This is a genomic window from Halorubrum sodomense (assembly GCF_900111935.1).
GTDB lineage: Archaea > Halobacteriota > Halobacteria > Halobacteriales > Haloferacaceae > Halorubrum > Halorubrum sodomense.
The window spans coordinates 55,182-150,331 of sequence record NZ_FOYN01000005.1; the positions used below are offsets into that span (position 1 = coordinate 55,182).

107 protein-coding genes, 4 tRNA genes, 2 rRNA genes and 1 pseudogene (1 of these 114 only partly in view) are annotated in these 95,150 nt (G+C 68.1%); 77 read left to right on the forward strand and 37 right to left on the reverse strand.

Annotated elements, in window-relative coordinates; genetic code table 11:
- Both BM286_RS14430 and BM286_RS14435 read right to left on the reverse strand, forming a co-directional pair.
- Positions 1–177, reverse strand: partial view of a GNAT family N-acetyltransferase gene (locus BM286_RS14430; RefSeq protein ID WP_092924043.1) — the 5' end (the start) only. 405 nt of this gene lie to the left of the window's left edge; only the first 177 of its 582 coding nucleotides appear in the window; the start codon lies at positions 175–177; its stop codon lies beyond the left edge, outside the window.
- A gap of 86 nt (positions 178–263) precedes the next feature.
- A complete protein-coding gene (locus BM286_RS14435) occupies positions 264–992 on the reverse strand; it encodes a CBS domain-containing protein (protein WP_092924046.1) in 729 nt (242 codons plus the stop codon).
- A gap of 181 nt (positions 993–1,173) precedes the next feature.
- On the opposite strand from BM286_RS14435, the gene udk reads away from it, so the two are divergent.
- Together udk and BM286_RS14445 are read left to right on the forward strand one after the other, a co-directional pair.
- On the forward strand, positions 1,174–1,872 hold the full coding sequence (gene udk, locus BM286_RS14440; RefSeq protein WP_092924049.1) for a uridine kinase: 699 nt from the start codon (positions 1,174–1,176) through the stop codon (positions 1,870–1,872).
- A 119-nt stretch (positions 1,873–1,991) separates the two neighbouring features.
- Positions 1,992–2,885, forward strand: coding sequence for a DUF7351 domain-containing protein (locus BM286_RS14445; RefSeq protein WP_092924052.1), 894 nt, complete (start codon positions 1,992–1,994; stop codon positions 2,883–2,885).
- Positions 2,886–2,900: 15 nt separating this feature from the next.
- On the opposite strand, the gene BM286_RS14450 is transcribed toward BM286_RS14445, so the two are convergent.
- Positions 2,901–4,283 carry a DEAD/DEAH box helicase family protein gene (locus BM286_RS14450; RefSeq protein ID WP_092924055.1) on the reverse strand — a complete coding sequence of 461 codons (1,383 nt, stop codon included), beginning with the start codon at positions 4,281–4,283 and terminating at the stop codon, positions 2,901–2,903.
- A gap of 49 nt (positions 4,284–4,332) precedes the next feature.
- On the opposite strand from BM286_RS14450, the gene BM286_RS14455 reads away from it, so the two are divergent.
- Positions 4,333–5,280, forward strand: a complete 948-nt coding sequence (locus BM286_RS14455; RefSeq protein WP_092924058.1) for an alpha/beta hydrolase — start codon at positions 4,333–4,335, stop codon at positions 5,278–5,280.
- A gap of 13 nt (positions 5,281–5,293) precedes the next feature.
- On the opposite strand, the gene BM286_RS14460 is transcribed toward BM286_RS14455, so the two are convergent.
- On the reverse strand, positions 5,294–5,743 hold the full coding sequence (locus tag BM286_RS14460; protein ID WP_092924061.1) for a universal stress protein: 450 nt from the start codon (positions 5,741–5,743) through the stop codon (positions 5,294–5,296).
- A gap of 104 nt (positions 5,744–5,847) precedes the next feature.
- Here BM286_RS14460 and BM286_RS14465 point away from each other — a divergent pair, with 104 nt between their 5' ends.
- Positions 5,848–7,473 carry an amidohydrolase gene (locus BM286_RS14465; RefSeq protein ID WP_092924064.1) on the forward strand — a complete coding sequence of 542 codons (1,626 nt, stop codon included), beginning with the start codon at positions 5,848–5,850 and terminating at the stop codon, positions 7,471–7,473.
- Between the two features lie 98 nt (positions 7,474–7,571).
- Entirely contained in the window at positions 7,572–7,823 is a 252-nt protein-coding gene (locus tag BM286_RS14470) for a SelT/SelW/SelH family protein (RefSeq protein WP_092924067.1), read from the forward strand.
- Positions 7,824–7,849: 26 nt separating this feature from the next.
- Here BM286_RS14470 and BM286_RS14475 read toward each other — a convergent pair whose 3' ends face one another.
- The 4 genes from BM286_RS14475 to BM286_RS14490 form a co-directional block, all read right to left on the reverse strand.
- A complete protein-coding gene (locus BM286_RS14475) occupies positions 7,850–8,716 on the reverse strand; it encodes an agmatinase family protein (protein WP_092924070.1) in 867 nt (288 codons plus the stop codon).
- A gap of 5 nt (positions 8,717–8,721) precedes the next feature.
- A complete protein-coding gene (locus BM286_RS14480) occupies positions 8,722–9,099 on the reverse strand; it encodes a translation initiation factor IF-5A (RefSeq protein WP_092924072.1) in 378 nt (125 codons plus the stop codon).
- A 198-nt stretch (positions 9,100–9,297) separates the two neighbouring features.
- Positions 9,298–9,582 carry a hypothetical protein gene (locus tag BM286_RS14485; RefSeq protein ID WP_092924075.1) on the reverse strand — a complete coding sequence of 95 codons (285 nt, stop codon included), beginning with the start codon at positions 9,580–9,582 and terminating at the stop codon, positions 9,298–9,300.
- Complete coding sequence (locus BM286_RS14490; RefSeq protein ID WP_092924078.1) at positions 9,582–10,772, reverse strand: aminotransferase class I/II-fold pyridoxal phosphate-dependent enzyme; 1,191 nt, start codon at positions 10,770–10,772, stop codon at positions 9,582–9,584. The genes BM286_RS14485 and BM286_RS14490 overlap by 1 nt, the downstream gene beginning before the upstream one ends.
- Positions 10,773–10,912: 140 nt before the next feature.
- On the opposite strand from BM286_RS14490, the gene BM286_RS14495 reads away from it, so the two are divergent.
- On the forward strand, positions 10,913–11,932 hold the full coding sequence (locus BM286_RS14495; protein ID WP_092924081.1) for an AI-2E family transporter: 1,020 nt from the start codon (positions 10,913–10,915) through the stop codon (positions 11,930–11,932).
- Positions 11,933–11,979: 47 nt separating this feature from the next.
- Positions 11,980–13,620, forward strand: coding sequence for a succinic semialdehyde dehydrogenase (locus BM286_RS14500; protein ID WP_092924084.1), 1,641 nt, complete (start codon positions 11,980–11,982; stop codon positions 13,618–13,620).
- Positions 13,621–13,687: 67 nt separating this feature from the next.
- On the opposite strand, the gene BM286_RS14505 is transcribed toward BM286_RS14500, so the two are convergent.
- Together BM286_RS14505 and BM286_RS14510 are read right to left on the reverse strand one after the other, a co-directional pair.
- On the reverse strand, positions 13,688–14,278 hold the full coding sequence (locus BM286_RS14505) for an NAD(P)/FAD-dependent oxidoreductase (RefSeq protein ID WP_092924087.1): 591 nt from the start codon (positions 14,276–14,278) through the stop codon (positions 13,688–13,690).
- Between the two features lie 93 nt (positions 14,279–14,371).
- Entirely contained in the window at positions 14,372–15,241 is an 870-nt protein-coding gene (locus tag BM286_RS14510; protein WP_092924090.1) for a hypothetical protein, read from the reverse strand.
- A 162-nt stretch (positions 15,242–15,403) separates the two neighbouring features.
- On the opposite strand from BM286_RS14510, the gene BM286_RS14515 reads away from it, so the two are divergent.
- The 6 genes from BM286_RS14515 to BM286_RS14540 all read left to right on the forward strand — a co-directional run bounded on the left by BM286_RS14515 (position 15,404) and on the right by BM286_RS14540 (position 19,148).
- Positions 15,404–15,477 (forward strand) — tRNA-Tyr (locus BM286_RS14515).
- A gap of 173 nt (positions 15,478–15,650) precedes the next feature.
- Complete coding sequence (locus BM286_RS14520; RefSeq protein ID WP_092924093.1) at positions 15,651–16,037, forward strand: hypothetical protein; 387 nt, start codon at positions 15,651–15,653, stop codon at positions 16,035–16,037.
- Positions 16,034–16,675 (forward strand): SWIM zinc finger family protein, encoded by a 642-nt coding sequence (locus tag BM286_RS14525; protein WP_143103893.1) that lies wholly within the window; start codon positions 16,034–16,036, stop codon positions 16,673–16,675. The genes BM286_RS14520 and BM286_RS14525 overlap by 4 nt, the downstream gene beginning before the upstream one ends.
- Before the next feature lie 241 nt (positions 16,676–16,916).
- A complete protein-coding gene (locus BM286_RS14530) occupies positions 16,917–17,444 on the forward strand; it encodes a hypothetical protein (RefSeq protein WP_143103894.1) in 528 nt (175 codons plus the stop codon).
- The gene (locus BM286_RS14535; protein WP_092924332.1) at positions 17,437–17,664 is read left to right on the forward strand and encodes a hypothetical protein; all 228 of its coding nucleotides are present in this window, start codon (positions 17,437–17,439) and stop codon (positions 17,662–17,664) included. The genes BM286_RS14530 and BM286_RS14535 overlap by 8 nt, the downstream gene beginning before the upstream one ends.
- On the forward strand, positions 17,661–19,148 hold the full coding sequence (locus tag BM286_RS14540) for a DNA cytosine methyltransferase (RefSeq protein WP_143103895.1): 1,488 nt from the start codon (positions 17,661–17,663) through the stop codon (positions 19,146–19,148). Before BM286_RS14535 ends, BM286_RS14540 begins: the two co-directional genes overlap by 4 nt.
- A 13-nt stretch (positions 19,149–19,161) precedes the next feature.
- On the opposite strand, the gene BM286_RS15940 is transcribed toward BM286_RS14540, so the two are convergent.
- Positions 19,162–19,293, reverse strand: coding sequence for a hypothetical protein (locus tag BM286_RS15940; RefSeq protein ID WP_281245281.1), 132 nt, complete (start codon positions 19,291–19,293; stop codon positions 19,162–19,164).
- 187 nt (positions 19,294–19,480) lie between these two features.
- On the opposite strand from BM286_RS15940, the gene BM286_RS14545 reads away from it, so the two are divergent.
- The 21 genes from BM286_RS14545 (at position 19,481) to BM286_RS14635 (ending at position 31,207) form a co-directional block, all read left to right on the forward strand.
- Positions 19,481–20,092 carry a tyrosine-type recombinase/integrase gene (locus BM286_RS14545; protein WP_092924103.1) on the forward strand — a complete coding sequence of 204 codons (612 nt, stop codon included), beginning with the start codon at positions 19,481–19,483 and terminating at the stop codon, positions 20,090–20,092.
- A 75-nt stretch (positions 20,093–20,167) separates the two neighbouring features.
- Positions 20,168–20,461 carry a hypothetical protein gene (locus tag BM286_RS14550; protein WP_092924106.1) on the forward strand — a complete coding sequence of 98 codons (294 nt, stop codon included), beginning with the start codon at positions 20,168–20,170 and terminating at the stop codon, positions 20,459–20,461.
- Positions 20,448–20,765 (forward strand): hypothetical protein, encoded by a 318-nt coding sequence (locus BM286_RS14555; protein WP_092924109.1) that lies wholly within the window; start codon positions 20,448–20,450, stop codon positions 20,763–20,765. Before BM286_RS14550 ends, BM286_RS14555 begins: the two co-directional genes overlap by 14 nt.
- Positions 20,762–21,982, forward strand: a complete 1,221-nt coding sequence (locus BM286_RS14560; RefSeq protein WP_092924112.1) for a hypothetical protein — start codon at positions 20,762–20,764, stop codon at positions 21,980–21,982. The genes BM286_RS14555 and BM286_RS14560 overlap by 4 nt, the downstream gene beginning before the upstream one ends.
- The gene (locus BM286_RS14565) at positions 21,975–22,652 is read left to right on the forward strand and encodes a hypothetical protein (protein ID WP_092924115.1); all 678 of its coding nucleotides are present in this window, start codon (positions 21,975–21,977) and stop codon (positions 22,650–22,652) included. Before BM286_RS14560 ends, BM286_RS14565 begins: the two co-directional genes overlap by 8 nt.
- Entirely contained in the window at positions 22,649–23,248 is a 600-nt protein-coding gene (locus BM286_RS14570) for a hypothetical protein (RefSeq protein ID WP_092924118.1), read from the forward strand. The genes BM286_RS14565 and BM286_RS14570 overlap by 4 nt, the downstream gene beginning before the upstream one ends.
- Positions 23,248–23,817 carry a hypothetical protein gene (locus tag BM286_RS14575; RefSeq protein WP_092924121.1) on the forward strand — a complete coding sequence of 190 codons (570 nt, stop codon included), beginning with the start codon at positions 23,248–23,250 and terminating at the stop codon, positions 23,815–23,817. The genes BM286_RS14570 and BM286_RS14575 overlap by 1 nt, the downstream gene beginning before the upstream one ends.
- Before the next feature lie 3 nt (positions 23,818–23,820).
- Positions 23,821–24,645, forward strand: a complete 825-nt coding sequence (locus BM286_RS14580; protein WP_143103896.1) for an ATP-binding protein — start codon at positions 23,821–23,823, stop codon at positions 24,643–24,645.
- A gap of 222 nt (positions 24,646–24,867) precedes the next feature.
- Complete coding sequence (locus BM286_RS15330; protein WP_143103897.1) at positions 24,868–25,533, forward strand: hypothetical protein; 666 nt, start codon at positions 24,868–24,870, stop codon at positions 25,531–25,533.
- Positions 25,534–25,686: 153 nt separating this feature from the next.
- The gene (locus BM286_RS14585; protein ID WP_092924127.1) at positions 25,687–25,995 is read left to right on the forward strand and encodes a hypothetical protein; all 309 of its coding nucleotides are present in this window, start codon (positions 25,687–25,689) and stop codon (positions 25,993–25,995) included.
- Positions 25,995–26,516 carry a hypothetical protein gene (locus tag BM286_RS14590; RefSeq protein ID WP_092924130.1) on the forward strand — a complete coding sequence of 174 codons (522 nt, stop codon included), beginning with the start codon at positions 25,995–25,997 and terminating at the stop codon, positions 26,514–26,516. The genes BM286_RS14585 and BM286_RS14590 overlap by 1 nt, the downstream gene beginning before the upstream one ends.
- Positions 26,517–27,242, forward strand: a complete 726-nt coding sequence (locus BM286_RS14595) for a hypothetical protein (RefSeq protein ID WP_092924133.1) — start codon at positions 26,517–26,519, stop codon at positions 27,240–27,242. It begins immediately after the preceding gene.
- A 13-nt stretch (positions 27,243–27,255) separates the two neighbouring features.
- Positions 27,256–27,522: a hypothetical protein gene (locus BM286_RS14600; RefSeq protein ID WP_092924136.1), complete on the forward strand. Its 267-nt coding sequence runs from the start codon at positions 27,256–27,258 to the stop codon at positions 27,520–27,522.
- A gap of 87 nt (positions 27,523–27,609) precedes the next feature.
- Complete coding sequence (locus tag BM286_RS14605) at positions 27,610–27,981, forward strand: hypothetical protein (protein ID WP_092924139.1); 372 nt, start codon at positions 27,610–27,612, stop codon at positions 27,979–27,981.
- On the forward strand, positions 27,981–28,373 hold the full coding sequence (locus tag BM286_RS14610; protein ID WP_092924142.1) for a hypothetical protein: 393 nt from the start codon (positions 27,981–27,983) through the stop codon (positions 28,371–28,373). The genes BM286_RS14605 and BM286_RS14610 overlap by 1 nt, the downstream gene beginning before the upstream one ends.
- A complete protein-coding gene (locus BM286_RS14615) occupies positions 28,370–29,146 on the forward strand; it encodes a hypothetical protein (RefSeq protein WP_092924145.1) in 777 nt (258 codons plus the stop codon). The genes BM286_RS14610 and BM286_RS14615 overlap by 4 nt, the downstream gene beginning before the upstream one ends.
- 38 nt (positions 29,147–29,184) lie before the next feature.
- Positions 29,185–29,979, forward strand: coding sequence for a hypothetical protein (locus BM286_RS14620; protein WP_143103898.1), 795 nt, complete (start codon positions 29,185–29,187; stop codon positions 29,977–29,979).
- The gene (locus BM286_RS14625) at positions 29,979–30,551 is read left to right on the forward strand and encodes a hypothetical protein (protein ID WP_092924151.1); all 573 of its coding nucleotides are present in this window, start codon (positions 29,979–29,981) and stop codon (positions 30,549–30,551) included. The genes BM286_RS14620 and BM286_RS14625 overlap by 1 nt, the downstream gene beginning before the upstream one ends.
- 1 nt (position 30,552) lies before the next feature.
- Positions 30,553–30,765 carry a hypothetical protein gene (locus tag BM286_RS14630; protein ID WP_092924156.1) on the forward strand — a complete coding sequence of 71 codons (213 nt, stop codon included), beginning with the start codon at positions 30,553–30,555 and terminating at the stop codon, positions 30,763–30,765.
- On the forward strand, positions 30,762–30,941 hold the full coding sequence (locus BM286_RS15335) for a hypothetical protein (RefSeq protein ID WP_143103899.1): 180 nt from the start codon (positions 30,762–30,764) through the stop codon (positions 30,939–30,941). The genes BM286_RS14630 and BM286_RS15335 overlap by 4 nt, the downstream gene beginning before the upstream one ends.
- Positions 30,938–31,207, forward strand: coding sequence for a hypothetical protein (locus BM286_RS14635; RefSeq protein ID WP_245779368.1), 270 nt, complete (start codon positions 30,938–30,940; stop codon positions 31,205–31,207). The genes BM286_RS15335 and BM286_RS14635 overlap by 4 nt, the downstream gene beginning before the upstream one ends.
- 27 nt (positions 31,208–31,234) lie before the next feature.
- Here the strand turns inward: BM286_RS14635 and BM286_RS15340 are convergent, their stop codons facing one another.
- Positions 31,235–32,116: a hypothetical protein gene (locus BM286_RS15340; protein WP_143103900.1), complete on the reverse strand. Its 882-nt coding sequence runs from the start codon at positions 32,114–32,116 to the stop codon at positions 31,235–31,237.
- 138 nt (positions 32,117–32,254) lie between these two features.
- Entirely contained in the window at positions 32,255–32,491 is a 237-nt protein-coding gene (locus BM286_RS14640; RefSeq protein WP_092924159.1) for a hypothetical protein, read from the reverse strand.
- A 62-nt stretch (positions 32,492–32,553) separates the two neighbouring features.
- Here BM286_RS14640 and BM286_RS14645 point away from each other — a divergent pair, with 62 nt between their 5' ends.
- Both BM286_RS14645 and BM286_RS15345 read left to right on the forward strand, forming a co-directional pair.
- The gene (locus BM286_RS14645) at positions 32,554–32,856 is read left to right on the forward strand and encodes a hypothetical protein (protein ID WP_245779369.1); all 303 of its coding nucleotides are present in this window, start codon (positions 32,554–32,556) and stop codon (positions 32,854–32,856) included.
- A 74-nt stretch (positions 32,857–32,930) separates the two neighbouring features.
- Positions 32,931–33,731, forward strand: a complete 801-nt coding sequence (locus BM286_RS15345; protein WP_143103901.1) for a hypothetical protein — start codon at positions 32,931–32,933, stop codon at positions 33,729–33,731.
- Between the two features lie 8 nt (positions 33,732–33,739).
- Here the strand turns inward: BM286_RS15345 and BM286_RS15350 are convergent, their stop codons facing one another.
- Positions 33,740–34,480, reverse strand: coding sequence for a hypothetical protein (locus BM286_RS15350; protein WP_143103902.1), 741 nt, complete (start codon positions 34,478–34,480; stop codon positions 33,740–33,742).
- Positions 34,481–34,696: a hypothetical protein gene (locus tag BM286_RS14650; RefSeq protein ID WP_092924162.1), complete on the reverse strand. Its 216-nt coding sequence runs from the start codon at positions 34,694–34,696 to the stop codon at positions 34,481–34,483.
- Positions 34,697–34,805: 109 nt separating this feature from the next.
- Between BM286_RS14650 and BM286_RS14655 the strand changes: the two genes are divergently transcribed.
- The 6 genes from BM286_RS14655 (at position 34,806) to BM286_RS14680 (ending at position 38,970) form a co-directional block, all read left to right on the forward strand.
- Positions 34,806–35,003: a ribbon-helix-helix domain-containing protein gene (locus BM286_RS14655; protein ID WP_092924164.1), complete on the forward strand. Its 198-nt coding sequence runs from the start codon at positions 34,806–34,808 to the stop codon at positions 35,001–35,003.
- Positions 35,004–35,122: 119 nt separating this feature from the next.
- Positions 35,123–35,278: a hypothetical protein gene (locus BM286_RS15715; protein WP_167603429.1), complete on the forward strand. Its 156-nt coding sequence runs from the start codon at positions 35,123–35,125 to the stop codon at positions 35,276–35,278.
- Complete coding sequence (locus BM286_RS14665; protein WP_092924170.1) at positions 35,278–36,318, forward strand: tyrosine-type recombinase/integrase; 1,041 nt, start codon at positions 35,278–35,280, stop codon at positions 36,316–36,318. The genes BM286_RS15715 and BM286_RS14665 overlap by 1 nt, the downstream gene beginning before the upstream one ends.
- 311 nt (positions 36,319–36,629) lie before the next feature.
- Positions 36,630–37,286, forward strand: coding sequence for a class I SAM-dependent methyltransferase (locus tag BM286_RS14670; protein ID WP_092924173.1), 657 nt, complete (start codon positions 36,630–36,632; stop codon positions 37,284–37,286).
- 67 nt (positions 37,287–37,353) lie between these two features.
- A complete protein-coding gene (locus BM286_RS14675) occupies positions 37,354–38,187 on the forward strand; it encodes a thermonuclease family protein (RefSeq protein ID WP_092924176.1) in 834 nt (277 codons plus the stop codon).
- Positions 38,188–38,220: 33 nt separating this feature from the next.
- Positions 38,221–38,970, forward strand: coding sequence for a hypothetical protein (locus BM286_RS14680; RefSeq protein WP_092924179.1), 750 nt, complete (start codon positions 38,221–38,223; stop codon positions 38,968–38,970).
- Between the two features lie 452 nt (positions 38,971–39,422).
- Here the strand turns inward: BM286_RS14680 and BM286_RS15720 are convergent, their stop codons facing one another.
- On the reverse strand, positions 39,423–39,566 hold the full coding sequence (locus BM286_RS15720) for a hypothetical protein (protein WP_004598452.1): 144 nt from the start codon (positions 39,564–39,566) through the stop codon (positions 39,423–39,425).
- A gap of 132 nt (positions 39,567–39,698) precedes the next feature.
- Here BM286_RS15720 and BM286_RS14685 point away from each other — a divergent pair, with 132 nt between their 5' ends.
- Positions 39,699–41,624, forward strand: coding sequence for a DEAD/DEAH box helicase (locus BM286_RS14685; protein WP_092924182.1), 1,926 nt, complete (start codon positions 39,699–39,701; stop codon positions 41,622–41,624).
- Between the two features lie 52 nt (positions 41,625–41,676).
- On the opposite strand, the gene BM286_RS14690 is transcribed toward BM286_RS14685, so the two are convergent.
- Both BM286_RS14690 and BM286_RS14695 read right to left on the reverse strand, forming a co-directional pair.
- Positions 41,677–42,231, reverse strand: coding sequence for an adenylate kinase (locus BM286_RS14690; RefSeq protein ID WP_092924185.1), 555 nt, complete (start codon positions 42,229–42,231; stop codon positions 41,677–41,679).
- On the reverse strand, positions 42,231–42,515 hold the full coding sequence (locus BM286_RS14695; RefSeq protein WP_092924188.1) for a DUF5789 family protein: 285 nt from the start codon (positions 42,513–42,515) through the stop codon (positions 42,231–42,233). Before BM286_RS14695 ends, BM286_RS14690 begins: the two co-directional genes overlap by 1 nt.
- 163 nt (positions 42,516–42,678) lie before the next feature.
- On the opposite strand from BM286_RS14695, the gene BM286_RS14700 reads away from it, so the two are divergent.
- From BM286_RS14700 to BM286_RS14720, 5 genes are all read left to right on the forward strand, one after another.
- The gene (locus BM286_RS14700) at positions 42,679–44,403 is read left to right on the forward strand and encodes a thiamine pyrophosphate-binding protein (RefSeq protein WP_092924191.1); all 1,725 of its coding nucleotides are present in this window, start codon (positions 42,679–42,681) and stop codon (positions 44,401–44,403) included.
- A 72-nt stretch (positions 44,404–44,475) separates the two neighbouring features.
- On the forward strand, positions 44,476–44,988 hold the full coding sequence (locus BM286_RS14705; RefSeq protein WP_092924194.1) for a hypothetical protein: 513 nt from the start codon (positions 44,476–44,478) through the stop codon (positions 44,986–44,988).
- Between the two features lie 87 nt (positions 44,989–45,075).
- On the forward strand, positions 45,076–46,140 hold the full coding sequence (locus BM286_RS14710; protein ID WP_092924197.1) for a Gfo/Idh/MocA family protein: 1,065 nt from the start codon (positions 45,076–45,078) through the stop codon (positions 46,138–46,140).
- Positions 46,141–46,844: 704 nt separating this feature from the next.
- A complete protein-coding gene (locus BM286_RS14715) occupies positions 46,845–48,047 on the forward strand; it encodes a DUF418 domain-containing protein (RefSeq protein ID WP_092924200.1) in 1,203 nt (400 codons plus the stop codon).
- Between the two features lie 65 nt (positions 48,048–48,112).
- The gene (locus tag BM286_RS14720; protein ID WP_092924203.1) at positions 48,113–48,340 is read left to right on the forward strand and encodes a DUF7385 family protein; all 228 of its coding nucleotides are present in this window, start codon (positions 48,113–48,115) and stop codon (positions 48,338–48,340) included.
- Positions 48,341–48,474: 134 nt separating this feature from the next.
- Here BM286_RS14720 and BM286_RS14725 read toward each other — a convergent pair whose 3' ends face one another.
- The 3 genes from BM286_RS14725 to BM286_RS14735 form a co-directional block, all read right to left on the reverse strand.
- Positions 48,475–48,882: an HVO_A0114 family putative DNA-binding protein gene (locus tag BM286_RS14725; RefSeq protein WP_092924206.1), complete on the reverse strand. Its 408-nt coding sequence runs from the start codon at positions 48,880–48,882 to the stop codon at positions 48,475–48,477.
- A 141-nt stretch (positions 48,883–49,023) separates the two neighbouring features.
- Positions 49,024–50,658: an MATE family efflux transporter gene (locus BM286_RS14730; protein WP_092924209.1), complete on the reverse strand. Its 1,635-nt coding sequence runs from the start codon at positions 50,656–50,658 to the stop codon at positions 49,024–49,026.
- Between the two features lie 44 nt (positions 50,659–50,702).
- Positions 50,703–51,794: a mechanosensitive ion channel family protein gene (locus tag BM286_RS14735; RefSeq protein WP_092924212.1), complete on the reverse strand. Its 1,092-nt coding sequence runs from the start codon at positions 51,792–51,794 to the stop codon at positions 50,703–50,705.
- Between the two features lie 294 nt (positions 51,795–52,088).
- Between BM286_RS14735 and trmB the strand changes: the two genes are divergently transcribed.
- Positions 52,089–53,141 (forward strand): HTH-type sugar sensing transcriptional regulator TrmB, encoded by a 1,053-nt coding sequence (gene trmB, locus BM286_RS14740; RefSeq protein WP_092924215.1) that lies wholly within the window; start codon positions 52,089–52,091, stop codon positions 53,139–53,141.
- A gap of 58 nt (positions 53,142–53,199) precedes the next feature.
- Positions 53,200–53,553, forward strand: coding sequence for a hypothetical protein (locus BM286_RS14745; protein ID WP_092924218.1), 354 nt, complete (start codon positions 53,200–53,202; stop codon positions 53,551–53,553).
- A gap of 20 nt (positions 53,554–53,573) precedes the next feature.
- On the opposite strand, the gene BM286_RS14750 is transcribed toward BM286_RS14745, so the two are convergent.
- Positions 53,574–54,215 (reverse strand): ribonuclease HI family protein, encoded by a 642-nt coding sequence (locus tag BM286_RS14750; protein WP_092924221.1) that lies wholly within the window; start codon positions 54,213–54,215, stop codon positions 53,574–53,576.
- 136 nt (positions 54,216–54,351) lie between these two features.
- Between BM286_RS14750 and BM286_RS14755 the strand changes: the two are divergent.
- Positions 54,352–54,693, forward strand: a pseudogene (locus tag BM286_RS14755) (aldo/keto reductase); the annotation flags it as partial.
- Positions 54,694–54,838: 145 nt separating this feature from the next.
- Positions 54,839–55,309 (forward strand): universal stress protein, encoded by a 471-nt coding sequence (locus tag BM286_RS14760; RefSeq protein ID WP_092924224.1) that lies wholly within the window; start codon positions 54,839–54,841, stop codon positions 55,307–55,309.
- Between the two features lie 12 nt (positions 55,310–55,321).
- On the opposite strand, the gene BM286_RS14765 is transcribed toward BM286_RS14760, so the two are convergent.
- The 6 genes from BM286_RS14765 to BM286_RS14790 form a co-directional block, all read right to left on the reverse strand.
- The gene (locus BM286_RS14765; RefSeq protein ID WP_092924227.1) at positions 55,322–55,975 is read right to left on the reverse strand and encodes a DJ-1/PfpI family protein; all 654 of its coding nucleotides are present in this window, start codon (positions 55,973–55,975) and stop codon (positions 55,322–55,324) included.
- Between the two features lie 67 nt (positions 55,976–56,042).
- Positions 56,043–59,273 (reverse strand): carbamoyl-phosphate synthase large subunit, encoded by a 3,231-nt coding sequence (gene carB, locus BM286_RS14770; protein ID WP_092924230.1) that lies wholly within the window; start codon positions 59,271–59,273, stop codon positions 56,043–56,045.
- Positions 59,274–59,467: 194 nt separating this feature from the next.
- Positions 59,468–59,692, reverse strand: coding sequence for a hypothetical protein (locus tag BM286_RS14775; protein ID WP_086221077.1), 225 nt, complete (start codon positions 59,690–59,692; stop codon positions 59,468–59,470).
- A gap of 128 nt (positions 59,693–59,820) precedes the next feature.
- Positions 59,821–60,354 carry a DUF5815 family protein gene (locus BM286_RS14780; RefSeq protein WP_092924233.1) on the reverse strand — a complete coding sequence of 178 codons (534 nt, stop codon included), beginning with the start codon at positions 60,352–60,354 and terminating at the stop codon, positions 59,821–59,823.
- Positions 60,355–60,422: 68 nt separating this feature from the next.
- Complete coding sequence (locus tag BM286_RS14785; RefSeq protein ID WP_092924236.1) at positions 60,423–60,644, reverse strand: hypothetical protein; 222 nt, start codon at positions 60,642–60,644, stop codon at positions 60,423–60,425.
- A 59-nt stretch (positions 60,645–60,703) separates the two neighbouring features.
- Positions 60,704–62,926 carry a CDC48 family AAA ATPase gene (locus BM286_RS14790; protein WP_092924239.1) on the reverse strand — a complete coding sequence of 741 codons (2,223 nt, stop codon included), beginning with the start codon at positions 62,924–62,926 and terminating at the stop codon, positions 60,704–60,706.
- Positions 62,927–63,153: 227 nt separating this feature from the next.
- Here BM286_RS14790 and larC point away from each other — a divergent pair, with 227 nt between their 5' ends.
- Positions 63,154–64,587 (forward strand): nickel pincer cofactor biosynthesis protein LarC, encoded by a 1,434-nt coding sequence (larC, locus tag BM286_RS14795; RefSeq protein ID WP_092924244.1) that lies wholly within the window; start codon positions 63,154–63,156, stop codon positions 64,585–64,587.
- Between the two features lie 27 nt (positions 64,588–64,614).
- On the opposite strand, the gene BM286_RS14800 is transcribed toward larC, so the two are convergent.
- Positions 64,615–64,962 carry a hypothetical protein gene (locus BM286_RS14800; protein ID WP_092924247.1) on the reverse strand — a complete coding sequence of 116 codons (348 nt, stop codon included), beginning with the start codon at positions 64,960–64,962 and terminating at the stop codon, positions 64,615–64,617.
- Positions 64,963–65,515: 553 nt separating this feature from the next.
- On the opposite strand from BM286_RS14800, the gene aspS reads away from it, so the two are divergent.
- The 3 genes from aspS (at position 65,516) to BM286_RS14815 (ending at position 68,090) form a co-directional block, all read left to right on the forward strand.
- Positions 65,516–66,820 (forward strand): aspartate--tRNA(Asn) ligase, encoded by a 1,305-nt coding sequence (gene aspS, locus BM286_RS14805; RefSeq protein ID WP_092924249.1) that lies wholly within the window; start codon positions 65,516–65,518, stop codon positions 66,818–66,820.
- Positions 66,821–67,054: 234 nt separating this feature from the next.
- Positions 67,055–67,366: a hypothetical protein gene (locus tag BM286_RS14810; RefSeq protein WP_092924252.1), complete on the forward strand. Its 312-nt coding sequence runs from the start codon at positions 67,055–67,057 to the stop codon at positions 67,364–67,366.
- Between the two features lies 1 nt (position 67,367).
- Positions 67,368–68,090: a DUF4382 domain-containing protein gene (locus BM286_RS14815; RefSeq protein WP_092924255.1), complete on the forward strand. Its 723-nt coding sequence runs from the start codon at positions 67,368–67,370 to the stop codon at positions 68,088–68,090.
- A 290-nt stretch (positions 68,091–68,380) separates the two neighbouring features.
- Here BM286_RS14815 and BM286_RS14820 read toward each other — a convergent pair whose 3' ends face one another.
- Together BM286_RS14820 and BM286_RS14825 are read right to left on the reverse strand one after the other, a co-directional pair.
- Positions 68,381–69,076, reverse strand: coding sequence for a VTT domain-containing protein (locus BM286_RS14820; RefSeq protein ID WP_092924258.1), 696 nt, complete (start codon positions 69,074–69,076; stop codon positions 68,381–68,383).
- Between the two features lie 75 nt (positions 69,077–69,151).
- Positions 69,152–69,979: an NAD(+)/NADH kinase gene (locus BM286_RS14825; protein ID WP_092924261.1), complete on the reverse strand. Its 828-nt coding sequence runs from the start codon at positions 69,977–69,979 to the stop codon at positions 69,152–69,154.
- Between the two features lie 197 nt (positions 69,980–70,176).
- Here BM286_RS14825 and BM286_RS14830 point away from each other — a divergent pair, with 197 nt between their 5' ends.
- Entirely contained in the window at positions 70,177–71,556 is a 1,380-nt protein-coding gene (locus BM286_RS14830) for a KaiC domain-containing protein (protein ID WP_092924264.1), read from the forward strand.
- A gap of 111 nt (positions 71,557–71,667) precedes the next feature.
- Positions 71,668–71,838: a hypothetical protein gene (locus BM286_RS15725; RefSeq protein WP_157746005.1), complete on the forward strand. Its 171-nt coding sequence runs from the start codon at positions 71,668–71,670 to the stop codon at positions 71,836–71,838.
- A 111-nt stretch (positions 71,839–71,949) separates the two neighbouring features.
- Here the strand turns inward: BM286_RS15725 and BM286_RS14835 are convergent.
- Positions 71,950–72,020: transfer RNA gene (locus BM286_RS14835), tRNA-Gly, on the reverse strand.
- Between the two features lie 118 nt (positions 72,021–72,138).
- Here BM286_RS14835 and BM286_RS14840 point away from each other — a divergent pair.
- On the forward strand, positions 72,139–73,629 hold the full coding sequence (locus tag BM286_RS14840) for a M28 family metallopeptidase (RefSeq protein ID WP_092924267.1): 1,491 nt from the start codon (positions 72,139–72,141) through the stop codon (positions 73,627–73,629).
- Positions 73,630–73,661: 32 nt separating this feature from the next.
- Here BM286_RS14840 and nadE read toward each other — a convergent pair whose 3' ends face one another.
- Positions 73,662–74,594 (reverse strand): NAD(+) synthase, encoded by a 933-nt coding sequence (gene nadE / locus BM286_RS14845; RefSeq protein ID WP_092924344.1) that lies wholly within the window; start codon positions 74,592–74,594, stop codon positions 73,662–73,664.
- 409 nt (positions 74,595–75,003) lie between these two features.
- Here nadE and BM286_RS14850 point away from each other — a divergent pair, with 409 nt between their 5' ends.
- Positions 75,004–75,537 carry an Rrf2 family transcriptional regulator gene (locus BM286_RS14850; protein WP_092924270.1) on the forward strand — a complete coding sequence of 178 codons (534 nt, stop codon included), beginning with the start codon at positions 75,004–75,006 and terminating at the stop codon, positions 75,535–75,537.
- 24 nt (positions 75,538–75,561) lie between these two features.
- Here BM286_RS14850 and truA read toward each other — a convergent pair whose 3' ends face one another.
- Both truA and BM286_RS14860 read right to left on the reverse strand, forming a co-directional pair.
- Positions 75,562–76,479, reverse strand: coding sequence for a tRNA pseudouridine(38-40) synthase TruA (truA, locus tag BM286_RS14855; RefSeq protein WP_092924273.1), 918 nt, complete (start codon positions 76,477–76,479; stop codon positions 75,562–75,564).
- Positions 76,476–76,991 (reverse strand): universal stress protein, encoded by a 516-nt coding sequence (locus tag BM286_RS14860; protein WP_092924276.1) that lies wholly within the window; start codon positions 76,989–76,991, stop codon positions 76,476–76,478. The genes truA and BM286_RS14860 overlap by 4 nt, the downstream gene beginning before the upstream one ends.
- 213 nt (positions 76,992–77,204) lie before the next feature.
- Between BM286_RS14860 and BM286_RS14865 the strand changes: the two genes are divergently transcribed.
- The 10 genes from BM286_RS14865 to BM286_RS14910 all read left to right on the forward strand — a co-directional run bounded on the left by BM286_RS14865 (position 77,205) and on the right by BM286_RS14910 (position 83,981).
- Positions 77,205–77,771: a peptidylprolyl isomerase gene (locus BM286_RS14865; RefSeq protein ID WP_092924279.1), complete on the forward strand. Its 567-nt coding sequence runs from the start codon at positions 77,205–77,207 to the stop codon at positions 77,769–77,771.
- A gap of 139 nt (positions 77,772–77,910) precedes the next feature.
- Positions 77,911–78,019: transfer RNA gene (locus tag BM286_RS14870), tRNA-Glu, on the forward strand.
- A gap of 86 nt (positions 78,020–78,105) precedes the next feature.
- Positions 78,106–79,299, forward strand: a complete 1,194-nt coding sequence (locus BM286_RS14875) for a cystathionine gamma-synthase (RefSeq protein WP_092924282.1) — start codon at positions 78,106–78,108, stop codon at positions 79,297–79,299.
- Positions 79,300–79,410: 111 nt separating this feature from the next.
- Positions 79,411–80,358, forward strand: a complete 948-nt coding sequence (locus BM286_RS14880; RefSeq protein ID WP_092924285.1) for a D-2-hydroxyacid dehydrogenase — start codon at positions 79,411–79,413, stop codon at positions 80,356–80,358.
- Positions 80,359–80,553: 195 nt separating this feature from the next.
- Positions 80,554–81,552 carry a phosphate uptake regulator PhoU gene (locus BM286_RS14885; RefSeq protein WP_092924288.1) on the forward strand — a complete coding sequence of 333 codons (999 nt, stop codon included), beginning with the start codon at positions 80,554–80,556 and terminating at the stop codon, positions 81,550–81,552.
- A 95-nt stretch (positions 81,553–81,647) separates the two neighbouring features.
- Entirely contained in the window at positions 81,648–82,031 is a 384-nt protein-coding gene (locus tag BM286_RS14890; protein WP_092924291.1) for a hypothetical protein, read from the forward strand.
- Positions 82,032–82,108: 77 nt separating this feature from the next.
- Positions 82,109–82,390 (forward strand): ubiquitin-like small modifier protein 1, encoded by a 282-nt coding sequence (locus BM286_RS14895; protein ID WP_092924299.1) that lies wholly within the window; start codon positions 82,109–82,111, stop codon positions 82,388–82,390.
- Complete coding sequence (locus BM286_RS14900) at positions 82,387–82,746, forward strand: hypothetical protein (RefSeq protein WP_092924302.1); 360 nt, start codon at positions 82,387–82,389, stop codon at positions 82,744–82,746. Before BM286_RS14895 ends, BM286_RS14900 begins: the two co-directional genes overlap by 4 nt.
- Positions 82,746–83,186 carry a hypothetical protein gene (locus tag BM286_RS14905; RefSeq protein ID WP_092924305.1) on the forward strand — a complete coding sequence of 147 codons (441 nt, stop codon included), beginning with the start codon at positions 82,746–82,748 and terminating at the stop codon, positions 83,184–83,186. The genes BM286_RS14900 and BM286_RS14905 overlap by 1 nt, the downstream gene beginning before the upstream one ends.
- A gap of 69 nt (positions 83,187–83,255) precedes the next feature.
- Positions 83,256–83,981, forward strand: coding sequence for a fumarylacetoacetate hydrolase family protein (locus BM286_RS14910; protein WP_092924308.1), 726 nt, complete (start codon positions 83,256–83,258; stop codon positions 83,979–83,981).
- Between the two features lie 39 nt (positions 83,982–84,020).
- Here the strand turns inward: BM286_RS14910 and BM286_RS14915 are convergent, their stop codons facing one another.
- Positions 84,021–84,875: a DUF7117 family protein gene (locus BM286_RS14915; RefSeq protein WP_092924311.1), complete on the reverse strand. Its 855-nt coding sequence runs from the start codon at positions 84,873–84,875 to the stop codon at positions 84,021–84,023.
- Between the two features lie 113 nt (positions 84,876–84,988).
- On the opposite strand from BM286_RS14915, the gene BM286_RS14920 reads away from it, so the two are divergent.
- The 4 genes from BM286_RS14920 (at position 84,989) to BM286_RS14935 (ending at position 91,250) form a co-directional block, all read left to right on the forward strand.
- Entirely contained in the window at positions 84,989–86,131 is a 1,143-nt protein-coding gene (locus BM286_RS14920) for a DUF7544 domain-containing protein (protein WP_092924314.1), read from the forward strand.
- A 129-nt stretch (positions 86,132–86,260) separates the two neighbouring features.
- Complete coding sequence (locus BM286_RS14925) at positions 86,261–88,513, forward strand: NADP-dependent malic enzyme (RefSeq protein WP_092924317.1); 2,253 nt, start codon at positions 86,261–86,263, stop codon at positions 88,511–88,513.
- A 93-nt stretch (positions 88,514–88,606) separates the two neighbouring features.
- Positions 88,607–89,419, forward strand: coding sequence for a DUF7839 domain-containing protein (locus BM286_RS14930; protein ID WP_092924320.1), 813 nt, complete (start codon positions 88,607–88,609; stop codon positions 89,417–89,419).
- 625 nt (positions 89,420–90,044) lie between these two features.
- On the forward strand, positions 90,045–91,250 hold the full coding sequence (locus BM286_RS14935; protein WP_092924323.1) for a Cdc6/Cdc18 family protein: 1,206 nt from the start codon (positions 90,045–90,047) through the stop codon (positions 91,248–91,250).
- Between the two features lie 121 nt (positions 91,251–91,371).
- On the opposite strand, the gene BM286_RS14940 is transcribed toward BM286_RS14935, so the two are convergent.
- Complete coding sequence (locus BM286_RS14940; RefSeq protein WP_004046033.1) at positions 91,372–91,932, reverse strand: TATA-box-binding protein; 561 nt, start codon at positions 91,930–91,932, stop codon at positions 91,372–91,374.
- A gap of 661 nt (positions 91,933–92,593) precedes the next feature.
- On the opposite strand from BM286_RS14940, the gene BM286_RS14945 reads away from it, so the two are divergent.
- The 3 genes from BM286_RS14945 to BM286_RS15780 form a co-directional block, all read left to right on the forward strand.
- Positions 92,594–94,063: ribosomal RNA gene (locus BM286_RS14945) — 16S ribosomal RNA — on the forward strand.
- A gap of 164 nt (positions 94,064–94,227) precedes the next feature.
- A tRNA-Ala gene (locus BM286_RS14950) sits at positions 94,228–94,299 on the forward strand.
- A gap of 275 nt (positions 94,300–94,574) precedes the next feature.
- A 23S ribosomal RNA gene (locus BM286_RS15780) occupies positions 94,575–95,150 on the forward strand; the annotation flags it as partial.

Below are 95,150 nucleotides of genomic sequence, written 5' to 3' on the forward strand. Positions count from 1 at the left end.
CAGGTCGCCCGTGACGACCGACCCCGCGACCCACTCGCGGACCGTCGCGCGGTTCGCCTCGGCGCGGAGCGTGGCGCCGTACTCGCGCTGGCTCGCCGCGAGCGCCACCCACATGTCGGTGACGGCGTCGACGTCGTCGGCGGTCGCCGGTTCGATTCGGGCGTCCGTCTCGGCCATGCGTTCGGCTTCGGCTCGCGGCGTGTTGAGGCTGCCGCCCGAGGAATCGACCGCGCCGTCGGCGCGTCGAGCGTCGGGTCAGCGACTCAGATCTCGCGACAGTTCGGACAGACGGCCTGTCCGTTCGCGGTGACGAGGTCGGGGACGAGCGCGCCGCAGTTCTCGCAGACGCCCTGCGTGGAGGCCCCGATCGACGCTCCCGCGACCGCCTCGGAGCCGTCGGTGTCGGGGGCCCCGCCGCGCGACGCGGTCCCGTCGCGGCCCGCTACCGCCTCCGGCTCTATCGACGCTCCGGCGCCACGCTCCGCGTCGGAGTCCGCGACGGTCGCCGAGGGCACCGTTCCGTCCGGCCGGGGCTCGCCGGTCGCGGTCTCCTCGCCGAAGCCGTCGGTCCCGGTCCCCGTTCGCGGAGCGCCGGCGGCGAGCACGTCGCCGTCCGTGACGACGCCGACCGCCTCTCCCTCGTCGACGGCGACCACTCGGTCGGCGCCCTCCGCGACGAGGCGCTCCTCGACCGACGCCAGCGAGTCGTCCGGCGACACCGCCGGCAGCGGCGGGCCCATCGCGTCGGCAACGGTGCGGTCGGCGGGGTCCGCGGCCCCGTCCGCTCCGCCGCCGACGGCGGTCGCGTCCAGCAGCGCGTCGAGCGCGTCGCGGGCCTCCAGCCGTCCGACCGGTTCGCCGCCGCGCACGACGACCAGGCAGTTCGTCTCCTCGTCGACCAGCAGCGCGGCCGCTTCCGGGAGCGAGTCCGACTCGCTGACGCCGAGGAACTCGCGGTGCATCACGTCACGGACCGTGGTGTCTGTTCGCATATGACTCGGATCCGCTCCGACCGGCTAAAAGGTGCCCCCGGTAGCGTTTTATTCGCGCCGGCCGTACGCATGCGATCGGTTCGCACGCTCGGGCGAGAGACGCCCTGTGCTCGGCGGTGGCGAGAACCACGCGCGAGGACAAAAAGGGAGCGTTCAAACCCTCCGACGTTCGAACGTCGGTATGGTCATTCCCTCGTTCGTGATCGGGATCGCGGGGGGGACGGGCGCCGGGAAGACGACGGTCTCTCGACTCGTCACCCGCGACCTCGGCGACAGCGTCACCCGGATCCCGCTCGACAACTACTACGAGGACCTCTCGCACCTCGCGTTCGAGGAGCGCCAGGAGGTCAACTACGACCACCCCTCGGCGTTCGAGTGGGACCTGCTCAGGGAACACCTCGAGGCCCTCTTGGAGGGACAGTCCGTCGAGATGCCGCAGTACGACTTCGAGATCCACAACCGAAAGGACGAGCGCGTCACCGTCGAGCCGACCGACGTGATCGTGTTGGAGGGAATCCTGGCGCTGTACGACGAGGAGATAAACGACATGATGGACCTCCGGCTGTTCGTCGAGACGGACGCCGACGTGCGGATCCTGCGGCGGATTCGGCGCGACGTCATCGAGCGCGGGCGCGACCTGGAGGGCGTCATCGACCAGTACCTCTCGACGGTGAAGCCGATGCACGAGCAGTTCATCGAGCCGTCGAAGAAGCACGCCGACGTGATCATCCCGGAGGGCGCCAACAGCGTCGCCGTGAACCTCCTCGAAGAGAAGCTCCGCGCCGAGGTCGAGGGCGACGCGGTCCGCAGCTGGGAGCGCGGCAGCCTCGAACAGGAGCTCGGCGAGAAGCGCTCGCTCGACGTCGACGGCGACGACTGACCCGGCCGGCCTCGCCCGCGCACGGCTCGCCGCCGGACCCGGGGAGAGACTCCGTGGATACCGGTATCGCGACCCCGTGATCCCCAAACGCTGATAGGAACCGACGCGAATGAGCGGCTATGAGCGAGGGGAGCGGCCGATCCGTCGACCCCAACGAGGCGTTCAGTCTGGTCGCCAGCGAGACGCGCTTCGCCGTCCTGCGAGCGCTGTGGGACCTGACGACCGGGACCGGCGAGCGGTCGGCCTCGTTCGCCGACCTCCGCGAGGCGTCCGGGGTCCGCGATTCGGGGCAGTTCAACTACCACCTCGACCAGCTCACCCCGCAGTTCGTCCGCAAGGCCGACGGCGAGTACCAGCTGACGGCCGCGGGTCGGCGGGTCGTGGGCGCGGCGTTCTCGGGGGCGTTGACCGACATGGAGACCGCGGTCGATCCGCGCCCGGTCCGAGACTGCCCCGAGTGCGGCGGACCCATCTCCCTGCGGTACGAGGGCGGGCAGATGCACGTCGAGTGTCGCGACTGCGGACACCACGAGGCCGACATGCACGCGCCGCCGGCGCTGGTCGCGGCGGCCGACTCCGACGAGCTCGAAACCCTGCTGGGAAAGCACCTTCTGACCAAGATTCAGCGGCTGAACCGCGGTTTCTGTCTGTACTGTAGCGGTCCGTTGGAGGCGGAGTTCCACCGCGACGACGACGGGCAGTTACACGAGGACTGGAGCGTCACGTTCTCCTGTGAACTGTGCGGACACGTCGCGTACTCGCTCGTCACCGGCGTCGTGCTCGACCATCCGGCCGTCGTGTCGCTGCTCCACGAAGCGGGGATCGACCTCCGCGAGACGCCGCTCTGGGAGCTCGACCCCCTGATCGAGGCCACGGAACGGGTCGTCGGGGAGGACCCACTCCGGGTCGAGACGACCGTCGAAACGGCCGACGCCGCGCTGACGCTCCGCCTGGACGAGTCCCTGTCCGTCGTCGAGTACGAACGTCGCGAGCGCGACCACGCCGTCGAGTGAGATCACAGGGACCGGTCAGTGCCGCCGGCTCGCCACCCGCTCCTCGGCGGTCTCGGCGCTGACGAGCTCGTAGAGGGTCGCCCGCCCGCCGTCCTCCTTAGGGCGAAGCACGCGGCCGAGCCGCTGGGTGAACTCGCGCTCGCTGCCCGACCCGGAGAGCAGGACCGCGACGTTGGCGTCGGGAACGTCGACGCCCTCGTCGAGGACGTTTGCGGCGACCACGCGGCCGTAGGTGCCGTCGCGGAAGCGTTCGAGGATCTCGCGGCGTTCCTTCGCGCCCGTCTCGGCGGTGATCGCGGGCAGCAGGAAGCGCTCGGAGAGCCGGTAGACGAGGTCGGTGTGGGCCGTGAACACGATCACGCGGTCGTCGCGGTGACGGTCGAGGATCTCCGCGAGCCGGTCGACCTTGCGGTCGGCGTTCATCATGATTTCGCGGGCGTCCTGCTTCGCGAGGAGGGCCTCCCGGGCCGCCGGGTCGTTGCCGGACCGCTTGACCAGTTCCTGGTAGTCGCTCCCGCTCGAAAACGTGATCCCCGCGTCGCGCACGTACTCGACGAACGTGCCCTGCCTGTCTTCGTAGCGCTCGCGCTCCGCGTCGGTCAGGTCCACCTCGATCCGCCGGATGTCGTAGGGCGCGAGGTGGTCGCCCGCGAGGTCGTCGACGCCGAGCGCGTAGACGCGGTCGCCCACCAGCTCCGCGACCGCCTCGTGGGCGCCGTCCGGACGCTCGAAGGTGGCGGTGAGGCCGAGCCGCGCGGGCGCCGCGAGCAGTCGGGCGGCGTCGCGGTAGCCCTCGCCGCCGAGGTGGTGGGCCTCGTCGAAGACGACGAACCCGAAGGCGTCGCCCACGCCGTCGGCCTTCAGGTACGCGGAGTCGTACGTCGACACCGTGATCGCCTCCCGGCGCTGCTCGCCGCCGCCGAACCGGCCGATCGGGAGGTCGAACTCGCGCTCCAGTTCGCGCTGCCACTGGTCGAGCAGGTCCACCGTGGGGACGACGACGAGCGTCGGGACGCCCACCTCGACCATCGCGCGGATCGCGATGACGGTCTTGCCGGCGCCGGTCGGGAGCTCGATCACCCCCCGCTCGCCGGCGTCGCGCCACGCGTCGAGCGCCTCGCGCTGGTACTCGCGGAGCTCGTAGTCGGTGAGGAGCGCGTCCGGCAGCCCGGCCGCCTCGGCGGCGCGGTCGCTCGCGTCGAGCACCCGGTCCTCGACGCCGATCCCGGCCACCCGGAGCGCGCGACGGAGTTCGGCGTAGCGGTACGCGGGCGCGCGGCTCGTCCCGGAACGCGGGTCCGTCTCGACGCCCGGGAGCGGCGGGAGCGCGTCGGGCGCGAGGTCGGCGTCCGCGTCGACCCGGATCGTCGCGTCCTCGTAGGTCAACCGGACGTCCATCGCCCGGAGTTGCCGACCGACTTACAAAGTCCCACCGCCTCGGTCCGCCATGCGCGCGGCCGAACTCGACCCGGACCTCGCCGCGGCGATCGACGAGATCGAGTCGCTGGGACCGCCCGCGTGGAGCGACCTCTCCGTCGCGGCCGCCCGACGCTTAGAGGACGAGCTGTTCTCCGGTCCGCCCGAGCCGCCCGTGGCTGACGTCCGCGACCTCGCGTTCGACGGGCCCCACGGCGAGGTACCGGTCCGGACCTATCGTCCCGAGGGCATCGTTGAAGACTCGGCGGAGCCTCGCGTCCTCGTCCACTTCCACGGCGGCGGGTGGACGCTCGGCACGCTCGACTCGGTCGACGGGATCTGCCGCGAACTCGCGGTCCGCGCCGACGCGGTCGTGGTCTCAGTCGACTACCGACTCGCCCCCGAACACCCGTTCCCGGTCGCGGTCGACGAGGCGGCCGCGGCGGTCGCGTGGGTCGCGGAAACCGCGGGCGCGCTCGGCGTCGACGCCGACCGGATCGGCGTGTCGGGGACCAGCGCCGGCGGCGCGCTCGCGGTCGCGACCGCGCTCCGTGCCCGGGAGTTCGATTCCCTACCGACCCCCGCCGGCCAGTTGCTCCTCTATCCGATCGCCGGCCGCGACTTCGAGACGGACTCCTACCGGGAGAACGCCGACGGCCCCCTGCTCACTCGGGGGGACATGCGGTGGTTCTACGACCGGTACCTCCGCAGTCCGGTCGACGCCGCGAACCCCTACGCGGTGCCGCTCCGGGCGACCGACCTGGGTGACCTGCCGCCCGCGACGGTCGTCACCGCCGGGTTCGACCCCCTGCGCGACGACGGCGTCGCGCTCGCGGAGCGGTTCGAGGACGAGGGAACCTCGGTCGAACACCGCCACTACCCGGCGATGGCGCACGGGTTCTGTAGCCTCGCGGACCGGGTCGACGCCGCGGAGGCGGCGCTGGAGGCGGTCGCGAGGGACGCGCGGAGCTATCTGTGACTGTCGCGGGGACTCAGGCGTCGACGGTCGTCTTCACGATGCTCACCGGGGCGGGGGACTGCCGGGAGACGCGCTCGGTGACGGAGCCGAGCATCCGGCGGTAGTCGCCGGAACGCGTCTTCGACCCCATCACCGTGAGGTCGACGTCCGCCTCGTCGACGTACCGGAGGATCTCCTCGTGCGGGACGCCGTACCGCAGGGCGGTGACCGCCTCCACGCCGGCCTCACGGGCGCGTGTCGCCACCGCGTCGAGCGCCTCGCGTCCGGTCTCTTCGAGCGTCTCCTCGGCGCCCTCGGCGCCGTCGACGAACTCGTCGCCGGAGTAGGCGTTCACCACGTCGCTGTCGACGACGTAGAGCACGTGGAGCGTCGCGTCGTAGCGCTCGGCGGCGTCGATCGCGTGGTCGGTCGCGCGGTCGACGCCGACGCTTCCGTCGGTGGGCAGGAGGACATCGTCGTACATACGCGGCGCTTCGTCGGGCGAGCGAATAAATCGGTCGCCGGTTCCCGACCGGCGCGGTCGCCGTTTCCCGAACGGTTAACACGCTGTGTGCCCCCCGAATTCCCATGACAGAGGCCGCGGACCGGATCTTCGTGAACGGGGAGGTACACACGCTCGCGGACCCGGACGACGGCGACGCAGACGACGGCGACGCGGTTCACGAGGCCGTCGCGGTGCGCGACGGCGCAATCGTCCGGACCGGCCGGACGCACGACGTGGAGCTGCTCGCGGGCGTCGACACCGACGTGGTCGACCTCGACGGGCGCGTCCTCCTCCCCGGGTTCGTCGACGCGCACACGCACCTGACCACCGTCGGTCGCTACCTCGTCCACGCGGACCTCTCGGCCGCCGACTCGCCCGAGGCGGCCGTCGACCTGCTCGCGGAGCGCGCGTCGGAAGTGGAACGCGTGGCGAAAGCGACGGGAGAGGAGGGAGACGAGGGGGACGGGACGGACGACTGGGTGCTCGGCTACGGCTACGACGAGTCGACGTGGGCCGACGCTCGCTACCTCACCCGCGCGGACCTCGACCGCGTCTCGACCGAGCGACCGGTCGCTGCGTTCCGCGAGGACATGCACGTCGCCGCGGTCAACGGCGTCGCGCTCGACCGGTTCGCGGACGACCTCGCGGCCGCCCCGGACGGGACGGTGCCGACCGACGACGACGACGAGCCGACCGGAGTCCTCCTCGAAGCCGCAATCGACCCGATCTACCGGGCGGTCGAACCGGATCCGTCCGAGACGCGCGACATCGTCGAGGCCGCGCTCGAAGGCTGCGCCGCCCGCGGGGTCACCGCCTTCCACGACATGGTCCGAGACTCGCACGCCCCCCGCGTCTACCGCGATCTCGACGCGGCAGGGGAGCTCACCGCCCGCGTCCGGATCAACTACTGGAGCGACCACCTCGACGCGGTCCGGGAGGTCGGCCTCGCGACGAACGCCGGAAGCGAGATGGTCGAGACCGGCGCGATCAAGTCGTACACCGACGGGAGTATCGGCGGCCGGACCGCGCGCCTCTCGGAGCCGTACGCCGACGCGCCCGACGAGACCGGCCAGTGGGTCGTCGACCCCGAGGAGCTGAACGAGACGGTGGCGGACGCGACCGACGCCGGCTTCCAGTTCACCGCCCACGCCATCGGCGACGAGGCGGTCGACGCCGTGGTGGACGCCTACGCGGACGCCTCCCGAACCGACGCGGGCGACGCTCGCCACCGGGTCGAACACGTCGAACTGGCCGACGACGACGCGATCGGGAGACTCGCGGAGACGGGCGTCGTCGCGAGCGTCCAGCCGAACTTCCTGAAGTGGGCGCGGGAGGGCGGTCTCTACGAGGAGCGACTGGGGCCCGAGCGCACCGCGGAGACGAACCGCTACCGCGACATGCTCGACGCCGGCGTCCGACTCGCGTTCGGCTCCGACGGGATGCCGATGGACCCGCTGTTCGGCGTCCACCACGCCGTCAACGCCCCCGCGGCGGCGCAGCGGCTCACCGTCACCGAGGCGCTGCGCGCGTACACGAGCGGCGCCGCCTACGCCGGCTTCGACGAGGACCGGCTCGGCACGATCGAACCGGGAAAGCGGGCCGACCTCGTCGCGCTCGACGCGTCGCCGTGGGAGCACGACGACGCGATCGACGAGGTCGACGTCGCGCTGACGGTCGTCGACGGCGAGGTCGTGTTCGACGGGCGGTGAGTCGGCGGGTTCGGGTGGCCCGACGAGGGTCGACGGCGAAACGCGCAATCGCTGCCAGAAAACAGTAGTTATTAATCGTGTAGTTCCAAGTAGTGCGCATGACAGAGATAGCCATCGAGTACGCCGCGGGGGACCGCCTCCGGTCCGAGGCGGAGACCGCCCGACGGCTCATCGACGCGTATCTCGGCGACCGCCCCGACGTCGACCGCGTCACGTTGTCTCCCTCCGGCGACTCCGTCTTCTGCGTCAGCGTCGAAGGGGACCGCATCTGGTGTACCGACCCCCGCGAGTGGATCGACGCGATGGAGGCGGTGACCGCCGCGCGGCGGCGGCTCTCCGAGGTGTCGTAGCGCTCCGTTCCGCCGCGCGGGGGCTCTCACCCGGAGCCGTCGTCGCGGGCGCTCGCGTGCGAGTACGCGAACTCCCGCAGCAGTTTGCCCGCCACCGCCGCCGCCTGTCCGTCGTCGCGATCGTTCACTTCGACGACGTCGAACCCGTCGGCGCGCGGCGCGACCGCCCGGACCAAGTCGCGGACCTCCCGCGGCTCCAACCCGAACGGCTCCATCGTCCCGGTTCCCGGAGCGTAAGCGGGGTCGAGCGCGTCGACGTCGACCGAGCAGTAGACGGAGTCGTCGGCGTCGAACGGCGGGTCGTCGGCGTCGAACGGCGGCCCGCCGTCGAGCGCGTCGAGCCACCCGCGGGCGTCCTCCGGCGCGACGACCTCCACGTCGGCGTCGGCCGCGCGGTCCCACTCCGCCTCGGAGCCGGTCCGGGCGCCGACGATCACCGCGCGGTCGACGCCGAGGTCGTCGAGACACCGACGCGTGACGCAGGCGTGGTTCCACGGACTTCCGTCGTAGCTCTCGCGCAGGTCGAGGTGGGCGTCGCAGACGACGAGGACCTCGGGGTCGACGGCGTCGACGCCCGCGTAGGTGACCGTGTGTTCGCCGCCGACGAGGAGGGGGACCGCGTCGTCGTAGGCGACGCTCCGCAGTTCGGCGGCGAGGTGGTCGAGGTACGCCGGCACGTCGTCCCACGGGCGCACGTCGCCCGCGTCGTGGACGCCCAGCGCGGAGAAGCGACTGTCGGTGCGGCGGTCGTAGTCGTCGCAGCTCTCGGCGAATCGCCGGACTCGGTCCGGTCCGAACCGGGTACCCGGCTGAAAAGTGGTCGTGGCGTCGAGCGGAGCGCCGACGACCACGTAGGAAGCAGCTTCGCGGTCGGTCGTCGCCCCGGGGAACATGCCGGCTACCCGATGATCTTCCGTTGGCCCTCGTAGTCGAGGTACTCGATGTTGTCGTCCGAGGTGAACTCCTCGCCCTCGGGGATGCGCATCGTGAACGTGTCGTAGGTGTCTAAGTCCATCACCTGGACCTCGTCGCCGCTCACGTTGACGACCTGTCCCTGCTTGCGCTCGATGATCGGGACCCACACCTTCGCGTCGACCGGCTGCGAGAGCGAGCGCTTCTTGTCGTCGAAGACGCCCTTCCCCTCGACGCGGGCCTTGGCGCTGCCGTGTTTTCCGGGTTTGGCGGTGCTGTAATGGTTGATCTTACAGGGCGCGCTGTCCATCATCACGTAGCTGCCCTCTTGGAGTTCGCGAACCTGCTTCTGCTCTCGCGGCATAGGCGCTACTTCCCGCGGCGCGTGTATAAACGGTTTGGAACGCCGTCGGGACGCGGCTCGAAGCGGCGTTCACGCCCGGTCACGGGGCGGAAGAGCGGGGCGGAGGGGTGAAGTCGACCGTCGGGTGTGACGGTGACGGCCGCGGCGACGTAACGGCCGAGAGAGCCGCGGCGGCCGGACCGGGCCCGAGGAACCGGTCTACGGGTCGAGCTCGTCGACGTACTCCTCCGGCTCGTCGTCGTCGTCGACGTTCCCGTCCGGCGGGACGAGCCCTCCCGTGTACAGGTAGCTGACGAGGAACATGACGATGAAGCCGACGCCGACCGCGGCCGTCGTCCGGACGACGAACGGGAAGTCGACGAAGTAGAGGGCGCGGTCCGCGACCGCGATGGCGACGAACGCCACCAACAGCACCTTCTGCTCGTCGGTCGGGTCGCGGACGAAGCCGACCACGTCGTCTTTGAGGTCACCGAGCAGACCCATCAGGCGTCACCCCCGCTTTCGGGGGTCGCGCGGTCGGCGGCGGCGTCGACGCCGTCGGCCGCCTCGATCACGCGGCTCACCCGGTCGAGACCCTCCTCCAGTTCGTCGGTCGGGAGGCCGAACCCGATCCGGAACCGATTCGGGAACCCGAACAGGCCGCCGGGCGCGAGGACGACGCTCGCCTCCTCGACGACCGTCCGACAGAACGCCTCGGCGTCCGCGAAGCCCTCAGGGACGGTTACGAACGCGTTGACGCCGACGGGGTCGAGCCAGTCGAGGTCGTGGTCGTCGACCCACTCCGCGACCGTTTCGCGGTGGTCAGTCGCCAGCTCGCGGTTCTCCGACAGGATGCGGTCCTCGCGTCGGCCGAGCGCCTGCTTCGCGACGTGTTGGCCGAAGAGGCTTGGCGAGATGGTGGTGTAGTCCTTCCAGCGCCACGCGCGCTCGACGACCGGCTCCGGGCCGGCGATCCAGCCGAAGCGAAGTCCGGCGAGGCCGTACGCCTTCGTGAGACTCGTGGTGGAGATGCCGTGCGCGCCGTAGCTCGCCACCGGCGGCTGCGGGTCCTCGGCGAGCAGGCGGTACACCTCGTCGCAGAGCAGGTAGGCGTCGCGGTCGACGGCGACGTCGTAGACCGCCCGCATCGCGGCCTCGTCGTGGTACCGCCCGGTAGGGTTGTTCGGGTTGTTGACGACGATCACGGCGGTGTCGTCGCGGGCGGCGTCAGCGACGGCCTCGGGGTCCAGTTCCCACTCCGGCGGCTCCAGTTCGACGCGGCTCACGCCGCCGAACGCGTCCGGGACGGCGTGGAGCGCCTGATAGGTGGGGGTGACGACGACCGCGTGGGTGCCGGAGCCGACGCCGGAAGGCGGGGCGTCGGCCCCGTTTCCGTTCCCCGCCCCCCCGTCGACCGGGCCCTCGTCGCCGAGCAGCGAGAGGAACGTCAGGAAGTTCGCCTCCTGCGTGCCGCAGGTGAAGAGCACCTCGTCGGCGGCGCGGTCGTAGCGATCGCCGACGGACGCCCGGAACTCGGGGTCGCCGTTCGTCGGGATGACGTAGCCGAGCTTCCCCGGGTCGAGGTCGAACCGGTCCGCGTCGAGCGACCGGATGCCGCTTTCGGCCAGCATGATGTCGGCCTCGTGTTCGTGCTCCGCGAACCAGCGTTCGAGGCCGAACGGGTCGATGCGCATACCGGCTCTCGGGCGGGCGCGAGGTTAGGTGCTGTGGTTGCCGGCGACTCACTGCCGCCGGCGCCGTCGCTCACCGGCGCACGGACCGACGTCCGCGCTCGCACCCCAACGACTATCCTCGGGGATCGAGACGTCGGAGCATGGGTATCAACCGCCAACGGCTGCTGGGCGTGCTGCTCGTCCTCACGGCCACCCTCGCCGCGGTCGTGCTGGCGGAGGTGCTGCGGACGGTCGTGTTCGCGGTCACCGTCGCGTACGTCCTCTATCCGGTTCGCAAGCAGCTCGTGGGTCACGGCCTCTCGCGGCGGATCGCGTGCGCCGCCACCACCGCGGTCGCCTTCCTCGGCGCAACCCTGCTCGTGGCGCCGCTGTTGTACGCGCTGTACCGCCGTCGGTCGCAGCTGATCGCGATCCTCCGACAGATCCCCGACGCCGTCCCGATCAGCGTCGGCGGCTTCCAGACGACCGTCGAGGTCGCCCCGTACGTCGCGGCCGCCGAGACGTTCATCCGGGACGTCGCGCTCGGGGTCGCCGGCGCTGCGCCGGTGCTCGTCTTACAGCTCATCGTGTTCACCTTCCTAGTGTACGGGATCCTGTATCGGCCGGGCGCGGTCGGGACCGCGCTCTTCGGCGTCGTCCCGGCGACGTACCACGACATCCCGACCCGGCTCCACGAGCGCACGCGGCGGACGCTGTACTCGATCTACGTGCTTCAGGCCGCGACCGCGGCGGGGACGTTCGTCCTCGCGCTCGGGGTGTTCTGGACGCTGGGGTACGGGTCGCCGGTCCTGTTGGCCGTCATCGCGGGGATCCTCCAGTTCATCCCCGTCCTCGGCCCGAGCGTCCTCGTCGTCGCGCTCGGGGCCGGAGACGCGCTCGTCGGCGAGACCGGACGCGCGGTCGCCGTGCTGGTGATCGGGATCGTCGTCATCGGCTTCGTCCCGGACGCGGTGATCCGGACCCAGCTCGCCGACTGGACCGGGAAGATCTCTCCGGGGCTGTACTTCGTCGGGTTCGTCGGCGGGATCCTCACGCTCGGCGCGATCGGCGTCATCGTCGGCCCGCTCGTCGTGTCGCTGCTGCTCGAAGTGATCGAGATGCTCTCCGAGACCGACGCCCCGACGGAGTCGGCCGACGGGACCGCGGACGCGGCCGAGTAGCCCGACCGGCACGGCTTTGCCTCGGCCGACCGTCCGTTCGGTATCTGATGCCCCCGACGGATCCCCCCGTTGCGGTCGGCAACGCGCCGACCCTCACGCCCCGACGGCTCGACGGCCTCACCGAGCGCGTGACGCGCTCGCGGCCCGCGGACGACGACGCGAGCGACCGCGGCGACCGCATCGACGTGTTCGCTCCGGCGACCGCCGAGCGGATCGGGAGCGTCCCGGCCTGCGACGCGGGCGACGTCGAGGCCGCGGTCGAGCGCGCCCGGGACGCGCAGGCGGAGTGGGCGGAAACGCCCGCGGCGGAGCGCGCCCGAATCGTCGAGCGGTTCGGCGACCTCGTCGCGGAGCGCCGCGAGGAGCTGCTCGACATCCTCCAGGTCGAGACCGGGAAGTCCCGGCGCACCGCGGTCGAGGAGGTGTTCGACGTGCCGACCGGCTGCGCGTACGTCGCTGGCGAGGCGCCAGACGCGCTCGCTGCGGAGCGGCGGCGGGGCGTCGCGCCCGGAATCGCGACGGCGACGGTCACCCGCGAGCCGGTCGGGGTCGTCGGCGTGATCTCGCCGTGGAACTACCCCCTCACCCTGTCGATGGCCGACGCGGTCCCGGCGCTGGCCGCGGGCAACGCGGTCGTGCTCAAACCCGACGAGAAGACGCCGTACGGCGCCCTCCTGTGCTCCGAACTACTGGAGGTCGCCGGCCTCCCCGACGGCCTCTTCCAGGTCGTCACCGGCGAGGGCCCTCAGGTCGGCCCCCCGCTGATCGACGCGGTCGACTACGTCGCGTTCACCGGCAGCACGTCGGTCGGGCGGACGATCGCCGAGCGCGCGGGGCGGAACCTGATCGGCTGCTCGCTGGAGCTCGGCGGCAACAACCCGCTCGTCGTCCTCGGGGACGCCGACGTCGACGAGGCCGCCCGCGGCGCGGTCCAGGCCTGTTTCTCGAACGCGGGCCAGCTCTGCCTCTCGGCGGAGCGGATCTACGTCGTCGAGTCCGCGTACGACGCCTTCCTCGACGCGTTCGTCCGCGAGACCGAGACGCTGACGCTCGGGACCGGCTACGACTACGACGCCGACCTCGGCTCCCTCGTCGACGCCGACCAGCTGGCGCGCGTCGAGTCGCACGTCGCTGACGCCCGCGAGCGCGGCGCGACCGTCGAGACCGGCGGGCGAGCTCGCCCCGACGTCGCGCCGTACTGCTACGACCCCACGATCCTGACCGGCGTCGACCCGGACGCGACGGTCGCCTGTGAGGAGACGTTCGGCCCCGTCGTCGCGGTGACGCCGGTGCCGGACGCGGACGCGGCGGTCGCGGCCGCGAACGACTCGCCGTACGGCCTGAACGCGAGCGTCTGGACCGGGGACCGCGAGCGCGGCGCGGCGCTCGCCCGCGAGATCGACTGCGGCACGGTGAACGTCAACGATGCGTTCCTCGCGACGTGGGGCGCCGTCGACGCGCCGATGGGGGGGTTCGGCGACTCGGGGCTCGGGCGTCGGCACGGCCGGGAGGGGATTCAGCGCTACACGGAGACGCGGACCGTCGGCGTCTCGCGGGTCGGCCCGCTGACCTTCCCCGACCGGATCCCGGCCGACTGGTTCGTCCGCGGCGCGTTCGCGGCGATGCGTGCCGCTCGCGGGACGCGTCGAGCGACGAGGAGAATTCGTCGTCGGCTGTCGCGTCGCTGAACGGAACGGGTCGCGCTGCTCGCGCGGGAGGGCGCGCCGAAATGTCCCCTACTCCCCGTCGTCGCGCCTACTCCCCGTCGTCGCGCAGGTCCCCGAACACGCTGGCCGCGGTGTCGGGCACGTCGAAGTCGTGGTAGTGCTCGCCCTTCTCGTTCGAGAGGATGTTGAGCGCGGCGGCGGCGCCGTCGCCCGCGGAGATGACCGCCTGCCACTCCTCGGCGCGGGCCATCGCGCCGGTCGCGTAGACGCCCTCGACGCTGGTCTCCATCGAGACGCCGACGCTGACGGTGTCGTCGTCGTCGAACTCGCAGCCCAGCTCCTCCGCGAGGTCGCGGTTCGCGCCCGTGGCGAGGACGACGTAGTCGGCGTCGTACTCGCCCTCCTCGGTCGAGACCGTGAAGCCGTCGCCGGCCGACTCGACGCCGGTGACCTCCTCGCCCTGGTGGCGGTCGACGCCGAAGTCGTCGACCTGCTGGCGCGCGGTCGCCATGAACTCGCTGCCGCCGATAGAGCCCACGCCGAGGTAGTTGAACAGGTGCGCCTTGTGCATCCACGTCCCGTCCGTGTCGAAGAGGACGGTGTCGAGTCCGTTCTTGCTCGCGAACAGTCCCGCGCTCAGTCCGGCGGGTCCACCGCCGACGATTGCGACGTTTGTCATGGGCCCACTTACGCGGCCCGGGTCATAAGGGTTGACGGAAGCGGGGATCGACAGGGACGGGACCGTCGACGGCGCTGACGGACCGGGCGATCCTCACTCCGCGAAGTCGGTGAGCGACCCGGTTCCGTCGACTTCGGGATCGTCGTCTTCAGCCCCATCGTCTCCGGGATCGTCAGGTTCGGAATCGTCACCAGTCGACTCCGGACTCTCCCACGGATCCTCGGAGTCGACCGGCTCGACGGCCCGGTCGAGCTCGGCGGCGTCGTACTCGACGTCCTCGTCGAGCAGCATCGCGAGCCGCTGCCAGCGCGCGCTCTGCTCGTCTTCGCCCTCCGGGCCGACGCGGGCGCCGTGGGTCTTGAAAAACCGGGTGCCGCGACCCCGCTTCGACCCCTCGCCGGTGTGGCCGTCGAAGACCGCGTCGAACCTCCCGTCGGGTTCGAGGTCGCCGACCGGGAAGTCGTGGGCGGGTTCCTCGCCGCGTTCGCGGGCCTCGGAGCGGATCTCGGCCACCGCGGAGAAGTAGGCGTCCGCGTTCGACGCCTCGCGGGTCGAGCGAGCGCGAGCGGCCGCGAGCGCGGCGTGGATCGCACAGAGGCGGCCCTTCCACGCGTCCGGCTCCCAGCGCTCGGTCGCGAGCTCCTCGTAGCGCTCGATCAGGAGCGCGACCTCGTCGCCCGCGCGGAGGTCCTCGACGACGTAGAGGTTCAAGCGGTCCCAGAGGTTCCAGGCGTACCCCGAGCGGGCAAGCTCCCACGCCGCCCACGCCGCGACCTCCTCGTCGGAGCGCCTGACCGCCTTCTGGAGGAGGCTGGAGACGACGTACCGACTGTACCCGCCGTCGGTCTCGTTCGGCCCCTTCTCCTCGCCGTAGTCGTTCTCGCCCGTCGCGTCCGGCGTCGTCTCGGTCTCGAGGCTTCCGTCGGACCCGAACGTCGCCTGTCTGTCGTCGCCGTCGGCCATGCCCCCGCTCCCGCCGCGAGCGACTTAATTGCCGCGCGGCGAGCGCGGACACGAGGGCTTCGCCGCGGCGCCCGGGTCGGTCGATCGGCGCCGCGGTACGGCGGATCACACTGGTTCTGAAAGGGAACGCTTAAGTCCGATCCAGCGGCTACGTTTCGGTAACCGCCCTTAGCTCAGCTTGGTAGAGCAGTCGACTGTAGATCGACTTGTCCCCCGTTCAATTCGGGGAGGGCGGATACCAACTTCTCGCCGATTCCGGGTGGAACCCGGAACCGGCGATTTCAGCCCGTAGAAGACGTGAGCCGTTAGGCCACGTTTTCAGAAGATGCCCGAAAAAATCGGAGTTCAACAAGGTTCGTAACGCCCCCCGACGCAGTCGTGCGAATTTCGAAGTGGACGGGGGTGAAGCATGAGTACCCGTCGCGACAGCGACGAGTCGGTCGACATCGCGATCGACGTTGAGGGCGGCACCCTCGAAATCGAGCGCGAGCGGATCGAGAACGTCCGCGTCGAGCAGCTCTTTCAGCCGGTCGAGTCGGACCAGTGCGACGCGCGGCTCCAGCTCTGGAGCGACGGCGCCGGATGGAACGGCTACGAGCGCCGCGACGACGAGTTCTACCACGTCAACGTTCTGACCGAGACGACGGTCAGCGACGATCAGGTCGTCGTCGAGTCGACCTACATCCACGAGGAGCAGGTTCCGCCGGAGGACGTGGCGGAGTCCGTCCGCGACCACGTTCTCGACAGACACGCGGGTGCCGTCGGGATGTTCGTTCGGGGGTGTTCGCCGCCGTGAGCCGGTCTCGCTCCGGAGGCCGGTTCGAGGAGCTCGGCCGCGTCGACACCGAGGTCGGCGAGTCGATCAACTTCGACCGCCTCGCCGGGTCGGACGATACCTCGTGGAACAAGGCGGTGCCCTACGAGTCCGACATCGAGACCGTCTCGCGGCTCGGGTTCAAGGTGCGTTCCCCGGACGGCGAGGAGTGGCACCACGTCGTTCTCGCTCGCGAGGGAGACTACCACGTCGGTCTCTGCGACTGTAAGGGGTGGGAGTACAACGACGGCCCCTGCGTCCACCTATGTGCCGTGAGAAAAGCGGCGTGGACCGGCGTCACGCCGGAGCGCGACATCAACGGGCGCACGGTCCGTATCTGCGACCTTGACGCCGCCGACGCCGCCGAACGACGCTACCCGTACCTGACGGAGAAGCAGCGCGAGGCGTACCTGGCGTGCGAACTCGGCAACACCGGCGTCCGCGAGTTCCAGCGCGAGCAGGGCTACTCGTCGCCTGGCACGGTCTCGAACCGGCTCCGGGTCGCTCGCGAGAAGGTCCACGAACACGAACAGCAGCTCCGCACCGACGGCGGTCGCGACGGTCACCGCGATCCCGTGACCGACGATCGCCGCCTGCTCGGCGAGGGGGTGAACCGATGATCGAGGCGTTTCGTGTGACAGTCGCCCGCCGTGTCACACAGTCCGAGGCCGCGTTTTCTGGGGGTAACAAGAACGATGCGGCCGTTCCGGCTCTGTGTCACACAGCGGGGGGAGGGGTGGCAAATCGGTCTCTCCCCCGCGGCACGCACGCCGCGCTCTCACGCGCAAACAGCAGGCGGCGCGCGCGGCGGTGCGCATTATGCGACCGCCCGAGCGGCCGCAGGCGGAGCGGGGTGGCCCGATGAGCGCCGACTCCGCCGGCCAGCGCGTGGCGGCCCGAGTGAGCGACGACGACCTCCTCGACGCGCTTGACGACGCGGCCGAGGACCACGGCTCGAAGTCGGAGGCCATCCGGGCCGCGCTCCGCGAGGTCTACGGCGACCGCGACGGCGTCGCCGACGACGTTGTCGACGCGGTGCTGCCGGACGACCCGATGGTGAAGCGCGGCTACCGCATCCTCGTCGAGGAGGCCGCGCCGTTCACGTCCCGGATCGACGTCGAGGCCGCGGAGAGTCGGATCGCGGACCGCACGAATCTCCCGAGCGACGTGGTCCGCCGCCGCGTCATCAACCCGCTCGCCCGGCACCGCGTCGGCGGCGACCCGATCGTCAAGCCGGTCTGGGGCGTGCTGGTGGTCCGTCCGCCCGAGGACCTCGCGGAGTTCGTCCCGGCGGCCGATACACCGAGCGACTCCCCGAGCGAGGAGCTGGAGGAGCTCGCCGTGGCGGGCGAGGAGGTCGCGACGAGAAGAGGTGATCGCGATGCCTAACGACGAGACGGTCGTCGGCGCGGCGCCGAACGTCGACCTCCGCGGGAAGCGCGACATCGAGGACGCTACCGATCGCCGTCGACACCGGATATACGAGGCGACGTGCCTGTCATGCGACCACAGCGAGCGGGTCCACGTCGAACCGGGCGAGACGCGGTTCGTCGACCACGACGAGCAGAACGCGGCGCACGTCGTCGAGTACGTTGAGGTGGGCCGATGAAGCACCGCGCAGTCTGCTCGGAATGCGACTGGACCGGCGAGCCGAAGCTGATGAACGGGGCCGCTCGCGACGCCGATGAACACCGCGACGAGACCGGCCACGCCGCGAAGATCGAGCGCGCAGCAGCGACCGACGGTGGCCGCGTTCAAGAGAGGGACGGGGTCGATCAACCCACCGCCGTCGATCTGTTCTGTGGCGCCGGTGGAGCGAGCTGCGGAATCCACGCCGCCGGCTTCGACGTCGTCGCTGGCGTCGACAAGAATGCGGTCGCGCTGGATACCCACGCTGAGAACCTCCCCGGCTACACAGTCCGCCACGATCTCACCGATGTCGACCCGTCGATTCTCCCTGAACGTGCTCGCAGCCCCGCGTACCTTCACGGCTCGCCGCCGTGTAAGGGGTTCTCGACGGCCAACGACGGCCGCGACATCGACGACGAGCGCAACAGTCTCGTCTTTCGGTTCACCGACTGGCTCGCCGCGCTCCGGCCCCGTGTGGCGACGATGGAGAACGTGACCGGGATGACGAACATCACGACCCACTTCATGGACCGCGTGGAGGCGGCCTTCCGCGAGGCGGGCTACGCCGTCAGGTGGCGGACGCTCAACGCGGCCGACTACGGCGTCCCTCAGACTCGACGGCGGGTGATCACAATCGGCGTCCGTGAGGATCTCCCAGCACCGAGCCGCTGGTTCCCGGCGCCGACACACGCTGAGACGCCGACGACCACGCTCGACGGCGGAGAGCTCGCCGAGTGGGTCACCGTCGAAGAGGCGATCAGCGACCTCGGGCGGCCGGTCGGCGACCACCGGCCGCAGGGAGAGAACAACGGCACTTCTGCGGCGCGCTGGCGGGGTCGAGACGAACCGAGTCACACGCTCAAGACCGGCGGAACGCATGTGACGCGCCCGGATGGAGGGTTCCAGATCACCGACCAGGTCAACGAACCCCACCAAAAAGCGGGCCGCCGGCCGATGGTTGAGTCTGACGAGCCCGCGAACGCGATCCGCGCCGGAACGGCGCCGCTGAAAGTCCCCAATCACGAGGCGATGAATTCCAACCGGCAGCGTCTCGCACAAATCGAGCCCGGAACCGCCCCATCGGCCGCGATGAGCCGGGTTGCGGCGGATGAACCCTCGAATACCCTCGTCGCCGGAAAGGCGGCACCGCCAGCTCACTACCGGACGATCCCGAACCACAATCCTCGCGAGGCAACCGAATACGAGGCGCACGACTACGAGAGCGACGCTCCAGCGACGACGATCACCGGCGCCCGGCTCACCGAACGCGGGCACCACGAGTCGCAGTTTGAGGGGGCCCGCCGGCTCACAGTCCGCGAGTGCGCCCGGCTACAGTCGTTCCCCGACTGGTTCGTGTTTACTGGGACGAAGACGAGCCAGTACGCACAGGTCGGAAACGCGGTGCCGCCGCGGCTCCAGTACCATGTAGCCGGACACCTCCGAGACGAGGTGTTGAGGTATTGACTGAGGCCGCTCCTCAAACAGAGAGCCCATCCGCTAACATCTCAAACAGCGGCTCTTCTATCGGCCAGAGAAGGCCGAAGAAAAACAAGTCGAGAATTAGGAACCCAACAAACAGCGCCCCGAGAAGACCGAATATGACTCTCATGTCAAAGAGACAGAATTGATGGCACAAATAATTTATCGCCTGTGTGGGTGGCAACGCGAAATTGAACCGGAGTTGAGGGCGTGGTAACGTCTAAGACGAGTTTGGGATTCTCTATACAGAAACCCAAACTCGCACCTCCCTTCCCCTGAACCGTTTATAAACCAACTACCTCGAAACATCCCGAACAATGGAAACCCAAACTCAGGACAAAGCGACCGTCTGGCTCAAGCCGGAGCAGGTTGACAAGATGCGTTCCGCGACCGTCGAAGCGAGCGCGCCGTACCTCGTCGCTCGTAACGACGCGCTAATCGCGACGCTCTACGATTCCGGGCTTCGCGTCGCGGAGGCCGTCGCGCTCGACGTGGCCGACCACGTCGACCTCGACGACGGCGTTCTCGCGCTCCCGGCCGACATCCAGAAGGACTATCCGACCGACCGCACGCCGAGCTACACCGAGATCGAGCTGGCCGACGAGACCGTCCGGACGCTCCGGACGTACCTCGCCGGTCGCTGGAAGGAGGCCGCGGCCCTGTGGCCGTCACGACAGTCCGACCGGATGACGACCGAGTCCGTTCGGAACGTCGTTCGAGAGGCCGCCGTCGGCGCCGACGTGCGACCGATAACGGTCACCGGGCGAGGCGACCCGGAGGACGTGACGCCGCACACGCTCCGGCACAGCGTCGCCTACCGGATGCTCAACGTCGAAGAGGGCCACACCTTCTACGACGTGCGGAACCGGCTCAGGCACGCGACGATCCAAACCACCGAGCGAGTCTACGACCACATCGACCGAGTCTGAAGGTCTCCTCTTCACAATTTATTCAGTTATTAATTGAGCAATAATAACTATACTGCGGCCGTGTGACGTTTCGGTATGGTCTCAACCGACCTACCGACGCAAGAAGAGTTCGAAGAGGCACAGGACGCGCTCGACAACGATGATCCGGAGCTGGCGCCGCACTTCGCCTACTGGCACCACGTCGACGAGTTCGACGAGTACAGCACCTTCATGGCCTACGTCGCGGCGAAGAAAGCGAGCCGGAGCGCGCAATCGGCCTCTGCCGCCGAGTCGGCGTTGGACGGCTACGAGAGCGCCGCGAAGGGGCTGCTGCTCGGTATCGGTGCCGCGGCTCTCATCGAGGCGGTGATCGGTGATGCGCGTCTCTGAAGCCGGCGCCGCCCTCGCGCTCCAGCCGGAGGACGAGGGCGAGCGGACCGCACTCTCGCGGCTCCGCGAGATCTACCGCCGAGCGACCGCGTACCGCCTGCCGTGTCCGTTCTGGGACGACGAGCCGGGCCGGTACTGTGACCTCAACCCGACCGGTGCCGACGCCCTGGTGCTTCGCGACGGGATGGGCTCCGACGCCGTCGACGGCGAGGCTGCCGAAGGGGCGCGCGTCGACGATGGGGAACACTGCCCGGCGCTCGCGTTCGACCCGACCGGCGCGGACATCGTGGAGGGCTGTGCGTGACGGAGATCGTCGAATTCGGCACCCGAGCCGACGCCAACGCGGTGCGCGACGACCACGCCGACCACCTCACCGGCCGGTTCGACCGACGGTTCGCGAAGGTCGAGCTCGCCGACGACATCCCGGACGACGTCGAGGCCGAGATCCGCGGCGTCGCCGCCGACGGCCGCGCCGACCGAGAGGGAGGCGCCGGGCACGTCGAACTAACGGACGGCGAGAAGCGTCGCGTCGGCCCGTTCACCGGGTCGAACAACTACCGGAAGGCGACCGCGGTCAAGGCCGCGTTTCTCGACGCGGGGATCGACGACTGGGAGGCGCACTACGACCCGGAACTCACCGCCGACGAGAACACCGGTCGGATCGAGGAGGTGCGCCAGCAGCAGACGGGCGCCGACGTGAGCGACGGGCCGACCGAACAGGAACGCCTCCAGAAAGAAGCGGACGCGGCGCAGCGCGTCGACGGCGAGGGATGTGACCACGCCCGGAACATGTGCCAGCACGGCAACCCGGACGCCTGCGAGCATCTCGCCGAGGACTGCGGCGCCGACGAGACCGAGATCTCGTCTCTCCTCGACTTCGCCGAGGCGGTCCCCTACAAGCACCTCGACGGGGAGACGAAAGGCGCCCTCTCGCGTTCGTGGCGCGGCTACAAAACCAGCGTCCGCCGGCTCGCGGGCCTCCTGGACGAGGTACAGCGCGAGTTCCGGAACGCGGAGCGTGCCGCCGCCGCGATCGACGCGATCGAGGAGGGGATCAGCGACGCCGACACGGAGCGGTTCGAGGCCCTAGAAGGCCACCACCGGACGCTGTTGAACCTCTACGGGAGCCACGACGACCGGCTCCACGGCCAGCCGGGGCGCGGCCGCGACCCGACCGACGCCGACCTCGCCGAGCGCGCGCCGGACCGGCCCGCGGTCCCGGAGCGACCGGACGCACTGGGTGGGTCCGCGGGCAGCGACGACACGAGCGAGCAGCTTCTTCGCGACGATCGCCACGTCGACGACCCGGACCCCGACGACGGACTCGGCCGGTTCGGCGTCGAGCCCGAGGAGGGCCGCGACGGCCCCTCAGAAGAGCATCGCCGGGCACAGAACCGCGGATACGCCCGGAGCGGCTCTCGCGGCTTCGACGAGGGCGCCAGCGCCCGCGACGGGCTCGGACAGTTCGCCGCGACGGGCGGCGAGGAGACGTTAGACAACTACGAGGAGACCGATGCCTGAACTCGCCTGTAAGATCGATGGGTGCGACTACGAGGGGACGCCGCAGGGGCTCCGGTCGCACCTCCACGGACGGAAGGACGACGACCACGTCGAGGCCGCGGCCGACCGGCGCCATCACGACTGGTACCCGAGCGCCTACGGCCTCGACGACGAGGGTACCGCGGTCGAAGGGGGTGACGAGGGAGCCGAGAGCCCCTCCGAAGGCGCCGATCCGGCCCCCTCTGAAGAGGGTACCGGCGAAGGGGGCGGAGATACCCTCGATCCCGACCCCTCTGAAGGGGGTCCCGAATCGCCCGACGAGGCGGACGAATACGCCGCGCAGTGGGAGGGCGCAGATACCCCCACCGAGACCCCCTCCGAAGGCGCCGATCCGGACCCCTCCGAGGAGGGTACCGACGGAGAGGGCGACGATACCCCCGATCCGGACCCCGCTGAAGAGAGTGGCATGGGGCTCGGCACGGCCCTCGTGCTGGGTACCGGCGCCCTCGCGGTCGCGGTGTTGCTCCGCGGACGGGGGTCGGACCCCACTGAATCGCCCGACGCGACCAACCCCACCGATACCCAAAACGAGGGCGGAAGTGGGGGGTCGGGATGGGACCAGAGCGGGGGGTCGACCCCCATCGACGGCACCGACACGGACGACATGGAGTTCACGCCGACCGAAACATGACTGACGACCCCACCAACGACGACGCCGACCCGGACGAATCGCCCGAGGACGAAGCCCCCGACAAGCCCGACGAGGCTCCCTCCGAAGGGGGCGACGAGGGGGACGAGCGACCCCCGATCGACGACGAGGAGCGGGCCGACGTGGACCTCGCGGCGATCTCCGAGGAGATCAACGAGGAAGAAGGGGACGAAGACCCCGCCGAAGAGGGGTCAGAATCGTCCGACGAGACCAACCCCGATGATACCCAAACCGAAGGGGGTGAGAAGGGGGGCGAGACCCCCTCAGAAGGGGGGTCGTGGGGCGAGATGTATGTCGAGTCGCTCTCGGTGCTTCTGCCGGAGGTCGCCGGAGAGATGCGCGACGAAGACGACGCCGAGGCGATGTCCTCCGAGGAGGTCGCGGCGCTCGCGACCGAGCCGCCCGTGGAACTCGATCAGAAGTTCGACGCGGTCGTTTCGGACATGGGGATGGAAGAGATGAGCGACAAGCAGGCGCTCCTCCTCTCGACCGCGATCGTCTGCGGCACCGTGCTGCTGAAGGACGGGGACGTGGCCGGGAAGCTCGTCGGCGCCGCCTCCGAGGAGGTGAGCGCGTGATGCTGGGGCTCCAGAAGCAGGCGATGAAGCGGATGATGTCGAACCCCGCGGAGAACGAGCAGATCCGGGCCTACGCCGGGATCCTCGCCGGGCTCGAACGCGACCAGCGCGAGCAGATGCGACAGCACGCCGAGAATCTCGGCGTCGACCCGGACGAGGTCGGTCTCGCCGAGCCGCCGGACCCCGAGGAGCGCGTGGCGGAACTCGCCGATGCGGTCGGTGCGCACGTCGTCGGCGACGCGTGGGGACTCTACGTCGACCACCTCGCGCCGGACGAGCTGGAGAACACCGACCGGGCGGGAGAGTTCGCGGGCGTCGACGCCGACGGATGGAACGCCCAGATCGAGGAGTGGGCGGCGACGTTCCGGGACCGAGCCGGGAACGCCGTTGCGGACCGCTCCGACCGCGACCTCGCCGATGTCCACGTTCGCGAGACGTTCGGCGTCGGCCTCGACACCTTCGAGTCGGAGGTCGTGGAGTTCGAGCCGGGACGCGTCTTTCAGGAGGTAGTTGCGGGGCCGATCGAGACGCACACGGACGCGCTCGCGGCCCTTGACCGGGAGGTGTAGCAGATGCACATGCTCGTAAGCGCGGTCTCGGGCTGGGGGAAAGGCTGGCTGGCGCACGCTCTCGCCGAGAAGAACATCAAGGGCGACACCTACGACCGCGTCGTCGTGCTGGACACGTCCGACGAGTTCCGCGGCCTAGTGAGCAAGGAGACCGGGCCGGGGCTCGCGTCGCACTGGTTCGCCGGCCCTCGCGAGCGGGACCACTTCGACCCCGACGTGTGGGGAGACATGATCGACCGGAACGAGGCGCTCGTCGTCGGTCGCCACGTCGACAAAGACGACTGGCAGGATGTCGCTCGCGATGTGATCCTCGCGTGCCGTCGGTCCGATCACGACGTGCTGGTCGTCATCGACGAGGCGCACGGGATCGCCCCGGAGCGCGAGGGGTACCCCGACGAGATACAGGCGCTCGCGACGGACGGCCGGACCGAGGGTGGCTCGGCCACCTCGTCGATCTGGGTCACTCAACGCCTCGCGCAGCTCTGTAAGAAGGTCGTCGGGAACTGTACCGCACGGTTCCTCGGTGCCTATCAGTCCGGTAACGACCTCAACGCGGTGAAGGACGTGCTGGAGTACCCGAAGGAGGCGCACAACACGGGCGGCCAGTCGGTCCCGGCGCTCCCGGAGAAGCTACACGCCCCCAACGAAGGCGCGATCTCCGTCCGTAAGTGGGTCGAGGAGGGATCGGACGGCGAGCCGCAGACGGTCAACTCCGAGTGGATCTACTCGGACGACTCCGGGAAGATCGAGCGCGTCGAGTCGAACCGCTACGAGCCGGAGTGCGACCACGTCGGCGCCGAGGGGAAACGCATCGAGGTGGGACTGTGACCCGGCCCAGTGAAGAGCTAGCGCTATACGGAGAGACAGCAGACAGCTTCCGAGATTTAAAAGAGGAGATTGAGGAGGTTCGAGGACATGAGGTAGCTAGGGCTCGCGTTGTGGAGGATCTGTTGTTGCTTTATCGGCAGCACGGACTCCCCTACGATGATCCAAGAAAGAGATAGCTTCCAATTAGTGATCTATGTGTGATAAGATATATTTATTTTAATATTGAAACATGCTTCAGATGGTGAGTCACAAGATACTATGGCCGTATTAAACAGGGTACAAAGAATGCTTCTTTTGCTATTCAGCATACTAACCGTCTTCCTGTGGGCGGCGATAATATTCAATTATATTAGAGCCAACAATTTCGGGAGCATTGTAGCGAGTATCTCTGTTGGTTTAATTTTTAGCCTAAGTAGTTTTGTTTCCTCACGGGGACTGGATTGGGACTTACTAACAAAATCTTATAGAAAATTGAATTATGATGTTATTTTTGCCCCAGGTGATAAAATCACCTCACACTGGGCCGTTAGTCGTCTACTCCATCTACTTTTTTTCTCTACAGTCATATTACTACTAGCGGATAATTCCGTAATTAGTGGTCAAAATTGGCTGATTGCGTTAACAACAGCAACAACAATTGTCACAATAGAGGTGGTACTGGAATTTATTACTTCAAAAGACAATCGTGATGTCGAAATAGTGGCACCATACAGCTATACGTATGCTGGCGTCTCCAAAAGACCGCGTACTTTGGGCGAGATCCAACAATCAGGTGAAGAATCCCAAACAGAAAGTACGGTGAAATCCAATCTAGTTGAGTTAGAAAAGAGTGGGCATATTGAGTCCAAAAAAGTCTCTGGAGAGAAAGTCTGGTGGATAAAACAATAGCTGTAATTCATATACAGTTCCCTAATCCATTTAAATCCAAAGTAACAAGTACTTGTTAAAATTTATAAAAATGATCATAGCTCACTGATACTCAACTTCTTTCAATTTTCTGGGGCGGCCTATCACAAACGGACCCCGTTTCGCTCCGCTCGCATGGCCTACGACGTAACGGCTGGCTTCGACAAGCTGGCTGATCAGCAGTTCATGATGGACGCCGGCGCGGTCGGCGGCGGCGTCCTCGCAGGAGAATCGCTCGGATACCTCGCTGGCGGACGCGAGGTCGCCGGCTTCAACGTCCCCTCGGAACTCGGCGGCGTCGCCGTGATCGCCGGCGCCGAATACGCGCCGATGATCGACGGGCGGACGAAGCGACACGCGCAGGTCGGCGGCGGCGTCGCGATCATCCTCTCCCTGATGGAGCGTTTCGGTGTTCGCGACTCCCTGAATGAGGTGTTCGCCTGATGGCGGACATCTACATTTCGAACGGCTCGGAGTCTGACATCGTCGTTCAGCACACGAACGCGGCCGGGATCGAGCGGGCGACGCCGATCCTCGAAATCGACCCGGAACGCGGGACCTTCGTCCGTCTTCTGAACCGTGTGGCGCGGGGCGAAGAGATCGGGATCCCGGTCTACTTCAAGCTCCGCGACTCGAACGGCGACCCGCTCCCGACGAACACGCTCGTCAAGTTCGAGCTGGAGCGCGCCGGCGGCGACGACCAGTACAAGGTGAGCGAGGAGGTCAAGCAGATCAGCTTCTGGAACTCCAACGACATCACCACGCAGCGCGACGTCGACAACATCGACAACGCGAAGGTGACGCTGGAGTACCCGGAGGCCGCCAGCGAGGACGGCGCGGCGCCGTTCCACGACGTTCGCGACGTGGACTCGTTCTACGTCTCGGTCGAGTCGGCCGCCGAAGTCGACTGGTCGCGGTCGGAGTTCTACTTCGACACGGCCGCCATCGAGGAGGGTTCGCGGTAGATGTCCGACGTGATGGACCGGCTGGCGGACGCGAACGTTCGGAACACGACGCTCGCGCCGCGCCAGTTCGAAACGTCGACCAACTCGCAGGGGTCGCTCTCGGACATCGCGGCGCTCGTCGCCGACACCGCGCTCGCGCTCCGGACCGGGCGCAGCAACCCGCTCCGGATCGCGATCCCGGCGTACCAGTCGTTCACGACGGCGGGCGACGGGAGCGATCAGACGTTCCAGGTCACCCACGACCTCACCGAGTGCCCGGACACGCAGGACGTGGTGGTCTGGTTCGACGACGCCTATCAGGGGTCGCCGAAGTCGGTCAACCACGACACCGACGAGTTCACCGTTTCGGGGCCGGGGTCGGCGGTCACCGTTCACGCCTACTACATCGCCGGAGACGCGGCGTCCTTCGATATTCGGAAGAAGACGCCATCGGCGAAGACCACGAACTCCGAGAAGCTCTACGAGGTCAACCTCGGGCTGCTCCACGACGCGAACCAGTCCGAGCAACCGGAGTTCCTCGAGCTCAACGAGTCGAAGCTCCAGCGGTTCCTCGCGAGCGACATGGAGCTGACCGCGCGACTGAAGGCACCGTACCAGATCCGTTGGACGGACCCGGACGGGGACGGCACGGAGCCGACGAACGCGCTCCTTCAGGTGCCCGCCCAGAAGTCCAACGGCGAGATCAGCGGGCTCACGTCGGCCATCAGCGCCGACATGGGCCGGTAGCGAGGGCTGTTTCATGTCCGATTTTTCGACGACAGTCAACGGCGATCCGTGGCAGAGCCCGTCCATCAGCGACGGCCCTGTGACTACGATGGGGAACAGCACGGCTCAAACGACCGGTCTGGAGACCAGCACCGAGGTGGTAAACATCGAGTCCCCGATCGCGGCGTGGCTTGAAGACTCGAAGTGGTCACGCGAGGATCTGCGACTGCTCACGGACATCATCGGCGCGATCGGGACGCTCGGGTTCCTCTACCTCGCCCTCAACGGGGTGAATGCCTGATGGGGTCGACCTGTAACACGGAGGTCGAGAACCTCGACGACACCGAGATCAAGCGCCTCAAGCAAGAGGTGCTGGGGGACGAAAACGATGAATAGCGTCCCCGAACCGGCCGAGAACGACCGGCCGCTCAACCAGCCCGAGACGGTCACGCTCGATCCCGGCGACCGGGCGACGGTCACCTACGAGGCGCAACAGCGGACGGGCGGCGGGTTCGTCCTGCCGACACTCGCGATCTCGAAGCACCCCGAGAGCATCTACAAGGCGACGGTCGACGACTCCGAGGTGATCTACCCGGAGTCGGCGGTCCCGCCGACGGACATCGACGACAAGGCGATCACGTTCGCCCCGGCCTACTCGTTCAGCCGGTCGCTCACCTGCGAGGTCACGAACCTCAGCGACGCGCGACGCCGGTACACGGTACAGCCGATCGGCTTCGAGCGGACCGGAGGAGGAGAATAATGGGACTTGACACCAACACGGAGGTTCAACAGATTCGGAAGGTACAGAACGAGCAGGGCGAGCAGGTCTCCCCAGCCACGGAGAACCAGCAGAAGGAGATCGCCGACCGGGTAGGAAACCACGACGGTCTCACGCAGTTCACGTACTCGACCGGCTCGACCTCGGCCGAGGCGCTGCCGTCGAACGCGGTGCCTGACGGTGTTGAGGTGCTGGTGGAGTGGAAGGAGACCAACGCCGGCAACGTCTACGTAGGCGACAGCGACACGCAGGAGGCGGCACTTACCGGCGTCGGAGACGGCCGCACGTTCCGCGTGTCGGATACCTCGGTGATCCACGTTCGGACGCCGACCGCTGGCGACGCCGTGGTTGTGACGTTCGAGGTGGACGGATGACGGGGATTAACAGCGGCGGCGGCGGCGGGTACGACTACGTAGAGGCCGCCTATCCGTCCGATCCGGATGAAGGCGAGAGCCTATATCACACCGATGAGAACCGCGCGTTCGTCTACAACGGCAGCGCATGGGTCGAGCAGACGGTTACGGACCACTCCCAACTGTCGGGAGTCGGCCCGGACACGCACCACCCGCAAGACCACGGAAACGAGGACCATACGGCGACGTTCGAGACCGAGAGCGGGGCGCAGAGCCGCGTCGACGACCACGCCGTCGACGCAGACGCCCATCACGCAAAGACTACCAGCTCGTCGGAACTGACGGACGTTAGCCCGGACAGCGATGCCTCGGCGCATCATGGCCGGTACACGGACAGCGAGGCGGCGAACGCGGCGCCCGTCGATGACGTGAACGGTCAAACCGGCTCTGTGAGTATCTCATACTCGGCAGACCAAACCGGATACAACAACGTCACGAGCAGCAGATCGCTCGATACAAGCTACACAAATAACACCGGAAACCCTCTTATCGTCGCTGTCGAGGTCGGTCCTGACGGGAATTGTTCTGAGTTTGATGTCGGTCTTAACACAGGGGGAACATACAATATCGACATATTCGGCCTGAATCTATCGAGCGGTACGATAGACGAGTTCAGTAACTTCGGGGTGTCTGGTATCATCCCGCCCGGTGCGAGTTACACCGTGTCGGCCAACGCAAACGGAGCCAACCCCCAGCTTTACCGCTGGAACGAATCGGAATTAAAGATATCATGACGTACACACAACCTATCACCGGCGGCGGATCGGGCGGTATGACCAGTACGGACACCGACGACAGCGACGGCTCCGGATCGTTCTGGGATCAGGACGTGGAGACTTCGCAGGGAGACGACGCCGACCCGTCCGACGCCGGAGTGACGGACAACACGCCGGAGGACGACGACAGCGGCGGCTACACGCCGCCGTCGAACTACTCCAGCAACGACGGGTACGTCGGTGACGATAACGACTGGGACGGCAGCGACAGCGACACATCGGATGACGACGGCACCAGCAGCGGCTACGTCTCGATCACGAACGACGGGACCGACTCGACCGTAAACGACGCCGACGCGAGCGACGGCAGCGACGGCAGCACGACGTGGGGCGACGACTCGGACGGAAGCGACGGGAGCGACTCGTGGGATGTCGACACCAGCACGGACGACGACGGCGACGACTGGGAGGACAGCGGGTCGGGAGGCGGCTACGTCTCGATCACGAACGACGGCACCGACTCCACGGTCAACGACACCGATCCGGTACAGGGGGACGACGCCAGCGACAGCGAGGATGCGGCGTCGGACGGCATCTGGGGCGAAGGCGACGGCTCCGCGCCGGACAACTCGGACGAGTCGAACAGCGTCGACGTGGGAGAGCAGATCGACGCCGCGCTCGCCGAGCAGCGCGCCGCCTACGAGGCGCAGATGGCGTCGCTGATGGAGTCCATGCCCGTGCCCGACCAACTCGGCGGCGCCGACTCCGGCGGCGGCCTCTCGCCCGTTCTCGGGGGGACCGCCCTGCTCCTCGCCGGGGCCGGCGCCCTCTACGTCGGAGGGGGCGACTGATGCCCGGAGCGCAGGGCGTTCAGATCGAGGATGTCGATCTGCCGGATTCGCTGGGTCCGGGTGACTCCGCGACGGCGCGGATCGACATGACGAACACGAGCAACTTCATCAACCCGTGGAACGCCAACCGCTGTAACGAGGGCAACAACTACGGGCTGCTCGTCGAGGGCGTGCTGGTCGGCCCGGACGGTGAGGAGTTCGTCGGCGATACCGTCTGCGCGAAGCAGCACGACATCGTCGCCTCCTACGAGGCCACGTCCGAGGTGACCTTCGAAGCGCCCGAGAGGGACGGCACGCACCGATACGACGCGTTCGTTCGGATGGCCGAGACGGGCGAGGAGTCGAGCCGGCTGTCGGAGTCGGTCGACGTCTACGGCGACAGCGGGGACGCGCCCGAGGAGGCGCCGGACGACGCGGGTGAGGGGCCCGGTTCGGACGATCTCGCGTGGCCGACTGGCGGAGAAAGCGGCGTTCAGACCCGGATTCAAGCTGCCGCCGCGATCGCGCTGCTGTTCGGCGGGATGTATGTCGCCGGACAGCTCTTCGACATCCAGCTCGGGGGTGGTGCCTGACGTGACCCCGACCGTTCAGTACGTGATCGCAGTTGCGGCCGCGATTACGGCAACTGCGGCCGTCGGGACGCTGGGGATCGCGGTCTCCATGTGGCGCAACCAGAAACGGATACTGCGGACGGTCTTCGGCGCGGAGCAAAACGAGGCGTGGAACGGGCTCATGGAAATGGTTCTTCGGCATCGCGAGGTGCTGGAGGAGGAGGGTCACCTGTGATCGACGCTGCCGTAGAGTGGGCGGTCGCTCCCGGTCCGCCGAACTGGATGTTCGCGCTGGCGCTGCTCACCCATCCGAAGGTGTGGTCCGGTGAGGCTGTGCGAGCCGTCCGGAATCGTCTCGGTGACGGTCCGGCAGGTGACGGAGATCCCGCCGACGGGGAGGTTCAGGCGTGAGGCTCTTCGACCCCGAGAAGGAGCCGGACGGGGACGCGCTGGCGCCGCACCACTTCTACGTGGGCGTCGCGCTGTCGCTGTTCGGTTTCGCGTCGATCTGGCCGTACTACCCGGCGACGGGCGCGGGCTTCGCGTTCATCGGCCTGCTCGTCGCGCTCGACGACGTGATCGAGCACATGACGCCGTACCCGACGCCGCTCGATCAGGTGTGGAAGCGGATCGTGTACCCAATCGTGGAGAAGATTGAGGCGCAGACTCGATCGTAATCTAGGTGCTCTGATATTTCAACGAGGCTACTGTTCTTCCGGTGATTTCTCTGTTGAACTATCGTCCAAGTCAATCAGGTAATCTGGATCTGGCTTTTTAATTGGCACCAACCAATCTGTATTCTCGTCATCATACTTCGGTGGTGTGTTGTAGATGTTCCGCTGATCGCCCTCCAATACACCAATTTCTTCTAATATTTCATATGCCGAGTCGGTGAACCCTCTGGGGTCGTATTCAAATTCAATGTCACCCCGCTCATACAGGTAGTCCGCCTTCTCGTACTCTGCTAAGTAAATCCAAGGAGCGGACTCGGCTGGAACCACCGTAGGGAACCGATTAAAGATTGCTGACCCGAAAAAGAACACCAGTTGACCTAATAATAAGACTCCCCCAATTAATTGGAGACTCGCCTGTATGGCGCTTCCGGCGAGGATCGCTGTCGTTAGTAACGCTGTTCCAACGAGTGTGACTTTTGACGGCCAAGTGACGGCAAAACGGCCAATTCGGTAAAGCACGATTGCGAATTTTCCGGCCAGTGATTGGTTAGCGAACCAGCTAGTAGAATATTCCAGCTTCCTGAACAAATCGTCTAACGTTTTTGGAGGTCTTCCCGGTTTCTTTTTAAATGTGAACAGGATACGGTACCAGCGAACGACTCCGGAGTCTTTTGGACTACCTTCTGCTCCCTCAATACCGTAGATGCTCCGGCTTTCACCGTGTGTAATAATAGCACCTAAGAATGTGAGTCCGAGCAAGAGAGGGAAATTACTCGCGCTGAATACACGACTCAAGACAGGTACTGGTAAATCAACAGGAAATCCGATTTCTCTATTGATGTAGAGAAGGCTAAAGACTGGCAGATAAAATCCGCCGTATCTTATGTCCGCAGGGTTCGGAATACTTGCCATCCTTTTCTAGATGACCTAATCGAATGGACATAAAATCTGTCCCGTCAAGGATCTCACAATCCGAGAACAGCCGCATCAAGATCCTCGCGCTCGGACACCGTAGGTCGATTTACGATCGGTATTTCGATTAGCTCAGACTCAGACGAATGCCTGCGTCCGCTCCTCGGTGTGCTCGCTAACGACCTCGTCGACGCCCTCCCGGTCGACCATCGCCGCGTGTAGCGCTTCGGCGGTCGTCATCAGCTCACTCATATCGTCGGCCTCCTCGATCCCTTCCTCCCACGCTTCACGTTCACCGGGACGGAAGATTCCGTGATCGTCGAGAGCGGCGACCAATTCACGCAGATCCTCGCGATAGGCGGATTGGAGAGACATGTTTCACTTTTACTCAGCGCCCATGGCTTATGTCTTTATTTAAAAACCCGCTCCGTCCATGTGTGCCGCCAAGTAGGACGCAGCAGACGATGGTGGAGCAGCGCGCGAAGGAGCTGGAAGATTTCCGGCGGATGCTCCGGCCGGAGGCGGAGCAGGCGTTCGGCGAGGTGCTTGGGATGATGGGCGCCAACGCCGGCGCTGCGGATTACCTGGAGCCGGCGTCACCGCGGCGAGGGATGGACCTCTCGCTGTACATCGAGGCCGAGCTGGAGCGGCAGCGATTACAGCAGGAGGTGGCGGACTTGGAGGCCGAGATCGAGCAAATCAAAAAATACCTCGCCGGTGAAGCTGCCGTGAGGGAGTAAACGACCCGCTTCGGAATTATTATCAATCTGTCTTTTCTTTGAATGATTTAATTAGCAATATGACCGGATCTCAAATGCTATTCCCACTACTACAATTCGTAGCCTTAGTTGCTCCTGCGATCGCGATTCTGATGCAAGTCCTCGAAGAGAAAGATGGTAGGACTTCGTTTGCTCTCAGTTTACTGGAAGTAGCACTATTAGCGATGATTTTTGGGAGTCTTATCCTTCTTGTCGAGTTGCTGGGAACAATAGAGAATACATTGACTGTGGGTAGTGTTCTGCTTATAAATGGGTCTCTACTACTGGCTGCCGTAGCAGTAGCTTGGAACTCTCTGAATCTTTCAGAGAAATTCAGCGGCACGACCGGCACTTCTCCAAACTTCAGAACCGTTACTGTTCAAATACTTGAAATTGGACTGGTCCTCTCACTTGTGATTACAATGAACATTCTTGGATTCTTTGTCTTCGCAGAGTACCTACCATGGTTGGTCAATGTTGGTCCGATATTCTCCAGTGAAATAATTGATCCCTCTCTCTATTATTCGATTATATTTGTGTTTCTCACCCTTAGAGTAGTTGTATACTTAGCAAATGTAGGCAAGATCCCAGTTTCAGATTTACAAGATAGCGTTTCGGAATCATTAGGATACGCAGTAGCATTTATAGTCCTGTTTCCAGCTTTAGGATTCGGTCTATTCGCTATTTTTCAGCTTCTCATTCATAACCCTTGGATTACCGTAGCAAGGGGTAACGATGTGTTTATATTACCACATCTGTGGGCCCTCTTTGTTCTGGTTGCTCTATTTGCTGGGAACATGGATGATGAAGAAGACGAAGAAGACCAAGACGGCGGAAATAGTGAAAGCGGATCGTGAGAGATAGGTTATTCAAACTGTGACCTAACGTACTCAGGCAACGAACGAGCAGCAAATACTGGCGTAAACTCTGACGCCAATCGTCTCCTCATCTCCGGTCGAGAGATCTCTGAATCTCCACTGATAACATCTTCCTGTCTAGCAATTACCCGAAGGGGTTCAATCAGGGAGGCTTCTGTCACTCTCTGTTTGGTCTCTCCTGTCCTGACATCCTTGGCCCAGAGCGACCAACGAATTCCGTCAGTCCCGATCGCTACGAGATATCTCTGATCTCTGCTCTTCAGGTACTTCGAGAAAGTGTTTGATTTGACGTAGGCCTTGATATCCTCAGTAGCCTTCTCAACCGCTGTTCCAGGCCTTTCTCTGTTAGCAGCCTTTGCCTCAAGGATACAGACGATGTCTTCAGACAGGTTCCTGAGTCGGTAGTCCGGACGGTTTCCCTCAATCTTCCGAAAGGTAGTTGGCCGCCGAACGAAGTGAGGTCCTTCGCCGTCGTATTTCTCTGAGATTGGGTTCAGATAACCCAAACTGTGGAGTAGAGGTTCAATTAGGTACTGTTCGGTGAAATCTTCCGGCGCCTGGTGAATTTTGGGACCTGAGAGTTTTGAGGGAGAGTTGAGAACATCTTCTAACTCACCGCCCTCACCCAGCTCCTTGAATTTTCTCGGGAACACCTGTAACTGCTGGCAGACTCTTTCAGCGATGACTGGATGGGCTCCCAAGGCAGCGTTTTCCGACGTTTCGTTCATCTATCCGCTATCTGCTTCAACAGCCTCTGAGACTAGTTCCGTGTCCTCGGCGGCTAGGCTCATCAACCCCCGAATTACCTGTCCACGCGAGACGTTCATCGGAATCTTCCCCTCGATCTGTGCCTTCTTGATTGTCCGGTCGAACTCGTCTACGCTTTCGGTTGAAGCGCGAACGCTGATATTCTTCTTACCGTCTTGGCCGTCTCCCGACTCCATACTATCCTCAAGGAAATAAGTGATTGAATAACCCCGGCACAATAGCACTCTGCTTGTGTGCTTAACAAGCACAAGATTTAAGCACAGTAGTGATTAAGTGATTCAACGCATGGCGCTGTCAGTCAATGTGACCGTCAACATGCCGATGGAGATGGTCGACGACGTGACCGAACAGGCCGATGAACACGGAATGAGCCGTGCTGAGTACATCCGCTACCTGATCCGGCAGGCCGACGACTCGCCGTTCGCGGTGCCGGAGCAGTCGCTCAGCTCGGCGGACGGCGAATCGAAGAAGGGCCCCGCGTGATGACCCCGACCAAAGAGACACCCTCAGGGCCCGTCGAAGACAACGCGAGCGACCGTAAAAAGCGTGCGGAGCGCGCCGCCACGCGCAGCGTGCCCGACGTGCGGAGACGCGACGACGCGGTGACTCGCCTCGTTAAGCTCCGCACCGCACACGGAACGAGAACGGTCGAGACCGCGGTCTCCCCGCTCGCGACCGACTCCGCCGCCGTCGACCTCGCACGGCGCCGCGAGGAGATCCCGCCGAGAGAGTTCAGAACCGGCGAGGTGGTCGCGTAGTGGCGGACCTCGAACCGATCGAGCCGTCGAAAGCGGTCGACCTGTATCTGCGAGGCCGCGACGACATCAGCGAAAACACCCGCGAGTCCCAGCTCTACGACCTCCGCGCCTTCGTGGCGTGGACCGACGAGGTGGGCCTCACGAACATGAACGAGCTGTCCGGCCGCGACCTCTACGAGTTCCGCGTCTGGCGACGCGACGGCGGCTACTCCGGCGAGGAGATCGAGACCGTCACGCTCCGGGGAACGCTCGCGACGGTGCGCGCGTTCCTCCGGTTCTGCGTGACGATCGACGCCGTCGAAGACGAACTCTGGGACAAGCTCCCGCTCCCGGTCGCCGGCCGCGACGAGCAGGTGAGCGACAGCACGCTCGACCCGGATCGCGCCGTCGCGATTCTGGAATACCTGGACAAGTACAACTACGCCAGCCGCCAGCACGTCATCCTGCTGCTGCTGTGGCACACCGGGTGCCGGTCGGGCGCGATACGCGGCCTCGATCTCGGCGACCTCGACCTCGACGGAACCCGAGCCCGCGGCGAGGGGCCGGCGGTCCACTTCGTCCACCGACCGGACACCGGCACACCCCTCAAGAACAAGGGGCCCGGTACGCGGTGGAACGCGATCAGTCAGGAGGTGGCGACGGTCCTTCGCGACTACATCGACGGTCCACGGAAGGAAGCGACCGACGAACACGGCCGGCGGCCGCTCCTGTCGACAAGGCAGGGGCGCATCAGTTCGTCGTCGATCAGGAGTACGCTGTACCGCGTGACGCGGCCCTGCTGGCGCGGCGAGGCGTGCCCCCACGACGAAGACCCGGACACCTGCGAGTTCACGGAGGCCGGCCACATGAGCCGCTGTCCGTCCGCACGCTCGCCCCACGACGTGCGGAGTGGCAGAGTCACGGCGTATCGGCGATCGAACGTGAAGCGCGACCTCGTCGAGGACCGACTCAACGCGAGCGACGACGTTCTCGACAAGCACTACGATCGGCGCAGCGAGCGCGAGAAAGCGGCGCAGCGACGGAGGTACTTCGACATATGAATCGACAAGCACTACGACGCTCGGCGACGGGTAGCGACAGCAGAGATCATGCGTTCGGGGAGGGCGGACTTCCTTTTCAGCCGGTTTGTAGTGGCTGGAGATCGGCTTGTCCCCCGTCCTCGTGAGCGAAGCGAACGAGGGCTCGGAAGTCGCGCGCAGCGTAGCGAGCACGTCTTTCGGAGTTCAATTCGGGGAGGGCGGACTGACACTCAGCAACCGCTCGCTATCGCTCGCGGTTGCTGACCGAGTTTCTTACCAGTGGCGAAGCGCCGAAGCGTTGATTTCAACCGGCGCACACCGTGCGCGTGCCGATGTCGTTTCCGTCGACCATCGACTGGGACGCCCACTGGGAGGCGACGGACCGGGACGAGTTAGACGAGATGCGCGTCGCCGGCGAGCGGATGGTCAACCGACTGGAGCGGCTCTTCGACGGGTTCCCCGCGTCGCTGGCCGACGTCGGCTGCGGTCCGGCGTTCATGCTGTTCGAGGCCGCCCGCCGTCACCCGGACACGACCCTGTTCGGATACGATGCGGCCGCGTCCGTCGTTCGACGGAACCGATCGATCGCCGACGAGCGCGGGGCCGACGCCCTGCGGTTCGAGACGGCGCGGCTCCCGGAGTTGGACGTCGACCGCCGGTTCGAGTGCGTCACGTGCATCGCCACGCTCCACTACGTCGCGGACGTCCGGTCGGCCCTCGACGCGCTGTACTCACGGGTTACGCCCGGCGGGCGCCTGATCTTCAACTACCCGAACCGCCGCACCAGACGGGCGTACTTGGAGGACCCGGACATCGATCCCGAGCGATTCGAGCTCGTGCTCGACGGCGAGAACCTCCTCACCTACGAGGCGATCGAGGACGCCCTCTCTCGGAGGCCCCGGAGCTTCTGGAAGGCGGTCGACGAGGACGACTGGCGCTCGATCGGTCGGGCCAACCCCTGCGTGATCGTCGACAAGCCCGAGGGCTGATCCCGGTCGAGCGCGAGGCGGACGACACCACCACCCGATTTTTCACGACTCCCGGCGACGAGCGGGTATGAGCCTTCGCTGGCGGTCGATCGCCGTCGTCCTCCTCGTCGTGTTCACCGGCTGCGCCGGCGCGCCGGTCCCGGACGTCGGCACCGACTCGCCGCCCGCCGACCTCGACTCGCCGCCCGACAATCCCAACGGCGTCGATCCGAACGATCCTGACGACACCGCCTGGACCGGCGCCGTCGTCCGCGTCGTCGACGGCGACACGATGGAAGTCGAGTTCCCGAACGGCGAGGTCGACACCGTCCGGCTGCTCGGCGTGGACACGCCCGAGACGAGCGCGGGGTCGACGGCTCCCGGCGAGTTCGAGGGCATCCCGGACACGGACGCCGGCCGGGCGCACCTCCGGGCGTGGGGCGACGAGGCGTCGGCGTTCGCGGCGTCGGAGCTCGCCGGCGAGGCGGTCACGGTCGTGACCGGCGGCGACCGCCGGGGGAGCTACGGGCGCCTGCTCGCGGTGCTGTACGTCGACGGCGAGGACTTCAACGAACGCCTGCTCACGGAGGGGTACGCGCGGCTGTACGACACCGAGTTCGCGCTGCGCGACGCGTACGCAGCGGCCGAGGCGGACGCGATGGAGCGCGGGGCGGGGCTCTGGGCGTTCGACGAGTCGGACTACCCCACCGAGCCGAGCGAGGTCGACGACGCGGACCTCCCGCCGCTGCCGCCCGACGGCGACTACGACTGCGGCGACTTCGACACGCGGGCGGAGGCGAACGCGGTCCTCGACCGGTCGCCGGGCGACCCGCACGCCCTCGACGCCGACGGCGACGGCGATGCCTGCGAGTCGTTCCGCCGGTTCGGGGTCGAAACGGGCGCTTCCCCTGCGTCGGCGTAACACACTTAAGAGCGCGCTCGGTACGGTGTCGTAGTGGCATCCCGACAGGGCGGGTCGGGGGACGCGGAGCCCCTCGGGCCCGGATCGACGGAGCGTCGGACCGCTTCCACGACCGCCGCCGCGAGCCGAGAGGACGACGTGCGGCCTCGGTCGCCGCCGGAGTCGCCGGCGCGCCGCCGCGAGCGGGCCGGCCGACCCGACCGACCCACGGACTATCGGTCGGTCGATTCCGCCAACGGCGGAGAGGCGTCCGCCCGAACGCCGGAGGACCCTCCGGTACGCGACCCCTCCCTCTACGCGCTCACCGACCACTTCCGCGAGCGGCTCGAACAGCCGGGTCGGTACGTCTCGACGCGCACCGTGAGCGACGCGATCCGGAGCGGACAGCTCCGGTGGAACAACACCGACGGCTGGCGGTTCGCCCTCGTCGAGGGCGGCGTCCGCTTCGTCGTCGTCGTGAGCGACACGGAGACGAACTCCCCGGTCGTCGTCACCGGGTGGACCGAGGTCGCGGACCGCGAGGCCGCCCTCGAGGCGTCCCGGTGGGACGGGGTCGACGTCGACACCATCGCCGTGCGGGCCGCCCTGAGCGAGTCGGCCTCGACGCCGATTCCGGACCGGATCCGACCTCGGGCCGTGACCCGCCCGTTCGAGGTGGGCGCTCACCGCCTCGAAACCGCTCCCGGCGACCCCTTCGTGCGCTGTACCGACTGCGGCTGTCGGTTCCGCTCGAAGGAGGGGATCACCTCGCGACGGTGTCGGCAGCGGTCGCCGGGACGATAGCAGGCGGCTCTGTTTCCAAGCAATTCCCGGGTGTTCACGCGATTCGCGAACGGCTCGGCTGTGCGGCGGCGCGTGCCTGCGAGCGGTCGCTCCGACGACCGCGAGACGGCACGCGCGAGGAAGTGGTGAGCGCTCCGAGAGCGCGAACCGCGAGGCTGGGGAGGCGTGAGGTGCGGTGCGGTTGCGGTCGAGTGGGACTTCGGCGGCGTTCACCGTCGATTCGTCAGAAGCCACTCATAAACGAACGGTTGAGACTTCAGAGGTGTTCTCCGCGATGGCGAGAGTGGTTACGTATAAACAGCAGCTGAATTTCCGAAGTCGATCCAGCCAGATCGGTGACGACGCGGCCGCTCGGGCCGCCGTCGGACGAGCGAACTCGCCCTGGCCCAGTTATTTATAAATAACACACCTGCCCGCCGTTTCGGAGGCGGCGTCGACTCGGCCGGACCCGTTCACAATCCGATGATGTCGTCGAGTTCGACGTCGCTCACGCGGCCGCCGCACACCGCGCACTCCGCCACGTCACGGGGACCGGCCCCGCCTTCCATGTGAAGGTTGCCGCACTCGGTACACACTTCGAATTCAGCGTCGAGCATGGGGGCGGGGGTTTTTCGAATCCGCCGTATATGTCTTGTGTCGGAGACGGCTGACTGTGCCGGGGGCGGTCGACCGCCGGGGCGTCGACCAGTGACGCTATCCATTTCCGCGTCGCGGCCGAAGCGGCGGTGATGACCGACGACACCGGCGACGACGCCGGCGATGACTCCGGAGGCGACGCTCCCGACGACGACGCGACGCCCGACCCCGACAGCTCCGACGACGATCTCTCCTTAGACCGCTTCCACGAGGCGCTCGAAGCCGAGGAGCGCCCGGTCGCGACCGCGAGCGAGGTCGCCCGGCGACTCGGCACGACGCAGGCCGCGGCCCGCGACGCGCTCGCCGCGCTCGTCGACCGCGGCGACGTGGACCGGCTCGACGTCGAGGCCGACCCCGTCGTCTTCTACCCGCGCGACTGGGGCGCGCTGGCGAGCCGCGAGCGCGTCGTGGCCTTCCCGAAGCGCCGCGAGATCGTCGTCGACCGCCCGACGCAGTACACCCGGGCGCGGCTCTCGCAGTTCGCGCAGCTCGTCGACACCACCGGCACCGAGCCGGGGACCCGCGGGTACCTCTACCGGATCCGGCAGGAGGACGTGTGGGCCGCGCCGTTCGACGACGCCGGCGCGCTCGTCGACGCGCTCCGCTCGGTGCTGCCGCGGCGGTTCGAGCACCTCGAGGAGTGGGTGCGCGACCAGTGGCGCCGCGCGCACCGGTTCCGGCTGTACACCCACGCGGACGGCTACGTGGTGCTCGAGGCCGCCTCGGAGAACCTGATGGGCAACGTCGCCGACCAGCACCTCGACGACGACCACCTCCGCGCGCCCATCTCGGACACCGAGGCGTGGGTCAACGAGGACGCCGTCGCCGCGGTGAAGCGCGCGCTCTACGACGCGGGCTACCCCGTCGAGGACGACCGCGACCTTGAGACCGGCGACCCGGTCGAGATCGACCTCACCACCGACCTCCGCGAGTACCAGGCGACCTGGGTCGAGACGTTCCTCGACCGCAAGTCGGGCGTGTACGTCGGGCCGCCCGGGTCCGGCAAGACCGTCGCCGCGATCGCGACGATCGCGGGCGTGGGCGGCGAGACCCTCATCCTGGTCCCCTCCCGCGAACTCGCTGACCAGTGGCGCGAGGAACTGCTCGACCACTCCACGATAGACCCCGCGGACGTCGGACTGTATCACGGGGGCACGAAGGACGTCCGCCCCGTCACGATCGCGACCTACCAGATCGCCGGGATGGACCGCCACCGGAGCCTCTTCGACTCCCGAGAGTGGGGACTGATCTGCTTCGACGAGGTGCACCACGTCACCGCTCCCGTCTACTCTCGGACGGCCGAGTTCCAGAGCCGACACCGGCTCGGGCTCTCCGCGACGCCCGTCAGCGAGACCGGGAGCGAGGAAGACGTCTACACTCTGATCGGCCAGCCGATCGGCGCCGACTGGGATTCCCTCTTCGAGGCGGGCTTCGTCCAGGAGCCGGAAGTGGAGATCCGCTACGTCCCGTGGCGCGACGAGACGGCCCGCAACGAGTACGCCGCCGCGGACGGCCGGGAGCGCAGACGGCTCGCGGCCGAGAACCCCGCGAAGGTCGAGGAGATCCGCTACCTGCTCGCCGCCCACCGCGAGAAGAAGGCGCTCGTCTTCGTCGAGTACCTCGACCACGGCGACGCGATCGCCGACGCGCTCGAGGCCCCCTTCATCAGCGGCGAGACGCCCCACCACGAGCGGGCGGAGCTGTTCCGCCGGTTCCGGGCCGAGGACAGCAGCACTGACGGTACCGACGGCGACGGCCTCGACGTCCTCGTCGTCTCCCGGGTCGGCGACGAGGGGATCGACCTCCCGAACGCCGAGCTCGCCGTCGTCGCGAGCGGGCTGGGCGGGTCCCGCCGACAGGGATCGCAGCGCGCCGGTCGCACGATGCGGCCGACCGGCTCGGCGCTCGTCTACGTCCTCGCGACGCGCGGGTCGAGCGAGGAGGAGTTCGCCCAGCGCCAGATGCGCCACCTCGGTCGGAAGGGCGTCCGCGTCCGCGAGACGAACGTGGCGGAGTAGCCCGCGACGCGGTGCCCTCGGCCCGCGGCGTGAGTCGACCCGGGTCGCCCGGTCAGAGCGAGTCCGTCAGGCGCTCGGCCGCCGCTTCGATCTCCCCCTCGTTCTGGACGAACCGAACGGGCGCGTTCCGGTCCCTCGCGTACTGGAGCGCCGCGGAGCGGTTGAGGTCCTGCTCGAAGTCGATCTGACGTTCGGTGACTCCGTCGAGGTCGCGGTCGCTCTCTCGCCGCCGTTCGAGGATCGTCGCCGGCTCCGCCTCCACGAGGACGAACGCGTCCGGCGAGACGTCCTGAAGCACTTCGACCGGGAGCCCCTGGACGTAGCCGGTCTGCGTTTCGACCGCGAGGTGCGTCGAGAGGATCACGTTCGTCGTCTCCGCCTCCTCGGCGACGAACTCGCCCGCGCGACGCTGGAGGCGACGCGTCTCGGTCTGCGAGAGCGTGCCGAGTTGGGCCCGCTCGGTCGTGATGCCCATCGTCGCCGCCTGTTCGAGCATCACGTCCCCGAAGTTGATCAGCTTGTACCCGTCTCCGAGTCCGCGTCGGACCGCCTGGCAGACGCTCGAGAGACCGACGCCGTTGACTCCCGACACGAGCGTGACGGACATCAGAAGCTCACCTCGTTCTCCTCGTCTCCCGGTATTCCGCCGCGGTCGTCGTAGTACCGGCGGCCGATGAACTGGGCGCCGACGAGCAGCATCAGCGTGTCGTAGAGGTCGTCCGCCGAGTCGAACGTCTCGACGTCCGATCGATCGATGACCGCCCGGATCGTCGTGGACTCCCCGTCCGGCGGCGACAGCTCCGTGTCACCGACCGTCTCCAGCACCTCGTCTCGGGGCGCCGGAAACTGTAGCTTCCTCGCGAACAGGTCACGAGTTTCTGGTAAGCGCATACATACCATATGTCAGCGCACGCGAGCATAAGTGTACGTGTGACCGGAGACGTCGCCGCGCCTCCGAGGCGTTCCCCCGACCGCGCCCCGCCGGGTCCCCGCCGACCGCTCGCGGCCCGTCGGCGGGCGAAGCTTTCAACACCCGCTCCGGCGACTTCGCGACATGGACGCCGACGAGCCTTCGCCCGCCGCCGACAGGGACGCCGAGCCCCCGACCGTCGCGGAGGCGGTCGTCGACGCCATGCTCGACCGCGGCGTCGACACCGTCTTCGGCATCCCCGGAAAGCAGACCCTCCCGCTGAACCGGGCGCTCGCCGACCGCGACGCGCGGTTCGTCGTCGCCCGCCACGAGACCGCCGTCCCCCATCAGGCGTGGGGGTACGCCGAGACGAGCGCGCCGGGCGCGATGGCCGCCACCTGCGTCGTCCCCGGCCCGGGCGACACGAACGCGATGAACGGGCTGAAGAACGCCCTGAACGACTGCGTCCCTCTCCTCCACCTCGCCGTCGAGACGGAGCGCTCAGTTCGCGGCGGCGACGGCATCCACGAGACGCCCCCGGAGACGTACGACACGGTCGTCAAGGAGAACGTCCTCGTGGACTCGCCCGCGGGCGCGGTCCCCGCGGTCGCCGAGGCGATCCGGACCGCCCGCGAACACCCGCAGGGCCCGGTCCGCGTCGGGATCCCGAAGGACGTCCTCGCGGGCCGCACGCCCCAGCCGGCGGTGGGCGACTGCGGCCCCTCGCCACCGCCGGCTCCGCCCGCGGAGGCGGTCGCAGAGGCCGCCGACCTCTTGACCGACGCGACGGCGCCCGTCGTCCTCGCCGGCGGCGGCGTCAGGCGATCGGACGCGAGCGACGCGCTCCGAGCGGTCGCCGAGGCGCTGGACGCGCCGGTCGTGACGACGTACAAGGGCAAGGGGACGCTCCCGGAGACGCACCCCCTGTCGGCGGGCGTCCTCTGTGGCGGGGCGAGCGCGGAGCTCCGCGACCTCCTCGCGGACGCCGACGCGGGGCTCGTCGTCGGTTCCGACCTCGACGCGGTCGCGACCGCCTCGTGGTCCGTCGCGATGCCGGAGACGCTGATCCACGTCACGCTCGACGGCGACGACGTGGGGTTCGGCTACGAGACGGACCTCGGCGTCGTCGCCGACGCCGACCGCTTCCTGCGCGCGCTCGACGAGGAATTCGCCGACGAGCGCGCGCCGCCTCGCGACCGCGACGGCGCCGAGCGCGCCGAGGCGGTCCGCGCGGCCGACCGCGACCGGTTCGCGGCGCTCTCCGAGGACCGGGACCGCGACGACCGCCCGCTCCGCTCGGTCGAAGCCCTCTCCGCGGTGCGCGACGCGGTCCCCGAGGAGGCGGTCGTCACCGCCGACGCCGGCGGGTTCCGGCTGTGGACGCTCGTCTCGTTCCCCGCGTCCGGGCCGCGCTCGTACGTCAACCCGGGCTCGTGGGCGACGATGGGCACCGGGGTCCCGTCCGCGATCGGCGCCAAGCTGGCGAACCCCGACCGCGACGCCGTCGCGCTCACCGGCGACGGGGGGCTCATGATGTGCGTTCACGAACTTCACACGCTTGCGAGCGAGGGGATAGACGTCACCGTCGTCGCGCTCAACAACGACGACTACGCGATCATCAGCGAGGAGGCGTCGCGCTCGTACGACTTCTCCGAGGGGGCCTACGGCTGGGGGGAGACCGGTCTCGACCTCGTCGCGGTCGCGTCGGGTATGGGCCTGCCGGCCGAGCGCGTCCGCGAGCGCGACGCGGTGGGTGACGCCGTCGAGCGCGCTCGGACTCGGGACGGGCCCGCGCTCGTCGAGGTCGTCACCGACCCGAACGAGCCGCAGGCGAGCGAGTGGATGACGGGACCCCGACCCGGGGAGTGACCGCTCCGTTTCACATCGAGCGTTTCCGAGATCTGAAGCGATCTATATGTGGGCCCGACGCCGAGTGCGCGTATGCGAAACCCGTGGGTTCACGACGACGTCCCGGACGATCCCGGAAGGGGCTACGACGGTCCAGTCCGGCTGTTGGCGGCGTTCATTTGGGGGTTGTTGGCCCTCTCCGTCGGCGGCTTCGTCCTGCTCTCCGGCGCGGGCGTCGTCGACCTCGCCGACGGCGGCTCGCTCGGCGAGGTCGTGACCGGAGTCGTCGCCGCGCTCGCGGTGGCGTTGGCGCTCCCCGTCCTCTTGAAGCTGCTCGCGATATCGCGCGCGCTCGCCGCCCTTGCGTTCCTCGTCACGGGCGCGTCCGTCGGTCGGTTCGTCCTCGCTCGCGAACCGGAGCGGTTCCGGGCGCTCCTCGACGCGCGCGACGGGCTGGCCGAGAACGCGGGCGCGCTCGGTGACCTCTTCGACGTCGTCGACTCGCTGTCGCCCGCGATGACCGACGGCGCGACGGCGGTCGTCGGCGGCGCGACGGCGGTCGTCGACGGCGCGATCGCCGCCGTCATCGCCTTCCCGGCCGCGTGATACGGTCGTTCCGGGGGGCGAACTGTCGCTTTCGCGGCGCGCGCGACGGGACGTGAGCCTTAACAACTCCCGTTGTGAATCCCGTCCATGACGCATCCGAACGACGTCGCCGTCGGGATCGTCGGCCTCGGCGGTATCGGGTCCCACCACGCGACGAAGCTCACCGAGCGCGGCGCGAACCTCGTCGGCGGGATGGACATCGACGCGGACGCCCGAGAGCGGTTCCACGAGGAGTTCGACCTCCCCGCCTACGAGGAGGAAGCGGCCCTCTACGAGGCGTGCGACGCCGTGTTGGTTACCACGCCGAACCGCTTCCACGAGGAGTACGCGACCTCGGCGCTTTCGGCCGGGCTCGACGTCCTCTTAGAGAAGCCGCTGGCGCACTCGCTCGAGAGCGCCGAGCGCATCGCGGACGCCGCCCGCGCGGCCGAGGGGTTCTGTATGGTCGGGTTCAACAACCGGTTCGCGGAGCCGGTCCGGGTGATCAAACACTACCAGGACGAGGGGCGGTTCGGTGAGACCACCCACGTCGAGGCGAACTACGTGCGGCGGCGCGGCGTCCCCGGTCGCGGGTCGTGGTTCACGTCCGCGGACGTCGCCGGCGGCGGCGCGCTCATCGACATCGGCGTCCACGCGATCGACCTCGCCCTCTACTTCCTCGACCACCCCGAGGTCGTGGAGGTCTCGGGCGAGACGCGCTCGGAGTTCGGCGGGCGCGACGACTACGCGTACGTCCACATGTGGGGCGACGACGCCGGCCCCGAGGGGTTCGACGTCGACGACTCCGCGTCCGCGTTCATCCGCGGCGCGGACGGTTCCACGGTGTCACTGGAGGTCGCGTGGGCGACGAACCGCCCGGCGACGGACGAGTTCGTCGTTCGCGGCACCGAGGCGGGCGCGACGTTCGACCGCGGCAGCGGCGACCTCACGGTCCACGAGGCCGCCGTCGGCGGCGGCCACCACTTCTCGGACGCGATCGTGGAGACGCGCGACGGCGACGCCCACGCCGCCGAGCAGGCGACCTTCCTCGAGGCGGTCGCCGCGGGCGAGGCGCCCGCGATCAACACCGTCGAGGAGGGGTTACGCGTCCAGCGCGTCATCGACGCCATCTACCGGTCCTCGGAGACCGGCGCGGCGGTCCGGCTGGACTGAGCGGCCCCGTTGAAACCCTCTACAAGAACCATATTCGGCCCCAGTTCCGTTCAATATAGAGGAAGGGATGAGCGATGGCGGGAGTGAGTATCGCAGATCGGTAGCAGCGATATAGTATTTAAATAACCGTGAGCGACGGCGACAACCGCTTATAAATGGCAGGCGGTGGCGCGCCTGCGAGCGGCCGCCACCGGCGGCCGCGAGCTAGCCCGCGAGGGACGCGGTGAGCGCTCGGAGAGCGCGAACCGCGAGGCTGGGGAGGTGTGAGGTGCGGTCGCTGTGCGGGGCGGGACTCAAAGGGGCAGCCGGGAGGACGAAGACGCGCGACGCAAGGACCACAGGGAGGGAGCGATAGCGACCGACCGAGGACCACAGCGAGCGCATCGAGTCCTCCCGGCTGGGGCTTTGAAGCCGTTTGTGGTCGATCCACAGTCAACCATTTATAAGCAAGCGACTGGGGTTTTGGAGACTGGCATCCCAGCAGCGGTGATCACTTATAAACAGCCGACAACAACACCACAACTCTCTTTATAAACGACCCCACTCACAACGTACTACACCTACTCCCGGTATCGATCGGGAAGCACCGGTCATCGATCGACTGTTACAGGTGAGAATCTGTCAGCGACGACGCCCCGACCGTCGGTGACGCCCGCCGCGATGGGAACCTATTCGGTGCTGGGGGCCGTTTCCGCGGACAACTCGTGACCAGCGATCCCGGCCCCACGCCGCCCTCTGAACGTATCACCAGCCTCGACGCGCTCCGTGGGTTCGCGCTGCTCGGCATCCTCGTCATCAACATCCGCGTCTTCTCGATGCCGGAGCAGACCCTGCTCAACCCGAACGTCTACGGCGACTTCACCGGGCTCGACTACTGGACGTGGTTCGTCGGCCACGTGTTCGCGCAGTCGAAGTTCATCACGATCTTCTCGGCGCTGTTCGGCGCGGGCGTTCTCATGTTCATCGAGAGCAAGGAGGAGAAGGGGCAAGACGCCGTCCGCCTCCACCTCCGGCGGACCGCGGTGCTGATCGCGATCGGCCTCCTCCACGCCTACCTGCTGTGGTACGGGGATATCCTCGTCACGTACGGGCTCACCGGGATCTTCCTGCTGTTCGTCCGCGACCTCGACGCGCGTCGGCTCGCCGGGCTGGCCGGAGTCTTCCTGCTCTTTATCCCCGCGGTCGAGCTGTTCGCGGCGATCTCGATCGGCGGCGAGGCGCTCGCCGGGCAGTGGATGCCCGCGGAGGCCGCGATCCGACAGGAGGTGGCGACCTACCGCGGCGGCTGGCTCGACCAGATGAGCCACCGCGTCGACTCCTCGTTCCAGCGGCAGACGTCCGGCTTCATCGGGTCGAGCTTCTGGCGGGTCGGCGGCATCATGCTCCTCGGCATGGCGCTGTACAAGCGGGGCGTGCTGACCGGGGAGCGGTCGACCGCGTTCTACCGTCGGCTCGTCGCGGGCGGCGCCGTCGGCGTCGGAATCGTCGTCGCCGGCGTCGCGTACATCGAGGCGAACGACTGGAGCGCGGGCGCCGCGCTGTACTGGCGGCAGTTCAACTACGTCGGGAGCCTCCTCGTCGCCGGCGGCTACGTCGGACTGATCACCCTGTTCGTCCGGTGGCGCGGCGAGGGCGTCGTCACCCGCGCGCTCGCCGCGGTCGGCCGGACCGCGTTCACGAACTACCTGCTCCAGACGGTGATCGCGACGACGATCTTCTACGGGCACGGGTTCGGGCTGTTCGGCTACGTCAGCCGGGTCGAGGCGATGGGGATCGTCGTCGCGATCTGGGCGGTCCAGATAGTCCTCTCGGTGCTCTGGCTGCGCTACTTCCGGTTCGGTCCCGTCGAGTGGGTGTGGCGGACGCTCACCTACGGGGAGAAACAGCCGATACGACTGAAGAGCTGACCGCGCGTTCTCCGAACTGAGACTCGCGAGGACACGTTCAACACCCCGCCGGCGAATCGCCGCCCATGACGAGTTTCGACGTCCACGACCACCGCCACGAACTGAAACAGCTCCGCGACGCGGGCGCGACGAGCCTCTGGGCGAACCGCGAGGGGATGGCGTGTCCCGTGTGCGACGACGCCTTCTCGCGCCTGTTCGTCACCCGACAGAGCGGGACGACGTTCCCCGAGAACGACGGCGCGCGGTTCTGTCTGCTGCGCGACGACGACGCGGTGTACCTGTTCAGACACTGAGCGCACAGGCGACCGGTTATCGGAGCGTCGGCTCAGCTGAAATCTCTTCTTCAGACGTATATTCGCCTGAAACGGCTGGTCGCTGAAGAGTGCGAATTGATCGCTGAGAATCCTCCAAGCTTGAGACGAACCGATTACGCACTCGCGGGGGCGCTGTCGGCATCCCCGTCATCGATGAGCGGGTAGTCCATGTGGACTTCGATGCGGTCGAATGGGACGACCGGTTGTATCGCGCCGCCGGGGCCGCCCTCTTCGAGCGTCAGGATACCCAGTACTTCCAGCTGCTTCAGGTTAGAGTGGACGTCGGACACGTCTCTCTCGACGAGCCGCGCCGCTTCGCGCATGCTTTCGGGGGCCTCCTCGGCGATCGCTCGGACGAGATTCAGGCGGAGCGGCGTGAGGCTGTCGACGAAGTCGTCGTAGGTTCCGAACTGGAGCGTCGCCTTTCCGTCTTGGTCGTCGTCCTCGACGTCCCGGACGAACTGGAGTGCGTCCTCACGGAGCTGTTCTCGGTCGCCGACGGTGATGTGGAGTGTGGTCATGGGTGGGGTGGCGGTGGATCATAAATGACCTCACTCATGATGTACTATACTCACTCCCGCAATCTCTCATCGCTACCCCAGTATTGAGCGCGATTGGGTCGGAATATCTCACTCGTGACGGATCGCAACTGATCCGGGGCGTCAGTCGTCGCCCAGCGGGTCGACGCCGGGGTCGGGGTCCTCGATGTAGCGCTCGGTCCACGTGCCGCGCGAGAACCACGCCACGCCGACGACGGCGCCGAGGACGTTCCCGAGCGCCATGCCGACCCAGACGCCGGTCTCGCCCCAGCCGGCGACGAACACGAGGTACCCCACGCTCGCGACTCGGCCCACCCAGAGGGTGAGAATCGAGATGACCATCGCGGTCTTCGTGTTGCCGGCGCCGCGGAACGCGCCTAAGATCACCTGCGAGACGCCGATGAAGGCGAACTCCACCGACCGGATCCGGACGTACTCGACCGCGTAGGAGATGGTCTCGGGCGCGTCCGGCACGTCGCCGAGGAACGCGCCCACGATCGGCTCGGTGAACGCGACGGCGACGACCGCGACGAGGAACATCACGCCAGCGCCGGTCGTGGCGGCGAACTTCACCGCCTTGGCGGCGCGGTCGGCGCGGTCGGCGCCGAGGTTCTGCCCGACCATCGTGTCGATGGCGCGGCCGAGCCCCATCGCGGGGAGGAAGACGAGCGAGATGAGGCGGTTGCCGAGCCCGTAGGCGGCGACGACGGGCGGCGAGAAGGTGACGATCATCGCGGTGAGCGTGATCATCGCGAGCGCGCTCGTCGTCTGCTCGACGCTGGAGGGGAGCCCGAGCCGGAAGATGTCCCGGATGAAGTCGAGGTCGGGCGCGAGGTGGCCGAGCGTCACGTCGGGGCCGTAGCCCGTCCCGAACAGGATCCAGAGCCCGATGGCGGTCGCGACGCCGCGCGAGAGGATCGTCGCGAGCGCGGCGCCCTGAATGCCGATCCCGGTGACCCCCGTCGCCGAGAGCAGGGTCGCCTCCAGCGCGACCGGGTCGAGCGCGGCGAGGCCGGGCACCGCGGCGAGCCACTCGAACAGGGGGTTGCCGTCGAACCCGAAGATGAAGAACGGGTCGAGCAGGACGTTCAGGAGGACGGAGACGAACATGACCGCCATCGGCGTCCGCGTGTCGCCGTAGCCGCGCATCAGCGCCGAGAAGACGAAGAAGCCGAACATCAGGGGGATCCCGGCGAAGATCACCTCCATGTAGTCGGCCGCGAGCGGGATCACCGTCGCCGCGGTCTCGGCGTCGCTCGGCAGGACCTCGAGGGCGGGTCGAGTGTAAAAGTACCCGCCGATCCCGATGAACACGGACAGCACCGAGACGGTGAAGATCGTCTGTCCCGCAACGAGCCCCGCGGACCCGTCGCCGTCGGCGCCGGTGTACTGCGCGACGAGGATCGCGCCCGCGGTCGTGAAGCCGCCGGCGACCGCGATCAGCAGGAAGATGAGGGGGAACGCGAGGCTGATCGCGCCGACGGCCTCCGCCGAGAGCCGGCCGAGGTAGAGGGTGTCGACGATGTTGTACGTCACCTGTAACAGCTGGATGACGACGATCGGCCACGCTAAGCGGAACAGCGGTCGGAGGAGGCTCCCCTCGGTGATCGACTCGTCGTCGAGCGGGCCGTCGTCGTCGCCGGGCGCGTCGCTGCGCTCGTCGGCCTCGCGGCGGTCGGCGGCGTCAGCGGACGTGTCGTCGGGCCCGTCGGAGGAGTCCGACGGATCGGAGGGATCGGCAGCGGGCTCGTCGCTCACTGCCGTACAAACGCCGGGGGCGCTCTATCAGGCTTCCGATCCGATCACCGCCCCGCCCCGCCGCCGCCCCGGTCCTTCCGGTCGTGCCGGGCGCCGCCGTCGTTCGACGTGGCGGAAGCGTCGGTTCCGGGCCGGTCCGAGCCCGCGGCGTCGTCGTCGCTGAGGTCCGGGGTGGCGGCCGCGGACGCGTCGGGATCGACGCCCTTCGACGTCCCGGATCCGGCCTCGACGCGCGCGACGCCGGAGGTGTCGTCGAAGACGAGGTGCCGGTGCGGGTACGCCATCGTGACGTTCGCCTCCGGCTCGCCGAGTCGTTCGCGGATCCGCGTGTTCACGTCCGACTGGATCTTCGCCAGCTTGTACGGTTTCTTCACCCAGTACCGGAGCCGGAGCAGGATCCCGTCGTCGCCGAACTCGTGGAGCCGACAGTCGGGGCTCGCCATGTACCGCGCCACCCCGATACGGATGTCCGGGCCGCCGTCGATGACCGCCTCGCAGTCGCGCGCCGCGCGCTCGATCCGGCGGCGGGCCTCCGGGATGTCGCTCTCGTAGGTGACCAAGACGTCGATCGACCGCCGGGTCCGCTCGTCCTCCGCGGAGAAGTTCGTCACGTCCCGTTCGCGCATCGTCCCGTTCGGCACGACGAGGAAAGTGTTATCGAGCGTGAATATCTTGGTGTACCGGATCGTGATGTCCTCGACGAACCCCGTCGTCCCGTCCTCCAGTTCTATCATATCGCCGATCTCGAACGGCTGGTCCGCGAGGATGAACACGCCGTTGATGAAGTTGCCCACAAGCGGCGCGAGGACGATACCGATGACGGCCGAGAACACCGCGGTCCCGAGGAGGAGCTCCTCGAACTGGAAGCCGGCCGCGCTGAGACCGACGAGCAGCGCGGCGCCGATGGTCCCCGCCCGGACGCCGCGGACGATCGTCTGTGCGACGCTCTGCCGCGACACGCGCCGCGCGACCGGCCGGCCGATCAGTCTGACGAGGAAGTTGGCGAGGACGACGCCGACCGCCACCGACGCGACGACGGTCAGGAGCCCCGCTCCCGGGAGGTTCGCGATTCGGGAGGCGACCTCGGTGAGTCGCGAGACCACCCCCGGAGTCGGCGCCCCTGCCGGAAGTACCATAGCCGATCCGCCGTCGGCCACCCGAAAAAGCGTTTCTCCCCGCGGACGGTCGGCGCGTGCCCCGCCGAGCGGCGTGGTACCCGCGCCGCCGAACGCGCACCGAGGCTGCGCACGTGGCTCGCCGCCGTTCTGCGAGGCGAGAATCCCACCGTGAACGGCCGGGAGCGAATCGGACAACACACTGTCCGCCACCGACGGCAGACCGGATGGTCCACACCGATAGAGGACGCTCCGAAAACGCGTACAACTCGACTCATAGTAAAAAGCTATAATCCCCGCCCCCGTTCTTCCGATATGACCGACGATCTCCGGGACACGCTCGATCGCGTCGGGGACCGATTCAACCTCGGCGAGTACGAGATCGACGCGTACCTCGCGGTGTTGGAACACGGGGAACTGACGGCGAGCGACATCGCCGACCGGACCGACATCCCGCAGCCGCGGGTGTACGACACCGTCCGGAGCCTCTCGGACCGCGGGCTCGTCGAACTCCGCGAGTCGCGGCCGATGAAGATCGTCGCCGTCGACCCCGACGACGCCTTCGGCGACCTGCGCTCGTCGTTCGCGGAGATGGTCGACGAGCTGGAGGCCCGCTACACCGCGCCGACCCGCGAGACCGAGGCCGTGTCGCTCGTGAAGTCGCGCTCGACGATCCTCCGGTACCTCGAGGAGGTGATCGAGAACGCGGAGTACGAGCTCGCGGTCTCGCTCACGCCCGGCCTCCTCCGCCGGTTCCGCGACGAGCTCGCCGCGAAAGTCGCCGCGGGCGTCAGCGTCGAACTGCTCGTCACGCCCGCGTCGAACGCGCCCGACCCGGCCGAGTTCGACTACCTAGAGGTCGCGACCATCGCGCGCGCTCGGCGGGGGATCACCACGCCGGTCCTCGCGGTCGGGGACGGGGAGTACTCCGTGTACGCCACTCAGGACGCGCTGCGCGACGACCGCGAGCGATACGGCGTCATCTTCAACCGCTCCGCGCTCGGCTTCCTCGTCTCCGGCTTCTTCGGAACGGTCCTCTGGACGACCGCCGAGACGCTCGCCGCCGACGGGGAGGAACGTCCCTTCCCGCGCCGCTACGCGTCGATCCGCCGCGCCGTGAAAGACGTCCGCGAGTTCGACGGCGAGGAGTTCTACGCGAGCGTGGAGGGGCGCGACATCGAGACCGGCGAGGAGGTGACGGTCCGCGGAAAAGTGGTCGACGTCGCGTTCGTCGACACCGAGGAGGTGGCGTCGCTGGTCGTCGAGACCGAGACCGGCCGCGTCGAGATCGGCGGTCGAGTCGCCGCCTTAGAGGACGTCGAGGGCCAGGAGATCGTGATCGGTCGCGGCGAGCCGCCGGCGCTGTGAGGCGAGGTCGAGGCGCGGCCCGGTCGCCGTTCAAGTGCGCGCGGCCCGAAGCGCACCCGTGACCGACGACGCGTTCTCCGACGGCGACCGCGAGGAACCGACCGTCTCCTGCGAGCGGTGCGGCCGCGAGTGGAATCTCGACCGCGAGCTCGACGACCTCGACCCCGGCGGTCACGCGGTCGAGCAGTTCGCGCTCGACCACGAGCGCCACACCGGCCACTACCCGGACGACGTGACGCCGTGGACCGCTCGGTGTCGGCGCTGCCCGGACGGCGAGCGGTTCCTCGCGGAGCGGCCGGCCCGGCGCTGGGCGGAGACGCACGCGCGGCACACGCGTCATCCCGTCCGGCTCGAGGCGCCGACCGGCGCCGAGGATCTCGTCTCGGCCGACGGAGAGGTAGACGGGTCGTAGCGGCCGCCTTCGGGCTCGAATCACGGGCCGAGCGCCGCGATGTCGGCGCCGACCGCCGCCCGGGCGTCCGCCGGGTTGGGGTCGCTGTCGGCCAGGTGCGTCCAGTCGCAGGCGGACAGCGCCGCGAGCCGGTCCCGGATGGCCGGCCGGTACGGCGCGGCCGAATCGACGCCGTCGCCGCTCCCCCAGACATCGTCGATGACGGTCCGCGAGTCGATGCGGACCTCGACGGCGGCGGGGTCGCAGCGCGCGGCCAGCGCCTCCAGCCCCAGGTGGAGCGCCGCGTACTCCGCGGTGTTGTTCCCGGCCCTCCCGACCGGTCGCCCCAACCGGACCGCCGATTCGCCGTCGGTCCGCAGCACGGCGCCCGCGCCGGCAGGCCCCCGGTTCCCGCGGGAGCTGCCGTCGACGTAGAGGACGACACTGCGGTCGTCGGAGCCCCACGAGCCGTCGCCCTCGGCGGGCGGGTCGGCGGCCAGGACCGCCTCGACCGCGGTCCGGATCTCGCCGTCGCTCGTCCCCGGGTCGAACAGGTCGCCGTACCCGGTCACGGCGTCGTCGATCGCCTCGATGGCGGGGCCGATCTTGTAGCCGTACCGCGCGAGCACGTCGTCGACCCGCCTCGCGAGCGGCGAGAGCCCCTTCGTGGGGAGTCGGTCCACCTCACCCCTCCGTCGACGGCCGCGCTCCCTGTCGATCCATTACCGGCGTATCGGGAGGCCGAGCAAAAAGGCGCGGGCACCGCGAGGGCGCGGCCGCGACCCGAACGAATTCCTCCCCGCCGCGCGTGGCGGTCGGATGGAGTACACGACGCTCGGAGGGTCCGGGACGAAGGTGAGTCGGATCGGGATCGGGACGAACACGTTCGGTGGGGACGCGGACTGGCACCTCTCCGCCGAGGAGGCACGGGCGGTCGTCGACACCGCGATCGACCACGGGATCAACTTCTTCGACACCGCGAACGCCTACAACGCCGGCGAGAGCGAGCGCGTCCTCGGCGAGGCGCCCGACGGGTACGACCGCGACCGGCAGGTGATCGCGATGAAGGCGTACTTCCGAATGGACGACGACGACCCCAACGCTGGCGGGCTCTCGCGGAAGGCGATCGAACAGGAGCTGGCGAACAGCCTCGACTGGCTGGCGGAACCGTACGAGCCGGTCCCGATCGACGGCCACGGCTGAGCCGTCCTCGACCCCGACCGCGCTCGCCGGTCGACCGAGAGGGCGACCGCGGGGAGCCGTCGCATCGACAGCGTATTTACGCCCCGGGCCCCACCGACTCGACATGACGCTCGTCGTGGTTCCGGTCCGGTTCCCTCCCTCGTCGCACTCCGCCGCGACGCTCCGAGAGGCGGCCCGCGTCGCCGCCGAGCGCGACGCCGCCCTCACCATCCTCCACGTCGACCTCTACCAGCGGTCTGGCGGCGTCTCGCGCAGCGATCTCAAGCGCGCGGTCGAAGAGCGAATCGGCCGGGTCGACCGCGCGCGTTACGTCGTCCGGCGCGGGTTCCTCGTCGAGGAGACGATCCTCGAAGAGATCGTCGCCGAGGACGCCGACGTCGTCGTCATCGGCTCGAAGCAGGCCGGGCGGTGGCGCCGGATGGTCCAGAAGCTGCTCTCGGACCCCGACATCGACTCGTTCCTCCGCGGCGAGCTCGACTGCACCGTCATCACCGTCGACGCCGACGGCGAGACCACGGTCGACGAGACCGGCGACGACGCCGCGCCGCTGCCCGACGACGCCGGGGACGACTGAGTCGCGGGCGACCTACGCCGCGACCTCGTACCGCCGCTCGTACTCGACGACGGTCGCCACGCGGTCTGCGACCCCGGCGCCGAACTCGCGCTCGACCACGTACAGCGCCAGGTCGATGCCGGAGGTGACCCCGCCCGCGGAGAGCAGGTCGCCGTCGTCGACGACGCGCGCGTCGACGACCTCGGCGCCAGACTCCCGGAGTTCCTCGATCGCGGAGGCGTGCGTGACCGCTCGACGCCCGTCGGTGACGCCCGCCTCCGCGAGCAGCATCGACCCGGTACACACCGAGGCGATCCGGGTGCCGGCCGCGTGGTGCGCCGCGAGCGCGCGCGGCACGTCGCCCTTCCGCGCCTCCGCCCACGCGCTCGCGTCCTCGTCGCGCGCGCTCCATCCCCCGCCGGGAACGACGAGCAGGTCGGGGGAAGCGTCGGCGTCCGGGTCGGGAAGGGTCCCGTCGACGCCGACGCGGGTCCCGTGGCTCGCGGTCACCGCCTCGCGTTCGTCGAGCGTGACGTAGCGGACGCGCCCGGCGCGGCCGTCGTCGTCGGCCTCGCCGTCTCCGTCGGACCCCTCCGCCGCGTAGCCGAGCGCGTAGTCGAACACCTCGTAGGGGCCGATCCCGTCCAGTTCGTCGAACCCGTCGTACAGCAGAATGTCGACGTTCACACCGCTCTGGAGGGCGGCGAACGGCTTGTGCGTTCCCCCTCCGAACGGACGCGTCGCCCCTCCGACGCTACTCCGCCGCGCCCCACTCCGCGACGCGCTTCGGACGGTCCGAGACCGCCATCACGTCGAGGTCGTCGCCCGCGTGGTCGAGCGCTTCGAGCGCCGCCTTCGCGGAGGCGTGCGTCGAGAAGTAGGTGATCTCCTCTTCGACCGCCACCTCCAGCAGGTCGCGCTGGCGCGAGACGATGAGGTCGAGTTCGCCGCGCTTGGCCGCCTCGATCAGGTCCGTCGCCTCGCTCAGATCGAAGTGCTCCGCGTACCCCGCGACGAGCGCCTCGCCCGCCTCGGTGCCCGGGTCCGGGAACTCCTCGGCCGAGAGGTCGACGACCGCGGTGCCGGACTCCGGGATCGGCTTCCCGGTCGAGTCCTGCGCCTTGTCGTACGCCTTCCCGAAGGAGGTCGCGGTGCCCATCACCTCGCCCGTGGACTTCATCTCCGGGCCGAGCCGGGGGTCCGAGCCCGGCAGGCGGTCGAACGGGAGGACGACCTCCTTCACCGAGCGGTGTTCGGGGATCTGCTCGTCGACGTCGAGGTCGGCGAGCGTCAGGTCGTCCGTCATCACCTTCGCCGCGAGCTTGGCGATCGGGACGCCCGTCGCCTTCGAGACGAACGGGACCGTCCGCGAGGAGCGCGGGTTCGCCTCCAGCACGTACACCTCGCTTTCGGCGTCGGGGTCGTGGACGCCGGTCACCGCGAGCTGGACGTTGAGCAGGCCGACCGTGTCGAGCGCGCGAGCGATGTCCTCGGTGACCTCGCGCACCCGGCCGAGCGTCTCGTCGCCGAGCGAGCGCGGCGGGATCATACACGCGGAGTCGCCGGAGTGGACGCCCGCGCTCTCGACGTGTTCCATCACGCCGCCGAGAAGCACGTCCTCGCCGTCGGCCACGGCGTCGATGTCCAGCTCGACCGCGTCGTCGAGGAACTGGTCGACCAGGATCGGCTTGTCCGGCGAGACGCGGACCGCCTCCTCGATGTACTCCTCCAGCTCGGCGTCGTCCTCGACGACCCGCATCGCGCGGCCGCCCAGCACGTAGGAGGGGCGGACGAGGACCGGATAGCCGATCTCGTGGGCGAGCTCGAGCGCCTCGGCCTCGCTCGTCGCGGTGCCGCCCTCGGGCTGGGCGACGCCCAGCTCGTCCATCAGGACGTTGAACCGGTCGCGGTCCTCCGCGAGGTCCATCGCCTCGACGCTCGTGCCCAGGATCTCGCAGTCGAGCCCGCGACGCTCGATCTCCGCCCGGAGCGGCTCGCCCACGTTGACGGAGGTCTGCCCGCCGAACTGGACCATCACGCCGTCGGCGCCGGTCGTCTCGATCACGTCGGCGACCTCCTCGGCCGAGATGGGCTCGAAGAACAGGCCGTCGGAGGTGTCGTAGTCCGTCGACACCGTCTCGGGGTTGTTGTTGATCACGTGCGCGTCGATTCCGAGCTCGCGGAGCGCGCGCACCGCGTGGACCGCGCAGTAGTCGAACTCGACGCCCTGCCCGATGCGGATCGGGCCGCCGCCGACGACCACGACGCTCTCCACGTCCGGGTCGACGCGGACCTCGTCCGCCGCGCCCGCGGTGTCGGCGCCCTGAAGGAACTCCGGCAGCCGCGCGGAATAGTAGTAGGGCGTGGAGGCCTCGAACTCGCCCGCGCAGGTGTCCACCTGCTTGTAGGTGCGGTCCGGGACCTCGCTCTCGACCCGCCCCACGTCGGCGTCGACGCCGCCGGCCGTCGCGGTCGCCGCGATCTCGGCGTCGGTGCGGCCGACCATCGCCGCCTCGGTGAAGTCGCCCTCGGCGGCCGCGGCGGTGCCGTCGGCGATCTTCTCGAAGCGCTCGACGTACCAGCGGTGGATGCCGGTCAGGTCGATCACGTCGTCGACGGCGTAGCCGCGGTCGAACGCCTCGAACATCGCGTACGGGCGGTCGGGGGTCGGCCGTTCGAGGTACTCCGACTCCAGCTCGTCGTCGTCCACCTCGTCGAAGTCGACCGCGGGGTCGTACTCCGAGGAGCGCAGCGCCTTCACCATGCTCTCCTCGAACGTCCGGCCGATCGACATCGCCTCGCCGGTGGACTTCATCGCCGTGCCGAGCTCGAAGTCCACGTCGTCGAACTTGTCTATGGGCCAGCGCGGCACCTTCGTCACCACGTAGTCGATGGCGGGCTCGAAGGCGGCGGTCGTCTCGCCGGTGATCTCGTTGTCGATCTCGTGGAGCCGCTTGCCGAGCGCGACCTTCGCCGTCACGCGGGCGATCGGGTAGCCGGTCGCCTTCGACGCCAGCGCCGAGGAGCGGGAGACGCGCGGGTTCACCTCGACGACGCGGTACTCGCCGCCGGGGGTGCCGTCGTCGTGCCACGCGAACTGGATGTTACAGCCGCCCTGGATGCCGAGGTCGCGGATCACCTCGAGCGCCGCGTCGCGCATCTCCTGGTGGCCGTCGTCGGGGATCACCTGCGAGGGGGTAACGACCGTCGACTCGCCGGTGTGGATCCCCATCGGGTCGATGTTCTCCATGTTACAGATGATGATGCAGGAGTCGTCGGCGTCCCGCATCACCTCGTACTCCAGCTCGACCCAGCCCGCGATGGACTCCGTGATCAGCACCTCGCTGTTGCGCGAGAGCCGGAGCCCCTTGCGAACGCGCTCGACCAGCTCCTCGAACTCGTCGACGACGCCCGAGCCGGAGCCGCCGAGGGTGTAGGTCGTCCGGGCGATGACGGGGAGGCCGCCGACCGCGTCGACCGCGTCCTGGACCCGCTCGCGGAAGTACTCCTCGTCGAAGTCGGTGACCGACTCGTCCTCGTCCAGCGAGATGGTGGTCGACTTGGGGACCGGCTGCCCCAGGTCCTCCATCCGCTGGCGGAACAGGTCGCGGTCCTCCGTCGCGTAGATGGTGTCGAGCGGCGTGCCCATCACCTCGACGTCGTGTTCCTCCAGAATGCCCTCCTCGGCGAGCTCGGCGGTGACGTTGAGCCCGGTCTGGCCGCCGAGCCCCGCGATGACGCCGTCCGGCTCCTCGATCCGGATGACCTCCGCGATGGCCTCGGGCGTGATCGGTTCGATGTACACCCGGTCGGCCGTCTCGGGGTCGGTCATGATCGTCGCCGGATTCGAGTTCACCAGGACGACGCGGGCGCCCTCCTCCTGAAGCGCCCGACACGCCTGTGCGCCGGAGTAGTCGAACTCGGCCGCCTGTCCGATCTGGATCGGTCCGCTGCCGATGAGTAGAATCGTCCGGTCCTCGCTCATTACGCGGACGGAATACGCTCATCGTAATAAGGTCGGCGGTAGAGTACGAATCTCGCAGCGAGTTTGCGATTTTCGCAAGTCATCGAGTACCACGGTGGTCGGTACTACACGGCATTCGGTCCGTCCCGATGGCCGTGAGCCCGCGTCGAGCCTCGAGCCCCTCGACGTGGGACCCCTTCCGCGTATCGACCGACTCAGGTCTCGAGCCGGTACCGGTAGGGCCGGCCCGCGATGACCTCGACCTCGCCGCGCTCGGCGCGGCGCCCGAGTACCGTTGCGACCCGGTGCGGGCTGTCGATCGCCTCGCACTCGTCGCACTCCTCGACGAGGGCGAGGATCTCCCGCGCCGTCAGCGGCTCGTCGGCCTCGGCGAGCACGCCGCGGATCCGGTCGTACCGGTCGTATTCGCCGGCGCTCATACGTCTTACGTAGGGTCTCCGAACATATAGGGTTCAGTGAGACAGGAGTCGGACGGTTGTCAGACACGAGCCGTGAGACGGCCGTTATCCGGCGCTTCGGTGTGTTTCGAGCGGCGCTCGGAGGGAGTTCAGGCGTAGGGATCCTCGGCCTCGAGGTCGCGCTCCGCGCGGTACTGCTCGACGAACTCGCTCACGTCGAACTCGACCATCTCCCGCTCGAACGCCGACAGCGCCTCGTCGTCGTCGGCGTGGCTCACTGCGTGTTCCATCAGTTCGATGACAAGTTCGACGACAATCTCGTGGAGTCGGCGCGAGTCGAACCGGGTGACCCACGCCATCGCGTACCCCACGTCCGCGTTCTCGCTGGCGTCGTGCGCGACGACGGCCTCCGGAAACTCCTCTAACACCACGCCGAGCAGGTGCGGCGTGTCGAACTCCGGCATCTCCTCGCTCGTCGTCTCGATCGCCTCGCGGAGCACCTCGACCAGGAACTCCGGGAGGAATCGCTCGGGGGGATGAACGTCCATCACGACCGCGTGCGCCTCGCCGCAGTCGCACTCGTACTCGCGCATTCCGAGGTCCAGGTCGCCGACGCCGATCGTCTCCCCGCAGGGTAGCTCCAGCGCGTTCTCGTCGCCGCCGGGGACGCGGGGCTGGGACATGGTCTCGCTTGGTCGCTGGCGAGGTTAAAAGGCGCGGAACCAGACGCTCGGGGTTCGGACGGGGACGACTACTCGGGGTCGCGTTCTCCGTGTTCGTCGTCGTCCCCGTGCGTGGCCTCCTCGTCCCCGTGACCGCCCCCATGCGTCTCCACCTCGGCTTCGACCTCGATCTCGATCCCGTTCGCCTCGTAGGTCGCCTCGATCAGTTCGGCGTCGCCGCGTTCGATCTCCAGTTCGTCGCGGTCGACCTCCACTTCGACCTCCACGTCGACGGTGACGTCGTCGGACATGGCGCCCGCTACGCGCGCGATACGCAAAACGTCCCCGCAGGAAAGGCGCGTCGCCGGCGTTACTGGAACCCGATCCGGCCGCCGGTGTCGCGGAGCGACTCGCCGCCGCCGCCCTTGAACTGCTCTTTGATGTCGTCGTAGTACGCGAGGATGTCGTCGTTTACCGTCGGCCGCACCGACTCCATCGCGCGCCGGAAGTGTTTCATCTCGACCTCCTCGGCGTCGTCGTCGTCGCGCAGCGCCTCGATGGCGGCCTCGCGGGCGATCCCCTCCAGGTCGGACCCGACGTAGCCGTCGGTGATCTCGGCGACCTCGCGCAGGCTCACGTCGGGCGCGAGCGGCGTGTTCTGGGTGTGTATCTCGAGGATCCGCTCGCGACCCTCCTGGTCCGGCTGGCCGATCATCACGAGGCGGTCGAACCGCCCCGAGCGCAGCAGCGCCGGGTCGATCATATCGGGACGGTTTGTCGCGCCGATCACCATCACGTCGCCCATGTCCTCGAGGCCGTCGAGCTCCGTCAGCAGCTGGTTGACGACGCGCTCGGAGACGTTGTTCCCGGCCTCCTGCCCGCGCGAGGGCGCGAGACTGTCGAGCTCGTCGAAGAAGATGATCGTCGGGCTCACCTGCCGGGCCTTCCGGAAGGTCTGTCTGATCGCCTTCTCCGACTCGCCGACCCACTTCGAGAGCAGCTGCGGCCCCCGCACCGAGATGAAGTTCGCGTTCGTCTCGTTGGCGACCGCCTTCGCCATCAGCGTCTTCCCGGTTCCGGGCGGGCCGTACAGCAACACGCCCTTCGGCGCGTTGACGCCCATCCGGTCGAACTTCTCCGGCGAGGTGAGCGGCCACTCCACCGACTCTTGGACCTGCTGTTTGGCGTCGGTGAGTCCCCCCACGTCGTCCCACGATATCTTCGGGAGTTCGACGAGCACCTCGCGCATCGCCGAGGGCTCCACCTCGTTCAGCGCCCCCGAGAAGTCGTCGCGTTTGACGATCATCCGGTCGATAAGACTCGGCGGCACCTCCTCTTCGTCTAAGTCGATCTCGGGGAGATACCGGCGCAGCGCCTTCATCGCGGCCTCCTTCGTGAGGCTCTCGATGTCGGCACCGACGAACCCGTGCGTCTCGTCGGCGAGGTGGTCCAAGCTCACGTCGTCCGAGAGCGGCATCCCGCGGGTGTGGATCTGGAGGATCTCCTTGCGCCCCACCTCGTCGGGGACGCCGATCTCGATCTCGCGGTCGAACCGACCCGGCCGGCGGAGCGCGGGGTCGACGCTGTCGACGCGGTTCGTCGCGCCGATGACTATCACCTGCCCGCGCGTCTCTAACCCGTCCATCATCGTCAGCAGCTGGGCGACGACGCGGCGCTCGACCTCGCCGGTGACGTCCTCGCGTTTCGGCGCGATCGAGTCGAGCTCGTCGATGAAGATGATCGAGGGCGACTCCTCTTTCGCGTCCTCGAATATCTCCCTGAGCTGCTGTTCGGACTCGCCGTAGTACTTCGAGATGATCTCGGGGCCGGCGATCGAGAAGAACGACGCCGACGTCTCGTTGGCGACCGCCTTCGCGAGCAGGGTCTTTCCGGTGCCCGGCGGGCCGTGGAGCAGGACGCCCTGCGGCGGCTCGATCCCGAGCTTCGAGAAGATCTGCGGGTGTTTCATCGGCAGCTCGACCATCTCGCGGACGCGCTGGATCTCGTTTTGAAGGCCGCCGATGTCCTCGTAGGTGATGCCGCCGCCGGTCTTCTCGAACCCGGAGATCGGCTCTTCGCGCAGTTCGACCTCCGTGTCCTCGGTGATCAGGCAGACGCCGTCGGGCTCGGTCTCGACCGCGATCAGCGGGATCGCCTGGCCGGGCGACCGCATGAACGGGTGGTTCGTCGAGGACATCACCGGGACGATGTCGCGCTCGACGACCGGCCGCTTGAGGATCTGACGTTTCACCATGCCGGCGGCGTCGGAACCGAACTGGACCGACGCATCCTCCGGCGGGGCCAAGACGAGCTTGTCGGCCTTCTCGGCCTCCGCCTTCCGGATGGTGACGCGCTCGCCGATGCCCACGTCCGCGTTCTGTCGGGTGAATCCGTCCACCCGGACGGTGTCGGTGTTCCAGTCTTGGCGGTCGGCGCGCCAGACCTTCGCGGCGGTGGTCTCCGCGCCCTCGATCTCGATGATGTCGCCGGGCGAGAGCTTCAGGTGGAGCAGGGTGTCGGGGTCGAGTCGGGCGATACCGCGTCCCGAGTCGTTCGGGTACGCCTTCGCGACTTCGAGTTGGACTTCGTTCATGGTTCCTCGCGGGGGATGATCGTATCTGGACCCGGTCCGGGAATAAGCCTGTTGCCCGTCTCCGGCCCGCCGATTCCTCCGGTCCGATCGGCGGCCGCGGTAGGCTGTGTGATCATATGGCACGGTACGGAGTCCGGTCATAAAACCCCGTCGTAAGCGTGCCTTTTCGCCGTCGGTTGGAAGCCCGAATCCGGAGGTATTTGTCCGCCAGTCGCCTCGGGGAAACCATGCGAACGCTCGTCTTCGACGGTCGGACCGGCGCCGCCGGCGACATGATCTGCGCCGCGCTGATCGCGGCCGGCGCCGACCCCGACGCCCTCGCCCCGGCGAGGGACGCGCTCCCGGTTCGGTACGCGATCGGCGAGACGGAGAAGAACGGGATCCGCGCGACGACCGTCGACGTCCTCGTCGACGACGGCGACGGTGCGGTCGAGGCCGACGCGGACCACGACCATGATCACAGCCACGGTCGCGACCACAGTCACGATCACGGTTACGATCACGACCACGGCCACGGGCACGACCATAGCCACAGTCACGACCACGACCGCGAGACGGACACCGCCGAATCAGAGACCCACGCCGAGGGCGCGGGCGTCCAGCGGAGCTACCGCGAGGTGGTCGACCTCGTCGGGTCGATGGATCTCCCCGACGCGGTCGAGTCGACCGCGCTCGACGCCTTCGAACTGCTCGGTCGCGCCGAGGCGTCGGTCCACGGCACCGACCTCGACGAGACGTACTTCCACGAGGTGGGCGCGGACGACGCGATCGCCGACGTGGTCGGCGCGGCGCTGCTGGTCGACGACCTCGGCCCGGAGCGCGTGGTCACGACGCCGCTCGCGGCCGGCGGGGGGACGGTCGAGATGAGCCACGGGACCTACCCGGTCCCGGCCCCGGCCACGACCGAGATCGCGAGGCGAGCCGGGTTCCGGATCGTCGGCGGGCCGATCGATCGCGAGCTGCTCACGCCGACCGGCGCCGCGATCCTCGGGGCGATCGCCGAGGGCGTCGATTCGGTCCCGGACCTCGCGATCGAACGCGCCGGATACGGGGCCGGCGACGCCGACTTCGAGCGCCACCCGAACGTCCTCCGCTCGCTCGTCGGGGACGGGGGAGGGGCGGGCGACGAGCACGGCGAGGTCGACGGGAAACGCGACCCCCACGTCGGCCACGACCGCGGTGGGGCGCTCGCTCACGACGACATCGCCGTCTTAGAGACCAATCTCGACGACGCGGCACCGGAGGTGCTCGGCGGGCTTCAGGAGACCCTCGCGCGCGCTGGCGCGCGAGACGTGACGATCGTCCCGACGACGATGAAGAAGTCCCGCCCCGGCCACCTCGTGAAGGCGATCTGTAAGCCGGAGGACGCCGAGGCGGTCGCGGATCGACTCGCCCGCGAGACCGGAACGCTCGGAGTGCGTCAGTCCGGCGCGAGCCACCGCTGGATCGCCGAGCGCGAGTTCGAGACGGCGACGCTCCGGGTCGGCGGCGCGGACCACGAGGTGGCGGTGAAGGTCGCGTCGACGACGGACGGGGAGGTGTACGACGTCAGCGGAGAGTACGACGACGCGGCCGCGGTCGCCGCGGCGACCGGCCTCCCGATCCGGGAGGTGCTGCGGCGCGCCGAGGCCGAGGTGCGGGAGCGGCTCGACGGCGACTAGGTTGGAACACCGCGGTCCCGGACCCCGTCAGTCGGGCGGGTCGACCCGCTCGACGCGCTCCGGGTCGACGCCGAACCCGTCCGCGAGCCGCTCGCGGACGCGGTGGACGACGAACTCGTCGGCGCCGTTGGGCTCGGCGCCGTCGAACTCGGCGTCGGACGCCGCCCCCTCGTCGACCGCGAGGGTGGCGATCGCTTCGACCGTGGTGTCATTGAGGCCGGGCCGGAGGCCGGCGATCTCGATCGCCTCGACGCTGAGGCCGTCGATTCGTTCGATCTGTGCTCTGGCGCCGGCGACGAGGTCGCCGGCGGCCGCCTGCGAGACGCGGACGGTCACCGTCGCCTCGACCGACGGCGTGTGGATGGCTGCCGCCATACGCCCTCGCCGCGAGTCGAACGCGGCGCGGCCGGTCGGTGTCCCGGATGACGATCCGGGAGCGACCGGTGCGCGTCCTCGAACGCCGCGCCGGCGACGACGGGGGTCGCCGACGGCGGCGCTCGCGAGGGTGACGGTCGTCCGACTCGACGCGCGCGACGGACAGCGGCGGCTGGAGAGAACGGGGTGCGGTCCGTCCCGGGGGAAATCTCCCCAGCCGACGCGCGTCACGCGGTCGGGCGGACGGACCGTGGATTCGGAATCCCGTAGCCGGTCCCGGTCCACCCGAGGAACGCGACGCTCGCGGACCGCGCGAGCGTCGAGAGGGCGGAACGGGTCATGGTCGGGATCCGCGGCGTGGGGTGCGCCGCTGTTCACCAGATATGTCGGTTTCGTATTAAAATTATGTTAGTTATGCGACCACATGACACGGTGTGCGCGACCCGAGAGCCCCCGAGAATCCGCCGGAGCGGCCGCCGGCGCCCCGTTCCGTCGCCGTCGAGACGACAGGCCTATGACCGCCGCCCGACCAGTTGCGCGTAAGCAGTCCGTTATGATCGAGCGAATTCACACGTCGGACGTCGAACCGGACGCGGACGAGGTCGCCATCGCCGGCCACGTCCACGAGATCCGCGACCTGGGAGGCCTCGTCTTCCTCATCGTGCGCGACCGCGAGGGGCTCATCCAGATAGTCTTCAAGGAGGAGCGCGAGCCGGAGCTGTTCGAGGCCGTCCAAGACGTCGGGGCCGAGGACGTGGTCCGGGTCGTCGGCGAGCCCCTGGCGAGCGATCAGGCGCCCGGCGGCGTCGAGATCGCGCCCACCGAGTACGAGGTCATCGACGAGGCGGAGTCCCCGCTCCCGCTCGAGATCTCGAAGGACATCGAGGTCGACCTCTCGACCCGGCTCGACAACCGCGCGCTCGATCTCCGGAAGCCGGAGACGCTCGCGGTGTTCACGCTGCGTTCCGAGCTCATCACCGCCATGGAGGAGTGGTTCGACGACGAGGGGTTCGTCGACATCAAGACGCCCCTGATCTCGAAGGGCGGCGCCGAGGGCGGCGCCGAGCTGTTCCCGATCCTCTACTACAACCAGGACGCGTTCCTCTCGCAGAGCCCCCAGCTGTACAAGCAGATGCTGATGGCCTCCGGCTACGAGGCCGTCTACGAGACCGGCACCGCGTTCCGCGCCGAGGACTTCGCGACCTCCCGCCACGTCTCCGAGATCGCGATGTTCGACGTCGAGCTGGCGTACATCGACGACCACGACGACGTGATGGACGTCCAGGAGGCGTCGCTGCGCCACGCGCTCCGCGAGGTCGCGGAGAACGCCGAGCGCGAGCTCGACCTGCTCGACGTCGACCTGGAGGTCCCCGAGGACGACTTCCCGCGGATCACCTTCGACGAGGCGCTCGACATCTTGGAGACCGAGTACGGGCACTTCCCGGACGACCCGACCGACCTCGACACGAAGGGCGAGAAGCTGCTCGGCGAGCACTTCGAGGAGCGGGGCCACCCCGCGTTCTTCGTCGTCGGCTACCCCGACGAGAAGTTCTACTACATGCAGGACGTGCCCGACGACGAGATCGCCTCCCGGAAGTTCGACCTCATCTACAAGGGCCAGGAGCTCTCTTCGGGCGGCCAGCGCGAACACGACGTCGAGCGCATGGTCGAGGTCATGGAAGCGGAGGGCGTCGAGACCGGGAACTTCGAGTTCTACATCGAGGCGCTGAGCTACGGGACGCCCCCCCACGGCGGCTACGGGCTCGGCATCGACCGCCTCGTCCAGAAGGTCGCCGGCCTCGACAACATCAAGGAGGCGATCATGTTCCCGCGCGACCCGAACCGGCTGGAGCCCTGACCGGACGGCTCGGTCGACCGCGATCGGCCAGACGCGCCGACACCTCCCGAGACGAGGGCCGCGGCCGCGCCGCCGACCGCGACCGTTCGAGGCGTTCTGTTATATACTACCGCTGTTCGTGGCAGAAATCCCGCAGCAGACCGTCTTCCGGCGATAAAACCGGGTTAAATCGGGCGTAACTCGGCTGAACGGCTTGCGACATTAAAGGGCGTCGGGCACCGAGGGGAGCCCGTCATGAACGCGATCCGAACGACGCTGATCGTGGCGCTCGCCACGGTGGTACTGATCGGGACCGGCGCGGCCGCCGGCGCCGTCGCGGCGACTCCCGGGTCGGGCGACGCCCCCGGCGACGCGGGACCGCCGACCGACCTGCCGGACCAGGTGCCCGACTTCGTCGGCGGCATCCTCGACAGCGTGAACGAGTTCCTCGACGGCGGGCTCGACGACCTCGGGGAAACCGTGAGCGACATCGCCGGGAACAGCGCGAGCGAGGGTAACGGATCCGCCGCGAACGACGGGTCCGATGCGAACGAGGAGGGCACGTAACGTGCGGGACCGCACGCTCGACTTCGACGCGATCGACCGCCGGACGTACGTACTGGCGACCGGCGCCGCCGCGCTCGGCGCGACCGGCCTCGCCGGCTGCGTCGGCCGCGCGACGGGGACGCTCGCGACCGCCGTCACCGACCAGCCCGCCGATATCGACGACTTCGAATCGCTCGTCGTCACCGTCGAGGGGTTCTGGTTGGGACCGGAGGGGACACGGGCGGGGGCGGACGACGGGTCCGACACCGCCGACGGCAACGAGACCGACACCGCCGACGGCGACGAGACGGATGCCGCCGGTAACGAGACCGACGGCGAGGAAGACGCCGCCGCCGGCCGCGAGTACTTCGAGTTCGACGAGCCGCAGGAGGCCGACCTCGTCGAGCTCCAGAACGGCGAGACGAAGCTGATCGACGAGCGCGAGCTACGGACGGGGACGTACCCGTTCCTCCAACTCGACGTCTCGTCGGCCGACGGGACGCTTACCGACGGGAGCGACGCGACGGTCGACCTGCCGGGCGACGCGCCGCTGAAGTTCAACGAGTCGTTCGAGGTCCGCGAGAACACGCGGACGACGTTCACGGCCGACTTCGCGCCGGTGTTGCGGGGGAACGGCCGGTACCTCCTCCGACCGGTGCCGAGCGGGATCGAGGTCGAGTACGAGGAGTCGGAGAACGCGGAAGGCGACGGATCGAGCGGCGGCAACGAGACCGACGGCTCGTAGCGACGCCGCATCCCCCCGGTCCCCCGTTGGAGTCGCGGTCGCGTCCGGCCGTTCGCGCGGAGCGAGCGCGGACCGCACCGCGGCTTCGGGGTCAGGGCTGGGTCGGTTCCCGGGATTCGGGGACCGGGGGAATGCGCGCGTCGCTGCGGTCGGTCTCCGAACCGAGGCACCCGTTCGCCGTCAGAGGCACACGATCCGCACGATCGCCCGCGCGACGACGCGTTCGGGCGATCTTCGCTTTCTCCGATCCGTTCGCCGATCGACGCCCTTGGAGCGGTTTTCGCGGCTCGTCACGCCGACGCCGTCGGGTCCGGCCCGAGGAACGTCCGGTAGAGGGGTCCGGCGAGTAGGAGCGCGCCGACCGCGGCCATGCCGAGGATCGCGGTCGGATCGAGGAGCGATCCGCCGCCCGCCGCGAGGCGGTCGAGCGAGACGCCGACCGCGACCCCGCAGAGCACCCACGGCAGTTCGCCGGCCGCGGTGCCGAGCAGGAACGATCGGGTCCCGACGCCGGCGGCCGCGGCGCCGACCGTCACCGCGTCGGAGGGGAGCGGCAGCAGGCGGGTGCCGGCCACGGCGCGAACGCTCCCCGATTCCGCCGCGAAGCGCTCGCCGGCGCGACAGAACCGCGCGGTGACGCCCGGCTCCTCGCCGGTTCTGGGGTCGTCCCGGAGTCGGAGTCGCCCCGCCCGGGCGAGCGCGTACGGCGGCAGCGCGGTGCCGACGACGAGCGCGAGCGCGAACGGGGTCCCGACCCAGCCGTACGCGAAGCCGACGGCGACGGCCAGCAGGGTCGTCGGCCACGCGAGCAGGGGTCTAACGGCCGCGAGCGCGACCGCGGCGAGCCCGAACCGTATCGGGTCGGTGGCGAGCCAGCGGAGCCGGGCGAGCGCCGCCTCGGGAGACGTCGCGAGCGCGAACGCCGCCAGCGCGGCGACGGCGACCCCCGCGAGGGCGTACCGTCCGAGCGTCGACCGGCGATTCACGCTCCCGGGTCGTCGGGCGTCCGATAAACGCTTTGTGGGTGCGTTCGACGGGACCCGAGGGCGCACGTTCCGGGCTCACGACAGCTTGCCGAGCGCCTCGAAGAAGTCGGAGGGCGGCCCCGCGATCCGTATCGGCGGCGCGGTCCGCTCGACGCTCACCTCGACCGGCCCGTCGAGGGCGGCGGTGTCGCGGCCGTCGCTGACGACCGTCGCGCCCGCGTCGCCCTCGATCTCGACGGTGACGGTCACGTCGGTGTCGACAACGAGCGGCGGCATCCCCTCGTCCGCGACCATCTCGTTGACGACCAGTCCGTCCACCTCGGGGTGGATCAGCGGCCCGCGCTCGGAGAGGTTGTACGCGGTCGAGCCGGTCGGCGTGGCCACGAGGACGCCGTCGGCGTGGCCGCCGGCGTACCGGGACCCGTCGACGCGAACCTCGTAGTCGATCCCACCGCCCGGCCCTCGCCGGTCGCCCTGAACGACCACCTCGTTCGCGGCCGGCGTCGACGTCCAGTCACCCGCGCTGGCGGCGAGCCGCGGGGCCTCGCGGACGTCCAGCCCGCCGTTGCGAAACGCTCTGATCTCGGCGCGGAGCGCGGCCGCGGCGTCCGCCGGCGGGACGGCGTTGAGGAACCCGACCTCCCCGAGGTTCACCCCGACGATCGGCGTGTCGCCGGCGTTGCGCGCGACGAACAGGAACGTCCCGTCGCCGCCGACGGCGACGACCAAATCGCAGTCGTCGAACCGGTCGACCGGCCGCGCGTCGTCCCCGGCGGCGAGCGCCGCGGCGGTCTCCTCGTCGAGCCAGACGGCCTCGTCCGCCTCGACGACGACGTCTCGAAGGGTCGCCGCGAGCGACGCCGCCCGCTCGCTTCCCCTTCGCGCCACGATGCCGACTTCCATGCGGAGTCGATCCTCGCCACCGGGTAAAAGCGTGCGGACATCGGCCGAATCGCACCGGGAGGTCGGGCGAATCGCGTCGGGACGTCGGGACAGACCGCTCCCACCGAGTTCTCGAAATCTGATAGCTCGCCGGAAAGTTTCAAGCCGCTCGGCCGCGTTGCTCGGCGCATGTCGACTCCCCACGGGCGGCGGAAACGATGAGCGAGGAGGACGACTGGTTCGAGCGCGCGTTACGCGAGACCGACGAGGAGTCCGACGAGCGGCCGGCCGGCGACGCGGGCCGGGAGCCCGACGGCGAGGAGGGAGAGGGAGACGGCGTCGACGCGGCGGGCGGATCGGACGGCGGGGAAGCCGGTCTCGCGGAGGAGGACGCGGACGATCCCTTCGGTGGCGTTCGCGGGGGGGACGAGCCCGGAGACGGCGACTCGGCGGCCGGCGGCCTTCCGGCGGAGGCGTTCGGCGACGTCGACGCCGATGCCGATAACGGGGAGTTCGACTCCTTCGGTGAGGGCGACTCCTTCGGTGAGGGCGACTCCTTCGGTGAGGGCGACTCCTTCGGTGAGGGCGACTCCTTCGGTGAGGACGGCGGCGACGCGGACGTCGACGCGGGTTCCGACGGTGGGAACGCCGAGACGGACCCGTTCGGCGCGGACGACCCCTTCGGCGGGCGCCGGAGCGGCGGCGGATCCGGAAGCGGTGCCGGCGGCGGGGACGGCGATGCGGTATCGAGCGGCGGCGGTGGCGACCCCTTCGGCGGCTACCGCGGCGCGGCGGGCGCGGGCGACGACGACTTCGGCTTCGAGGACCTCGGAGGCGGCGACGCCGACGCCGGCGGTGGCGGGGGCGACTTCGACGTCGACCCCGAGGAGTTCGAGTCGGAAATCGACCGGACCGACATCGGGATCGACGGCCTCGACGACATGATCCTCGGGGGGGTGCCCAGTCGGTCGCTGCTGTCCGTCATCGGCGGCGCCGGGACCGGGAAGACGACGTTCGCGCTCCAGTTCCTCAACCACGCCTTGGAATCGGGGAAGAAAGGGATCTACATCACCCTCGAACAGACCCGGGAGTCGATCTTCGACACGGCGACCGAGAAGGGGTGGTCGTTCCGCGAACACGCCGCCGAGGACCGCCTCGCGGTCGTCGCCATCGACCCCATCGAGATGGCCAACTCGCTGTCGTCGATCCGCAACGACCTCGTCCGGCTCATCGCCGAGTTCGACGCGGACCGGCTGGTGCTCGACTCCGTCTCGCTCTTGGAGATGATGTACGACCACCCCGCGAAGCGTCGCTCCGAGGTGTTCGGGTTCACGCGCTCGCTGAAGGAATCCGGCGTCACGACGCTGCTCACCTCCGAGGCGAGCGAGGACACGGCGTACGCCTCCCGACACGGGATCGTCGAGTACCTCACGGACGCGGTGTTCGTCCTCCAGTACGTCCGCGGGTCAGATTTCCGCGAGACGCGCCTGGCCGTCGAGATCCAGAAGATCCGCGACGCGAACCACTCCCGCGAGACGAAGCCGTACGACATCACCGACACCGGCATCTCCGTGTACGACCAGGCGAACATCTTCTGAGCGGTCGCCGGGACCGCGTTCCGAGACGCGACCGCGTCCCAGACTCCGTTTCTGTCAGTCGCGCTCGGCGTCGTCAGATCGCTTTTCAGGCGTCGAATCCAATGCTAACGCATGTCACAGGACACGCTCTCCGAGTGCCCGTTCTGTGATTTCGAACCGGACGTCCCGCACGACGACGTCAAGAACGCGCCCGAGCAGGCCACGCACCGCGTCCACCAGCACGTCGAGGAAGAACACCCGGACCGAACGGACGAGCTCGACAGCTACACCGGTCCGGGATAGAAGCCAGCGCCCACGCGAATCCCCGGCACACCTGCGGCTCGCGATCTGCTCGCCGTAGGGAGTTCGCCGAGCGAAGCGAAGCAAACGTTGACTGCCGAAGTCAGTCAGAAGTGCACCGTCCGGGAATTGAACCCGGGCTATTAGCTTGGGAAGCTAATGTCCTACCACTGGACCAACGGTGCTCGATTCGAGGTACCCGACCGTCCCACTTCAACGTAGCGTTTCGGCCGACGCCGGCCGACCCCGACGATCCGGTGCCGCGAGCCATACGCTTAAGCCGTCACCGACGCAGGCACGCTCATGACCGACGACGCAGCAGACGCGACGCGAACGGGCGCGGGCGCCGCCGTCGACCGCGTGCGCGAGCGGGCGGCGGCCCTCGCCCCCGCGCTCGGCGCGACCTGGACCGAGGACGAACCGTGGCGCTTCCTCACGGACCTCACCGCGATCGGGAGCCGCATGGCCGGCAGCGAAGGGGAGCGCCGCGCCGCCGGACTCGTCGCGGACGCCTTCGAGCGCGCGGGGCTGGCGGACGTGCGCGCGGAGCCGTTCGACCTACCCGCGTGGGAGCGCGGGTCGGCGTCGCTCGACGTGACCGTCTCGGGCCGGGACGGCGAGCCGGCCACGCGCTCGTTCGAGGCCTTGGCGCTCCCGTACTCGCCGTCCGGGCGCGTCGCGGGCGAACTCGTCGACGTCGGCTACGGCACCCCGGCGGAGATCGACGAGCGCGACGTCGAGGGTCGGATCGCGGTCGCCTCGACCACCACCCCGGAGGGAGGCCGGTTCGTCCACCGCATGGAGAAGTTCGGCTACGCGGTCGAGGCGGGCGCGGTCGGCTTCGTGTTCGTCAACCACGTCGACGGGCAGCTACCGCCCACCGGGTCGCTCACGTTCGGGGAGGAGGCCGAGGCGGTCGCGGTCGGCGTCTCGAAGGAGACCGGCGCGTGGCTCCGCGAGTACGCGGTCGGCGGGACCGTCGGCGGCGCCGAGCGCGGCTCCGTCGGCGGCGCGGTCGACACGGCGAGCCAGGGGACGACGGGCGGATCGGGGTCCGTCGCGCGGGCCGAGCTCTCGGTCGAGGCGTCGACGACGCCGGGCGAGAGCCGCAACGTGATCGGGCGCGCCGGGCCGGACACCGACGAGCGCGTCCTCCTGCTCGCCCACTACGACGCCCACGACATCGCGGAGGGCGCGCTCGACAACGGCTGCGGGATCGCGACGGTCGCGACCGCGGCCGAGGTCTTAGCGGACGCCGCCCTCCCCCTCGGGGTCGACGTGGTCGCGGTCGGCGCCGAGGAGGTCGGACTGCTCGGCGCCGAACACCTCGCGGACCGGCTGGACCTCGACCGCGTCAAGGGCGTGGTCAACGTCGACGGCGCGGGGCGGTTCCGCGACCTGGTCGCGCTCGCGCACGCCTCGACGGCGGCCGCGTCGGTCGCGGAGGCGGTGTCGACCGCGACGCGCCGGCCGATCGAGGTGGACGCGCAGCCGCACCCGTTCTCCGACCAGTGGCCGTTCGTGCGCCGCGGCGTGCCGGCGCTCCAGCTCCACAGCGACTCGGGCGACCGCGGTCGGGGCTGGGGCCACACCCACGCGGACACCCGCGACAAGGTGGACGACCGGAACGTCCGCGAACACGCGATGCTGATCGCCCTGCTCGTCGTCGAGTTCGCCGCGCCCGAACGCGACCTGCCCCGACTCGACCGGGACGAGCTCGCGGCCGCGTTCCGCGAGGCCGACTTCGAGACGGGGATGCGCGCGGCCGACCTCTGGCCGGCCGACTGGGACTGAGCGGTCGGGCCCGACCGGCGCCGACCGCTCGATCACTCCACGTCCGCGTCCGGGGTCGGCGGCGGGAGCCGCTTGTGCGCCGTCGCGCGGTGGCGTCCGAGCAGTTCCGCGACGAGCTCGCGGTCGACGTCGAGGTCGGCGTCGGCTCCCCCGATCCGCTCGGCGACCGACTCCGGGTCGAGCCCGCGGTCGACGCCGAGGTGGAGGACGGGGTCGACGACCTCGTACGGGGCGCCCAGGTCGTCCGCGTCGCGCTGGCCCGGGAGGAACCCCGCGCTCGGCGCCTTTTCCACGACGAACTCCGGCACGTCGAGCTCGGTCGCGAGCGCTCGCACGTCCGTCTTGTAGAGGTGGCCAAGCGGGAACAGGTCGGCCCCGCCGTCGCCGTGCTTCGTCAGGTAGCCCAGCAGGAGTTCGCTCCGATTCGCGGTGCCGCAGACGAGGCGGTCCGTCGCGTTCGCGGCGAGGTAGGCGACGGCCATCCGGAGGCGCGCGACGGCGTTGCCGGACCGGACCGGCTCGTCGTGGAGGTCGAAGCGGTCCGGGACGACGGCGCCGAACTGCGCGAACAGCGGCTGGAGGTGGACCGTGTCGTGGTCGATCCCCAGCGCCTCGGCGAGCGCCTCGGCGTCCCGGGCGTGTGGCGCCCCGACCTTGTTACACGGGAGGATCAGCCCGTACACGCGGTCGGCGCCGAGCGCCTCGACCGCGAGCGCGGCCGTCACCGTCGAGTCGAGCCCGCCGCTCATGTTCACCACCGCGCCGTCGGCGCCCGCGGCGTCGACTCGGTCGGCGATGAACGACCGGACCCGGCCGCGCTCGACCGCGGGATCCCGGTCCGGAAGCAGCGAGGGCGGAACCGGCCGAGCCCGGGCGGCATCTCGGTCGCCGCCCGACGCGGAGGCTCCCCTCGAACGCCCGTCTGCGGCCCCGTCCGGGTCGAACGCCGACTCGCGGTCAGCCATCTTCCCCTCCGGCGCGGGCCGTCCGGCGGGCCGGCCCGTCGGCGGCTCCTCGCGGAACACGGGCGCGTCTCTGCGGGCGGTCGCGAGCGTCGCGTTGGATCGTCATCTGTCGTCCGCCGCTTCCGGTCGGGCTGGTAAATACTTGCGGTGTAGATGGTATAAGGAATTAGTACGTTTGTATCTCATAACAGAATTATCTCTCGTTTTTAGTCGATGTTCGTTTTATTCTATCCGGTATAATAACAGTGTCTCGGAGAATGCTCCCGTCACGGAGACCGATCTCTCATCTCGAAGAAATTGCGCCGTATTTAGCAACGTTTGTTGAAAAGTATGTCGTACAAAGAATTTTCTAAGAATATAATGTCGCTATATACGAATATTTATCAGTCAAATGCGCTTCAATCCGTACATGTCGGGAATTCGTCTGAGTTCGAGTCAGAAACGGGTGCTCACCGCGCTCGTGAACCTCTCGGAGGGCCGGGAGGCACCGGTACAGGGTCGAGAGATCGCGGACGCCATCGACCGCAACGCGGGGACGGTCCGGAACCGGATGGGGAGCCTCCGGACGCTCGGACTCGTCGAGGGGGTCGCCGGGCCGGACGGCGGCTACCTCCCGACCGACGACGCGTACGACGTACTCGGTATCGAGCGGCTGGAAGAGGCCGCGACGACCCCGGTCGAGCGCGAGGGCGACCCCGTCGAAGACGTCACCGTCGCGGAGATAGACCTGTCCAGCGTCGCGAACCCGGAGCTGTGCCGCGCCGAACTCGTGATCCGGGGTCCGGTCGGTCCCTTCGACGCGGGCGATCACGTGACCGTCGGGCCGACGCCCGCGACCGGACTGCGGCTCTCGGGCGTCGTCGACGCGACGAACGTCGACGGTAACAGCCTGCTGGTCCGCGTCGACGGGATGGAGACGCCAACCGGCGGGTCAGCGGCCTGAGCGGCGCCGCTTCGCGGATCGAGTTCACACCTCCTCGGCGGCCGAGAACAGCCTGTCCCGGACCGCGCCGGTCGCGGCCGCGGCGTGGCGGGCGTCCCGGTGTCGCTCGCCGAACGCGACGCGCGCGCTCTCCGCGGCCTCGCGGTCGACGGCGAACTCCGCGTCGGGATACGTCACGTCCCACAACACGAGCGGCTCCGGCGGTGCGGGACCGACGCCTCGCTCGCCGGGAATCGGTTCGGCGTCGAGCAGTCGGTCGATCCACGCGGGGTCAGCCGTCCCTCGGCCCACGGCGCGAGCCGCTCCGATAATGCGACGCACGAGCGCCCGCGGGAAGCCGTCCGCCGCGATCTCGACCACGAGCGCGTTCCCCTCGCGAGTCGCCGCCGTGTCGAGGTCGCGAACGGTTCCCGTCTCGTCGGCGGTCAGGTTATGGAAATCGTGTTTCCCGTCGAACCGCGCGAGTGCGGTTCGGAACCGATCGTCGTCCACCGCGTGTTCCCGGTCTCGGCGCGCGGCGCTCGAGGGAGCGTCCGCTCCGGACTCGGGGGCGTGGAGGTGATACCGGTAGGTCCGCCGAACCGCGTCGTGCGTCGCGTGGAAGTCGTCCGCGACGTCGGCGGCGGCCCACACGCGGACCGACCCGGGGAGGTGACCGTTGAACGCGCGCGGCGTGAGCCACGTCGGCGCCTCGAAGGCGACCGTCTGGGCCACCGCGGAGACGCCGGCGTCGGTTCGACCGGCGGCGGCGTAGCCGGGCGGCGTCGCGTGCGTCGCCCCCGATCCGCGGTCGACGACCCCGTGTTCGGCGAGCGCGCTCAGGAGCGCGTCCCCGACCGTGTGCGCGTGCGGCTGGCGCTGGAATCCGGCGTACTCACGGCCGTCGTACGCGACCCGGAAGGCGCGGGTGACCGTCTCCCGCGCGGTCGGCTCGTCCGTCACTGGGGACCGGACGCGTCGCCGCCGTCCGTCGAGTCGCCCGCGTCCTCGTCAGTGTCGGTCGGCTTCGTCTCTCCCCCGGCCTCGTCGGGATCGGCCATCGGAACGGTCACCACCGGCACCGACGCGACGCGAACGACCTTTTCCGTGACGCTACCGAGGAGCAGCCGGCGGATCCCCCGTCGGGTGTGGCTCGGCATGACGACGATGTCGGCGCCGTCGTCGATCGCGTTCTCGATGACGTCCAGCGGCTCGCCGCGGACGACGCTCCCGACCGCCTCGACGCCTCTCGCCTCCAGTTCGGCGGTCACCGCCTCGACGCGCTCCTCGGCTGCCTCCGCGAGCCGGTCGGAGAAGACGCCGGTCCGCGGGCCCGCGAGCGTGTCGACGGCGGTGTCGGCGGCCGAGAGGACGTGGACCGTCGCGTCGTACCGCTCGGCGAGGCTGGCGGCGTGCGGGATCGCGTCGTTCGCCTCGCCGCCGGGCGCGACGGGCAGGAGAATGTCGTCGTACATACGTGGTACTGCTCTCGCCCGGCAGAAAACGATACCGGCCGTCGAGGCGGTCGGACCTCGGTCCGTTGCGGTCCGAACGCGGCGACGGACAGAACGGGGGTCGGACCTGTATCGACGCGTCTGCGACGTTCGTTTATAAATGGGATGTTCGCGGTCCGCGAGCTTCCCGCACGGATGGGCAGGGTTTTCCGACGCGCGTCCCTCCCGGAAAGCATGGCACGAGAGGTTTCCGACCCCGACAACCCGCAGGTGACGATTCAGACCAACCACGGCACTATCGTCGTCGAGCTGTTCGCCGACCGCGCGCCGAAGACGGTCGAGAACTTCCTCGGCTTAGCCCGTCACGACCCCGCGGCCGACGCGGAGCCCGCGCCGGAGACGAACACGTGGGAGGACCCCAAGACCGGCGAGGTGCGCGGCGACTCGCTGTACGAGGGGATCGTCTTCCACCGCGTCATCGACGACTTCATGATCCAGGGCGGCGACCCGATGGAGAACGGTCGCGGCGGCCCCGGCTATCAGTTCGACGACGAGTTCCACGACGACCTCACCCACGACGGGCCCGGAATCCTCTCGATGGCCAACTCCGGCCCGAACACGAACGGCTCGCAGTTCTTCATCACGCTCGACGCCACGCCGCACCTCGACGGTAAACACGCCGTCTTCGGTCAGGTCATCGACGGGATGGACGCCGTCGAGGAGATCGGCGGGGTGCCGACCGGGCGCAACGACGACCCCCGCGAGGCCGTCGAGATCGAGAAGGTCGACGTCGACGAGTAACGACGCCGACTGCGCCCTCGACCGTGCGCTGATGCGCCCTCAACCGCGTGTCGATTGCGCCCTCGACCGCGTGCGCTGCCGTCCCACGCTGTGGGGACTTGAGAAGAGTTAAATCGCCCCCGACGTAACCACCGTTCGCGCTCGGTTGGTGTAGTCCGGCCAATCATGTTGGCCTTTCGGCGGACGCGGCGCCTCGGCGCCGGTTCGGAAGTCAGCCGACGACCAGGGTTCAAATCCCTGACCGAGCATCCACTCTCACACCGCGAGCGGCGCGCCTCATCTGCCGGTCGGTCCGAAGGGGAAGAATCACCAGCCTCGGAAACGAGGTGTCTCCATGAGCGACCGATCCGACGAGGGCGACGGCGAACTCCCCGACGACCGCCGCATCGAGACCCGAGCGATCCACGCCGGCCAGGAGCCCGACCCGGAGACGGGGGCGCTGATGACGCCGATCCACGCGAACTCGACGTACGAGCAGGACGCGCCGGGCGAGCACCGCGGCTACGAGTACAGCCGGACCGGGAACCCGACGCGCACCGACCTCGAAGCGAACCTCGCCTCGCTGGAGTCGGGTAGCCACGCGCGCTGTTTCTCCTCGGGGATGGGCGCGATCAACACCGTTCTCAACCTGCTGTCCGCGGGCGACCACGTCGTCGCCGGCGACGACGTGTACGGCGGCACCCACCGAATTCTCACGCAGGTGTACGACGAGTACGACATCGACACGACGTTCGTCGACACCACCGACCACGACGCGGTCCGGGCGGCGTTGCGCGACGAGACCGAGCTGGTGTGGGTCGAGACGCCGACGAACCCTCTGATGAACGTCAACGACATCGGCGCGCTCGCCGACATCGCCCACGAACGCGACGCGCTCTGCGCGGTCGACAACACGTTCGCGACGCCGTACCTCCAGCGCCCGCTCGAACACGGCGCCGACGTCGTCTCCCAGTCGCTGACGAAGTACCTCGGCGGCCACTCCGACACCATCGGCGGCGCGCTGATCGTCGACGACGAGGAGCTAGACGAGCGGCTCGGCTTCTACCAGAACTCCGTCGGCGCGACCCCCGGCCCGTTCGACGCGTTCCTCGTCCTCCGCGGGACGAAGACGCTCCCCGTGCGGATGGACCGTCACTGCGAGAACGCGATGGAACTCGCGGAGTGGCTGGAGGCCCACGACGCGGTCGAGCGCGTCTACTACCCCGGGCTGGAGAGCCACCCGGACCACGAGCTGGCGGCCGAACAGATGGACGACTTCGGCGGCATGCTCTCGTTCGAGCTGGCCGGCACCCTCGACGAGGCGTCGACGGTCGTGAGCGAGACCGAGGTGTTCACGCTCGCGGAGTCGCTCGGCGGCGTCGAGAGCCTCATCGAGCAGCCGGCGGCGATGACCCACGCGGCCATCCCGCGCGAGGAGCGGCTCGCCGCCGGGCTCACCGACGGCCTCATTCGGGTGTCGGTGGGGATCGAACACGTCGACGACATGAAGGCCGACCTTCAGGCCGCGTTCGACGCCGCGCTGTCGTAGGTCGCGTCGCTCGGCTTCGTCGGTCTCCCCGCTTCGGCTTCGCTGGTCGCGCCGCCACACTCGGCGGCCGACGACTGCACAATTTTTATCGGTACCGCCGAGACTCCCCGTATGAGCGACCCGGATATCCTGGTGCTCCGACAGACGATTCACGGACTCGGTCCCGACGAACTGACGGCCGCCCTCCGCGACCGACTTCCCGGCGCCGAGGTCGTACGAGCGCGGACACCCGCGGCGGAGCGCGACCTGATCCGGACGGCGCGGGTCGCCGTCGGCCTCAACGTCGACGAGGGACTGCTCGACGCGGCCGAGGAACTGGAGCTGTTCGCCTGCGTGTTCGCGGGGACGGGACATCTCCCCCGAGACCTGCTCGCGGACCACGGGGTCGCCGTGACGAACGCCTCGGGCGTCCACGGGCCGAACATCGCCGAACACGTCGTCGGGTCCATGATCGCGCACGCGAGGCAGTTCCACCGGGCGTACCGCCAGCAGTCCCGCCGCGAGTGGCGCACCTACGAGACGACGGAGGTGTACGGTTCGACGGTCGCCGTGGTCGGCCTCGGCGCCATCGGGCAGGCGGTCGTCGAGCGACTGGCGGCGTTCGATGTCGAGACGGTCGGCGTCCGCTACTCTCCCGAGAAGGGCGGCCCGACCGACGAGGTGTACGGGTTCGACGAGTTCCACGAGGCCGTCACCGACGCGGAGTACGTCGTGCTGGCGTGTCCGCTCACGGAGACGACGCGGGGGCTGGTCGACGCCGACGCGCTCCGGACGATGCGGCCCGACGCTATCCTCGTAAACATCGCGCGCGGCCCGATCGTCGACACCGACGCGCTCGTGACGGAGCTTCGGAACAACCGCATCCGCGGCGCGGCGCTGGACGTCACCGACCCCGAGCCGCTCCCCGAGGACCACCCGCTGTGGGGGCTGTCGAACGCGACGATCACGCCGCACAACGCCGGCCATACGCCCGAGTACTACGAGCGCGTCGCCGACATCCTCGCCGACAACGTGGCGCGATTGGACGCCGGCGACGAACTCCGTAACCGCGTGGTGTGAGAGGGCACCCCGACCGACGGTGGCGAATACTATATATCTCTATATAATCTGTGCGTCTTCGGGGGATGACAGCCATTACTGTCGTCGTCAGCGTATGCTTTGCCCGTTTCGCTCGGATTCAACCGCCAGATAGGGGCTCTTCCGAAGGTATATATTTTGATCAAAATTAAGGTGATCCGCTCCGGAGGAAGAGGTATGGAAACGAGGAAGGTCCAGGTCACCGGCGGTTCGACGTACACAGTCTCGATTCCGAAGACGTGGGCGACCGACAACGACGTCGAGGCCGGGACGGAGATCGAGTTCCACCCGGACGGCGATTCGCTGTTCCTCACGCCGCGATCCGAGACGGAGCGGACGCGGGGAACGCTGGACATCGCGAACCTGACCGGGCAGGCGCTCCGCCGCGCGGTGACGACCATGTACGTCAGCGGCTTCGACATCATCGAACTGGAGGCCGCGGAGATCACCACCGAACAGCGCTCGACGATCCGCGACGCGGTCCAGAGCCTCGTCGGCCTCGAGGTGTTAGAGGAGACCCGCGACCGCGTCGTCGTCCAGGACTTGCTCGACTCCTCGGAGCTTTCGATCCACAACGCGGTCACCCGGATGCGGCTGATCTCGCTGTCGATGCTCGAAGACGCGATCACCGCGCTCGCCGAGCGCGACCACGACCTCGCGCGCGACGTGATCGGGCGCGACGACGACCTCGACCGGCTGTGGCTCGTCGTCTCGCGGATCTTCCGCGCCACGCTGCGGACGCCGAAGGCCGCCGAGGAGCTCGGACTCCCGCGCGAGGAGTGTTTCGACTACCACTCCAGCGCCCGCCAGCTAGAGCGGATCGGCGATCACGCGACGAAGATCGCGCACCTGACCCTGAACATCGACGATCCCCTGCCCGACGAGGTCGTCGACGCGGTACGCGACCTCCACGGCGACGCCGTCGACGTGATCGACACGGCGATGGACGCGCTGTTCGACGACGACACCGAGGCGGCGACCCGCCGGGCCAACGAGGCGCGAACCGGGGTCAGGGCGATCGACGAGCGCGTCAGATCCATCGACGAACTCCTCCGCGACCTCGACCCGACGCGCGCGCAACTGCTCGGACTCGTCGTCGACTCCGTCCTTCGGTCGGCCGACTACGGCGGGAACATCGCCGAGACCGCGCTCCAGAAGGCCGCGCCGACGCCGTGAGGGGGGTTCGCCAGACCCCTGCCGAGAGGCTCGGTGCCGCGATCGTCGTTGCCGGGTGAACGGGTTTTTTGAGCGCGCTCCTCCGAGTGGATAGCATGCCAGAGATCGAACTCGGCGTGCCGAAGGGCGTCGTCGAGTCGCTCCCGGAGGAGGAGGGGACCGCCGAACGCGACATGCGGCGCGCCATCACGGGGATCCAGTCGCGCCTGAACGACGCCCTCGCGGACGCGGACCCGGACGAGGCCGCCGAGGTCGTCGCCGACGCGGTCGAGCGCATGGAGTCACAGGCGAGCACCTACCACGAGTTCGTCCCGGAGCTGCGCGCGTGGGGGCAGTCGCCCATCTACGCCATCGCGTGGCGGAACCTCTACCTCGAACTCATCGGGCAGCTGTACGACCACGAGTGGCTCGCCGACGACCTCGACCGCGAGCGTAACTTCCGACTGGTCGAGGACGGCATCCGGCTGTCCGATCTGTGACCGGCGGCGCGTCGACTCCGTGGGCGCGGCTTTCCGCGGCCGGCCGCTTTTAAGCCGCCGCGGCCCGAACTACGGGTATGGAACTGGAACTGCGGTTCTTCGCGACGTTTCGCGAGGCCGCCGGCGGGAAGACGGTGAACGCCGAGTTCGCTGACGGCTCCACGGTCGGTGATATTCTGCGCGAACTGGAGTCGGAGTACGAGGGGATGGAGGGTCGCCTCGTCGTCGACGGCGACCTCGCGCCCCAGATCAACGTCCTGAAGAACGGCCGCGAGGTGCTCCACCTCGACGGGCTCGACACGCCGATGACGGACGGCGACCGGCTCTCCGTCTTCCCGCCGGTCGCGGGGGGCGCATGAGCGGCGACGGCTCGGCGGCGGAGGGGACCGACGACGACGCGAGTGCCGACTCGCCCGGGCCCCCTGTCTCGGAGGAAGGCTGGGAGCGCAAGACGGTGGCGTACCGGGGCATCTCCCGCCGGCTCGCGGCTCACTACCTCCGCAACCTGGGCGGGGAACTCGTGGGGACCGACGACCCCGCGGAGGCGACCCGCGTGGACGGCGACGGCTGGCGGGTCACCCTCAGCGCCGAGAAGGTGACCGCGGCGGCCGCCATCAGACTCACGGAGGTGACCGCCGAGTTCGCGGGCGACCCCGAGGTCCTTGCCGAGCTCCTCCCGAAGTACCGGCAGAAGGCGATGCGCGCCGGCGGGTGATGTCGGACGACGCCGACGCCGGGGCTGGCGGCGACCGGGGGGACGCCGGCCGGGATCCCGGGCCGTACCCGATCGAGGGGACCGCGCTGGTGAAGACGGCCGCGCTCGCGAGCGTGCCGGCCGCTCGCGTGCCGACGCTGCTCGCGCGCGTCCAGGCCGATCTCGGCCCCAGGATCGACGCGTATCGCCGGCGCTACGAGCGGATCGCGGCCGAGCCGGACCGCGAGACGTTCCTCGTCGAGCCGGACCACTGGGTGGCGGTGGCCGACCGCGTCGGGCTCAGCGACCGCGAGCGCGACGCCGCGGTCCGCGCCCACGAGGCGGCCGTCGAGCGGATCGGGTCCGGGAGCGGTCGCCGGGCGGAGTTCGACACGGCGCTGGAGATCCGGTCGGGAGTCGTTATCGGGGTCGACGCGGACGGCGAAGCGGGCGACGACTGATCCGCGTCCCCCTCCGCGGTCGCCCGCGATCACCGACGCCTTTTCGTGTGACAGCGTGGACGTGTCCCAATGCGACTCGCTCGACTGCTCACGCCGGACGGACCCGTCGCCGGCCGCTACGTCGACGGCGCGGTCGTCACCGGCGACGGCCGCTACGAGGTCGGTCGCGACGGGCGGCTGCTCCCACCGTGCGACCCGACCGCGCTGTACTGCGTCGGTCGGAACTACGCCGAGACGCTCGAACAGATGGACTACGAGCGGCCGGAGGAGCCGGACTTCTTCGTCAAGCCGCCGGCGAGCCTGCTGGCGCACGGCGAGCCGATCCGGTACCCCGAGTGGACCGACGAACTGACGTACGCCGGCGAACTGGTCGCCGTGATCGACGAGCGGTGCCGCGACCTCGACCCCGAAGCCGTGCCCGACGTCGTGCGCGGCTACACGGTGATGAACGACGTCGACGCACTGGACCAGCAGGGCCGGACCGCGCGCAAGGCGTTCGACGGGTCGGCGCCGCTGGGGCCGTGGGTCGAGACCGACGTGGACCCGACGAGTCTCGACATCGAAACCACCGTGGGCGGCGAGACGCGCCAGGACGCCAACACGGAGCTGATGCTGTTCGGCCCGCGCGAGGTCGTCTCGCATCTCTCGAAGCGGTTCACCTTCGAACCCGGGGACTGCGTCGCGTTCGGTAGCCCCGCGAATCCCGGCCTCGTCGAACCCGGCGAGCGCGTCGAGATCACCTACGAGGGGGTCGGTACCCTCTCGAACGCGGTGGTCGCGCCCGGCGCGGAGTGAGCGTCTCCGGGAGCGGCGGCGAGAGGCGGTCGGTCGGTCTCAGCGACCCGTCGGGTCGAGGTCGTCGACGTTCGCGTCGTCGATCAGGCGGTCGGCGTTCGTTAGCGCCGTCTCGTCGCCGGTTCGGACGTATTCACCGAGCGCGTCTGCGGCCTCGACGAGGGCGTCCGCGGCCGCGGGCGGCACGTCGCCCCCGAGCGCGTCGACGCGCGTGACCCGGTCGCGGAGGCGCTCGAAGGCGTCGCGAGCCGGTCCGACTCTCGCTTTTGCGCTCTCTCCCTCTACGGTGACCGCCGGACCGTCGCCCTCGCCAGCGTCGTCTGAATCGGCACCGCGGGAATCGGCGTCGTCTGAATCGGCACCGGTTTCGAGTTCGTCGAGGAAGTCGAGCGCGTCGCTGCGATACGCCTCGACCGCGCGCACGGCCGCCATCCCCCGGGCCTCGCGGAGCGCGGTCGGGACCTCGTCCGCCGGGGGTCGGTCGCCGTCGTCGGCGCCGGCGAGGAGGTCGAGGAGGTACTCGCGGTCGGCGTCGGTCGGGTCGCGCAGCCGCTCGAAACAGTCGACGGCCTCCAGCAGTTCGCGGGCCGCGAGGTACGTCGCGTCGAGCGGCGCGAGCCGGCCGCCGTCGATGAACCCGCGCTTCCGGCAGTACTCCCGGAGGTCGGACCGGAGATCGTCCGTCCCCGACCGGGGGAGGGTCTCGGGCGCGTCCCCGAACCGCTCGCGGTGAGCGGCGAGGTCGAGCGAGACGGGGGCGTCGGTGTGGGCGGTGCGGGCGTCGACGCCGACGCTGCGCAGGTCGCCGCAGCTCGGACACGCGACGGAGCCCGTCTCGTAGTACGACCACCGCGCGCCACAGGACTGGCACTCGCGTTCGCCGCGGACCTTCATACGGGGCGGTTCGTCGCGTCCGCCCTAAACGACTGCGGGTCGCACGCCCGTCCCTCGAACGGGCAACCCGATCCGTGGCCAGCCTATTTCACGCTCTCCGGCGAACGGTCGGTATGACCTGGCACGCCGTCGACGCGGTCGACCGCGCCGTCGACGCGACGCGGCGGTTCCTCTTTCCCTTCGAGGCGGTGCGATGGGCGAAGCTCGCGTTTCTCGCGCTCGTGATGGCGGGCGGGGGCGCCGGAGCGTCGCGGGTCGGATCGGCGTCGCTCGGCGCCTCGGCCGGCGGAGTCGGCGCCTGGAGCGAGCCCGTCCCGACCGAGCTCGAGTCGGTGCCCGCGGGCGTCGAACGCGTCGCGGGCGTCGAACGCGTCGCGGCCGTCGAACGCGTCGCGGCCGCGGGCGCCGAGCGGCTCGCCCGGCTCGACGCCGCGCTGCTGGCCGGGATCGCGGTCGGTGCGGTGCTCGTGGCCTCCGTGTTCCTCGCGTGTTCGATCGCGTTCCGGCTCGCCTTCTACGACGCGCTCGCGACGACAGAGGTCGCGCTCTGGCGGCCGTTCCGCGACCGGTTCCGGCAGGCTTTGGGACTGCTCGGATTCTCGGCAGCCCTCGCGGCGGCGACCGGACTCCCCGCGGTCGCGCTCGCGGTCGCCGTCGACCCGGCGGCGTCGCGAACGGTCGGGATTCCGTTCGGCGGGGCCTCCGGGTCGTCGACGATCGCGTCCGCAGCGGTCGGGGCGTTCGCCGCGTCCGCGGTCGCGCTGGCGCTGATCGGGGCCGTCGGTTCCCGGCTCACCTTCGAGTTCGTCGCCCCCGCGATGGTCGCCCGCGACGCGGGCGTGCTCGCCGGGTGGCGAGCGGTGTGGGCGTCGATCCGCGAATCGCCCGGCGACGTGGCCGCCTACCTCGCGGTTCACGCCGTCCTCGCGGCCGGCGTCGGGATCGTTCGGGCCGTCGCCGTCGCGTTCGTCGGCGGCGTCGTCGCCGTGACGGGGCTCGTCGCGCTCCTCCTCGCGGCGGTTCCGCTCGGCGGGGTCGGGGCGTTGATCGGGACGACCACCGGGACGGTCGTTCTCGCGACCGTTCTGGTCTGCGCGCTCGCCGCCGTCGCGATCCTGACGCTCCCGGTCACCCTGGTAGTGCGGACGTACCTGACCGCGTTCGAGGTCTCGACGCTCGCCGGGTTCGATCCCGACCTGGCACCGGTCGCGTCGACGCTCGCCGCTCGTGGCCCGTCGGAATCGGCCGGGGAGTGATTCGCCGGTCAGTACGCGTCGTCCGGGGTCTCCGCACCGGTGAGCGACCGTCGGATAATCGTCGAACGTCGAATATCGGGTTCGACGCCTTCGGATAGCTTTTTACTCCGTTCACGAATGGAGGGAGACATGGGACTGGATGACGACGCGCGGGAGTATCACCGACAGGATCCGCCCGGGAAGATCGAGATCGAGACGACGAAGCCCACGAACACGCAGCGAGACCTCTCGCTGGCGTACTCGCCCGGGGTCGCGGCGCCGTGTCGCGACATCGCGGCCGACCCCGAGTCCGTCTTCGAGTACACGGCGAAGGGGAACCTCGTCGCCGTCGTCTCGAACGGGTCGGCCGTCCTCGGGCTCGGCGACATCGGCGCCGCCGCCTCGAAGCCCGTCATGGAGGGGAAGGGGGTGCTGTTCAAGCGCTTCGCCGACATCGACGTGTTCGACATCGAACTCGATATCGACGCCGTCGACCCGTTCTGCGAGGCGGTGAAGGCGATGGAGCCGACGTTCGGCGGGATCAACCTCGAGGACATCAAGGCTCCAGAGTGCTTCGAGATCGAGGAGCGGCTCCGCGAGGAGATGGACGTCCCGGTGTTCCACGACGACCAGCACGGCACCGCGATCATCTCCGGTGCGGCCCTGATGAACGCGGTCGACATCTCCGACAAGGACCTCTCCGAGATCGAGATCGTCTTCTCCGGCGCCGGCGCGTCGGCAATCGCGACGGCCCGGTTCTACGTCTCGCTGGGCGCGCGCAAAGAGAACATCACGATGTGCGACTCCTCGGGGATCATCACCGAGGAGCGCGTCGAGGCGGGCGACGTGAACGAGTACAAGAGCCAGTTCGCCAGCCCGGTCGAGAGCGGCGACCTGGCGGACGCCATGGCGGGCGCCGACGTGTTCGTCGGGCTCTCGGTGGGGGGGATCGTCTCGCAGGAGATGGTCCGCTCGATGGGCGACGACCCGATCATCTTCGCGATGGCGAACCCCGACCCCGAGATCACCTACGAGGACGCGAAGGACGCGCGCGACGACACGGTGATCATGGCGACCGGCCGGTCGGACTACCCGAACATGGTGAACAACGTGCTCGGGTTCCCGTTCCTGTTCCGCGGGGCGCTCGACGTGCGCGCGACCGAGATCAACGAGGAGATGAAGGCGGCCGCGTCGGCGGCCCTCGCCGACCTCGCGCGAAAGGATGTCCCCGACGCGGTCGTGAAGGCGTACGGCGACGACCCGCTCCAATTCGGCCCCGACTACGTGATCCCGAAGCCGCTCGACCCGCGCGTGTTGTTCGAGGTGGCGCCGCGCGTCGCGGAGGCCGCGATGGAGTCCGGCTCCGCCCGAACCGAGATCGACCTGGAAAAGTACCGGGAGCGACTCGAAGCGAGGCTCGGGAAGTCCCGCGAGATGATGCGGGTCGTCCTGAATAAAGCGAAGAGCGACCCGAAGCGGATCGCGCTCGCAGAGGGCACCGACGAGAAGATGATCCGCGCGGCCTACCAGCTGTCCGAGCAGGGGATCGCGGAGCCGGTGTTGCTCGGCGACGCGGACAGCATCTCGAAGACCGCGGCCGAACTCGGGCTCTCGTTCCGGCCCGAGGTCGTCGACCCCGACGACCGGGACGTCTCCGGGTACGGCGACCGACTGTACGAGCTTCGCAAGCGCAAGGGTATCACGAAGCGGGAGGCGGACGACCTCGTCAAACGCGACACCAACTACCTCGGGAGCGTGATGGTCGAAAACGGCGACGTCGACGCGATGCTCACCGGGCTCACCCACCACTACCCCTCCGCGCTCCGCCCGCCGCTTCAGATCGTCGGGTCCGCGGACGACACCGACACCGTCGCCGGCGTGTACATGCTCACGTTCAAGAACCGGGTCATCTTCTGTGCGGACACGACCGTCAATCAGGACCCCGACGCGGAGACGCTCGCGGAGGTCACGCGACACACCGCCGACCTCGCGCGCCGGTTCAACGTCGAGCCGCGCGCGGCGATGCTGTCGTACTCCAACTTCGGCAGCGTCGACAACGAGGGGACGCGGAAGCCGCGGGACGCGGTCGACATCCTCCAGCGCGACGACGGCGTCGACTTCCCCGTCGACGGCGAGATGCAGGCCGACACCGCGGTCGTCGAGGACATCCTCAACGGAACCTACGAGTTCTCCCAGCTCGACGAGGCCGCCAACGTCCTCGTGTTCCCAAACCTCGAGGCCGGGAACATCGGCTACAAGCTACTTCAGCGGCTCGGCGGCGCCGAGGCCATCGGCCCCATGCTCGTCGGCATGGACGAACCGGTTCACGTGCTCCAGCGGGGCGACGAGGTGAAAGACATCGTCAACCTCGCCAGCGTCGCCGTCGTGGACGCTCAGGAGTAGTTCGTCGCACGTCCCACGCCGGTGGGAATTGTCGCACGTCCCACGCCGGTGGGTACACCAATTTTACTTGTTTCCAACTACGATAGTATTGATATGGGACCGAGCGAGGATCCGGGGGAAGCGACCGCACCGCGAGTGCTCGACAACAGGCGCGACGCGACTCGCTACCGGGTTCTCGTCGAGATCGCCGCGCGACAACCGGCTGTGAGCCAAGAGGAGATCGCGGACGTAATCGGCGTGACGTCGCAGGCGGTGAGCGATTACGTTCGGGATCTGGTCGACGGGGGCTTCGTAGAGAAGCACGGTCGCGGCCGATACGAGGTGACGAAGGAGGGCGTCGACTGGATCATCACGCGAACCGACGCCCTCTCGGAGTTCGTTTCCCGGGTGTCGGAGGACGTTCTGGGAAGCGTCGACGTCGACGCTGCGGTGACGACCGGATCGGTCGAGGAGGGAGACGAAGTCGGACTGGAGATGCGCGACGGTGTGTTACACGCCGTCCCCGAGGGCGGATCGGCGACCGCCGTCGTCGTTACCGGCGGTGAGGCGGGGGAGGCCGTCGGCGTCACCGACTTCGAGGGCGTCGTCGAGTACGACCCGGGGATGGTGACGGTGGTTCCCGTTCCGGCGGTAACCGAAGGCAGTCCGCCCCCTCTCGACGTCATTACCGATCGCGCTGCCGGGGCGGAGTTAGTCGCTGTCGGTGGGACCGAAGCGTACGCGCTCGCGACCCGAGCCGACCTTCGGCCGGACGTGCGCTTCGGATCCGCGACGGGCGTCTCGCAGGCTGCTCTCCGCGGCCTCGACGTACTGCTACTAGTGTCGACCGACGAACTCTCCCGACACACGACGCGACTCCGCGAAGACGGCGTTCGGTACGAGGTACGCGACTCCCTCGAACGGTAGGTCGACAGGCGGTTCGGATTCGGTTTTCGATCGGAGAGACACACCGTGTTTCCGGTGAAATGGGGGTGTGGTGGGCTTCGGGTAGCGTCCGTGCGGCGGTGGCTGTCATTTGTGACCGAACTAAAACAACAGGATTTATTACTTACTCCAGAGTACAGCTCGCCAAGCCAAACGAGCGACAGCTCGCTGGGCGACATCGGGCGTTTCACCGGAAATGCGGTCTCCCCTTCCTCATGTGGTGGCGCCCGGACTCCGACTCCGGACACCGTGTTTCCGGTGAAAGAGCGCAACCGGTCGGCGCCGCGCCGACTAGTGCCAGTAGTGGCCGCTCACCGACGCTCAGGGGTATTTTCTCTCGCGCTGCTTGCTACTTCCGACTCCTCACGCTGCTTGCTACTTCCGACTCCTCACGCTCCTTCGGGTCGTCACCCTGTCCTTTTGACCGCCTGTTCCAGCCTGTCCTTTTCGACCGCCTGTTCGGCTTTCCCACCCGACCCCCCAACCGCCCACCCCCGTTTCACCGGAAACACGGTGTGTGTCTCGACCCGTCGATCTCACCACAAACCCCACCCCGCACGCGGTCACGAAACAGAACGCATTTCACCGGAAACCCGGTGTCTCTCTCATGGACGCAGCGGACGATCTCTTCACGAGAGAGGACCCTATCTTCGCGAACAAGGAACTCCTCGAGATCAGTCATCTACCGGGCGAGGGGCGCATCGTCGGTCGGGACGACGAGATTGCCGACTTAGCGACGGCCGTCAATCCGGCCATCTTCGGACAGAGCCCGAGCAACGTGCTCATCTACGGGAAAACGGGCACCGGGAAATCGCTGTGTGCGAAGTACGTCTCGAAGCGGCTCGTCTCGACCGCCAGCGAGGAGGGCGTTACCGCGACGTTCGCCTACGTCGACTGCGCGCAGGACACCACGGAGACGCAGGCGGTCCAGACGATCGCTGAGGGAGTCAACGACCCCGAAGAGACCGGTATCAACGTCCCCGACAAGGGCCTTTCCACCTCCACGTACTACAAGCGGCTCTGGCGGATCCTCGACCAGCGGTACGACGTCGTCCTGATCCTCCTGGACGAGATCGACAAGCTCGACGACGACGCTATCCTGATGCAGCTGTCCCGGGCGGGCGAGGCCGGCAAGATCACCGACTGTAAGCTCGGGGTCGTCGGGATCAGCAACAAGATCCAGTACAAAGACCGAATGGACGAGCGCGTCAAGTCGAGCCTCTGTGAGCGCGAGTTCGTCTTTCCGCCGTACGACGCGAACCAACTCAGGGAAATCATGCAGGCGCGAGCGGACGCGTTCCACGACGATGTCCTCGAACCGTCGACGATCCCCCGCGCCGCCGCGCTCGCCGCGCGCGAACACGGCGACGCGCGGAAGGCAATCGATATCCTCCGATACGCCGGCGAGATCGCACAAGCGAACGGCGAGCCCACGGTCCGCGAGGAGTTCGTCACGCAGGCGCGCGAGCGCGCCGAAACCGATCGGTTCCGAGAACTCATCCGCGGATCGACGCCGCACTCGCGATACGTGCTCCAAGCGCTCGCGCTACTGTCGCTTTCGAACGGGCGTCAAGACGGGTTCCGAACGAGTCGCGTGTACGAAATCTACGAGAACATCTGTCGGCAGGAGGGCTCCGACAGCCTCTCGCTGCGACGCGTCCGCGACCTCCTGAAGGAACACGCGTTCCTCGACATCATCGAACAGTCGAAACACAGCGGCGGCAGCGCCGAGGGCAGTTACACGAAACACCAGCTGCTCGAGGACCCGAGCGTCGTCAAGGAAGTCCTCACCCAAGACGACACGGAACCATAGTCGGGCCACACTCGGTCACTCGGGATCGAACTACCGCCGGTACAGTTCCGGGCGACTGACCGTCACCGCAACGCTCCCCGTCGAGACGAGGCCACCGAACAGACCGATCGATGCGATCGCGTCAGCCGAGCAGACCGAGTCCTTCGATGCGTTCGACGATTTCCTCGACCGCCTCCTCGGCGTCGTCGGTCCGCTTTCCGCCGGTGATAACGATCTTTCCGCTCCCGAAGAGGAGGATGACGACCTCCGGCTCGTCCATCCGGTAGACGAGCCCCGGGAACTGCTCCGGCTCGTACTCCACGTCCTCGAGCCCGAGGCCGATCGCGAGCGCGTTGAGATTGAGGTTATGTCCGAGGTCCGCGCTCGACACGATGTTCTGAACGGTGATCTCCGGATCGTCCTCCACGGGAATCTGGAGGCCACGGAGCTTCTCGAAGATGATGCCGAGCGCCTCGTGAACGTCGTCGATGCTCTTTGCGCCCGTGCACACGATCTTTCCGGAACGGAAGATCAGCGCGGCGGCCTTCGGCTCCTGGGTACGGTACACGAGCCCGGGAAAGTTGTCGGGGTTGAAATCAGCACCCGGGAGGTCCTCCGCGAGCGCCTCCAAATCGAGCTCCTGACCGATACCCGTCGATGCAACAACGTTCTGAATCTCGATCGAGTCTGCAGGGTTCGTCATCGTTCGCTTTTATATGTGGCCCCCTCCCTTATAAACGCCCGTGGTATAAACGACACGCCCGCTCCAAAACGCGTCTCTCTTCTGTTCCCCGTACGCGTGAGTCTCTGGATCCTACCGGCTCACTATGACAAGTATCGGATGACTTTCCGGATATCGACCCACCATCGAGCCACTCGACGGTCGCGTTCCTCCCTCCCCGCTACCTCTCCCTGTCGAAATCGCTCGTCGCGGATCGTTCCATGAAACCGCATGACGTGGCGTAGATGCTTCGACGGGGTTAAATACAACCCGGGCATTCGAATAAACGCGAGGCGCCCCCTACGAGGGGGCACCGACCGGCCGCAGACGCGGCCGGTCGAAGCGTTCCGACGTGCTTAAGTGTATAAGCCCGTTCGGTCGATACGCGAAGAAACGCACCGCGGACTCGGGCCGTTCAACTCGGCCCGGTTTCGCAGAGTCGGTTCGTCCGACTCATCTGATGAGGATCACGCCCCCTGCGCTCCGGCGTAAGCGGTGATCTGATGTGAGCCGTGGTCGTTCGGTGTCATCCAAGTCGCTGGCTGGCCCGGACACCACACAGACCAATGCAATGGTGTGTCAACACTACGTTGACACCCGCCAACACCCCCTTCAGGCCGGGAATCAGGCCTGAAGGATATTCATTCCGGTTGATCCTGCCGGAGGCCATTGCTATTGGGATCCGATTTAGCCATGCTAGTCGCACGAGTTCACACTCGTGGCGAATAGCTCAGTAACACGTGGCCAAACTACCCTTCGGAACACAATACCCTCGGGAAACTGAGGCTAATAGTGTATCCCATACCACCACTGGAATGAGTGGTATGCCAAACGCTCCGGCGCCGAAGGATGTGGCTGCGGCCGATTAGGTAGACGGTGGGGTAACGGCCCACCGTGCCAATAATCGGTACGGGTCATGAGAGTGAGAACCCGGAGACGGAATCTGAGACAAGATTCCGGGCCCTACGGGGCGCAGCAGGCGCGAAACCTTTACACTGCACGACAGTGCGATAGGGGGATCCCAAGTGCACAGGCATAGCGCCTGTGCTTTTCGGCACCCTAAGGCGGTGCCAGAATAAGGGCTGGGCAAGACCGGTGCCAGCCGCCGCGGTAATACCGGCAGCCCAAGTGATGGCCGATCTTATTGGGCCTAAAGCGTCCGTAGCTGGCCGCGCAAGTCCATCGGGAAATCCACCTGCTCAACAGGTGGGCGCCCGGTAGAAACTGCGTGGCTTGGGACCGGAAGGCGCGACGGGTACGTCCGGGGTAGGAGTGAAATCCCGTAATCCTGGACGGACCGCCGATGGCGAAAGCACGTCGCGAGAACGGATCCGACAGTGAGGGACGAAAGCCAGGGTCTCGAACCGGATTAGATACCCGGGTAGTCCTGGCCGTAAACAATGTCTGCTAGGTGTGGCTCCCACTACGAGTGGGTGCTGTGCCGTAGGGAAGCCGCTAAGCAGACCGCCTGGGAAGTACGTCCGCAAGGATGAAACTTAAAGGAATTGGCGGGGGAGCACTACAACCGGAGGAGCCTGCGGTTTAATTGGACTCAACGCCGGACATCTCACCAGCATCGACTGTGGTAATGACGATCAGGTTGATGACCTTATCCGAGCCTCAGAGAGGAGGTGCATGGCCGCCGTCAGCTCGTACCGTGAGGCGTCCTGTTAAGTCAGGCAACGAGCGAGACCCGCACCCTTACTTGCCAGCAGTACCGCGAGGTAGCTGGGGACAGTAGGGGGACCGCCGTGGCTAACACGGAGGAAGGAACGGGCAACGGTAGGTCAGTATGCCCCGAATGTGCTGGGCAACACGCGGGCTACAATGGTCGAGACAAAGGGTTCCTACTCCGAAAGGAGACGGTAATCTCAGAAACTCGATCGTAGTTCGGATTGTGGGCTGCAACTCGCCCACATGAAGCTGGATTCGGTAGTAATCGCGTGTCATAAGCGCGCGGTGAATACGTCCCTGCTCCTTGCACACACCGCCCGTCAAAGCACCCGAGTGAGGTCCGGATGAGGCGTGCCACGCACGTCGAATCTGGGCTTCGCAAGGGGGCTTAAGTCGTAACAAGGTAGCCGTAGGGGAATCTGCGGCTGGATCACCTCCACCGACCCGAGACCTCCCACACGGGAGGCTCACCTTACGACCGTCACCACGACGGTCACTACTCATTCGCACTGGTCTGTGTCCCGTCCGTCCACCCACCGGCTTGGACACCGCAGAACGACCACGGCTCACACAACACACCAGACCTTCCCCACGCGGGAAGGTGGGCTCATAGCTCAGCGGTAGAGTGCCTCCCTTGCAAGGAGGATGCCCTGGGTTCGAATCCCAGTGAGTCCATGTCCGTTCGGTCCGAATCCGTCCCCTTATATGGGAGACGCGACTCGGATCGAACACGACGACCGATGCACCATCCCGGGAAACCGCGGATGGGAAGGGTTCGACGAACGCCCCGTCACACCCGGGGCGATTCAATGACAACCGTGTATACGTGCGATCCAGACGTCCACTGAACTCATCCGAGTTCGTGGAACGTCAGTGAACCATATACAGTCGGAATACTCTGACGAGTATTTCTGACACCGTCAGCACTCTCTTCGGAGAGTTGGCTGACACACTACTGGCTACTGTGCCAGCTGGTGAATGGCTCGGCTCGAGAGCCGACGACGGACGTGCCAAGCTGCGAAAAGCTCGTGGGACCCGCATGGAGGGTACGAACACGAGATCTCCCAATCGGAATCCGTTCAACAATTGCCACGCGCAATAGGGAACGCCCTGAATTGAAACATCTCAGTAAGGGCAGGAAAAGAACGCAACAGCGATGTCGTCAGTAACCGCGAGTAAACGCGACACAGCCCAAACCGAAGGTCTTCGGACCAATGTGGTGTTCGGGTTGACAACCAAATCTCGACAACTCATCTGAAGTCTCCTGGAACGGAGCGTGAAACAGGGTGACAACCCCGTAAGAGAAAACAGTACAGATGGCGTCAAATCCAGAGTAGCAGGGGTCGGATATCCTCTGTGAACATTCCAGGCATCCCCTGGAAAGGCTAAACACTCCTCGAGACCGATAGCGAACAAGTAGCGTGAGCGAACGCTGAAAAGCACCCCGAGAAGGGCGGTGCAATAGGGCCTGAAATCAGCTGGCGATCGAGCGACAGGGCGTACAAGGCGTCTCTCAAAACGACCGA

Bases quoted from the DNA above. Each gene is read 5' to 3' on its own strand.
- BM286_RS14705 (WP_092924194.1), top strand. From the start codon at position 44,476: ATGCGAAACCCGTGGGTTCACGACGACGTCCCGGACGATCCCGGAAGG.
- BM286_RS14495 (WP_092924081.1), top strand. From the start codon at position 10,913: ATGGGTATCAACCGCCAACGGCTGCTGGGCGTGCTGCTCGTCCTCACG.
- BM286_RS14840 (WP_092924267.1), top strand. From the start codon at position 72,139: ATGACCGACGACGCAGCAGACGCGACGCGAACGGGCGCGGGCGCCGCC.
- BM286_RS14595 (WP_092924133.1), top strand. From the start codon at position 26,517: ATGTCCGACGTGATGGACCGGCTGGCGGACGCGAACGTTCGGAACACG.
- udk (WP_092924049.1), top strand. From the start codon at position 1,174: ATGGTCATTCCCTCGTTCGTGATCGGGATCGCGGGGGGGACGGGCGCC.
- BM286_RS14905 (WP_092924305.1), top strand. From the start codon at position 82,746: ATGTCGGACGACGCCGACGCCGGGGCTGGCGGCGACCGGGGGGACGCC.
- BM286_RS14545 (WP_092924103.1), top strand. From the start codon at position 19,481: ATGGAAACCCAAACTCAGGACAAAGCGACCGTCTGGCTCAAGCCGGAG.
- BM286_RS15720 (WP_004598452.1), bottom strand. From the start codon at position 39,566: ATGCTCGACGCTGAATTCGAAGTGTGTACCGAGTGCGGCAACCTTCAC.
- BM286_RS14650 (WP_092924162.1), bottom strand. From the start codon at position 34,696: ATGGAGTCGGGAGACGGCCAAGACGGTAAGAAGAATATCAGCGTTCGC.
- BM286_RS14735 (WP_092924212.1), bottom strand. From the start codon at position 51,794: ATGGTACTTCCGGCAGGGGCGCCGACTCCGGGGGTGGTCTCGCGACTC.
- BM286_RS14775 (WP_086221077.1), bottom strand. From the start codon at position 59,692: ATGAGCGCCGGCGAATACGACCGGTACGACCGGATCCGCGGCGTGCTC.
- BM286_RS14675 (WP_092924176.1), top strand. From the start codon at position 37,354: ATGAGCCTTCGCTGGCGGTCGATCGCCGTCGTCCTCCTCGTCGTGTTC.
- trmB (WP_092924215.1), top strand. From the start codon at position 52,089: ATGACCGACGATCTCCGGGACACGCTCGATCGCGTCGGGGACCGATTC.
- BM286_RS15725 (WP_157746005.1), top strand. From the start codon at position 71,668: ATGTCACAGGACACGCTCTCCGAGTGCCCGTTCTGTGATTTCGAACCG.
- BM286_RS14500 (WP_092924084.1), top strand. From the start codon at position 11,980: ATGCCCCCGACGGATCCCCCCGTTGCGGTCGGCAACGCGCCGACCCTC.
- BM286_RS14930 (WP_092924320.1), top strand. From the start codon at position 88,607: ATGGGACCGAGCGAGGATCCGGGGGAAGCGACCGCACCGCGAGTGCTC.
- BM286_RS14885 (WP_092924288.1), top strand. From the start codon at position 80,554: ATGGAAACGAGGAAGGTCCAGGTCACCGGCGGTTCGACGTACACAGTC.
- BM286_RS15940 (WP_281245281.1), bottom strand. From the start codon at position 19,293: ATGAGAGTCATATTCGGTCTTCTCGGGGCGCTGTTTGTTGGGTTCCTA.
- BM286_RS14710 (WP_092924197.1), top strand. From the start codon at position 45,076: ATGACGCATCCGAACGACGTCGCCGTCGGGATCGTCGGCCTCGGCGGT.
- BM286_RS14470 (WP_092924067.1), top strand. From the start codon at position 7,572: ATGACAGAGATAGCCATCGAGTACGCCGCGGGGGACCGCCTCCGGTCC.
- BM286_RS14690 (WP_092924185.1), bottom strand. From the start codon at position 42,231: ATGTCCGTCACGCTCGTGTCGGGAGTCAACGGCGTCGGTCTCTCGAGC.
- BM286_RS14695 (WP_092924188.1), bottom strand. From the start codon at position 42,515: ATGCGCTTACCAGAAACTCGTGACCTGTTCGCGAGGAAGCTACAGTTT.
- BM286_RS14935 (WP_092924323.1), top strand. From the start codon at position 90,045: ATGGACGCAGCGGACGATCTCTTCACGAGAGAGGACCCTATCTTCGCG.
- BM286_RS14890 (WP_092924291.1), top strand. From the start codon at position 81,648: ATGCCAGAGATCGAACTCGGCGTGCCGAAGGGCGTCGTCGAGTCGCTC.
- BM286_RS14570 (WP_092924118.1), top strand. From the start codon at position 22,649: ATGACTGACGACCCCACCAACGACGACGCCGACCCGGACGAATCGCCC.
- BM286_RS14625 (WP_092924151.1), top strand. From the start codon at position 29,979: ATGCCCGGAGCGCAGGGCGTTCAGATCGAGGATGTCGATCTGCCGGAT.
- BM286_RS14700 (WP_092924191.1), top strand. From the start codon at position 42,679: ATGGACGCCGACGAGCCTTCGCCCGCCGCCGACAGGGACGCCGAGCCC.
- BM286_RS14550 (WP_092924106.1), top strand. From the start codon at position 20,168: ATGGTCTCAACCGACCTACCGACGCAAGAAGAGTTCGAAGAGGCACAG.
- BM286_RS14585 (WP_092924127.1), top strand. From the start codon at position 25,687: ATGGCCTACGACGTAACGGCTGGCTTCGACAAGCTGGCTGATCAGCAG.
- BM286_RS14720 (WP_092924203.1), top strand. From the start codon at position 48,113: ATGACGAGTTTCGACGTCCACGACCACCGCCACGAACTGAAACAGCTC.
- BM286_RS14800 (WP_092924247.1), bottom strand. From the start codon at position 64,962: ATGGCGGCAGCCATCCACACGCCGTCGGTCGAGGCGACGGTGACCGTC.
- BM286_RS14460 (WP_092924061.1), bottom strand. From the start codon at position 5,743: ATGTACGACGATGTCCTCCTGCCCACCGACGGAAGCGTCGGCGTCGAC.
- BM286_RS14940 (WP_004046033.1), bottom strand. From the start codon at position 91,932: ATGACGAACCCTGCAGACTCGATCGAGATTCAGAACGTTGTTGCATCG.
- BM286_RS14510 (WP_092924090.1), bottom strand. From the start codon at position 15,241: ATGGCCGACGGCGACGACAGACAGGCGACGTTCGGGTCCGACGGAAGC.
- BM286_RS14850 (WP_092924270.1), top strand. From the start codon at position 75,004: ATGTCGGGAATTCGTCTGAGTTCGAGTCAGAAACGGGTGCTCACCGCG.
- BM286_RS14590 (WP_092924130.1), top strand. From the start codon at position 25,995: ATGGCGGACATCTACATTTCGAACGGCTCGGAGTCTGACATCGTCGTT.
- BM286_RS14880 (WP_092924285.1), top strand. From the start codon at position 79,411: ATGAGCGACCCGGATATCCTGGTGCTCCGACAGACGATTCACGGACTC.
- BM286_RS14615 (WP_092924145.1), top strand. From the start codon at position 28,370: ATGACGGGGATTAACAGCGGCGGCGGCGGCGGGTACGACTACGTAGAG.
- BM286_RS14865 (WP_092924279.1), top strand. From the start codon at position 77,205: ATGGCACGAGAGGTTTCCGACCCCGACAACCCGCAGGTGACGATTCAG.
- BM286_RS14535 (WP_092924332.1), top strand. From the start codon at position 17,437: ATGCCTAACGACGAGACGGTCGTCGGCGCGGCGCCGAACGTCGACCTC.
- BM286_RS14640 (WP_092924159.1), bottom strand. From the start codon at position 32,491: ATGTCTCTCCAATCCGCCTATCGCGAGGATCTGCGTGAATTGGTCGCC.
- BM286_RS14785 (WP_092924236.1), bottom strand. From the start codon at position 60,644: ATGTCCGACGACGTCACCGTCGACGTGGAGGTCGAAGTGGAGGTCGAC.
- larC (WP_092924244.1), top strand. From the start codon at position 63,154: ATGCGAACGCTCGTCTTCGACGGTCGGACCGGCGCCGCCGGCGACATG.
- BM286_RS14925 (WP_092924317.1), top strand. From the start codon at position 86,261: ATGGGACTGGATGACGACGCGCGGGAGTATCACCGACAGGATCCGCCC.
- BM286_RS14530 (WP_143103894.1), top strand. From the start codon at position 16,917: ATGAGCGCCGACTCCGCCGGCCAGCGCGTGGCGGCCCGAGTGAGCGAC.
- BM286_RS14575 (WP_092924121.1), top strand. From the start codon at position 23,248: ATGCTGGGGCTCCAGAAGCAGGCGATGAAGCGGATGATGTCGAACCCC.
- aspS (WP_092924249.1), top strand. From the start codon at position 65,516: ATGATCGAGCGAATTCACACGTCGGACGTCGAACCGGACGCGGACGAG.
- BM286_RS14685 (WP_092924182.1), top strand. From the start codon at position 39,699: ATGACCGACGACACCGGCGACGACGCCGGCGATGACTCCGGAGGCGAC.
- BM286_RS14920 (WP_092924314.1), top strand. From the start codon at position 84,989: ATGACCTGGCACGCCGTCGACGCGGTCGACCGCGCCGTCGACGCGACG.
- BM286_RS14900 (WP_092924302.1), top strand. From the start codon at position 82,387: ATGAGCGGCGACGGCTCGGCGGCGGAGGGGACCGACGACGACGCGAGT.
- BM286_RS14670 (WP_092924173.1), top strand. From the start codon at position 36,630: ATGTCGTTTCCGTCGACCATCGACTGGGACGCCCACTGGGAGGCGACG.
- BM286_RS14435 (WP_092924046.1), bottom strand. From the start codon at position 992: ATGCGAACAGACACCACGGTCCGTGACGTGATGCACCGCGAGTTCCTC.
- BM286_RS14480 (WP_092924072.1), bottom strand. From the start codon at position 9,099: ATGCCGCGAGAGCAGAAGCAGGTTCGCGAACTCCAAGAGGGCAGCTAC.
- BM286_RS14915 (WP_092924311.1), bottom strand. From the start codon at position 84,875: ATGAAGGTCCGCGGCGAACGCGAGTGCCAGTCCTGTGGCGCGCGGTGG.
- BM286_RS15340 (WP_143103900.1), bottom strand. From the start codon at position 32,116: ATGGCAAGTATTCCGAACCCTGCGGACATAAGATACGGCGGATTTTAT.
- BM286_RS14620 (WP_143103898.1), top strand. From the start codon at position 29,185: ATGACCAGTACGGACACCGACGACAGCGACGGCTCCGGATCGTTCTGG.
- BM286_RS14445 (WP_092924052.1), top strand. From the start codon at position 1,992: ATGAGCGAGGGGAGCGGCCGATCCGTCGACCCCAACGAGGCGTTCAGT.
- BM286_RS14860 (WP_092924276.1), bottom strand. From the start codon at position 76,991: ATGTACGACGACATTCTCCTGCCCGTCGCGCCCGGCGGCGAGGCGAAC.
- BM286_RS14455 (WP_092924058.1), top strand. From the start codon at position 4,333: ATGCGCGCGGCCGAACTCGACCCGGACCTCGCCGCGGCGATCGACGAG.
- BM286_RS14910 (WP_092924308.1), top strand. From the start codon at position 83,256: ATGCGACTCGCTCGACTGCTCACGCCGGACGGACCCGTCGCCGGCCGC.
- BM286_RS14780 (WP_092924233.1), bottom strand. From the start codon at position 60,354: ATGTCCCAGCCCCGCGTCCCCGGCGGCGACGAGAACGCGCTGGAGCTA.
- BM286_RS14605 (WP_092924139.1), top strand. From the start codon at position 27,610: ATGAATAGCGTCCCCGAACCGGCCGAGAACGACCGGCCGCTCAACCAG.
- BM286_RS14490 (WP_092924078.1), bottom strand. From the start codon at position 10,772: ATGCGCATCGACCCGTTCGGCCTCGAACGCTGGTTCGCGGAGCACGAA.
- BM286_RS14655 (WP_092924164.1), top strand. From the start codon at position 34,806: ATGGCGCTGTCAGTCAATGTGACCGTCAACATGCCGATGGAGATGGTC.
- BM286_RS14895 (WP_092924299.1), top strand. From the start codon at position 82,109: ATGGAACTGGAACTGCGGTTCTTCGCGACGTTTCGCGAGGCCGCCGGC.
- BM286_RS14465 (WP_092924064.1), top strand. From the start codon at position 5,848: ATGACAGAGGCCGCGGACCGGATCTTCGTGAACGGGGAGGTACACACG.
- BM286_RS14450 (WP_092924055.1), bottom strand. From the start codon at position 4,283: ATGGACGTCCGGTTGACCTACGAGGACGCGACGATCCGGGTCGACGCG.
- BM286_RS14475 (WP_092924070.1), bottom strand. From the start codon at position 8,716: ATGTTCCCCGGGGCGACGACCGACCGCGAAGCTGCTTCCTACGTGGTC.
- BM286_RS14565 (WP_092924115.1), top strand. From the start codon at position 21,975: ATGCCTGAACTCGCCTGTAAGATCGATGGGTGCGACTACGAGGGGACG.
- BM286_RS15345 (WP_143103901.1), top strand. From the start codon at position 32,931: ATGCTATTCCCACTACTACAATTCGTAGCCTTAGTTGCTCCTGCGATC.
- BM286_RS14725 (WP_092924206.1), bottom strand. From the start codon at position 48,882: ATGACCACACTCCACATCACCGTCGGCGACCGAGAACAGCTCCGTGAG.
- BM286_RS14825 (WP_092924261.1), bottom strand. From the start codon at position 69,979: ATGGAAGTCGGCATCGTGGCGCGAAGGGGAAGCGAGCGGGCGGCGTCG.
- BM286_RS15350 (WP_143103902.1), bottom strand. From the start codon at position 34,480: ATGAACGAAACGTCGGAAAACGCTGCCTTGGGAGCCCATCCAGTCATC.
- BM286_RS14540 (WP_143103895.1), top strand. From the start codon at position 17,661: ATGAAGCACCGCGCAGTCTGCTCGGAATGCGACTGGACCGGCGAGCCG.
- BM286_RS14485 (WP_092924075.1), bottom strand. From the start codon at position 9,582: ATGGGTCTGCTCGGTGACCTCAAAGACGACGTGGTCGGCTTCGTCCGC.
- BM286_RS14830 (WP_092924264.1), top strand. From the start codon at position 70,177: ATGAGCGAGGAGGACGACTGGTTCGAGCGCGCGTTACGCGAGACCGAC.
- BM286_RS14520 (WP_092924093.1), top strand. From the start codon at position 15,651: ATGAGTACCCGTCGCGACAGCGACGAGTCGGTCGACATCGCGATCGAC.
- BM286_RS14505 (WP_092924087.1), bottom strand. From the start codon at position 14,278: ATGACAAACGTCGCAATCGTCGGCGGTGGACCCGCCGGACTGAGCGCG.
- nadE (WP_092924344.1), bottom strand. From the start codon at position 74,594: ATGGCTGACCGCGAGTCGGCGTTCGACCCGGACGGGGCCGCAGACGGG.
- BM286_RS14875 (WP_092924282.1), top strand. From the start codon at position 78,106: ATGAGCGACCGATCCGACGAGGGCGACGGCGAACTCCCCGACGACCGC.
- carB (WP_092924230.1), bottom strand. From the start codon at position 59,273: ATGAGCGAGGACCGGACGATTCTACTCATCGGCAGCGGACCGATCCAG.
- BM286_RS14760 (WP_092924224.1), top strand. From the start codon at position 54,839: ATGACGCTCGTCGTGGTTCCGGTCCGGTTCCCTCCCTCGTCGCACTCC.
- BM286_RS14790 (WP_092924239.1), bottom strand. From the start codon at position 62,926: ATGAACGAAGTCCAACTCGAAGTCGCGAAGGCGTACCCGAACGACTCG.
- BM286_RS14580 (WP_143103896.1), top strand. From the start codon at position 23,821: ATGCACATGCTCGTAAGCGCGGTCTCGGGCTGGGGGAAAGGCTGGCTG.
- BM286_RS14610 (WP_092924142.1), top strand. From the start codon at position 27,981: ATGGGACTTGACACCAACACGGAGGTTCAACAGATTCGGAAGGTACAG.
- BM286_RS14600 (WP_092924136.1), top strand. From the start codon at position 27,256: ATGTCCGATTTTTCGACGACAGTCAACGGCGATCCGTGGCAGAGCCCG.
- BM286_RS14555 (WP_092924109.1), top strand. From the start codon at position 20,448: ATGCGCGTCTCTGAAGCCGGCGCCGCCCTCGCGCTCCAGCCGGAGGAC.
- BM286_RS14810 (WP_092924252.1), top strand. From the start codon at position 67,055: ATGAACGCGATCCGAACGACGCTGATCGTGGCGCTCGCCACGGTGGTA.